General features: G+C 37.0%; 110 protein-coding genes, 2 tRNA genes and 1 riboswitch. Of the genes, 55 read left to right on the forward strand and 57 right to left on the reverse strand.

Features of this window, described 5'->3' with window-relative positions; genetic code table 11:
• Nucleotides 1-109: 109 nt before the first annotated feature.
• The 3 genes from HNP36_RS08470 to HNP36_RS08480 are packed head-to-tail and all read left to right on the forward strand — an operon-like array spanning nucleotide 110 to nucleotide 3078.
• The gene (locus HNP36_RS08470) at nucleotides 110-1435 is read left to right on the forward strand and encodes a hypothetical protein (protein ID WP_184158488.1); all 1326 of its coding nucleotides are present in this window, start codon (nucleotides 110-112) and stop codon (nucleotides 1433-1435) included.
• A gap of 1 nt (nucleotide 1436) precedes the next feature.
• Entirely contained in the window at nucleotides 1437-2033 is a 597-nt protein-coding gene (lptC, locus tag HNP36_RS08475) for an LPS export ABC transporter periplasmic protein LptC (RefSeq protein ID WP_184158486.1), read from the forward strand.
• A gap of 1 nt (nucleotide 2034) precedes the next feature.
• Complete coding sequence (locus tag HNP36_RS08480; protein ID WP_184158484.1) at nucleotides 2035-3078, forward strand: anhydro-N-acetylmuramic acid kinase; 1044 nt, start codon at nucleotides 2035-2037, stop codon at nucleotides 3076-3078.
• 29 nt (nucleotides 3079-3107) lie between these two features.
• Here the strand turns inward: HNP36_RS08480 and HNP36_RS08485 are convergent, their stop codons facing one another.
• Entirely contained in the window at nucleotides 3108-3497 is a 390-nt protein-coding gene (locus HNP36_RS08485) for an SRPBCC family protein (protein WP_184158482.1), read from the reverse strand.
• A 40-nt stretch (nucleotides 3498-3537) separates the two neighbouring features.
• On the opposite strand from HNP36_RS08485, the gene HNP36_RS08490 reads away from it, so the two are divergent.
• The gene (locus HNP36_RS08490) at nucleotides 3538-4149 is read left to right on the forward strand and encodes an NUDIX hydrolase (protein ID WP_184158480.1); all 612 of its coding nucleotides are present in this window, start codon (nucleotides 3538-3540) and stop codon (nucleotides 4147-4149) included.
• Here the strand turns inward: HNP36_RS08490 and HNP36_RS08495 are convergent.
• Nucleotides 4142-5413, reverse strand: coding sequence for a UDP-N-acetylmuramoyl-tripeptide--D-alanyl-D-alanine ligase (locus HNP36_RS08495; RefSeq protein ID WP_184158478.1), 1272 nt, complete (start codon nucleotides 5411-5413; stop codon nucleotides 4142-4144). The two genes, HNP36_RS08490 and HNP36_RS08495, sit on opposite strands and share 8 nt — an antisense overlap.
• A gap of 65 nt (nucleotides 5414-5478) precedes the next feature.
• Nucleotides 5479-7080 carry a gliding motility lipoprotein GldJ gene (gene gldJ / locus HNP36_RS08500; RefSeq protein WP_184158476.1) on the reverse strand — a complete coding sequence of 534 codons (1602 nt, stop codon included), beginning with the start codon at nucleotides 7078-7080 and terminating at the stop codon, nucleotides 5479-5481.
• Nucleotides 7081-7244: 164 nt separating this feature from the next.
• Between gldJ and porU the strand changes: the two genes are divergently transcribed.
• From porU to HNP36_RS08515, 3 genes are all read left to right on the forward strand, one after another.
• On the forward strand, nucleotides 7245-11144 hold the full coding sequence (gene porU / locus HNP36_RS08505; protein ID WP_184158474.1) for a type IX secretion system sortase PorU: 3900 nt from the start codon (nucleotides 7245-7247) through the stop codon (nucleotides 11142-11144).
• Between the two features lie 60 nt (nucleotides 11145-11204).
• A complete protein-coding gene (gene porV, locus HNP36_RS08510; RefSeq protein WP_184158472.1) occupies nucleotides 11205-12368 on the forward strand; it encodes a type IX secretion system outer membrane channel protein PorV in 1164 nt (387 codons plus the stop codon).
• 188 nt (nucleotides 12369-12556) lie between these two features.
• Nucleotides 12557-14821 (forward strand): FUSC family protein, encoded by a 2265-nt coding sequence (locus HNP36_RS08515; protein ID WP_184158470.1) that lies wholly within the window; start codon nucleotides 12557-12559, stop codon nucleotides 14819-14821.
• On the opposite strand, the gene HNP36_RS08520 is transcribed toward HNP36_RS08515, so the two are convergent.
• Both HNP36_RS08520 and HNP36_RS08525 read right to left on the reverse strand, forming a co-directional pair.
• A complete protein-coding gene (locus tag HNP36_RS08520; protein WP_184158468.1) occupies nucleotides 14802-15416 on the reverse strand; it encodes a 4'-phosphopantetheinyl transferase family protein in 615 nt (204 codons plus the stop codon). The two genes, HNP36_RS08515 and HNP36_RS08520, sit on opposite strands and share 20 nt — an antisense overlap.
• Before the next feature lie 197 nt (nucleotides 15417-15613).
• Entirely contained in the window at nucleotides 15614-16144 is a 531-nt protein-coding gene (locus HNP36_RS08525) for a HugZ family protein (RefSeq protein WP_184158466.1), read from the reverse strand.
• Between the two features lie 168 nt (nucleotides 16145-16312).
• Between HNP36_RS08525 and ahcY the strand changes: the two genes are divergently transcribed.
• Together ahcY and yiaA are read left to right on the forward strand one after the other, a co-directional pair.
• Nucleotides 16313-17626 (forward strand): adenosylhomocysteinase, encoded by a 1314-nt coding sequence (gene ahcY / locus HNP36_RS08530; protein WP_184158464.1) that lies wholly within the window; start codon nucleotides 16313-16315, stop codon nucleotides 17624-17626.
• A gap of 212 nt (nucleotides 17627-17838) precedes the next feature.
• The gene (gene yiaA / locus HNP36_RS08535; protein WP_184158462.1) at nucleotides 17839-18231 is read left to right on the forward strand and encodes an inner membrane protein YiaA; all 393 of its coding nucleotides are present in this window, start codon (nucleotides 17839-17841) and stop codon (nucleotides 18229-18231) included.
• A 126-nt stretch (nucleotides 18232-18357) separates the two neighbouring features.
• Here the strand turns inward: yiaA and purE are convergent, their stop codons facing one another.
• Nucleotides 18358-18861, reverse strand: coding sequence for a 5-(carboxyamino)imidazole ribonucleotide mutase (gene purE / locus HNP36_RS08540; RefSeq protein ID WP_184158460.1), 504 nt, complete (start codon nucleotides 18859-18861; stop codon nucleotides 18358-18360).
• 288 nt (nucleotides 18862-19149) lie between these two features.
• Here purE and HNP36_RS08545 point away from each other — a divergent pair, with 288 nt between their 5' ends.
• From HNP36_RS08545 to HNP36_RS08570, 6 genes are all read left to right on the forward strand, one after another.
• Entirely contained in the window at nucleotides 19150-20055 is a 906-nt protein-coding gene (locus HNP36_RS08545; RefSeq protein WP_184158458.1) for a DMT family transporter, read from the forward strand.
• Between the two features lie 204 nt (nucleotides 20056-20259).
• A complete protein-coding gene (locus tag HNP36_RS08550; protein ID WP_184158456.1) occupies nucleotides 20260-20826 on the forward strand; it encodes a hypothetical protein in 567 nt (188 codons plus the stop codon).
• Nucleotides 20827-20834: 8 nt separating this feature from the next.
• Complete coding sequence (locus HNP36_RS08555) at nucleotides 20835-22958, forward strand: cation:proton antiporter (RefSeq protein ID WP_184158454.1); 2124 nt, start codon at nucleotides 20835-20837, stop codon at nucleotides 22956-22958.
• A 32-nt stretch (nucleotides 22959-22990) separates the two neighbouring features.
• The gene (locus HNP36_RS08560; RefSeq protein WP_184158452.1) at nucleotides 22991-23704 is read left to right on the forward strand and encodes a hypothetical protein; all 714 of its coding nucleotides are present in this window, start codon (nucleotides 22991-22993) and stop codon (nucleotides 23702-23704) included.
• Nucleotides 23705-23725: 21 nt separating this feature from the next.
• Entirely contained in the window at nucleotides 23726-24370 is a 645-nt protein-coding gene (locus HNP36_RS08565) for a hypothetical protein (protein WP_184158450.1), read from the forward strand.
• A gap of 14 nt (nucleotides 24371-24384) precedes the next feature.
• Complete coding sequence (locus tag HNP36_RS08570) at nucleotides 24385-24744, forward strand: hypothetical protein (protein WP_184158448.1); 360 nt, start codon at nucleotides 24385-24387, stop codon at nucleotides 24742-24744.
• 40 nt (nucleotides 24745-24784) lie between these two features.
• Here HNP36_RS08570 and HNP36_RS08575 read toward each other — a convergent pair whose 3' ends face one another.
• Entirely contained in the window at nucleotides 24785-25897 is a 1113-nt protein-coding gene (locus HNP36_RS08575) for a 5-(carboxyamino)imidazole ribonucleotide synthase (protein WP_184158445.1), read from the reverse strand.
• Nucleotides 25898-25939: 42 nt separating this feature from the next.
• Nucleotides 25940-26491, reverse strand: a complete 552-nt coding sequence (locus tag HNP36_RS08580; protein WP_184158443.1) for a DUF1543 domain-containing protein — start codon at nucleotides 26489-26491, stop codon at nucleotides 25940-25942.
• An 85-nt stretch (nucleotides 26492-26576) separates the two neighbouring features.
• Here HNP36_RS08580 and HNP36_RS08585 point away from each other — a divergent pair, with 85 nt between their 5' ends.
• Nucleotides 26577-27407, forward strand: a complete 831-nt coding sequence (locus HNP36_RS08585) for a sulfite exporter TauE/SafE family protein (RefSeq protein ID WP_184158441.1) — start codon at nucleotides 26577-26579, stop codon at nucleotides 27405-27407.
• Nucleotides 27407-27790: a DUF1634 domain-containing protein gene (locus HNP36_RS08590; RefSeq protein WP_184158439.1), complete on the forward strand. Its 384-nt coding sequence runs from the start codon at nucleotides 27407-27409 to the stop codon at nucleotides 27788-27790. Before HNP36_RS08585 ends, HNP36_RS08590 begins: the two co-directional genes overlap by 1 nt.
• Before the next feature lie 2 nt (nucleotides 27791-27792).
• Here the strand turns inward: HNP36_RS08590 and HNP36_RS08595 are convergent, their stop codons facing one another.
• The 3 genes from HNP36_RS08595 to HNP36_RS08605 are packed head-to-tail and all read right to left on the reverse strand — an operon-like array spanning nucleotide 27793 to nucleotide 29841.
• Entirely contained in the window at nucleotides 27793-28170 is a 378-nt protein-coding gene (locus HNP36_RS08595) for a VOC family protein (protein ID WP_184158438.1), read from the reverse strand.
• A gap of 56 nt (nucleotides 28171-28226) precedes the next feature.
• Complete coding sequence (locus HNP36_RS08600) at nucleotides 28227-28667, reverse strand: nuclear transport factor 2 family protein (RefSeq protein WP_184158436.1); 441 nt, start codon at nucleotides 28665-28667, stop codon at nucleotides 28227-28229.
• Between the two features lie 49 nt (nucleotides 28668-28716).
• On the reverse strand, nucleotides 28717-29841 hold the full coding sequence (locus tag HNP36_RS08605) for a hypothetical protein (protein WP_184158434.1): 1125 nt from the start codon (nucleotides 29839-29841) through the stop codon (nucleotides 28717-28719).
• 194 nt (nucleotides 29842-30035) lie between these two features.
• On the opposite strand from HNP36_RS08605, the gene HNP36_RS08610 reads away from it, so the two are divergent.
• Nucleotides 30036-31070, forward strand: a complete 1035-nt coding sequence (locus tag HNP36_RS08610) for an endonuclease/exonuclease/phosphatase family protein (protein ID WP_228456295.1) — start codon at nucleotides 30036-30038, stop codon at nucleotides 31068-31070.
• 67 nt (nucleotides 31071-31137) lie between these two features.
• Here the strand turns inward: HNP36_RS08610 and HNP36_RS08615 are convergent, their stop codons facing one another.
• On the reverse strand, nucleotides 31138-32424 hold the full coding sequence (locus HNP36_RS08615; protein ID WP_184158430.1) for an adenylosuccinate synthase: 1287 nt from the start codon (nucleotides 32422-32424) through the stop codon (nucleotides 31138-31140).
• A 199-nt stretch (nucleotides 32425-32623) separates the two neighbouring features.
• On the opposite strand from HNP36_RS08615, the gene HNP36_RS08620 reads away from it, so the two are divergent.
• Together HNP36_RS08620 and HNP36_RS08625 are read left to right on the forward strand one after the other, a co-directional pair.
• Nucleotides 32624-33163, forward strand: coding sequence for a hypothetical protein (locus HNP36_RS08620; protein WP_184158428.1), 540 nt, complete (start codon nucleotides 32624-32626; stop codon nucleotides 33161-33163).
• A 71-nt stretch (nucleotides 33164-33234) separates the two neighbouring features.
• A complete protein-coding gene (locus HNP36_RS08625; RefSeq protein WP_184158425.1) occupies nucleotides 33235-34161 on the forward strand; it encodes an alpha/beta fold hydrolase in 927 nt (308 codons plus the stop codon).
• Between the two features lie 237 nt (nucleotides 34162-34398).
• Here HNP36_RS08625 and HNP36_RS08630 read toward each other — a convergent pair whose 3' ends face one another.
• Nucleotides 34399-35988 carry an ABC-F family ATP-binding cassette domain-containing protein gene (locus HNP36_RS08630; protein ID WP_184158423.1) on the reverse strand — a complete coding sequence of 530 codons (1590 nt, stop codon included), beginning with the start codon at nucleotides 35986-35988 and terminating at the stop codon, nucleotides 34399-34401.
• Between the two features lie 423 nt (nucleotides 35989-36411).
• On the opposite strand from HNP36_RS08630, the gene HNP36_RS08635 reads away from it, so the two are divergent.
• The 6 genes from HNP36_RS08635 to HNP36_RS08660 all read left to right on the forward strand — a co-directional run bounded on the left by HNP36_RS08635 (nucleotide 36412) and on the right by HNP36_RS08660 (nucleotide 41470).
• A complete protein-coding gene (locus HNP36_RS08635) occupies nucleotides 36412-36966 on the forward strand; it encodes a phosphoribosyltransferase (protein ID WP_184158421.1) in 555 nt (184 codons plus the stop codon).
• A gap of 153 nt (nucleotides 36967-37119) precedes the next feature.
• On the forward strand, nucleotides 37120-37698 hold the full coding sequence (locus HNP36_RS08640; protein WP_184158419.1) for an adenylate kinase: 579 nt from the start codon (nucleotides 37120-37122) through the stop codon (nucleotides 37696-37698).
• A gap of 66 nt (nucleotides 37699-37764) precedes the next feature.
• Nucleotides 37765-38748: a GTPase ObgE gene (obgE, locus tag HNP36_RS08645; RefSeq protein ID WP_184158417.1), complete on the forward strand. Its 984-nt coding sequence runs from the start codon at nucleotides 37765-37767 to the stop codon at nucleotides 38746-38748.
• Nucleotides 38749-38751: 3 nt separating this feature from the next.
• Complete coding sequence (locus HNP36_RS08650) at nucleotides 38752-39537, forward strand: hypothetical protein (RefSeq protein WP_184158415.1); 786 nt, start codon at nucleotides 38752-38754, stop codon at nucleotides 39535-39537.
• Nucleotides 39538-39599: 62 nt separating this feature from the next.
• Nucleotides 39600-40088: a DUF6438 domain-containing protein gene (locus tag HNP36_RS08655; protein WP_184158413.1), complete on the forward strand. Its 489-nt coding sequence runs from the start codon at nucleotides 39600-39602 to the stop codon at nucleotides 40086-40088.
• An 86-nt stretch (nucleotides 40089-40174) separates the two neighbouring features.
• Complete coding sequence (locus HNP36_RS08660) at nucleotides 40175-41470, forward strand: DEAD/DEAH box helicase (protein WP_184158411.1); 1296 nt, start codon at nucleotides 40175-40177, stop codon at nucleotides 41468-41470.
• 34 nt (nucleotides 41471-41504) lie between these two features.
• Here the strand turns inward: HNP36_RS08660 and HNP36_RS08665 are convergent, their stop codons facing one another.
• From HNP36_RS08665 to HNP36_RS08700, 8 genes are all read right to left on the reverse strand, one after another.
• Nucleotides 41505-42647, reverse strand: coding sequence for a hypothetical protein (locus tag HNP36_RS08665; protein ID WP_184158409.1), 1143 nt, complete (start codon nucleotides 42645-42647; stop codon nucleotides 41505-41507).
• Nucleotides 42648-42714: 67 nt separating this feature from the next.
• Nucleotides 42715-43491, reverse strand: a complete 777-nt coding sequence (locus HNP36_RS08670; protein WP_184158407.1) for a TatD family hydrolase — start codon at nucleotides 43489-43491, stop codon at nucleotides 42715-42717.
• Nucleotides 43492-43495: 4 nt separating this feature from the next.
• A complete protein-coding gene (locus tag HNP36_RS08675; RefSeq protein ID WP_184158405.1) occupies nucleotides 43496-44023 on the reverse strand; it encodes a DUF4269 domain-containing protein in 528 nt (175 codons plus the stop codon).
• The gene (locus tag HNP36_RS08680) at nucleotides 44016-44975 is read right to left on the reverse strand and encodes a GSCFA domain-containing protein (protein WP_184158403.1); all 960 of its coding nucleotides are present in this window, start codon (nucleotides 44973-44975) and stop codon (nucleotides 44016-44018) included. Before HNP36_RS08680 ends, HNP36_RS08675 begins: the two co-directional genes overlap by 8 nt.
• A gap of 95 nt (nucleotides 44976-45070) precedes the next feature.
• Complete coding sequence (locus HNP36_RS08685; protein ID WP_184158401.1) at nucleotides 45071-46042, reverse strand: polyprenyl synthetase family protein; 972 nt, start codon at nucleotides 46040-46042, stop codon at nucleotides 45071-45073.
• A gap of 102 nt (nucleotides 46043-46144) precedes the next feature.
• Complete coding sequence (locus tag HNP36_RS08690; protein ID WP_184158399.1) at nucleotides 46145-47287, reverse strand: inorganic phosphate transporter; 1143 nt, start codon at nucleotides 47285-47287, stop codon at nucleotides 46145-46147.
• Between the two features lie 21 nt (nucleotides 47288-47308).
• Nucleotides 47309-47947: a DUF47 domain-containing protein gene (locus tag HNP36_RS08695; protein ID WP_062648796.1), complete on the reverse strand. Its 639-nt coding sequence runs from the start codon at nucleotides 47945-47947 to the stop codon at nucleotides 47309-47311.
• A gap of 149 nt (nucleotides 47948-48096) precedes the next feature.
• The gene (locus HNP36_RS08700; RefSeq protein WP_184158397.1) at nucleotides 48097-49806 is read right to left on the reverse strand and encodes a DEAD/DEAH box helicase; all 1710 of its coding nucleotides are present in this window, start codon (nucleotides 49804-49806) and stop codon (nucleotides 48097-48099) included.
• A gap of 395 nt (nucleotides 49807-50201) precedes the next feature.
• On the opposite strand from HNP36_RS08700, the gene HNP36_RS08705 reads away from it, so the two are divergent.
• Complete coding sequence (locus HNP36_RS08705; RefSeq protein WP_184158395.1) at nucleotides 50202-50876, forward strand: DUF2461 domain-containing protein; 675 nt, start codon at nucleotides 50202-50204, stop codon at nucleotides 50874-50876.
• 114 nt (nucleotides 50877-50990) lie between these two features.
• Here the strand turns inward: HNP36_RS08705 and HNP36_RS08710 are convergent, their stop codons facing one another.
• From HNP36_RS08710 to HNP36_RS08760, 11 genes are all read right to left on the reverse strand, one after another.
• A complete protein-coding gene (locus tag HNP36_RS08710) occupies nucleotides 50991-52049 on the reverse strand; it encodes a diphosphomevalonate/mevalonate 3,5-bisphosphate decarboxylase family protein (protein ID WP_184158393.1) in 1059 nt (352 codons plus the stop codon).
• A 168-nt stretch (nucleotides 52050-52217) separates the two neighbouring features.
• On the reverse strand, nucleotides 52218-53984 hold the full coding sequence (locus HNP36_RS08715) for an AMP-dependent synthetase/ligase (RefSeq protein WP_184158391.1): 1767 nt from the start codon (nucleotides 53982-53984) through the stop codon (nucleotides 52218-52220).
• The gene (locus HNP36_RS08720) at nucleotides 53981-54994 is read right to left on the reverse strand and encodes an NAD-dependent epimerase/dehydratase family protein (protein ID WP_184158389.1); all 1014 of its coding nucleotides are present in this window, start codon (nucleotides 54992-54994) and stop codon (nucleotides 53981-53983) included. The genes HNP36_RS08715 and HNP36_RS08720 overlap by 4 nt, the downstream gene beginning before the upstream one ends.
• 315 nt (nucleotides 54995-55309) lie before the next feature.
• The gene (locus HNP36_RS08725; RefSeq protein WP_184158387.1) at nucleotides 55310-56314 is read right to left on the reverse strand and encodes an MvdD family ATP-grasp ribosomal peptide maturase; all 1005 of its coding nucleotides are present in this window, start codon (nucleotides 56312-56314) and stop codon (nucleotides 55310-55312) included.
• Nucleotides 56311-57264: an MvdC/MvdD family ATP grasp protein gene (locus HNP36_RS08730; RefSeq protein ID WP_184158385.1), complete on the reverse strand. Its 954-nt coding sequence runs from the start codon at nucleotides 57262-57264 to the stop codon at nucleotides 56311-56313. Before HNP36_RS08730 ends, HNP36_RS08725 begins: the two co-directional genes overlap by 4 nt.
• Before the next feature lie 82 nt (nucleotides 57265-57346).
• Complete coding sequence (locus tag HNP36_RS08735) at nucleotides 57347-57577, reverse strand: microviridin/marinostatin family tricyclic proteinase inhibitor (protein WP_184158383.1); 231 nt, start codon at nucleotides 57575-57577, stop codon at nucleotides 57347-57349.
• Nucleotides 57578-57619: 42 nt separating this feature from the next.
• Nucleotides 57620-57865, reverse strand: coding sequence for a microviridin/marinostatin family tricyclic proteinase inhibitor (locus HNP36_RS08740; protein WP_184158381.1), 246 nt, complete (start codon nucleotides 57863-57865; stop codon nucleotides 57620-57622).
• A 116-nt stretch (nucleotides 57866-57981) separates the two neighbouring features.
• Complete coding sequence (locus HNP36_RS08745) at nucleotides 57982-58767, reverse strand: alpha/beta fold hydrolase (RefSeq protein WP_184158379.1); 786 nt, start codon at nucleotides 58765-58767, stop codon at nucleotides 57982-57984.
• Between the two features lie 6 nt (nucleotides 58768-58773).
• Nucleotides 58774-59178 carry a hypothetical protein gene (locus HNP36_RS08750; RefSeq protein ID WP_184158377.1) on the reverse strand — a complete coding sequence of 135 codons (405 nt, stop codon included), beginning with the start codon at nucleotides 59176-59178 and terminating at the stop codon, nucleotides 58774-58776.
• Between the two features lie 13 nt (nucleotides 59179-59191).
• Nucleotides 59192-59911: a pyridoxine 5'-phosphate synthase gene (locus HNP36_RS08755; protein WP_184158375.1), complete on the reverse strand. Its 720-nt coding sequence runs from the start codon at nucleotides 59909-59911 to the stop codon at nucleotides 59192-59194.
• 181 nt (nucleotides 59912-60092) lie between these two features.
• Entirely contained in the window at nucleotides 60093-61361 is a 1269-nt protein-coding gene (locus tag HNP36_RS08760; protein WP_184158373.1) for a mechanosensitive ion channel family protein, read from the reverse strand.
• 122 nt (nucleotides 61362-61483) lie between these two features.
• Between HNP36_RS08760 and HNP36_RS08765 the strand changes: the two genes are divergently transcribed.
• Entirely contained in the window at nucleotides 61484-61975 is a 492-nt protein-coding gene (locus tag HNP36_RS08765) for a DUF456 domain-containing protein (protein WP_184158371.1), read from the forward strand.
• A gap of 10 nt (nucleotides 61976-61985) precedes the next feature.
• Entirely contained in the window at nucleotides 61986-62492 is a 507-nt protein-coding gene (locus HNP36_RS08770; RefSeq protein WP_184158369.1) for a hypothetical protein, read from the forward strand.
• On the opposite strand, the gene HNP36_RS08775 is transcribed toward HNP36_RS08770, so the two are convergent.
• The 4 genes from HNP36_RS08775 to HNP36_RS08790 form a co-directional block, all read right to left on the reverse strand.
• Nucleotides 62479-63120: a uracil-DNA glycosylase gene (locus HNP36_RS08775; protein WP_184158367.1), complete on the reverse strand. Its 642-nt coding sequence runs from the start codon at nucleotides 63118-63120 to the stop codon at nucleotides 62479-62481. The two genes, HNP36_RS08770 and HNP36_RS08775, sit on opposite strands and share 14 nt — an antisense overlap.
• Before the next feature lie 7 nt (nucleotides 63121-63127).
• Nucleotides 63128-63652 (reverse strand): hypothetical protein, encoded by a 525-nt coding sequence (locus HNP36_RS08780; RefSeq protein WP_184158365.1) that lies wholly within the window; start codon nucleotides 63650-63652, stop codon nucleotides 63128-63130.
• A 104-nt stretch (nucleotides 63653-63756) separates the two neighbouring features.
• Nucleotides 63757-64608 (reverse strand): hypothetical protein, encoded by an 852-nt coding sequence (locus HNP36_RS08785; RefSeq protein WP_184158363.1) that lies wholly within the window; start codon nucleotides 64606-64608, stop codon nucleotides 63757-63759.
• A complete protein-coding gene (locus HNP36_RS08790) occupies nucleotides 64609-65118 on the reverse strand; it encodes a GNAT family N-acetyltransferase (protein WP_184158361.1) in 510 nt (169 codons plus the stop codon).
• Nucleotides 65119-65177: 59 nt separating this feature from the next.
• Between HNP36_RS08790 and HNP36_RS08795 the strand changes: the two genes are divergently transcribed.
• From HNP36_RS08795 to HNP36_RS08810, 4 genes are all read left to right on the forward strand, one after another.
• Nucleotides 65178-67325, forward strand: a complete 2148-nt coding sequence (locus tag HNP36_RS08795) for an endonuclease MutS2 (RefSeq protein WP_184158358.1) — start codon at nucleotides 65178-65180, stop codon at nucleotides 67323-67325.
• 395 nt (nucleotides 67326-67720) lie between these two features.
• A complete protein-coding gene (locus tag HNP36_RS08800; RefSeq protein ID WP_184158356.1) occupies nucleotides 67721-68383 on the forward strand; it encodes an ATP-binding cassette domain-containing protein in 663 nt (220 codons plus the stop codon).
• Between the two features lie 171 nt (nucleotides 68384-68554).
• Nucleotides 68555-69352: a hypothetical protein gene (locus HNP36_RS08805; protein ID WP_184158354.1), complete on the forward strand. Its 798-nt coding sequence runs from the start codon at nucleotides 68555-68557 to the stop codon at nucleotides 69350-69352.
• Nucleotides 69353-69405: 53 nt separating this feature from the next.
• A riboswitch (cobalamin riboswitch) is annotated at nucleotides 69406-69585 on the forward strand.
• 115 nt (nucleotides 69586-69700) lie between these two features.
• On the forward strand, nucleotides 69701-70084 hold the full coding sequence (locus HNP36_RS08810; RefSeq protein WP_048505627.1) for an acyl-CoA thioesterase: 384 nt from the start codon (nucleotides 69701-69703) through the stop codon (nucleotides 70082-70084).
• Nucleotides 70085-70152: 68 nt separating this feature from the next.
• Here the strand turns inward: HNP36_RS08810 and HNP36_RS08815 are convergent, their stop codons facing one another.
• A complete protein-coding gene (locus HNP36_RS08815) occupies nucleotides 70153-70743 on the reverse strand; it encodes an HD domain-containing protein (RefSeq protein ID WP_184158352.1) in 591 nt (196 codons plus the stop codon).
• A 62-nt stretch (nucleotides 70744-70805) separates the two neighbouring features.
• Here HNP36_RS08815 and HNP36_RS08820 point away from each other — a divergent pair, with 62 nt between their 5' ends.
• The 6 genes from HNP36_RS08820 to HNP36_RS08845 all read left to right on the forward strand — a co-directional run bounded on the left by HNP36_RS08820 (nucleotide 70806) and on the right by HNP36_RS08845 (nucleotide 76967).
• The gene (locus tag HNP36_RS08820; RefSeq protein ID WP_184158350.1) at nucleotides 70806-72140 is read left to right on the forward strand and encodes a cytochrome P450; all 1335 of its coding nucleotides are present in this window, start codon (nucleotides 70806-70808) and stop codon (nucleotides 72138-72140) included.
• 204 nt (nucleotides 72141-72344) lie between these two features.
• Nucleotides 72345-72674, forward strand: a complete 330-nt coding sequence (locus HNP36_RS08825; RefSeq protein ID WP_034728860.1) for a PadR family transcriptional regulator — start codon at nucleotides 72345-72347, stop codon at nucleotides 72672-72674.
• 11 nt (nucleotides 72675-72685) lie between these two features.
• Nucleotides 72686-74404 carry a PspC domain-containing protein gene (locus tag HNP36_RS08830; RefSeq protein WP_184158348.1) on the forward strand — a complete coding sequence of 573 codons (1719 nt, stop codon included), beginning with the start codon at nucleotides 72686-72688 and terminating at the stop codon, nucleotides 74402-74404.
• A 310-nt stretch (nucleotides 74405-74714) separates the two neighbouring features.
• Nucleotides 74715-75317, forward strand: coding sequence for a 1-acyl-sn-glycerol-3-phosphate acyltransferase (locus HNP36_RS08835; protein WP_184158346.1), 603 nt, complete (start codon nucleotides 74715-74717; stop codon nucleotides 75315-75317).
• Between the two features lie 49 nt (nucleotides 75318-75366).
• Nucleotides 75367-75798 (forward strand): PaaI family thioesterase, encoded by a 432-nt coding sequence (locus HNP36_RS08840; RefSeq protein ID WP_184158344.1) that lies wholly within the window; start codon nucleotides 75367-75369, stop codon nucleotides 75796-75798.
• A gap of 203 nt (nucleotides 75799-76001) precedes the next feature.
• Nucleotides 76002-76967, forward strand: a complete 966-nt coding sequence (locus HNP36_RS08845) for a chorismate-binding protein (RefSeq protein WP_184158342.1) — start codon at nucleotides 76002-76004, stop codon at nucleotides 76965-76967.
• 181 nt (nucleotides 76968-77148) lie between these two features.
• Here the strand turns inward: HNP36_RS08845 and HNP36_RS08850 are convergent, their stop codons facing one another.
• The 11 genes from HNP36_RS08850 to HNP36_RS08900 form a co-directional block, all read right to left on the reverse strand.
• Nucleotides 77149-77343 carry a hypothetical protein gene (locus HNP36_RS08850; protein ID WP_184158340.1) on the reverse strand — a complete coding sequence of 65 codons (195 nt, stop codon included), beginning with the start codon at nucleotides 77341-77343 and terminating at the stop codon, nucleotides 77149-77151.
• A 5-nt stretch (nucleotides 77344-77348) separates the two neighbouring features.
• Nucleotides 77349-77951: a MarC family protein gene (locus tag HNP36_RS08855; protein ID WP_184158338.1), complete on the reverse strand. Its 603-nt coding sequence runs from the start codon at nucleotides 77949-77951 to the stop codon at nucleotides 77349-77351.
• A 44-nt stretch (nucleotides 77952-77995) separates the two neighbouring features.
• Nucleotides 77996-79726, reverse strand: coding sequence for a BatD family protein (locus HNP36_RS08860; protein ID WP_184158336.1), 1731 nt, complete (start codon nucleotides 79724-79726; stop codon nucleotides 77996-77998).
• Complete coding sequence (locus tag HNP36_RS08865; RefSeq protein ID WP_184158334.1) at nucleotides 79726-80475, reverse strand: tetratricopeptide repeat protein; 750 nt, start codon at nucleotides 80473-80475, stop codon at nucleotides 79726-79728. The genes HNP36_RS08860 and HNP36_RS08865 overlap by 1 nt, the downstream gene beginning before the upstream one ends.
• Nucleotides 80476-80576: 101 nt before the next feature.
• Nucleotides 80577-81584 carry a vWA domain-containing protein gene (locus HNP36_RS08870; RefSeq protein WP_184158332.1) on the reverse strand — a complete coding sequence of 336 codons (1008 nt, stop codon included), beginning with the start codon at nucleotides 81582-81584 and terminating at the stop codon, nucleotides 80577-80579.
• Complete coding sequence (locus HNP36_RS08875) at nucleotides 81584-82579, reverse strand: VWA domain-containing protein (RefSeq protein WP_184158330.1); 996 nt, start codon at nucleotides 82577-82579, stop codon at nucleotides 81584-81586. The genes HNP36_RS08870 and HNP36_RS08875 overlap by 1 nt, the downstream gene beginning before the upstream one ends.
• Nucleotides 82572-83468 carry a BatD family protein gene (locus tag HNP36_RS08880; protein WP_410494164.1) on the reverse strand — a complete coding sequence of 299 codons (897 nt, stop codon included), beginning with the start codon at nucleotides 83466-83468 and terminating at the stop codon, nucleotides 82572-82574. The genes HNP36_RS08875 and HNP36_RS08880 overlap by 8 nt, the downstream gene beginning before the upstream one ends.
• A 45-nt stretch (nucleotides 83469-83513) precedes the next feature.
• Nucleotides 83514-84377 (reverse strand): DUF58 domain-containing protein, encoded by an 864-nt coding sequence (locus tag HNP36_RS08885; RefSeq protein ID WP_184158328.1) that lies wholly within the window; start codon nucleotides 84375-84377, stop codon nucleotides 83514-83516.
• Nucleotides 84378-84452: 75 nt separating this feature from the next.
• The gene (locus tag HNP36_RS08890; RefSeq protein WP_184158326.1) at nucleotides 84453-84911 is read right to left on the reverse strand and encodes a GNAT family N-acetyltransferase; all 459 of its coding nucleotides are present in this window, start codon (nucleotides 84909-84911) and stop codon (nucleotides 84453-84455) included.
• On the reverse strand, nucleotides 84911-85915 hold the full coding sequence (locus HNP36_RS08895) for an AAA family ATPase (protein ID WP_073060603.1): 1005 nt from the start codon (nucleotides 85913-85915) through the stop codon (nucleotides 84911-84913). Before HNP36_RS08895 ends, HNP36_RS08890 begins: the two co-directional genes overlap by 1 nt.
• A 284-nt stretch (nucleotides 85916-86199) precedes the next feature.
• Nucleotides 86200-87495 (reverse strand): hypothetical protein, encoded by a 1296-nt coding sequence (locus HNP36_RS08900; RefSeq protein WP_184158324.1) that lies wholly within the window; start codon nucleotides 87493-87495, stop codon nucleotides 86200-86202.
• Between the two features lie 135 nt (nucleotides 87496-87630).
• Here HNP36_RS08900 and HNP36_RS08905 point away from each other — a divergent pair, with 135 nt between their 5' ends.
• From HNP36_RS08905 to HNP36_RS08940, 8 genes are all read left to right on the forward strand, one after another.
• Entirely contained in the window at nucleotides 87631-88968 is a 1338-nt protein-coding gene (locus tag HNP36_RS08905; RefSeq protein WP_184158322.1) for a peptide-N-glycosidase F-related protein, read from the forward strand.
• A 382-nt stretch (nucleotides 88969-89350) separates the two neighbouring features.
• On the forward strand, nucleotides 89351-89824 hold the full coding sequence (locus HNP36_RS08910; protein ID WP_184158319.1) for a DinB family protein: 474 nt from the start codon (nucleotides 89351-89353) through the stop codon (nucleotides 89822-89824).
• 115 nt (nucleotides 89825-89939) lie between these two features.
• On the forward strand, nucleotides 89940-90689 hold the full coding sequence (gene rlmB, locus HNP36_RS08915) for a 23S rRNA (guanosine(2251)-2'-O)-methyltransferase RlmB (protein WP_184158317.1): 750 nt from the start codon (nucleotides 89940-89942) through the stop codon (nucleotides 90687-90689).
• Nucleotides 90690-90787: 98 nt separating this feature from the next.
• Nucleotides 90788-91837, forward strand: a complete 1050-nt coding sequence (locus tag HNP36_RS08920) for a DUF6263 family protein (RefSeq protein ID WP_184158315.1) — start codon at nucleotides 90788-90790, stop codon at nucleotides 91835-91837.
• Between the two features lie 37 nt (nucleotides 91838-91874).
• Nucleotides 91875-93053: an outer membrane beta-barrel protein gene (locus HNP36_RS08925; protein WP_184158313.1), complete on the forward strand. Its 1179-nt coding sequence runs from the start codon at nucleotides 91875-91877 to the stop codon at nucleotides 93051-93053.
• A 10-nt stretch (nucleotides 93054-93063) separates the two neighbouring features.
• On the forward strand, nucleotides 93064-93291 hold the full coding sequence (locus HNP36_RS08930) for a hypothetical protein (RefSeq protein WP_184158311.1): 228 nt from the start codon (nucleotides 93064-93066) through the stop codon (nucleotides 93289-93291).
• A gap of 31 nt (nucleotides 93292-93322) precedes the next feature.
• Nucleotides 93323-95860, forward strand: a complete 2538-nt coding sequence (locus HNP36_RS08935; RefSeq protein WP_184158309.1) for a hypothetical protein — start codon at nucleotides 93323-93325, stop codon at nucleotides 95858-95860.
• Nucleotides 95861-95887: 27 nt separating this feature from the next.
• Entirely contained in the window at nucleotides 95888-97174 is a 1287-nt protein-coding gene (locus tag HNP36_RS08940) for a glycosyl transferase family 1 (RefSeq protein ID WP_184158307.1), read from the forward strand.
• Between the two features lie 131 nt (nucleotides 97175-97305).
• On the opposite strand, the gene HNP36_RS08945 is transcribed toward HNP36_RS08940, so the two are convergent.
• Nucleotides 97306-97950, reverse strand: a complete 645-nt coding sequence (locus HNP36_RS08945) for a hypothetical protein (RefSeq protein ID WP_184158305.1) — start codon at nucleotides 97948-97950, stop codon at nucleotides 97306-97308.
• Between the two features lie 116 nt (nucleotides 97951-98066).
• Between HNP36_RS08945 and HNP36_RS08950 the strand changes: the two genes are divergently transcribed.
• Nucleotides 98067-99065 carry a YpdA family putative bacillithiol disulfide reductase gene (locus tag HNP36_RS08950; RefSeq protein WP_184158303.1) on the forward strand — a complete coding sequence of 333 codons (999 nt, stop codon included), beginning with the start codon at nucleotides 98067-98069 and terminating at the stop codon, nucleotides 99063-99065.
• 109 nt (nucleotides 99066-99174) lie between these two features.
• Here the strand turns inward: HNP36_RS08950 and HNP36_RS08955 are convergent, their stop codons facing one another.
• Nucleotides 99175-100341, reverse strand: coding sequence for an MFS transporter (locus HNP36_RS08955; protein ID WP_184162163.1), 1167 nt, complete (start codon nucleotides 100339-100341; stop codon nucleotides 99175-99177).
• Nucleotides 100342-100601: 260 nt separating this feature from the next.
• Nucleotides 100602-102275 carry a glutamine--tRNA ligase/YqeY domain fusion protein gene (locus tag HNP36_RS08960; RefSeq protein WP_184158301.1) on the reverse strand — a complete coding sequence of 558 codons (1674 nt, stop codon included), beginning with the start codon at nucleotides 102273-102275 and terminating at the stop codon, nucleotides 100602-100604.
• Nucleotides 102276-102424: 149 nt separating this feature from the next.
• On the opposite strand from HNP36_RS08960, the gene HNP36_RS08965 reads away from it, so the two are divergent.
• Nucleotides 102425-103555: an alpha/beta hydrolase gene (locus HNP36_RS08965; RefSeq protein WP_184158298.1), complete on the forward strand. Its 1131-nt coding sequence runs from the start codon at nucleotides 102425-102427 to the stop codon at nucleotides 103553-103555.
• Nucleotides 103556-103961: 406 nt separating this feature from the next.
• Here the strand turns inward: HNP36_RS08965 and HNP36_RS08970 are convergent, their stop codons facing one another.
• Both HNP36_RS08970 and fbp read right to left on the reverse strand, forming a co-directional pair.
• The gene (locus HNP36_RS08970; RefSeq protein WP_184158296.1) at nucleotides 103962-104966 is read right to left on the reverse strand and encodes an o-succinylbenzoate synthase; all 1005 of its coding nucleotides are present in this window, start codon (nucleotides 104964-104966) and stop codon (nucleotides 103962-103964) included.
• Complete coding sequence (gene fbp, locus HNP36_RS08975; RefSeq protein ID WP_184158294.1) at nucleotides 104966-105982, reverse strand: class 1 fructose-bisphosphatase; 1017 nt, start codon at nucleotides 105980-105982, stop codon at nucleotides 104966-104968. The genes HNP36_RS08970 and fbp overlap by 1 nt, the downstream gene beginning before the upstream one ends.
• Nucleotides 105983-106307: 325 nt before the next feature.
• Between fbp and HNP36_RS08980 the strand changes: the two genes are divergently transcribed.
• The 3 genes from HNP36_RS08980 (at nucleotide 106308) to HNP36_RS08990 (ending at nucleotide 109592) form a co-directional block, all read left to right on the forward strand.
• Entirely contained in the window at nucleotides 106308-107546 is a 1239-nt protein-coding gene (locus HNP36_RS08980; protein WP_184158292.1) for an aspartate kinase, read from the forward strand.
• A 24-nt stretch (nucleotides 107547-107570) separates the two neighbouring features.
• Nucleotides 107571-109412 carry a lysophospholipid acyltransferase family protein gene (locus HNP36_RS08985; RefSeq protein WP_184158290.1) on the forward strand — a complete coding sequence of 614 codons (1842 nt, stop codon included), beginning with the start codon at nucleotides 107571-107573 and terminating at the stop codon, nucleotides 109410-109412.
• A 107-nt stretch (nucleotides 109413-109519) separates the two neighbouring features.
• Nucleotides 109520-109592: transfer RNA gene (locus HNP36_RS08990), tRNA-Phe, on the forward strand.
• A gap of 99 nt (nucleotides 109593-109691) precedes the next feature.
• Here HNP36_RS08990 and HNP36_RS08995 read toward each other — a convergent pair.
• Both HNP36_RS08995 and HNP36_RS09000 read right to left on the reverse strand, forming a co-directional pair.
• Complete coding sequence (locus HNP36_RS08995) at nucleotides 109692-110258, reverse strand: cysteine hydrolase family protein (protein WP_184162161.1); 567 nt, start codon at nucleotides 110256-110258, stop codon at nucleotides 109692-109694.
• Between the two features lie 24 nt (nucleotides 110259-110282).
• On the reverse strand, nucleotides 110283-111224 hold the full coding sequence (locus HNP36_RS09000; protein WP_184158288.1) for an alpha/beta hydrolase: 942 nt from the start codon (nucleotides 111222-111224) through the stop codon (nucleotides 110283-110285).
• Nucleotides 111225-111361: 137 nt separating this feature from the next.
• On the opposite strand from HNP36_RS09000, the gene HNP36_RS09005 reads away from it, so the two are divergent.
• The 3 genes from HNP36_RS09005 to HNP36_RS09015 all read left to right on the forward strand — a co-directional run bounded on the left by HNP36_RS09005 (nucleotide 111362) and on the right by HNP36_RS09015 (nucleotide 113352).
• Nucleotides 111362-111727: a winged helix-turn-helix transcriptional regulator gene (locus HNP36_RS09005; RefSeq protein ID WP_184158286.1), complete on the forward strand. Its 366-nt coding sequence runs from the start codon at nucleotides 111362-111364 to the stop codon at nucleotides 111725-111727.
• Nucleotides 111728-111873: 146 nt separating this feature from the next.
• Nucleotides 111874-111946, forward strand: a tRNA-Phe gene (locus tag HNP36_RS09010).
• A 197-nt stretch (nucleotides 111947-112143) separates the two neighbouring features.
• Nucleotides 112144-113352, forward strand: coding sequence for a tyrosine-type recombinase/integrase (locus HNP36_RS09015; RefSeq protein ID WP_184158283.1), 1209 nt, complete (start codon nucleotides 112144-112146; stop codon nucleotides 113350-113352).
• Between the two features lie 304 nt (nucleotides 113353-113656).
• Here HNP36_RS09015 and HNP36_RS09020 read toward each other — a convergent pair whose 3' ends face one another.
• Both HNP36_RS09020 and HNP36_RS09025 read right to left on the reverse strand, forming a co-directional pair.
• Nucleotides 113657-114244 (reverse strand): recombinase family protein, encoded by a 588-nt coding sequence (locus tag HNP36_RS09020; protein WP_184158281.1) that lies wholly within the window; start codon nucleotides 114242-114244, stop codon nucleotides 113657-113659.
• A gap of 59 nt (nucleotides 114245-114303) precedes the next feature.
• Nucleotides 114304-114846, reverse strand: a complete 543-nt coding sequence (locus HNP36_RS09025) for an antirestriction protein ArdA (protein WP_184158279.1) — start codon at nucleotides 114844-114846, stop codon at nucleotides 114304-114306.
• Nucleotides 114847-115343: the final 497 nt, after the last annotated feature.

Here is a 115343-nt window from a genome sequence, read left to right on the forward strand (position 1 = left end):
AAAATTCAATTTTTCGTGCAGGGAAAGGCCCTTAACAAACTTTAACCACATATAATTTTTACAATTCATTAATATTTAAGATATTTGCGCATTGTTTTAAAAATAAAGAATGAAAAAAATCTTTGCAGTATCATTCATATCAGTTGGATACTTCCTAAATGCACAGAGTATAAGTAACTCTCCGTATGCAACCTATGGAATTGGAGATGTAAAATATGATAATACGATTGAAACTGCCTCTATGGGTGGTATATCTACTGCTTATATCAGTGATTTCACGAGCAGCTTCAATTTCGCAAACCCTGCGAATAACTCTAATTTCGAGCTTACAAGCATCAAGCTGGAGGCTACCAACGAAAACAATTACTTCAAAACAAATTATCATGATACGAAGTCTACCAAACATTCTACGTATCTTTCCAATATTTCATTAGCTTTTCCATTGTCACCAAAGGTAAAGATGGGACTTTCTTATCAGCCTTACAGCTCGAAGAGTTACGATATTGTAAATAGTACTCCTAGATACGTCACCATAGACGATGTTGTCACACAAGACGGATATTACACCAATCGTTTTAAAGGAAGCGGAACTTTGAACACTGCACAGGCAGCTGTTTCATATAAAATCGATCAGAATTTTGCGGTGGGTTTAAGGGCTAACCTTTATTTCGGAAACCTTTACGATTTGAACGAGCTTAGATCTTTCGATAAAGACGGATTTTTAAATGCTGAATACATCAATGGCTACGAAACCAAAAACAGTATTAAAAACTTTAACTTTACGCTTGGTGGTAGCTACCAGAGCCTAAATACACGTACTGACAAAAAATTAACCATCGGAGCTACTGCTACATTTGGAAATACAAGCAATATGACTACTGATTATGTGAACAGTACCTATGTATATTCTGATGCAGCACAAACCGTTAAAGCTCTGGAAACAATCATAGACCAGAAAAGTACAAGTTCTAAAAACCTTCTTCCGTTACAGGCCTCAATAGGTGTTGGGTACGGAAGCGAAAATCATTGGTTCTTTTCAGGACAGCTGGATTATAAAAAGGGAGAAGATATTTCTTATTTCGGAAAAACTTTTGATTTCCAGGATACCTACAGAATTTCTGCCGGAGGATGGTATTTACCGAATTACAACAACTTCAGAAGCTATTTCTCAAGAGTAACTTATCGATACGGAGCATTTTATGAGAGAGGAAGCCTTAAAATAAACGGTACCAGCATCAATAAGTTCGGAATCTCCGGAGGAGTATTGCTACCATTCAAAACGAGCAGTATTACAAGAATGAGCGGTCTTGAACTAGGTGTGGAACTCGGAAAGAGAGGAACTCTTAAAAATGACCTGATCAACCAGAATTACATCAATCTGAAAGTCGGCTTCAATTTTGCTGACAGATGGTTCAGAAAGGCTCTGTACAATTAAAATGAATTTTTCAAAAAAAATATCATATAAAAATATAGCATGCCTTTTTAGTTGTGCTATATTTTTTATACTGACATCCTGTGAAGAAGATCTTACCAAAGCCAACGGCAATAAAAACAAGAACTTCCCGTCACAGATTATCAATAATGCCAATATTATACAGCGGGATTCAGGTTTTATTTCTCTGAAAGCTAAAGCCCCGATCATCGAAAAATATGAACTGATCGACAGCCCCTATGTAGTAGCCAGAAAAGGCATCAATATAGAATTTTACGACAAAAAGAAACCTAAAATACCCGGTAAAATTACCGCTAAATATGCCCGTATTTTTGAGTACAAAAAATTTTATGAGGCAAAAGGTGATGTAAAAATTACTACTAATGAAGGACAGCGCTTTGCCATGCAGAGCATTTACTGGGATCAGAAAAAAAACAGGATTTACACTAAAGATACAGTGTATGTTACTATGGAGGACGGTTCTACGCTGGTTGGCGCCAATGGTATGACCGCCAAAGATGATTTCTCCGAATATGCTTTCTTTAATAACTCGGGAGATTTCAGTACAAAAAGGCTCGAAGAAAAAAAAACACCGCAGTAATATGAAGTTTCAGGCTATTGGGCTTATGTCCGGAACCAGTCTGGATGGTCTGGACCTATGTTTTGCTTCTTTTGAAAAAAAGAATAACTGGAATTTTCAGATTTTAAATGCCGAAACTCTTCCCTATCCCCAGCACTGGGAAGATAAGCTCAGAAACTCTATCCATTTGTCTTCACAGGAATTACTGGAACTTCATTCAGAATATGGTTTTTATTTGGCGGAGAAAGTTAAAGAATTTATCCACCGTAATCAGCTTGAAAATATCGACCTGATCGCATCTCACGGCCATACGGTTTTTCATCAGCCTGAAAAGAAATTTACACTACAGATTGGAGACGGCAGAGCCATTAAAATAGAAACAAAACTTCCTGTTATCTATGATTTCAGAAGTCAGGATGTGCTCATGGAAGGAAACGGAGCGCCTTTAGTTCCTATTGGTGATGAACTGCTTTTTTCTGGATATGATGCCTGCTTAAATCTGGGCGGATTTTCCAATATCTCTTTAAAACAGAACGGCAAAAGAATAGCATTTGATATTGCTCCGGTAAATATCGTACTGAACAGACTTGCCCGGAAATTCAATAAAAACTTTGATGAAAATGGCGATCTTGCAAGAAAAGGCAGAATTAATGATGAACTTTTAGCACAACTTAATTCCTTAGATTTTTACAGCCAGCCCCATCCTAAATCTCTAGGTATTGAATGGTGCAATGAGTTTATTTTTCCACTTCTGGAAAGTAATAAAGCTGAAGATGCCATTACTACTTTTACTGAGCATGCAGCCCTACAGATCTCAGATATTATCAATCAAAACAATTTACAGAATGTTCTTTGTACTGGCGGAGGAAGCTACAACACTTATCTTATTGAAAAAATCAGAGAAAAAACAGAATCGCAAATCATCATTCCTGAAAAGGAGATCATTGATTATAAAGAAGCACTTATCTTTGCTTTTATGGGCGTTTTAAAGATGAATAACGAAAACAACGTTCTTTCTTCCGCAACCGGAAGTACTGAAGATCACAGTTCCGGGGTTTTGGCATAAAAAAACCTTCATTGCTGAAGGTTCTTTTATTATTTATAAGCTTCGATCTTATCTGTTAATGTATTGATAAAGTTCTGAAGCGGTTTTTCTACCATCATTTTGATAAAAGGGTTGAATTTTCCTTCAAAAAGCATCTGAACCTCAGTTTGATTTTCACTCACAGGGTTTAAGGTAGCTGTTAATGAAAAATCCAGACTTGAACTTGCCGATTTCAAAACTGCCTTCTGCTCATTCACTTCATCTATTTTCAAAGCGATTTCCGGCATGCCCTGAAGTCCGAATTTGAATCCGTTATCTCTTGTTTCAAATTTCTGAAGACCGTCTGGCATAAAATCTTTATAGTTTTCAGGGTATTTCAATATTTCAGACAGCTCTTTAGATGATTTATTGACAATAATTTTTCGTCCTTCTAAATTCATTTTTTTATTTTTGTATTTAAATTCTAATTCTTACAAATATATGTATAAAGTTTTTGTGAACGAAAAAAAATTATTACTGTCTAAGCAATCTGAAAACTTAGAAAAGGTACTTAGATATGAAAACGTCACAAGTCTGGAGATCGCTCTGGATCTTCTGGAAAATACATCATTAAAAGAATTAAATGTTTTTGGTGAGAATATTGAAGAAATCTGGGCAGAGTTTCAAAAGCTTTTCAGGATTATAGAAGCTGCCGGAGGTTTGGTAAACAATCCTCAGGGAGAACTTCTCTTCATTAAAAGATTGGGCAAATGGGATCTTCCGAAAGGTAAAATGGAAAAGGGCGAATCCCGAGAAGAATCGGCTGTAAGGGAAATTGAAGAAGAAACCGGATTAAAGGATGTGGAGCTAGTGAAATTTATCAATACAACCTATCACATTTATATCGAAAGAAACGGTGAAAAAATCCTTAAATGTACCCATTGGTTTGAAATGAATTTCAATGGGGAAGATACCTCAAAACCTCAGATAGAAGAAGGGATTACTGAAGTAGCCTGGAAAAACACCACCCAGATAGAGGATGAAGTTTTCCCAAGTACTTTCAAAAACATTAAACTGATTGTAAAGGAATTTCAGTACTCAAGGCTTAAATAAATTCAATAGATTTTTCAAGCGCAATCCCCCGTGAACCTTTTAAAAGGATATTTTCAGAATGAATTTTATTCTGTTGGAGATATTGTATTAATTCTGTTGTATTTTCAAAAGACAGTGACGAAGAATCAACAGTTTTGAAATGCTTACCTACAGTTATAATTTGGTCAAAAGCTAATTCCCTGGCAAGCTTCAGGATATTCTGATGTTCTTTTCCACTCTCCTCTCCCAATTCAAGCATATCACCGATAATAACAGTCTTGCTTCCCTCAAAAGTTGCAAAATTATGCAGAGATGCATTCATAGAGCTTGGATTGGCATTGTAGGTATCCAGAACCAAAGTTCTTCCTTCTTTTTTCACAACCTGCGAACGCATATTCGTTGGAGTATAATTCTCAATAGCATGGCTGATCTGTTCAAAACTGATCCCGAAATGAAGTCCCAGACTGGCGGCTGCACAAAGGTTGGTAAAATTATATTCACCTGTAAGTTTTGAAACTGCTTTTGTATCCTGATATTCCAATCCTACAAAATGTTCTTCGGAAAGTAATCCGAAATGATAATCAGAATTATCTTTCCCAAAGGTAATCTTTGGAGTATAATTTTCAGTTTTTTCTACCTGTATAGGATCATTCTCGTTGACAACAATGGTTTGATGATGATTTTTCAAATAATCATATAATTCAGATTTGCCTTTGATTACTCCTTCAAATCCACCGAATCCCTCTAAATGAGCCTTTCCAAAGTTGGTAATATATCCGAAATCCGGCTGTGAAATAGTGCATAAAAGTTCAATCTCCTTCTGATGATTGGCTCCCATTTCCACTACTGCCATTTCATGCTCCGGCTTGATTGAAAGTATGGTTAACGGAACTCCAATATGATTATTTAAGTTTCCGGAAGTATACTGTACGTTGAATTTCTCAGAAAGAACTGCATGTATGATTTCTTTCGTAGTTGTCTTTCCGTTACTTCCTGTAAGTCCTATAACAGGAATTTTAAGCTGATTTCTATGGTGAATTGCCAGTTGCTGAAGAAGTTCCAGTGTAGAAGGAACATAGAAAATATTTCTGTCTTTATTTTCAAATTCCTGTTTCTCTACAATCACGGCCAAAGCCCCATCATCAACAGCTTTTTCCGCTAAGGTTGCAGCATTGAAGTTTTCACCGGAAAAGGCAAAGAAAATATCATTTTTACCGACTTTTCTGCTGTCGATAGTCACTTTATCTGACTGTAAAAATAAAGGATAAAACTGTTCTATATTCATAGTTCAAAAATAAAAAAACCTTCCGGAAATCCGGAAGGTTTTTTATAAGTATTTTTTGATAAATATTATCTTCTAGTTCTACCTTTATCGTTAGTTCTAGCATCTTGCGCAACACGGAAACCGATCCATCCGTAAGCCTTGCCCTGATTTTTGAATCTTCTTTGTCCCGGATCCAACCAATATGCTGTATCCTGCCAAGAACCTCCTTTTACAACTCTTACATCATTGGATACCGCAGAAGTTCTGTCTTTAGTATCTTTCTGAAGTTTTACTCTTCCTGCTCCATCTACAATAAATCTTTTTTGAGGAGAATTGTACATATCAAATGAAGAAGCTGAGTCTGAAGCTCTGTAATATTCTAAAGAAGACTGTCTGTCACCATCTCTGTAGTTTCTAAGATCGGCAACGGTTTCTCTTTCAAACTGTCCCGGAAGACCTCTGTAAACTAATCTTCCGTCTGATAAAGTATCATATTTAATGGTACCCTCATCAATCATTTTGTAAGTTCCGTCTCCGTTTTTTACGATAGCCTGAGGCATATTACCTCTATAATAGTTGAAATCGCTGAAATCTTCATCAATAATAGGTCTGTATACATCGGCAGTCCATTCAGAAACGTTTCCGTACATACCGTAGATTCCTAAATCGTTAGAAGGGAATTGTCTTACGTCTGCTGTCTGTGCAGCTCCGTCATTTTTCCATCCTGCGATACCGGAATAGTCACCTCTTCCCATTTTGAAGTTTTCAAGGTACATTCCTTTATCTCTTCCTTTTTTACCTGTAAGAGTTTCAATTTCAGGTTTTTTACCTAAATATTGGTTATACTCTCTGTTTTTGGCCATACCAAGAGCTGCATATTCCCATTCAACTTCGGTAGGAAGTCTGAACTTCTGAACCATTGAAGCGTTAGGAGCTCTGTTTGCTGCAAGAAGTCTCTGGTTGGTTGTTTTCATACCGGATTTCTGCTGCATTCTTTTCTCGTTGATATATCCCTGCATTTCCGGATCATTCGCTTTGAATTTATCCATATTGAATGCAGTTCCACCCTGGTTATTGGATTCGTTGATATACAAATCTTTAGCAATAACTCCGGCCTGCATTAAAGCTTTTTCATTCGCTCTGTCTGTAAGCCATTCACAATATCTGTTTGCCTGAGTCCAGGAAACTCCTACTACCGGGTAGTAATCGAATTCCGGAGAACGAAGATAAGTTTCATTATAATCGTTTCTGGCTAATTTGTTGTCCCATAAAAGAGTATCCGGCAAAGCACCGTTGTAGATCTCCTTGAAGCTAGGGTCACTTGGTGGAAATACGTACTTCAACCATGTAAGGTATTCGCGGTATTCGTAGTTAGTAATTTCTGTTTCTCCGATGAAGAATGAACTTACCTGCATTCTGCGCGGTGTGTTATTCCAATCATGCATAACATCATCTTTCACTAATCCCATTGTAAAAGTTCCACCTTCTACATATACCATTCCTGGCCACCCCTTCTGTTTTTGTTGCTTTCCTGCAAAAAACCAACCTTGTTTTTCGTTTGGTTTCCAACCTGTCTTGCTGACAAATTTTTTAGTACCGCCTCCTTTGCTGGTCCCGGATCCGCCACAGCTGGTTAATGCAAGTGTAGAACTTAATGCTATTAATGAAAACAACTTTAGTTTTTTCATAGTCGATATAAATATTTTCAAAGTACAAAGAAAAAATAAATTATTCAATAAATCAAGTAAACATTTGATTTTTTTGAAAAACGTTAACAAATTAATTTTATTGTATCACAATTTAATTCTAAAATTTTCATTTTATTTGTAATTCAGAAATTTCAATAATAAACATGAAACAAAAAATCACCTTTTTATTACTATTCTCTTTTGTATCAACACTTTGGGCCCAGAGAAAAGCCATAGAATGGGAAGGCTCTAAAATCCAGGATTTTGGTGAAACAAAATTAAATCTTCCAAATTTCAAAAATGAAGGTTTTTCGTTCAGCCAAAATAATGTTTTTATCATAACTAAACAAAAAATAGGAGAAAAGCAGCTGAAAGTTTCGGATATGGCCTGGGAAAACGTTTCCAGTAAGGATTTATATGATCTTGACAAAGGCAGGCTACCGGATTACGAAGTTGCAGATGTGGCCTATTATACATTGGAGGGAGAGAGATATGCCAGCATCAGTGTGGCTTTATTTAAGAATGTAAAGGGTCGTATCCAAAGACTTTCTTCATTCAACATTTCTGAAACAGCAGCTCCCAATAATTTCAGATCGGGCAATGCAAATAAAATAGGAACAACTAACAATCCTCTTGCTTCCGGAGGTTTTTATAAAATCAAAGTAGACAGATCCGGGATCTTTAAAATTACGGCACAGTTTTTAAGAGATAACGGTATTAATCCGGCTTCTGTAAATCCGAAAAATTTCAGGATCTATGGAAACGGCGGTGTAATGCTTCCTGAATACAACCAGGATACAAAATACAGCGCACTTCAGGAAAATGCCATCCAGGTGGTAGGTGAAGAAGACGGTGTATGGAATGACGGAGATTATGCCCTGTTCTATGCCCAGGGGCCAAACGGATACAATCTTTATGATACATCTAACGGAAATGGCTTCAAAAGAATAGATACACGAACAGACAGAAGCAATAATCTCAAAAATATATATGAAGATTTTTCTTACTACTTTATTAATTTTGATAAAGGTGCCGGCAAAAGAGTGCAACCGGTTGATGTCAATCTGCCGGCAGGGAGCCTGATTAACAGATACGATAATTATCAGGTAATCAACAATGACCAGATAAATCTTTTAAAAGTAGGAAGAATCTGGGTGGAAGAGGCGCCGTTCAATACAGACAAAGCGGTTACATTTACCACCGGTTCACCTATACAGCCCGGTGATGTTATAAAATACAGAACACAGGTAGTAGGCTACAGATCACAGCAGAATTCAGTTGAATTTAAGATCAATAATCTCAATCCGATCACTCAGTCTGTTCCGGCTAATACCCCAACTTATGGATTTGATTTTTATCAGATGAAATATGACGGAACAATATCCAATCTGAGCGGAAACCAGATTACCCTGAATTATGCTCCTAATATTTCCGTAAATCCTAACGGAGCTTTCCATTTCGATTATGCGGAGGTACAGTATAAAGAAAACCTTACTTTCAACGGATCACAGTTAAGCTTCAGAGATTTCTCGCTTATCAGCGGAACCAATATCAGCTACGGTTTCGGTATTACCAATGCTGCAAACCTTGAACAGGTATGGGATGTAACTGATATTACGAATGCCAACAGAAGAGTAAACAAGGCAGGTGCAGGAAATTTTAACTTCGGTTATATTACTTCAGATCCTAATTTCAATAACGAATTTGTAGCTTTCCGTGCGGATGCCGCCTACAACCCACAGTTTGTGGAAAGAGTTGCGAACCAGGACCTTTCAGGACTACAGAATGTAGATTACCTTATTATTACAGTTCCTGAGATGATGGCACAGGCACAGAGACTGGCCAGCTATCATCAGACCAAAAACAATTATACGGTAGAGGTTGTGGATGCTTCTAAAATTTACAATGAATTCGGAAGCGGAAGCAGGGATCTTACGGCAATAAGAGATTTTGTAACCAAACTTAATAACAGCGCAAGACTTAAATATGTGTTCATTTTAGGAGATGCCTCTTATGATTATAAAAACAGAATCTCAGGGAATTCCAATATTGTTTCCAGCTACGAAGGTGAGAATTCAGCAGATTTTGTAGGTTCTTTTGTAACGGATGATTATATTGTAATGACACAGCCGCAGACTACATCTTCTATTGAAAATAACCTGCCGGACCTGCCTGTAGGGAGAATTCCTGCCGCTAACGTGACGGAAGCCGGAAATATGATCAATAAAACTCTTGCTTATTACAATGCTCTTCCGGGACAGTCATCCCCTTTCGGAGAATGGAGAATGAAGCTTGATTTTGTGGTAGATGATGATAAAGACGGCGGAAGTCCTTTTCATGAAGTAATGAATAATACGTTGTCCAGTATTTTTGAACAGCCCGGACAGCAAGACCTGAAAGAATATAACGTAAGAAAGTTGTATCTGGATGCTTTCCCTGCCCAAAGTACTGCAGCAGGACAAAGATTTCCTCAGGTGACCCAGGCCATTTCAAATGACATCGGGAACAGTCTTTATCTGTTCTATTTCGGACATGGAGGTATCAACGGATGGGCACAGGAAAGAGTACTGACAAGTACCGAGATTCAGAATTCCAATAACTTCTCCAATGTATACAGCAGATTTCCGTTTGTATCTACTATTACCTGCGAATTTACATTATGGGATGAGCCTAATACATCTTCTGCAGGAGAACAGTTTATTAAACTTAAACAAGGGGGTACTGCAGCTATGATTACTTCAAGCCGTGCTATTGGAGTAGATTACGGACGTAACTTTACTGATCTTTATACCAAGAATATTTTCAAATTAGTCAATGATGATTTTGAAACTCTAGGATATGCTCATTTAAATGCTAAAAAACAAAAGGGATCCAGCATCGACCACCTTAAAGTAAATTTACTTGGAGATCCGGCTATGAAACTGAGCAGACCTCAGAGACAGCTTGTAATAGATAACATAGAATCTCCTGTTCCGGGACTTATCAGAGGATTGGATTTCATTAAAGTGAAAGGCCACATCAATAATCCTAACGGAACATTGAACACAACATTCAACGGAAGGGTTTCCATCAATATTTTTGATAAGAGATTAAACAAAAAAACTTTAAATAACGACGGAGTATTAGCTCCTGTTATGGATTATACAGAAGAAGGAAGCGCTATTGTTAAAGCTTCAGGAACAGCTGTAAACGGAGTATTTAACGTGGAATTCTATGTTCCGAAAGATATCAACTATGCTGTAGGACAGGGAAGAATATTGGGTTATGCAGATAACAGGGCAACAGATGTATTCAATAATCAGGCAGTACAGGTAGGAGATATCAATCCCAACGGAATCAATGATAATGAACCTCCAAAAGTAAAACTGTATATGAATAACACCAATTTTGCAGACGGAGGAATCACCAACCAGAATCCGATGCTTTTGGCTTGTATTACAGATGACACAGGAATCAACTCTACAGGATCGGGTGTGGGTCATGATGTTACGGTTTACCTTGACGGACAGATCATCAATACAATTATTCTGAATGATTTCTTTGCCTCAGGGGAAGGAAACGGATGTTTAAGCCCGGGGCTTGCAGATTATCAGAAAGGAAATGTAACTTACCCTTTCAGAAATCTTGCAATAGGACAGCACCAATTAACATTTAAAGTTTGGGATATAAACAATAATTCTACAACTGCTACGTTAAACTTTGAAGTTAAGGATGAAACCGATCAGCATCTGATCATCAACAGACCGCTGAACTGGCCGAATCCGTTTACCAATAAAACATACATCCAGTTTGAGCATAACTGCGATGATATTTTAGATGTAAATGTTCAAATTTATACCATAACAGGAAAATTAGTAAGAACTTTATCTCAGCCGGTAGTTGCAGAACCGTTCCTACAGGGCTTTAGAACGCCACGCCAGGCAATTGAATGGGACGGAAGAGACGATTTTGGGGCAACTGTTGCAAAAGGTACGTATATTTTTAAGATATTTGCAAAAAGTCAAAATCAAGAAAAATGCAAAGGAAGTGCTACAGCTGTAGAAAAAATGGTACTTTTGAAATAAATTAAATAATACATAGATAATAATATTTATAAAAAACTGATAATATATAAAAGACAACATATGAATTTAACTACTAAACTGCTTTTGGGATTTGGTTTAAGTGCTGGTTTTTTAGGCTATTCGCAAGATTTAAGTAAAATAAATCCAGTATTGACCGGAGCTCCTTTTCTAAGAATTGCACCAGATGCAAGAGCTGGAGGTATGGGAGACCAGGGGGTGGTAACTTCACCGGATGCATTTTCACAATTCTGGAATGCGGCAAAATATCCTTTTAGCAGAACAAGTTCTTCTATAGGTCTTAACTATACACCTTATATGGGGAAACTTACCAATGATGTATTTTTACTATATGGTGCATTCCATAAATTTTTAGGACAGGAAGAAAGATCTACAATCTCTGCAAGTATCTATTATTTCAACATGGGTGAAGTAGACCTTACCCAGTTGGTAGGTTCAGAAGTAACTTCTATGGGTACTTCAAAGCCTAATGAATTCTCCATTGACGTTGCTTACGGTCTGAAACTTTCAGATTCTTACTCAATGGCTGTTACCGGTAGATTCATCCGTTCAGATTTAGCCGGAGGTTTCAACACAGACACTACCCTTAAAGCTGCCAACAGTTTTGCCGTAGATGTTTCAGGATACTATACCTCTCCAAGATTTTCAAGTTTCGGAGGATATGACGGTAAAGTAAATGCCGGTTTCGCAATCCAGAACTTAGGTCCGAAATTAGATTATACAGGAAATGAAGAATCCAGATCTTACCTGCCTACTATGGCCAGATTAGGAATTGGATACGATATGTATATGGATGATATGAACAGAATCGGGCTTAGTGTAGAAGGTTCAAAAATTCTTGTTCCCGGATCAGAATATGTAGGAATAGATCCTAATACAAGACAACCCAGATATGAGATTCCTAACGTAGGTCCTATCGCCGGAATCGGAAAATCTTTCAAAAACAAGAACAGTATCATGTACAGTGGTGCTTTGGAATATTCTTATGACAATGCATTCTCTGTAAGAACAGGTTACTTCCACGAAAGTGAAGAGCAGGGAGCAAGACAGTTTGCTACTGCCGGTATCGGATTAAAATACCGTTCTTTCGGGCTTGATGTTTCTTACCTGATCAATATGTCAAAAATCAATACTGCTTTGGATAACACGCTTCGTTTCGGTCTTACCTGGAACATTGGTGACGAAACATCTAATGTAGATTATTAAAAACATTATACAGTATAAAAAAGCCTCATCATGATGAGGCTTTTTTTATGCCGGTAAAGAATTAACTTCAAACTTGTAAAGCAAAATTCACAATTCACTCTCCGGCTATTACAGAAATATAATATATAAGTTTGCAAAAGTCTCACTTTTATAAGGTTTTTGTTGTTTTCAATAATTAATTTTGCAGTATGAATTATTCAGCAGAACTCAAAAAATTCGTTACCAGTCAATATGTATATTCTGCCATCAGAATTACACTGGCAACTGTTCTGCCCTGTTTGGTTCTCGCCCACTTCGGAATCCTGAAAGAATATTTCCTTTTTCCGCTTGGAACCAGCTTTGTTGCCCTTTGTGATCAGCCCGGCCCTTTTATCAGAAGAAGAAACGCTCTAACATTTGCTATAGTCTGTTTTGTTTTTGTGGCGCTTATTGCCAGCCTGGTCATGAATTTTAAAATTCTGGTCATCACAGAAATTATTGTATTCGGGATATTTTTCTCTCTCATTGGGGTTTACGGACAGAGGCTTGCTGCTGTAGGTTCATTATCCCTTGTTGTTTTGGCGATTTTTATCGATGGGCATCTTACGGGAGGTAATATTTTTAAAAGCCTGCTGATCTTCGCATCCGGCTGTATATGGTTCCTGCTGATCTTTCTTATAGTTACAACAATCCAGCCTTATAAACTGGCGGGACAGATGATCGGGGAAAATTATCTCCAGCTTGCAGAATTTTTAAAGATCAAGGCCAACTATTATCAGAAAAATCCTGATTTTGATAAATTAACAACCCAGGTTATTGCCAAGCAGATCGGGATCAAAAACCTTCAGGAAGAAACAAGAGAAACCGTTTTCAAGACCAGAACCATTGTTAATGAATCCACAACAACCAGCCGTCTTCTGATGCTGATGTTTTTGAATTCAATGGACCTTCATGAAAAACTGATGACATCTGAAAGCGACTATCAGAAACTGCAGCAGAGCTTTGAAGACAGCATGATCCTGGTTAATATCCATGATTACCTCAACCTGCTTGCCGAAGAAATTACCAATATCGGGATCTCTTTACAGATAGGAACAAGAGCCAAGCCTATATTCGATCTGGAGTTTGAGCTGAAAAACCTCAATTACCATTATTTTGAGCTTCGCAATAAGCAACTGAGTTCCGATAATCTGGAAAACTTTATGGTTCTCCGCCAGATCCTGATGCGCATCAATGAAATTACCAAAGAGATCAATGAGATTTATAAGGTTTTCTCGCAGGATATTAAACTGGCCAAAAGTCTTTCCACCGGTCTGGATTTAAAAAAATTCATGCCTAATGAAGAAAAGCTCAATTTCAAAGTTCTAAGGAACAATATTTCACTATCATCATCCCATTTCAGACATGCGATAAGAATTACGACCGCCCTTCTGGTAGGGTATCTTTTCTCTATGTTCAATTTCCTGGGACTTGGCCATACATATTGGATACTAATCACCATTACCGCGATACTGAAGCCCGCCTACTCTATTACCAAAAAACGGAATCTTCTCCGTCTTTACGGAACTATTGCCGGTGCGGTTATAGCCTATACAATCCTGCATTTCATCCACATCAACGCTCTTTTATTTACGATTTTGCTTTTGAGCATGATTATGTGTTTCAGCTTTCTGAAAGGACGTTACTTCTGGGCTGTACTGTTCATGACCATTTATATTTTCCTCAGCTTTAATTTTTTAAACCCCGGAAATGTAAATGTAATTTTCAAGGACAGGATTGTAGATACACTCATCGCTGGAGTCATTGCTTTTGCAGTATCCTATATTGTGCTTCCGGTTTGGGAACATACCCAGAATCTTGATCTGATGAAAAAATCTGCCGCAGATAACCTGATCTATTTTGAAAGTGTTATTTCCAAATTCTTACAGGGCAGCTTTGATATTGAAGATTATAAAATGAAAAGGAAAAACGCCATCATTTCACTGGCCAATCTTTCGGATAATTTTCAGAGAATGATCTCTGAACCTAAGAATCAACGGAAAAAACTGGAAGTTGTGCACCAGTTTGTGGCTACATCGCACCTCATCACGGCATATACGGCTTCCCTATCTCAATATTCCAAAAACAATGAAAAATATCCTGAAATTGATGCCGAAAGCTGGAGCAGAAAGATAGAGGCAGAAATGCAGCAGACTTCTGCTCTGCTAAACGGAAACGAGATCAATGAAGCTTTAAAAATGGAAAGCCGCCTGGAACCGGAAGACTCCTCCATTGAAGACATGCTTCTGAAAAGAAAAACGGAAATTGAGGAAAATGATCTTGTTGACAGAAGAGATCCTGATAAAATATCACATTTAACAGAGCTTAAAAACATCCATGATATCCTGGAACTGATCTACGATGTTGCCAAAGAGCAGAGAAAAGTAATAGAAAAATACAAAAACGAGGCAGATTCTACTCTTCCACAATCGTAAAACAATAATCATCAAAAAATTCCACTCTGGCTTTAAACTCATCTGAAAATTGCTCATCATAAACCCTGCAGCTTATTTTATGAAGATGTTTAAGCTCAAACGGCTTCACTTCATAATTTTTCTTGAGAGACCAGTATTTTGAGTGATGGATTTTGTACATACTTTCCTTCACACTCCATATTATAGTATAAAACGTCACGGAATTATTCTCAGGAATAAAACCTCTTTCATTTTCGTAAGTGAATTTATCAATAACCCTCAGAATCTTTGGATTGAATTTTTCAATATCAATGCCTATTTTGTTTTTGGAGATAGCTATCGCGGCAAAAGGAAATGAATGAGTGATAGAAATTTCAGCATCTTTAGGTGACAAAAACGGCTCCCTTTCTTTGTATAATATTTTGGAATGAGGTTTTAAACCTTTTAAAAGTTTACGTACCATCAATACTTCCAGCAGTTTTTTAGGATGGTAATCTTTTACCTTTTCGGCGTTTTCAGGTTCCAGAAGCTCGCTGATATCAAGTTCTTCACTTTCATCATATTTCCATACGAGGATTGTGGCGTTGTCATCTGAAAAATCTCGGTAAAGGGGCATCGTTTTTTTATTCGATAAAAGTAGTGAAAAGATGTGGAAGTTGAAAGGGATGGAAGAGGGATGCAGGAAGAGGGAGGTTACTGGTAGTCTATACAATAACTTTAGACTTTAACTAAGAAAATCTATTCATCAAAAAAAACAAAATCCTTTAGCTTAACCTTCATAAACTTCCTTCTTCCCGCTCCCCTCTTCCTTTCTTATTTAGACTGATGATTCACATCATTTCTATGCTCAAGGATTTCAAGATTTTCATCCACAAAATAAGCACTTCCGAATCCGTTTACGTAAGAACCTTTTACAGGCTGTAAAGCAATAAGGATAAAATCGCCCATTTCAGCAATAACATCTACCACTTTTCCGTGGATTTCTTTTAATTGGGCCACTACAGCATTCCATATTTCAGAGTCTCTTTCTATCTGGGAAGGTATCGTCTCTATTGTTAAGCGTTCACGGGCATAAATCTGTTTCGTGGCAGATTCATCCTCAATAAACATTACTGAAGCTTTTCTTCCTTCCGCAAGGTTTTTGGTATGCTTTGCCATAAAAGATACCAGAATATATAGTGTATGATCTACCTGTACAAAAGGAGCATAGCTTGAATTAGGATTTCCTTCCGCATCTACCGTAGCCAAAATCACACTTTTGGTACGTTCTATCAGTTCCTTTACTTTTGGTGCTACCGGCTTTGCTTTTCTGTTGGCCTCTTCCCGGGTATTTTTATGATTCATAGTATAAAATTTTATCTGAACAAAAATAGTTATTTATATTAAGACTAAATAATATTAATTAATGTTAAATCTCATAAAGAGGAACTTACCCAGCCGTTTTTTTATCTTAATTATTAGTTGTAATTTTGCATTTCGTTATCAACTGAATTTAAACTTATTCATTAACATATGAGTACTACAACACAATACGTTCCTTACAAAGTGAAGGACATATCCCTAGCAGAATGGGGAAGAAAAGAAATTACCCTTGCCGAAGCAGAAATGCCAGGCCTGATGGCTATCCGTGAAGAATACGGACCCTCTCAACCCTTAAAAGGAGCAAGAATTGCAGGATGTCTTCACATGACGATCCAAACCGCTGTTCTTATTGAAACACTGGTGGCTTTAGGAGCTGAAGTTACATGGTCTTCTTGTAATATTTTCTCTACACAGGACCACGCTGCTGCTGCTATTGCTGCTGCAGGAATCCCTGTTTATGCATGGAAAGGTCTTAACGAAGAGGAATTTGACTGGTGTATTGAGCAGACTTTATTCTTCGGTGAAGACAGAAAGCCGTTGAACATGATCCTTGATGACGGTGGAGATTTAACGAACATGGTTTTCGATAAATACCCTGAATTCACAAAAGATATCAAAGGACTTTCTGAAGAAACCACTACAGGAGTACACAGACTTTATGAAAGAATGAAGAACGGAACTTTGGTAATGCCTGCCATCAACGTAAACGATTCAGTAACTAAATCTAAATTCGACAATAAATACGGATGTAAAGAATCTGCAGTGGATGCTGTAAGAAGAGCTACAGACGTTATGCTTGCCGGAAAAAGAGTAGTAGTTTGCGGATACGGAGACGTAGGTAAAGGTACTGCTGCATCTTTCAGAGGAGCCGGTTCTATTGTTACCGTTACTGAAATTGATCCAATTTGTGCGCTTCAGGCTGCAATGGACGGTTACGAAGTAAAAAAACTGGATACAGTTGTAGATAATGCAGATATCATCATCACTACTACAGGTAACTTCAACATCGTAAGAGGAGAGCATTTCCTTAAAATGAAAGATAAAGCGATCGTTTGTAACATCGGTCACTTCGATAATGAAATTGATATGGCCTGGTTGAACAAAAACTACGGTCACACAAAATCTGAAGTGAAACCTCAGGTTGATATCTATACTATCGAAGGTAAAGAAGTAATCATTCTTGCTGAAGGTAGACTGGTAAACTTAGGATGTGCAACAGGACACCCAAGTTTCGTAATGTCTAACTCTTTCTCTAACCAGACTTTGGCTCAGATCGAGTTATGGAACAACTCTGCAGCTTACAAAAACGAAGTATATATGCTTCCAAAGCATTTGGATGAAAAAGTAGCTGCTTTACACCTTAAAAAACTAAGCGTTGAGCTGGAGACCCTATCTTCAGAGCAGGCTGAATATATTGGTGTGGAAGTACAGGGGCCATTCAAGCCTGAGTACTACAGATATTAATATTTTTTAATCTTATATAATAAAAGGCTTTTCAGGTTTCTGGAAAGTCTTTTATTTTTTCCGATGTTTCCTCTAAGTTTCACAACCAACTGCTATCGGGAATCGTAAAATCTTAATTTCTGCCACCGTATTTTACCCATATTTTCGTACCAAGACCCTTATGTCTGGAAAAAATGAATATATTTAGCCCCTCAAACAAAAACATTTAATTAATGAAAAAACAAAGAGTATCGAATGCATTCGTAGCTGCATCATGGGTAGCATTGGGAGCAGGAATGGTGGGCTTCATTGTAGGACTTGCCAGAGCTGAAATGCAGCTGAATGAAAAAGGTTATTATTTTACCATCCTTCTTTATGGCCTTTTTGCTGTAGTTTCCTTGCAGAAAGCTGTACGCGACAGACTGGAAAATATTCCGGTAACAGATATTTATTATGGCATCTGCTGGTTTGCAACGCTTTCTTCCATTGTACTGCTGGCTATAGGACTTTGGAACGCAACCATACTTCCCAGTGAAAAAGGATTTTATGCATTTGCATTTCTCCTTGCACTTTTCGGAGCCATTTCCGTACAGAAAAATACAAGGGACAATATGATCCAGGAATAAACAGAAAACGCTCCGAATGTGGAGCGTTTTTTATTTATCTGAATTTTTATTTACCAACAGTAATTTCCTTGTTTTTTTAAGGATAAAAAAGATGGCAAATTCATAATTGCCTATTCACCATTAATATTACTTGTCATATTGATTAGGATGTTGAGCTTTAATATCATCAACGGTTCCCAGCACTTTATCTTTTAAAGAATCCTGGTATTTCTGAAGATTTTCAGCAATTGCCTCGTCTGCGCTTCCTAAGATCTTTACTGCTAAAATCCCTGCATTTAAAGCACCGTTCAAAGCTACAGTCGCTACAGGAATCCCGCCCGGCATCTGAAGGATGGAGAGTACAGAATCCCAGCCGTCAATAGAATTGCTTGATAAAATTGGCACCCCTATCACAGGTAACGTTGTGCAACTGGCCACCATTCCCGGAAGGTGTGCTGCTCCTCCTGCTCCCGCAATAATTACTTTAAGACCTCTTTCCTTAGCTGTTTTTGCATAATCAAACATTCTTTCGGGTGTTCTGTGTGCTGAAACTACCGTCAGTTCGTATGGAATATCAAGGCTTTTCAAAAAATTTGCTGCCTGTTCCATAATCGGCAGATCGCTCTGGCTGCCCATAATAATTCCTACCATCTTCAATTTTTATTAGATTGTCAAAGATAAAAAATAAAAGTCTTTTTTTAAATAATATCCACGTGCATTCCTAAGTTAAGAAGGTTTAAAGCTGAAAGAAAAAGTTATTGGAGCCGAAAGAAACAACTATAAATCAATATTCTGATCTCCGATCCATAGCAACTTCCCGCATCTATCTTCCTTCTCCCAGCCCCTAATCTTAAATCTGTATCTCCAAAAATCGCAGCAACTGTACCCCTCCGTTTTATTTCATAACAGGTATATTTGTATGTTATACTTAAATTCACATTGAAAGATTATAAACTTATTTTTGCCGTTATCACCGTTGCTGTTGTCTGGGGAACTACCTTTCTGGCTATCCGTGTTGCTGTGGAGACTATCCCTGCATGGTTTGTGGCGGGAATCCGTCAGTTTCTGGCAGCGATCATTATGCTTGTTATTCTTCTTTCAAGAAAAGAATTCAAATGGATAGGCTGGAAAAACCTGGGTTATCAGGTCATTTTTGCTTCGCTGATGCTGATTGTAGCTAACGGAATGACAACCGTAGCTGAAGAAACGGTATCCAGCAGCCTGGCCTCTTTAATCAGTGCCTGCTCCCCTATTTTGGTGTTTTTGGGCAGTGTAGCGGTGGGTTTGCAGAAATTCAGTTTCCGGGCTCTTTCAGGGGTTCTTTTATGTTTCAGCGGGATACTTCTGATTTTCTGGGACGGTATACAGGATCTCGCAAATCCGGAATACAGAATGGGAATGATCTTTTTATTCTGCGCCATTTCCGGATGGGCCTCAGGAACTATTTTTACAAAAAAACTCAATATCCAGAGTGGTAATATTACCCTGAACCTGTTTTATCAGTTTTTATTTGCAGGAGTGGTACAGGTTATTTTTGCATTTATATTTTCAGAAAACTATAATTTCGAAAACTGGACCCTGAAAAGTATTTCCGCAATGCTTTATCTGGCTGTATTCGGTTCTGTTGCTGCATTTTTTGCGTTTCATTATGCTTTAACCAAGATTTCTCCGGTGCAGGTTTCAATCCTTGCTTACGTGAATACGGTGATTGCTATATTTCTGGGCTGGCTCATTATGGATGAAAAAATTTCTCTTAAATTCATTCTGGCGGCAGCTATGATTATCTGTGGGGTTTTTATCATTAATTATAAACCGGAAATGTTCAGAAAGCAGAAAATTGCATAAGATAAAAGCAAAAAAAAGAAAACTAAAAGTAATCCTGCGAGCTCAATATCTCTCTTCTTTGGAGGGGTGGCAAAAATTCAAAGAATTTTTGACGGGGTGGTTCACACAATCCAATCTCAATAATTTCTCTTATTCAAGCATACTATAGGCAAATTTCACATTTTCCTTATTTTTCACTATATTGTTTACTCCAACATTCACAATATGCTTAAAAATACATTTTTTATACTTCTTGCAGGTTCATTTCTCCTGATCAGCTGTGATTATAAGGAAAAGGAAAAAAATCTGACGGAAAGAGAAAAACAATTACTCGAAAAGGAAAAAATATTCGCAAAAAAAGAATCTGAATATCAGTCTCTTTTAAAAATGAGAGACAGTATTTTTGCAAAGAAAGATTCCGTTACAATTGTTCTCTGGCCGGAAGAAATTTCAGGTCCGTGGAGTGGAAAAATTATCTGTACAGAATCCAATTGCAGTGATTATGTAGTAGGTGACCAGCGTACGGATACCTGGGAATTCGACAGTGATTCTATCCATTTATCTACAAAAATCATTAATAACAATAACCTGGTGAGGGTTTATTCCGGTAAATTCGAAAATAATGAGATCAGGCTTACTTTCAAAACAGATTCCATATCCCGGAAACAGGTGGAAATGAATGTCCTGCTTAATGATATTTCCGATACCAAACTGAAAGGCACAAGGACCATTACTACCGACAACGGCTGTACAGCCAAGTTTTCCGTAGAGTTAGTACGTTCCACCAAATAAAAACACCTATGATTTTACTGAGCATACATAATCTGAGTTTTCCTATAGAAGATCCGGTATTAAAATTCCTTTTGGTACTGGTCATCATCCTTGCCGCTCCCCTGCTGCTGAACAAAATTAAAGTTCCGCATCTTTTGGGCCTTATCATTGCAGGAGCCGTAATAGGTCCGAATGGTTTTAATGTACTGGCAAGAGACAGCAGTATTGTGGTAACGGGAACCACGGGCCTTCTTTATATCATGTTTCTCGCCGGATTGGAGATTGATATGGGCGATTTTAAGAAAAACAAATGGAAAAGCCTTACGTTTGGACTTTACACATTTATTGTTCCTTTTGTTCTGGGCTATCTGGGTGGTTTTTATATACTGCATTTTTCAATACTTACCTCTATTCTTTTTGCCAGTCTTTTTTCATCACATACCCTGATTGCTTATCCATTGGTGAGTAAACTCGGAATTGCCAAAAATAAAGCTGTAAACATAACCGTTGGCGGAACAATGATCACTGATATCCTGGCACTTTTAGTACTCGCAGTTATCGTAGGAATGTCGCAGGGCGATGTGGGTACGGAATTTTGGGTTAAGCTTTCCGTTTCCTTTATTGTTTTTGCCCTGATTGTTCTGATTATTTTCCCAATTATAGGACGCTGGTTCTTCAAAAGAGTGGATGATAAAATTTCACAGTATATTTTTGTGCTGGTGATGATCTATCTGGCTGCAATGCTTGCCGAACTTGCCGGAGTAGAAGCCATTATTGGAGCTTTCTTTGCCGGACTTGCATTAAACAGACTGATACCTCATACCTCATCTTTAATGAACAGGGTAGAATTTGTAGGAAATGCCATCTTCATTCCCTTCTTCCTGATCAGTGTGGGAATGCTTATAGATTTTAAAGTTTTCTTTAAAAGCTGGGAAACGCTGGAAGTTGCAGGAATTATGCTTGTGGCATCCATCGGAGGTAAATATCTTTCTGCTGTGATGACTCAAAAGACATTCAGGCTTTCCAAAGAGGAAGGTAAACTGATTTTCGGGTTGAGTTCTGCTTCGGCCGCCGCCACATTAGCTTCAGTAATGGTGGGATACAATATCATTCTTTCTGAAACTGAAACCGGAGAACCGGTAAGGTTACTAAATGAACACGTACTGAACGGAAGCATTCTTCTGATCCTTATTTCCTGTACAATCTCTTCATTTATTTCAATGGCCAGCGCGCAAAAAATTGCAGAAAGTGACAATGAAGATACCGTTTCCGGAGACAGCCATGAGGAAGAAAACATCCTCCTTGCCATTAATCATGAGGAAACTGTGGAAAGAATGGTGAATCTGAGTATTTTAATTAAAGCTCATTCTAATACAGAAAATCTGTTTGCCTTAAATATCATTAATGAAGATAAAAATGAATCTTCCATGAAAAATGCTGAAAAACTGCTTCACCAGGCGACAGATGCAGCGGCAGCGGCTGATGTTAAAATGCAGGCTCTTAAAAGATATGATAATGATGTAATCAATGGGGTGAAAAATGTTATTAAAGAACAGGATATTACCGATCTTATCATAGGGCTGGAAGATGAGAAAGGCTTCTCCCCTTCTTTTGTCTATAATCTTTACAACGGATATCTTCAGAATGATGACGTGAATGTATTGGTGTATCATGCCGCACAGCCCCTTTCCACTATCAAAAAATATGCAGTGATGATCCCGGAAAACGCCCACAAGGAAGCAGGATTCTTTCATGCGCTCCTGAGAGTATGGAATATTGCAAGAAACTCGGGTGCAGGCCTGGTTTTCTATGCTCCGGAAAATATCCTGGATATTCTTCAGAGAATTATTAAAAAGGCCAATATAGAAGCTGAATTCATTATTATGAATACCTGGCAGGATGGTGAAAAAACAGCAGCAAAACTGAAAGAAGATGAGGCACTGATTGTCCTGATGGCCAAACGCGGTATGCAGTCCTACATTCCACGGATGAGGCTTATTCCGGAATTACTGAACAAATATTTAAACAACAATAATTACCTGCTGATCTTCCCGTTCTCGGAGTTTGATGAAAACAGCCCGGAAATACGGTCTGTGGGTAATCATGGTGATTTTGTGGAAATTGGGAATGTGATCCAGAAGATTTTCAAATAACAATAATTAATTTAAATTTATAAAAAATTCATTTGAGAATAAATAAAATACTATTCCTGACCTCTGTTTTAAGCTTTCAATGGTCTTTCTCCCAGTTTGCCAAGATTATTGATAAGGACGGCTATGTGAATATGAGAAAAAATGCAGATGCAAACAGCAATATTGTCATGAAAATAAGCTCGGGGGAAATTATCTACGCTTTTGAGCCTGAAGAGAATAATAAAAACTGGATAAATGTTGATTATACTGACAGAAACGGGAATATTCTTTCCGGGTATATTCATAAATCCAGGATTAAATATATAGAATCTTATGAATCTGTTCCTCCGTCTTCCATAAATGAATATAAGGCCGTTTTCAATTCAAAAAACATAAGAGTTGAAATTGAATCTGCTCCTTTTGATTATAAAGCAAACAAAAAGTATTTTTCTGTCACCGATTATAATGGTCTGAAAGTGGAAGATAAATTTAAAGGAAAGCAGATCTGGGGCACAGACGGAACCATTCCCCAAACGTATTACAAATCGATCTCTGTTAAAACGGGTGGAAAAGTACTTCAAATCCCTTCAAAAGAGACTGAAAATCTGTTCAATATCAACACAGAATTCGCCTCATGTTATTTTGATCCGGAAAATGAGACTTTGTATATAAGTATGGTGAATTCCGACGGGGCTGGCGGGTATGCCGTTCTTTTCAAAATTGTAAAAGGCGAATACAGAGGTAAAACACTCATCATGCCTTTTTAAAAAAATACAAAAAAACAATAAATGAGAATCAAAAGATTATTAATTCCCTTAATCGCTTCTGCATTATTTTCATGCAAAGAAAAAAGAGCTAAGGTTGAGAACAAAGATTTACAACCTTCCGCAACCGATACCGTTGAAACAGTTGCAGCAGCACCTCCCGAAGAAATAAAAACCGATACAGCCAGTTTAAAAAAATCGGAAAGCATACAATCTGGAGAGCTGGAAACAGAGCAGCATACAGTTTCTTATGATTTTGCTTTCAATAAATTCCCATCAGCCAATTACAAATTCATAAAAAAAGCAAAACTGGATTTCTCCAGCGATGAAGGTGCCTACAATTTCAGAACAAGAATTAAAGAAGCTTATGCAGCAGGAAGTCCTGATTTCGCAAGCTATTATATTACCGTTATTTTCGGATGCGGGGCAAGCTGTATTATGGGTATGATGGTGGATGTGCGTGACGGAAAAATTTACAGCCTTCCTCTGGGAGAAGAAACATCCTGCCTGTTTGCAGAAGACAGAGCTATTTTTAATGTGGACAGCAAACTGTTTATCGCAGGAATATGCAAAGAGTCTCCCGAAGCTGAAAATGTTTATTACCACGCCTTTGTATGGAATGAGGAGAAGAAAGCTTTTGAAAAGGTGGATGAGAAAGTTATTAAATAAAGATATTTGATCTTATGAAAAAAGCTGCAATCATTATTAGTTTTCTACTCCTTTTTTTCATCATTCTGTTTTCCATATACTGGAATCTTCCCATCGGAATCACAAGGAAAACAGATATAGAAGCTGGAAATAAAATTATTCAGAATATCGAAAATTATCAGAAAAACAATGGAATGCTTCCTGATAACAATGACTATAAAACACTGAAAAACTTAGGCCTAAAACAGGAAGATTCACAAATTTACCTCGATTATACAACAGATAATAAAGGCAGTTTTGAGCTTACTTATCTTGAAGGCTTCGATGGCCCCTATCTTTTATGGAATTCTAAAGAAAGAATATGGACGATTGATTATCCGAAGATTTATAAATAAAAGACTGCTTTTTCAAGCAGTCTTTTATTTATAAGTTTATTTATTTTGAAATAACTCTTACCATTTCTTTCACCTTAACAAGTTTTTCCATTAATTCCTCTCTGGAATCTGCCAAAACGTTGATATGCCCCATTTTTCTTCCGGGCTTCGTTTCTGTTTTTCCATAAAGGTGAATGTATGTTTTCGGTAATTTAAGAACCTCATCCATTCCTTCGTAAATTACTTTTCCGGAATGTCCTTCTGTGCCTACGAGGTTCAACATTCCACTGTAGGTTAATGTATCTGTATCTGCTAACGGAAGGTTTTTCACAACACGGTACATCTGCTCAAACTGGGAGTTGGCATTTCCTTCCTGACTTTGATGTCCGGAATTATGAAGCCTTGGAGCGGTTTCGTTTACCCATACTTTCCCGTTTTTATCAAGGAATAATTCGATGGCAAAAAGTCCCGGAGAATGAATTGCGTTTAAAAATTTTTCTGTGATCGAATTAATCTGTTCTTCAATTTCTCCGGTTAGGAAAACCGGGCAGATATTGAAATCCAGCAAATTCAGTTTCGGGTCGGCAACCATTTCTGTTACAGGGAAAGTTTTTGTTTCGCCAGTTTCATTTCTTGCAACAATTACAGAAAGTTCTTTGTCGATATCTACCAGTTTTTCAAGCACAGAATCCTGTACCCAAAGATTTTTCATATCTTCTGCTGTGCGGATTACCTGAACTCCTTTTCCGTCATATCCTCCCGTATTCATTTTCTGGACAAATGGCAACGGCATTTTAATTTCGTCAGAACTTCCGTCCATCACTTCAAATTCCGGGCTTGGAATATCATGAGCCTTATAAAATTGTTTCTGAAGAATTTTTTGCTGAATTGTTTTAATAATTTTAGAATTCGGGACTACTTTTATACCTTGATTTTCAAGTTCAGCCAGGGCATCAGCATTTACATGTTCTATCTCAATGGTCACCACATCTTTGTCTTTTCCAAAATTCAATACCGTTTCGTAATCGTTGAAATTTCCTTGTGTAAAATGTGAGATCGTATTGCACGGTGCGTCAGAAGCCGGGTCCAGTGTATAAAACCGGTCATCGTATTTCAGTGCGCTTTGTATCAGCATTCTTCCCAGCTGTCCGCCCCCTAAAATTCCTATTTTCATTCTTACTTTTATTTTTTCTATTAGATTTATTTACAGAAGGTTTTATTGTATTTTGTCAATCTTCAAATATCCCAATCCCATTGGGTTTTCCTGATCTTCTGCATCAGATTTTGTCAGGATGATGGAGTATTTTTCTTTCATTTTTTCGGGAAGAATATCACTGACGTTGAAAATATCATCAATATCAACTCCGTGTTTATCATCGATATGGCTTACAGCTCCTTCAAAGCCCATTGTAGCATAAAATTCGGTAGCTTTTGCCCTTTTCACAATTTCTCCCATGGATTTGCCAACCATCAGGTGCTGTTCATGGAATTCTTCAAAAAAGCCTTTTTTATAACCTCCTAAATTAAGGAAATACAGCTGGTCTTCGGACGATTGATTTGTTTTCTCAACAATTTTCACCTCATATCCGTCAGCAAATTTCACTTCCTGATAGCAGTCCAGGTGGATTTTTCCTTCTGCTTCTTTCCAGAAATCTTTCATATCGGGAACGAGGTCTTTAAGGTTTTCCGCTATCCCGAAAAAAACGTCATGCTGCTCGATATTCCTGCCTTTGGGCGTTGCACCGAGAATGATATAAAATAATTTCATTTCACTTTTCATTTGTGCAAAAATACGTCAAATTTATCTTTTTTAAACGTTTGGCAGACTACCGCAATAGTTTTATATTTGTAGCATGTCAGAAATCATCATTCTGTTTCTCGGCGCAGTTTCCGCCGGTCTTTTGGGTTCACTTACAGGTTTGGGAGGAGGAGTTATTATTATTCCTTTGCTAACGCTGGGTTTCGGCGTTCCGATGCATTATGCCATCGGGGCTTCTTTAATTTCTGTAATCGGTACTTCTTCCGGTGCTGCAGTAGCTTTTGTAAAAGAAGGTTTTACCAATATGCGTATAGGTATGTTTTTGGAAATCGGTACTACTGCGGGAGCTATTATCGGAGCGCTGGTTTCGGGAATGCTTAATCCCAATACGATCGGAATTATTTTTGCGAGTATCCTTTTATTGACGGTTATTTTAAATCTTAAAGGAAAGCCTGACCACCAGGAACCTCTTATCAAAGGAAGCCTTGAAGAAAGATTGAAGCTGTACGGAACTTTTCCGGATAAAGGCGTGGTAAAAAGCTACTCTGCAAGAAACACGGTTCCGGGATTCCTGATGATGCTGTTTGCGGGTGCCATGTCCGGACTTCTGGGAATAGGTTCCGGAGCGTTGAAGGTTCTGGCAATGGATAATATGATGAAACTGCCGTTCAAGGTTTCTACAACAACCAGTAATTTTATGATCGGTGTAACAGCTGTAGCCAGTGCCCTGATTTACTTTCAGAGAGGTGAAATTATTCCTGTAATTGTTGCCCCGGTACTGATTGGTGTGGTGGTAGGAAGTTTTATTGGTTCAAAAACCCTGATGGTATCCAAGACAAAGAAATTAAAGGTTTTCTTTGCTATTGTCATTACAATCTTAGCAGTATATATGATGTATAACGGCCTTACTAAAAGCTTCAGATAATGAGAAAGAATTTTACAGATGGGGATCTGAACCGTTCGGTAGGAAATCTTCTCAGGCTGGGTGTTATTTTGTCTGTGGTTACATCATTAATCGGTTTCATCAAACTTTTTACGGAGGGCTTTAAAATGCCTAAAAAATATACTTCCCTGGATATGGGTTCTTCTTCTGAAAAGGTATGGGGAATGTTCTGGAATTCTTTATGTAAGGGGGAAGGTATGGCCATTATTCAATTGGGAATACTGCTGCTGATCTTTACTCCCCTTGTTAGGATTATTTTTGCACTGATAGGCTATTTGAAAGAAAAAGACTACGTGTATGTAGTCATTTCCTCGATAGTTTTAGCCATTATGGCGATCAGTTTCTTTACGGGTTACGCCCACTGATTTTACATTTCATAAAATTCTAACGGAAGCTGGTCCGGGTCCTGGGTAAAGAAAAATTCTTTTCCGGTGTATTCATCTACACGGATATCTTCACAGGTAAGCCCTTTTCTCACTAAGTCTTCTCTTTTATCCTGTACATTTTCAACAGAAAAAGCCAGATGTCTCAAACCGCATGATTCGGGACGGGATGGCCTTGGAGGCGGATCCGGGAATGAAAATAATTCGATAACGTAATGGTTCCCGATAGCGAGATCAAGTTTGTAAGACTGTCTTTCTTCACGATAGACTTCACGGATAATGTTTAAGCCCAGAATTTCGGTATAGAATTTTTTTGAGACTTCATAGTCTGAGCATATAACAGCAATGTGATGGATTTTCATTTTACAATTTAAATTTTTTCTTTCAACAGCATTTACAGGTAAATCAAATTCCTGTGTTATTTTACTTCCTTACAGTTTTCTTTTCTTCTGGTATCTATAATGTACTGGATTTTCCATCCGGTTTCCTGCTTCACCAGTTGAAAGCTGTTTGCCCCACAATGAGAAAATTTACCTTTAAAATAGAATGAATACGGCGTGAAAACACTTGCAAGCCCGCCATCTGTATGAACGGCATCAATAACAATCCTTTCATCCAGATCATCTTTTGAAAATTTGGAAACGGAATCAATAAATTCCTGTATATTTTCATTTTTCACCGCTCCGTCTTTGGCAATGGTCTGAAGAATGGCTCCTTCTGCAAAAGCGGATTTCATTAGTTCAGGATCTGCATTTTTCATTCCTGAAAATAAATTGCGGATTGGTTTTTCTATGTCCTGATTCTGCTGTCCGAAACAGAATGCAGAGAAAAGCAGGACGGCTGCAACAAGTTTATTCATATTGGGTTTAAATTAATCTGACAGAATAAAAATAGAAAAATATTGTGAATTATTTATTCTCTAAAAATATATTCATCAATGCTTTAACGTATGCAGATGTATTTTTATTAACCTGCTCTTTATCCAACGTGGTTACATCGTCTTTTTTACTAAAAAAAAAGTAGTATTGCGGTAATTCTACAGTTAATATGGTAGCAGCATTTTTAATCAGCTTTCCGTTATTCATAATCTCAGTACTTGCCCATGTACCATACGACAGCCCTTCGCTATCCTTTGTTTTGTATGATCTGTATTGTTCCAGACCTTTTTCAACTGCAGCTGAATCCTGGGGATAGATAGGATTTAAATAGGTAACCTTTGAAAAAATGTATTTTTCCTTGCTGTTTTCTACAGTCCGGGCATAATTTTCATTAACAAAGTTTCCAAAAATAATCCCACCGTTTTCTTTAACTGTTACAGCCATTCTTAACGGTAAAATGGAATCATCATAAAATCCCAAAGCTTTACTGTTGTTGTCTGTTTTAGGATCTGCATAAATTCCGATCTGCTTATAAAGGTTTCTTATTTTTTCATCAGGAATCCAGTCGGCACCTCCATTTTTACAGTGAAGGGATGCAATTCTTGATGGATTAAATTTTTGAGTGGCGTGCAAAAGATATTGGTTTTCAATCTCAATCTCCTGATTATTATATCCTATATGATCTCCTATATTATATACCTGCCCTGCTACTGGCATCTGCCGGTTAGGATCTACACATTCTTCACATGATTTCCTACCCTCATTTAATTTGAATATATTTTGTCTTCCCACCTGAACATTATCCTTAAATACTTCAGGAACAATTAAAACTTTCCATTTGAATTTATTCACTTTAAGTTTGTCTAATTCACCTTTCAGGGCCATCGCTACATCCATCCCGTAAAATTCGGAGCCATGAACTCCGGCAATAATCATTGCTTTATCTGCTTCTGTTCCTCCTTTATTGTAGTAATAAGCATATATGGGCTCTTCGTTTTTATTATATCCTAAAATAATTTTCTTACCCCAGACATTTTTTTCAGCTAAAGTCTTACTGAAGTTTTGCATAACGGTCGACATATCATGTTTTTTGATTTCTTGCGCAAAAACGTATAAACAGGCAAAAAATGCTGTTATTTGAGCTATCTTTTTCATAGGTGTTTGTTTTTATTGATTACAAATTTGGTAAACATACATTAATTTATCAATTACCCGTTTGTATGATTAAAAAAAACTGTTTAAAAAGTAAATGGATCTACATTATTTAAAAATAGATTATTTTTATCCATCTATTTGATATTATGTGGAGTATTTATTTGTTTTTAACCGGATTACTGTTGCTGTTTACATTGTTACCCAAAATTCAGAACGCTCATTGGATATTCAGGGTTCCGGAGTTTGGTAAAATCCAGATTACTTATGCTGTGCTTTTTACTTTTATTTTGGGTCTGTTTATCAGCAGTTCCGGGAATCTTTTATATTCGCAGGGACTTCTGTTTTTAATGTTTGTTCATCATGGAATAACTCTTGTGAAATATACTCCGCTTTATCCTGTTAAAAAGCATACACAAAAGCATCAGTCTTCTCAAAAACTGCATTTCATCTCTGCTAATGTTTATCAGTTCAATAAAGAATATAACAGATTTATCAGCCTGATAGAAAAATACAGTCCCGAAATGTTCCTGACTATGGAAAGCAACGGAGACTGGGAACAGGCCATGCGCATTCTTGAAAAGGATTATCCGTTTCAGCATAAGGTAACACTTGAAAATACCTATGGAATGCATTTCTATTCTAAAATAAAGATTAAAAATGCACAGACACATTATTTTGTAGCTGATGATATCCCAAGCATCGAGGTTCATTTAAAAACGGAAGACGGCTTTTCGTTTGTTTTTTTCGGGGTGCATCCGCCTCCGCCAAGCCCTACCGAAGAGGAAACGTCAAAGGAAAGAGACGGAGATCTTTTGAGTACGGCAAAAAGAGTGAAAGATATCAAAGATCCTGTAATTGTTGTAGGTGATTTTAATAATGTTGCATGGTCAAAATCATCCATATTATTCAGAAAAACGAGTCATTTGATCGATCCCAGGATTGGGCATTCGTTTGTGTCTACTTTTCATGCCAAATACCGCCTGTTAAGGTTCCCGATTGACCTGATGTTCCACAGTGAAGATATTTTCATTAAAGCGCTTAAAACCCTTGAAAATTTTGGTTCAGATCATCTTCCCGTATACTGTGAGTTTTTTATCGATCACCACAATGATGGACAGGAGGATCAGATTGAGGCAGCCACTTCGGAAGAGAAAGCAGAAGCAGAGGAAATGATACAGGAGGGAAAGAAAGAGGATGGGGACCGTGATGAAGTGGTAACGGAAGATTAGATCCTGTTTAATAAAAAAAGACCGTCTTGCGACAGTCTCTTTCTTATTTTAATTTATTTCTAGTGAATTAGAATAATTCTTTTCTGATAATATTCTGGCTTCTTTCCGGCCCTACAGAAACCAGATATACGTTGATTCCCAAATACTGCTCGATGAACTCGATATATTTCTGTGCGTTGTCAGGAAGTTCATCATAGCTTCTTGCTTTTGTAATGTCTTCGCTCCAACCCGGTAAATCATGGTAAATTGGTTCGTAGTTGTATAATTTTTCAGTAGAAGAAGTGAAATAATTGTTGATTTTACCGTCTTCTGTTTTGTAGTGAGTTACTATTTTCAGGTTTTCAATTCCGGTAAGAACGTCCAGTTTTGTAATTACCAGATTATTGATTCCATTGATCATGCAGGCATGCTTCAGAGAAACAAGATCCAACCAACCTGTTCTTCTCGGTCTTCCTGTTGTAGCCCCGAATTCACCACCGATCTGTCTGATACTTTCTCCCAGTTCATTATCCAATTCAGATGGGAAAGGTCCGTTTCCAACTCTTGTACAGTAAGCTTTTGCAACCCCGATCAGGTTTTGAAGCGATGTTGGAGGTACTCCCGCACCTGAACAAACTCCTCCTGTAGACGGAGAAGATGAAGTTACGTATGGATAAGTTCCGAAGTCGATATCAAGCATCAATGCCTGAGCTCCTTCAAACAATACATTTTTACCTTCCTGGATGGCTTCGTTCAGTTCAACTTCCGTATCAACGATTCTGTCCTGAAGCTGTTTTCCGATCTCTAAAAATTCGTTATAGATTTCTTCTACATCCAATGTTGGCTTTCCGTAATATTTTTCAAAAAGAGAGTTTTTAACCTTCAGGTTTTTCTCTATTTTCTCTCTTAAGATCTCAGGATTCAAAAGATCTACCATTCTGATTCCCACTCTTGCTATTTTATCCTCATAACAAGGCCCGATTCCTTTTTTGGTAGTACCGATCTGAGTTCCGCCGTGCTCTTCTTCACGGTAAGTATCCAGAAGAATGTGGTAAGGCATAATAACATGCGCTCTTCTGCTGATAAAAATGTGGTCAGTTCTCAAACCTTTGCTCTCGATCTGGCCAACCTCCTTAATGAAAGATTTCGGGTTTACCACTACTCCGTTCGCAATGATACATTTCCCCTTGCACTGCAGTACACCTGAAGGAAGAAGGTGAAGTACAAATTTTTCTTCGCCCACATAAACCGTATGACCAGCGTTGTCTCCTCCTTGGAAACGAACTACATAATCTGATTTAGCCGATAAAACATCCGTGATTTTCCCTTTACCTTCATCTCCGTACTGAAGACCTACAACTACGTAAGTTGACATATTTTACTTTTATTTTAGATTCATGCAAAATTACTTTTTAAAAATAGGCTGGGCAAATTATGAGGGGATTTTATTTTTGGGCGGGTGGAAATCATGTGATTATCCTAAAATTTTCTTTATGATCTCTCATACATTTTTTTATTTAGTCTATTCACATTCAATTAAAATTATATATATATATTTGAGTATTAACGTAACCATGAAAAAGAATAAATCCCAATTATTAATCTTTGCTGTAATTTCATTTTCTTCAATGCTAATCTCTGAAATAAATTATTTAAAGAAAATTATAATTTTTGAAGAGTTTTCAATTGCAGATATTTTCTTTCTGAATTATTGGATCTTTTTCTTTTTAGCGGGTTATTTATTATTTAAAAGACTTGATTGTGTAAAAAATCTTCAACTTGATAGATTTGAATCAACCGATGATATAAGAGTTTCCAGTAAATCTTATAGTGGAGCAGTTAATAGTATGGAAGGACTTTCTTTAATAAGGTTTTATTTTGACGATGAAAAAATATATCTGGTATACAGAAATTATTTTCCAATAAAAATTTATTACGGTCCTATTATTATTTCACAGAATAAAAATGGGACAGACTTTAACATTGAAAAATTCGAATTAATTAAAAATGATGCGATGCTGGTGATCAGAAATAATGTTGAAAATCACCGTTTCAGGATGATAAACATCAATAAAACTGATATAATAAAATTAAAAAACTATTTTACAGTATAATTATAAATAGTATAGGTAAAACGATTACTTTGTATATTTGATTGTCTTTTGAAATAATAACGACAAACAATATGACATCGCAGAAATCCTCCTACCTCCCCACTACCGGCAAAACACATCTCTTCCACACTCTCTTCACACCGGAAACAGCTCCCGTAAAAGCTACCCTTCTCATCATCCACGGCATGCAGGAGCACAGCGGAAGATACACTGAAATTGCAGAATATTTTGCAAACCGTGGATTCGCTGTACTCACTTACGATCATCTGGGACACGGCCAATCGGTAAAGGATAAAAAAGACATCGGATTTTTCCAGCTGGATCAACCTGATGAAAAACTTATTTCAGACGCCGAAGCAATGACTGAATATCTTCACAAACAATATCCGGATATTCCTCATTTTGTTCTTGGACATTCTATGGGATCATTTGTTACGCGGTGTCTGCTTCAAAGAGCCGGTAATAAATTTGCAGGAGCCGTCATTGTTGGAACCGGTGGTCCTTTGTCAGGTATCAGCTTTATAAAAGGTTATCTTTCATTGGCCAATAAAATAGCACCCTACCATCCGACTTTCCTTAATAACCTTTTTAATCTGGTCAACAACAGTCATTTTAAAAAGGATAAAGATTTCAGTGATACAAGCTGGCTCAGTGTAAATCCTGATAACAGAAAAGCCTTCACCGAAGATGAGCTCTGCGGAATTCCTTTTACCAATAATGCTTTTTATGCGCTGTTCAGTATTTACAAAAAAGCTACATCCGGAAACTGGGCGGCTTCTATTTCAAAATCCTTCCCTTTTCTGTTTGTCAGCGGGCAGGATGATCCTATAGGCGATTTTGGTAAAGGTGTCACCAGGACAATTAAGCAATTAAAGCAGAATGGATTTAAAGATGTTGATATCAAAATTTACCTGGGAATGCGCCACGAAATATTAAATGAAGAAATCAAGGAAAAAGTTTTCAATGATATCTACCAGTGGATTGCAAGACATTTATAACGTAAACATTGTGCTATCTGTGAGTTGTGTATAAATTTTTAGCGCTCGCAGATTTAGCAGATTACGCAGATTTTTTCCAAAATGAAATATATTGGGGTATACAAAAACGCAAGATTTCTTTTATAATACTTCATTTTAATGAAAGCCTTCCAGAATACAACGCAAACATCTGCTTAATCTGCTAAATCTGCGAGACATAATACATTTCATAAAATTTTAATACCCGTTCACATATTATCAGCCTAAAACAACCTCCCGATCCACCCCAATTTCCTCTAAAAATACCTCATCATGTGAAATCACCAGCAATGTTCCTTTATAATCTTTAACAGAAGCCGTTAAAATTTCCACATTCTGCAGATCCAGATTATTCGTCGGCTCATCCAGAATAATCATATCAGGTGCTTTACTGTTTACAGAAAGTCCGCACAGCAAAAGCCTCAAACGTTCTCCTCCACTCAGCATTCCACATTTTTTATCCCAGGTTTCCTTTCCGAACAAAAATCTGGACAACAGGGTTTTCAATTCAGATTCCTGCATCCCGTTATCATTAAACTGCTGGACAAAATCACAAATATTCAATTCCTGATCAATCAAAGAGTATTCCTGGTCTACATAAATTGTATTAAATGCTGATCCTGTCATTTTCCCTTCAGATGGTTTCAGACTACCTAAAAGCAGTTTTATCAGAGTTGTTTTTCCTGCACCGTTAGGACCTTTAACGGAAATCCTGTCTCCGCTCCGGATCTCAAGGCCGATATTATCTTTCCAGAGATTTTCATCTCCATATTTGAAATTAATACCTTCCATGTTGATAAGCACCTTCCCGGAATGCAGGTTAGAATTATTGAAATTCACCTTCATCTGGTCAGTATTTTTTAACGAAGAACGGAGATCACGGAGGTCCCCGGAAATACCATTGATTTTTTCAGTATGAATACCTTTCAGTTTTGATGCATTTTTTTCAGCATTATTTCTCATCGTGTTCATCATAATTCTTGCTACACCGGATTTTTCCTGTTTCTGTTTTCCTCTTGCATCCAGTTTTTGCTTGCGTTCTATAGTTTCCCGTTCTTTTTCTTTTGCCTTTTTCAAAGCTCTTTCCTTAGCATAAATATCATGGTGCAGCGCTTCCTGTTCTATTTCTTTCTGTTCTGCATAAAAATCGTAGTTTCCTCCATAGGTGGATATTCCCTGATTACTCAATTCAAATATAGTATCAGCAAGGTTCAGCAAAGTACGGTCATGACTCACCATAACTACTTCAGCATCCGTTTTTTCAATAAAACTGTATAATAGTTTTCTTCCCTCCAGGTCGAGATGATTCGTGGGCTCGTCCAGTAAAATAATATCAGGCTGGTTGATCTGGATACCTGCCAGAAAAACTTTTGTTTTCTGCCCGCCGCTCAGGTTTTTAAGCTTTTGGGTTAATTCCAGGTTTTCAAGTTTCCAGTAACTTAAAGCACTCAGGCAACGTTCCTCAATGTCCCAGTCGTCATTCAGAATATCAAAATACTCTTCATCTACTTCGCCGTTGGTAATTTTTTGAATAGCATTCAGTTTCTTATCAATTTGAAGACATTCTGCAACGGTAAGATGATCAAAATTGCCAAACATCTGCGGAACATAATACAGATCACCTTTCACGGTAACATTGCCTTCTAAAGGTTGAATTTCCTGACCTATGATCTTCAGGAGCGTAGATTTGCCAACACCATTGCTTCCGGCCAGTGCTGATTTAGTATGGGATTGTACGGTTAAACTGACAGCATTAAAAAGGAGATTCCCTCCCGGAAACCCGTAGGATATATCTTGCAGTAAAATCATTATTTCTTTCTTGGTAATTAATTAAATTAAAACTCCGGCAGCACTTTAGCCACCTTTTGTAAATCGGAAAGAAACTGAATCCTACATGCTTTTATATATCTGGTTTTGGAAATACAAAGATAAGAAATTATTAATTATTCATTTTTTCCAGTTAAAAAACATTAAATCTTCATGTAAAAAATGAAGAGAAACAGTAAGAAAATCTGTTTTTTCCTCAATGAATACAATCAGCCTGTTTAAAGTTCCCTTATATAAAAGGCGATAAATCCGAAGATTTAACAACGTCATTTGAAATAATTACAATTTTTAAACCTGAATTATTTCTGTATAATATTTTAAAATAATGTCTTTATTAAATCCGTAATAAAAGTAGAAAAGATTTTGATCAAAAATCCGTAACTTTGCCGCCTACTAAAATTTTTTATGGAAAGTATTAAAGTTCACGACAAAACTTTCGTTCCTTATCTGAAGGATACCGAAATTCAGGAAATTGTAAAAGAAACAGCTTTAAGGATTTATGAAGATTACAAGGATGAAGTTCCTGTTTTCATCGGTGTTCTGAACGGGGTAATCATGTTCTTTTCAGATCTTCTGAAATATTATCCGGGTGAATGTGAAATTGCGTTCATTCAGATGAGTTCTTATGTAGGAACAGAATCTACCGGAATTGTTTACCAGAAAATGGAACTGACGAAAGACGTGAAAGACCGTCATATTATTATTGTAGAAGATATTGTAGATACAGGAAATACGGTTGAAAGCCTTTTCAAATATTTCACGGAAACACAGCGCCCGAAATCTGTAAAGCTGGCTTCATTCTTACTAAAGCCTGATGTTTATAAGAAAGATTTCAAGCTGGATTATATCGGAAAAGAAATTCCAAACAAATTCGTTCTTGGCTATGGTCTTGATTATGATGAATTAGGAAGAAACCTTCCGAATCTGTATCAACTGGAAGAAGGACAGATCAACCATTAAACGCTGTTGGCTATTAGCTGATAGCTTTTAGCTTAAAAAGTAAAATAAAGAAACTCATTTAATAATAACTTAAAAACGCTAAAGGCTAAAAAAGGTTAGGCTAATGGTAAAAGCCAAAAGTCAGCTGCCAATTGCCGGAAGCCCTTTAACATTATGATAAACATTGTTCTGTTCGGCCCTCCAGGAAGTGGAAAAGGAACACAAGCTCAAAACCTGATCGAAAAATTCAATTTAAAACAGATTTCAACAGGTGATCTTTTCAGATACAACATGAAAAATGACACCGAGCTTGGAAAACTGGCTAAATCTTTCATCGATAAAGGAGAACTGGTTCCGGATCAGGTAACAACGGATATGCTCATCGATGAGCTTAGAAAACCAACGGATACCAACGGATTTATCTTTGACGGCTATCCAAGAACTACCGCTCAGACGGAAGCTTTGGAAAAAATCGTAAAAGAAGAGCTGAACGACCAGATTGATATCTGTCTGTCTCTGGTTGTAGAAGATAAAATTCTGGTAGAAAGACTTCTTAAAAGAGGAGAAACCAGCGGAAGATCCGACGACAGCAATGTAGAGATCATTGAAAACAGAATTAAAGAATACTATACTAAAACAGCGGAAGTAGCCGAGCTTTACAAACAACAGGGAAAATATGTTGAAGTAAACGGTGTAGGAGAAATTGAAGAAATTTCCCAGAAACTTTTCGCTGAAGTAGAGAAAATAAAATAATCGAGATTCGGGATACGGGATGTCAGTTTTTTGATCCCGTAACTCATACCTCGCAACACAAACTATATGTCTAACTTTGTAGATTACGTAAAGATCCATTGTAAAAGCGGACACGGAGGTGCTGGTTCTGCCCACCTTCGCCGTGAAAAATATATTCCTAAAGGAGGACCTGACGGAGGTGACGGAGGCCGTGGCGGCCACGTTATCATGAGAGGGAATGCCCAGGAATGGACTTTACTTCCGCTTCGATACACACGTCACATAAAAGCAGAACGTGGTGAGAACGGAGCTAAAAACCAGCTGACCGGAGCTGACGGTTCTGATATTTATATCGATGTTCCTGTAGGCACTATCGCTAAAAATGAAGAAGGAGAAATTATCGGGGAAATCCTTGAGGACAAGCAGGAAATAGTTTTAATGCAGGGAGGAAAAGGAGGAAAAGGAAACGAGCATTTCAAATCTTCTACCAATCAGACTCCAAGATATGCACAGCCCGGAATGGATGGCGAAGAAGGCTATGTTGTTTTCGAGCTTAAAATTTTGGCAGATGTAGGCCTGGTTGGTTTTCCAAATGCAGGAAAATCTACACTTCTTGCTTCTGTTTCCGCCGCAAAACCTAAGATCGCCAATTACGCATTTACAACGCTGACTCCCAATCTTGGTATCGTGGATTACAGAAATTATAAATCATTTGTAATGGCTGACATCCCCGGAATTATTGAAGGAGCTGCCGAAGGAAAAGGTCTAGGACACAGATTTTTAAGACATATTGAAAGAAATTCCATTTTGCTGTTCTTAATTCCGGCTGATTCCGAAAGCCATTTCCAGGAGTTTAAAATTCTGGAAAATGAATTGAAAGAATACAATCCCGAGCTTCTGGATAAAGATTTCATTGTTTCCGTTTCAAAATCCGATCTTCTGGATGATGAACTGAAAAAAGAAATCTCCAAAGAGTTCCCGGAAAACAGAAAGCCGTTATTCTTCTCCGGTGTTACCGGTGAAGGCCTTGTAGAACTGAAAGATGCAGTCTGGAAAAAACTCCACGGATAAAGGATGATACACTCATTAAAGAAAATAACAGCACCCGCTGTTATTTTTGTTTCATTTACGCTGCCTGCCCTGGCTTATGCCCAGGACAGTGATTCTTTCATGGAAACATTCAAGCAGGAAGAGCCCGCTCCCTTACATGATAAAGCATTCTTCAGGTATGAATTTGATACAAGATTAAGGTATAAATTCATTCATGACAAGGCTGATCAGGGTGCAAATGAAATCAATGAGATTGTTGAATATTACACCAATGAGACCGATCTCACTTCTCTTTATTTTAATAACAGCAGAAATGGCGTAATCTATAATTTAAATAAAAACACCAATCCGGTTCTCCCTATTTTGATCAAGGACGAGAATAAAAATATCAAACCCGGAAATTTCGATTATTTTAAAGGAGATATTCCTTTGGAATCTGAGATTGCCGATATCAGGAAAAGAAAAAAGGCAAAAACCGATCAGATACTGGAGCTTGTTGAAAAGAAAGCCGAAAACGACCTGGTTCATTATAAATATAACCTTATCCGCAACGATAAAGGCAGAACAAATGTAGGGGTTATTGAGCTGGATATTACCAACAGCGATAAAGGCTTCAATAACAATATCCTTTATAATATGGAACCTTTATTTTTCAAAAACAAGATACTTTTTGACAAAGGCGAAATAAAAAGCTATTCTCATTATAATACGGACAAAAAGAGAATAAAGTATTATGAATCAATAGATACAGATCCTGTAATCCTGAGATTATCATTTACTAAAGGCTGCTGCGTTTCATCCCTGGAATAGCTTCAAAGCGGAAATAATTTCATTTGGAATAATTATTGGAAGAACCAGGGAAATTATCCATTATGAAATATATACTGAGTCTTTTTACATTTATATTTTTATTTTCCTGTACAACACAGAAAACCAGTTCAAAATATTCTAAAATTGAATATAAAGCAGGGCCGTGCTTTGGATCATGCCCTATTTTTACCTTGATAATTAATAAGGACAGAACGGCTATACTGGAAGCTGAACATTTCAATTTTTCGAAAGATTTTTCAAAAGGTGAATTTTCAAAACCACGTGAAGGAACTTATAAAGGTACAATCAAGGAAGCAGATTATAATAAATTGGTTTTACTGCTCAATGGCCTTGATATTAAAACCCTGAAAGACAAGTATGGGACAAAAGAAATTACGGATCTTCCAACTTCTTATCTGAAAATTAATTTAGCAGACGGAACTTCCAAAAACATAGAAGATTATGGTAAAAGTGGAAGTGAAAAACTGAAGGAAGTCTATCTTTTTATTGAGGGACTTCGACATAATCAGCAGTGGACAAAAGTAAAATAATCCTCTTAAAAATATTTAAACTACCTTTGCATCATATAATTCCTTCACATTGAGGGAATTTTATTTTAAATTTTAAAAACATTCATTTGAATTTTACAGACTTAAACTTAATAGAACCTATTGCAAAAGCAATTCAGGAACAGGGGTATACCAACCCAACACCCATTCAGGAAAGATCCATCCCTGAAATCTTAAAAGGGAGAGACTTTTTAGGATGCGCACAGACAGGAACAGGAAAAACAGCAGCATTTGCCATCCCGATCCTGCAAAACTTATCAAAAAACAATACCCGCACCAATCATATAAAAGCCCTTATCCTAACGCCAACAAGAGAGCTGGCCATACAGATTGAGGAAAATATTAACGCATACGGAAAATATCTTCCGCTGAAAGAACTTGTTATCTTCGGAGGAGTAAAGCAAGGAAATCAGGAAGCTGCCCTGAAAAGAGGTGTAGATATTCTGGTAGCAACTCCCGGAAGACTCCTGGATTTTATTGCCCAGGGAATTATCAGCTTAAAAAATCTTGAGATCTTCGTTCTTGACGAGGCAGACAGGATGCTTGATATGGGTTTTGTACACGATGTAAAAAGAATCATTAAACTTCTTCCACAGAGAAGACAGACTTTATTCTTTTCAGCAACTATGCCTTCTGAAATCCAGAAACTGGCAGATTCAATCCTTAATAACCCGGTAAAAGTAGAAGTTACGCCTGTTTCTTCCACCGCTGAAACCATCAAGCAATCGGTTTACTTTGTAGATAAAGAAAACAAACTGAACCTTCTTTCACATATTCTGAAAAATGATATTGCAGATTCTGTACTTGTATTTTCCAGAACAAAACACGGTGCGGACAAAATTGCAAGGAAACTTCAGAAAGACAATATCTCGGCAGAAGCCATTCACGGGAATAAATCCCAAAACGCAAGACAGAATGCCCTGAATAATTTTAAGTCCGGAAAAACAAGGATTCTGGTTGCTACAGACATTGCTGCAAGAGGTATTGATATTGATGAACTGAAATTTGTAATCAACTTCGAACTTTCCGATGTTTCTGAAACTTATGTACACAGAATCGGGAGAACAGGAAGAGCCGGAGCTGAAGGGTCTTCAATTTCTTTTGTAGACGGTCTCGACCTTTTAAACCTAAGAAATACAGAGAAGCTGATAGGAAAGAAAATTCCTGTTATAAAGGATCACCCTTTCCACACGGATGACCTTGTCATACAAAAAAGGGACTCGAATAACAAGCCTGCTGCCGGGGGCAGTGAAAGACCTCCAAGATCTCCAAAACCTCAGAACAAGAACAGCAAACCTTCGGGAAGTACTCCTAATACAGGGTTCAAGAAACCTAAGAATAAAAATTTCACCAGAAAGAAATAGAAAAAAGCTTCTCATGATGAGAAGCTTTTTTAGTTTATACAGCCCATTTCAAAAAGGGTATTTTATTTTCAATGTACTGCCGTAAATATTCTGATGAATTTCCAGAGCTGTCATACTGTATATGGAGGTAAAAAACGATAAAGAAAAGGATAGTAATCACAAGCAAAGTAATATTCATCTTTCCTTCTATATGCGGTATTTTCTCTTGACTATCCTGCAAAGCGGCAATGATCAGGATAATAAGCAACAGTGCATAAATATGATTCCACCGGAACCAGTCTGCTCCCAATACATAAATAGGGCCTACCCACACCAGTGATATCAGAATGAAAATTTTAAAGTTTCTGATTTGCTGAGGAAGATATTTTTTCACAAAATTAAATGATAGAAATATCATAAACAGTAGTTCCAGAGCAAACAGGATATATGATTGGTAAGCATTGACCATTCCTCTTCTTTCCTTAGCCACATCATAAGTGAAAATATTGAGCCTCGTAAACTGTATTCCCCGCTGCTTTAAAAGCTCCAGAGATTGTCCCTGATTAATTTCCCCTCCCCAGAAAAACAATATTAAAATAACAATTGTTGAGGCTAAAAACAGGCTTCCCAAATACTTCATATCTACTTTATGAGTCTTCAGAATATAAGCAGCCATCACAAAAGGCAGGTAAAAATAAAACAGCTCATGGATGAATAATCCTATGATAAAACCAATGAAAAGTATATATTTTTTTAATTCACTCTGTTTTCCGCAAAGGAAAAACAGGACCAATGCTATTAATATAATTTCTTTTCTTCCTGAGTTAAAAATATTAACGGGGATAAATAAAAGACAAAGCGGTGAACATAATAATATTAAAATATCCCAATTCAGTTTTTTGGACATCAGCAGACGAATCAAAAAATAGAACATAAGCAGGAAAAAGAACGACTGAATAATAAAAACCTGCGTATTCAGCGGAATCTTTAGATAATCCTGGATAAAAAATAAGAAGCTTCCGGATAATCCTCTTCTTTTAAATCCTCCGTCTTCATAGTTGATCAGCCAGTCGGATATCGTCCAGCCAAGTTCAGGAAGGTGTGATTTGACGTAAAACTGGGCAATTATATAGACTAAGATGATTGCCAGAAATCCTATAAAGCCATAAAATTTCATTTTTTCAGGTATTTTCATCATAGTGCGTTCTTTAAATCATGTGTAAGCTATACTCAACCGAAAATATAGCAAAACAAAGAAGTTGTGTTTAATTCGATTCTTTTATCCCAAATAATTTACCTGCATTTTCTGTAGTTATTCTGTCGATTTCAGAAAAATCTTTACCATAAATATCCACTAATTTTCCGGCTACCAGATCAAGATAAGAGCTTTCATTTCTTTTGCCTCTGTGCGGAACCGGGGCCAGGTAAGGTGAATCTGTTTCCAAAACAATTTTATCCAGAGGAATTTCATTCAGAAACTGGTCTATTTTACCATTTTTAAATGTTACAACGCCTCCGATTCCCAGTATGAAATTAAGATCAATTGCGTGTTTAGCCTGTTCCAGATCGCCTGAAAAACAATGAAAAATTCCGCGAAGTTTCGGGTGTTTTTTTCTTTCCAGTACTTCGAATGTTTCATCAAAGCTTTCTCTTGTATGGATCACGATAGGCAAATCTTTTTCTATGGCCCAGTCTATTTGCTGTTCAAAAGCTTTTACCTGGATATCCAGCGTTGTTTTATCCCAGTAAAGATCAATACCGATCTCTCCTATTGCCGGGAAATCTCTTTGGTCCAGATAGTTTTTAACAGTTTCCAGTTCTTTTTCCCATGATTCAGGTTTTACATAGCATGGATGAAGGCCCATCATAGAGATAACTTTTCCGGGATATTCAGTTTCCAGCTGAAGCATCTTTTCATGGGATTCAGAATCAATGGCAGGGAGATAAAATTTCGTAATTCCTTTATCTAAAGCTCTTTGAATAGCTTCTTTTCTGTCTTCATCAAATTCTTCTGCGTATAAATGGGTATGTGTATCAATCATTTTCTTACAATTTTAACAGGTCTTCATAAGGGTTTTTCAATCCCATCAGCAGCCCGAAGGCAGGTTCTGTTTTCATTCCCTGTTTTTTCAGCTCTATTATTTTATGTTTAAAATCTTCTCCTTTTCTTTTTAATATCCTGTATTCAGCCATCATGTGACGGTAAGCATTCTGTGCAAGCACCGGTTTGTTCTGCCCAAAAATTTCAATTGGAAATTCTTCCAGCATAAAGTTCAGCACAATATTTTTTTCTCCGTTTACGATACTATTCTCAACCTTTACATCAGCATTTGCAGGAATTATCCGGCTGAACATGATATCATCCAGAAAATCTTCTTCAAATCTAAGGTCTACTTCACAAATAATATCCAGATCACTGCTTTCAATATCAATTCCGATAGGAACTGTTCCTGCCAGAACCGGAGAATAGGGTTTTAATTTCTCAAAGACCTGATATTTGGTAAGAACTTCATAAGCTCTTTTCTGTCTTTCATTACCCGATTTCAGATAATCAGGGGTTGTGAAATCAATCATTTAAAAATATTTTATGCCTTACCTTTTCTCTCTGTGCATCAATCCTTTGCTTCAGCTTTTCCTTAAATTCAATATATTTCGGGTCCTTCTCATCTTCGGTTCTGTGTTCCAGCGCTTTATTGATTTTAAAATTTTCTTTGATAAAGTTTTTTGTTTCATCTGAAAAATAAGCCTCACCAAATTTGTCAAAAATATAACTAACAGCCTGAGAAGTTGGATGAATCATATCTTCCTTATAAAAACGGTAATCGCGGAGATCATCCATCAATATTTCATAAACAGGCAGATAATGGCAGTTTTCCAGCTGGGAAACAACTTCATGAACCGCAGTAATCAGTTTAGATTTGCTCAGTTGGTTCTCAACCATGCCGTCTTTTGTATGGCGGACCGGAGAAACCGTAAACAGGATCTGTACATCATCCCGGCAGATATCCTTTAGATTTAAAACCGTATTATAGATGGAATCTGTAAGTTCCTGGTGGGAAAGCATTCTTTTATCAAAAAATTTCTGTGGAATTTTATGGCAGTTGGCAGCCAGTTTTTTCTTTGGAATAAATTCGTAGATAAATGAAGTTCCGTACGTAATAATTACCCAGCCTGCATCCTGAAGAAACCTGTTTCCAATCTCTATTCCGGCATTGATTACGTCTAAAGTCTGGTGGATATACCTTCTGTCAAAACTGCTGTGATGGTCCAGGGAAATAAATTCATCATTAAAGGTAATCAGCTCATCTTCCGTATAAAATTCTGAATCATGAAGTCTTTTTACAGCATTACTGATCGAAAACGGGTTAAAAATGGTACCGAAAGGATTATTAACGGTCTGAAGCTGTCCCTGTCTCATCAGATCAGTCATTTCCGAGGCAAAACAGGACCCTATTGAAAATATTTTATCTTCAACATCGATCTTTTTCTGTGACTCCGGAATGTGTACTTCAGTTCTGAATTTCATTTTTTTCAGGTAGCAGGTGGCAGATAACAGGTAGCAGGTGACAAAATCCTGAATCACAAGTTCTGCAACCTGCTACCCATTACCTACAGTCTTTATTAACTCTCTCTTCTCAACAAATAATTAGCCAGTTCCACGAAAGGCTTTTTCTTTTCTTCAGGAATATCGATCTTCGCCAGGTAGCTTTGGCCTATTTCGTTATGTTTTTCAATCAGGCGCAATGCTTTTTCGTCTACTTTGGTTCTTCTGAAGATCTTTTCAACACCGTATACTTTATCAATATTATCGGTTTTTTTACCGTACCAGTGGTCCAGTTCTTTTCTTTCTTCTTCCGTGGCATGTTCTCTCGCCAAAAGGTAAAGAACGGTCTTTTTATTCTCATAAATATCCCCGGCATGCTTCTTTCCAAACTGAGCCTGATCCCCGAATACATCAAGATAATCATCCATGATCTGGAAAGCGATACCGATATGTTTTCCGAAATTGAAAATAGCTTTGGCATCTTTAAAATTAGCTTTGGCAATAAGCGCCCCTATCTCAAAGGAAGATGCACTTAAAACCCCTGTTTTATAAGTAATCATTCTGATATAGTCATCATAGGTTACATTTTCCTGGGTTTCAAAATTGATGTCGTACTGCTGTCCTTCACATAAGAGAAGTCCCGTATGGGTAAATATCCTGATACAGGCTTTGAAAATTTCAGGTTCAAGATCTTCGAAAAACTTATAAGCTTTCAGCATCAATGCATCTCCGGAAAGGATTCCGACATTAATCCCGTGAAGGGTATGGATGGTAGGTTTGTTTCTTCTCAGAGGGGCCTCATCCATAATATCATCATGAATAAGGGTGAAATTATGAAAAAATTCGATCGCCAGTGCAGGTTTTATAGCCTGTTTGAGATCTCCGCCGAACAGGTCACATGCCATCAGTACCATAATAGGACGAAGACGTTTTCCGCCGTGGGAAATAATGTAGTTCATAGGATTATAAAGTTCCTCAGGCTTGTCTTTAAAAGTGTACTTCGTGATGGCTTCAGCAACGATCTGCTGGTATCTGTCTAAAAATTCCATAAAATCTTTTAATTTGAACAAAAATACAATTTTTCAAGGCTTTATAAAACAAAAAACTTTGCCCGGAAAGACAAAGTTTGTATGATAATTTCAATTTTCAGATTAAGACAGAAACATTACCAGAAGATAAGTAATTCCTGCAACAATAGCTGAAATAGGGATCGTTAATATCCATGCCCAAAGAAGGCTTACGGTGATTCCCCACCTTACAGCAGATACTCTTTTCGTTAATCCCACCCCGATAATGGAACCGGTAATTGTGTGGGTTGTAGATACAGGAATTGAAAGATGTTCTGTAATGAATAACGTAATGGCTCCGGCAGTTTCTGCACTCACCCCTTCTAATGGGGTTACCTTGGTAATTTTTGTACCCATTGTTTTGATGATCTTCCATCCTCCGCTCATAGTACCTAAAGCAATAGCTAAGAATGATACCAGCGGAACCCATAAATAATGCTGTGCAAAATAATTAAAGCGTTCTCCTGATGCAATATTCATATATAAAGGATCATGAATAATATCTACGTGGTAGAAAATGATTGCAGCTCCTATAATACCCATTACTTTCTGAGCATCATTTAACCCATGCGTCAAACTAAACAATGCTGATGATGCCAACTGTAATTTCTTGAATGACTGGTCTGCTTTGTGCGGATTTGATCTTTTATAAAGGTGAACAATGATAAGTGTAATGATTATCGAGATCAGCATCCCGATAAAAGGAGCCAGGAAAATAAACAAGAAAATAGGGATTACTTTATCAAATTTCACCACACTCTGATGGGTAACCTGACTGAAAGCCTCTTTAATTATCTCCCAAAAACTTAAATTTGACTGTGTTGTTGCCACTGCATGATAATCCATCATAAAAGCATGCATTAAAGCAGCTCCTAAAAATCCTCCGATCAGCGTATGTGAAGATGAGGAAGGAATACCAAACCACCAGGTTAAAAGATTCCAGGCGATGGCCGCAACCAAACCTGAAAATATAACTTCCAGCGTGATAAAATTCTCATTAACTGTTTTGGCAATTGTATTACCAATTTTAAATTCTCCAATAACGTACGCGGCCAGGAAAAAAGCGGCAAAGTTCCAGAGTGCTGCCCAAAGTACGGCCTGAAAAGGGGTTAGAACTTTAGTAGAAACAATGGTTGCAATTGAATTCGCAGCATCATGAAAACCATTGATATAATCGAAAATTAAAGCTAAAGCAATAATAACCGTAAGTAAAATCGGAAATTCCATTTCTATATAGTTATATTGTTTTTAAGCGTATTTAATCATGATGTTCTCAATCGTGTTGGCAACATCTTCTGCCTTGTCAGTTACTATTTCAAGATAATTAAGTACAGATGAAACCTTGATAATGTTGATTGCATCATTAGTTTCGAACAGATCCACCATTGAATTGGAAAGCAGGTCGTCTGCAATATTCTCAATAGAGTTTACTTTGATACAAGCTTCTTTTACCTGGTCCATATTCTTGAAACCTTTAAGGTTCTTCATGGCATTCTGGATCTCAAGACATGCTTTGTGGATCAGCAGTGAAAAATCTGAATAGGCCTTCATTTCAGGCGATTTGTATAGGAAGATGTATTTTGTGGAAGCGTAGATGTAATCAGCGATATCATCAAGACCGGTAGCCAGGGTGTGGATATCTTCACGGTCAAAAGGTGTAATGAAGTTTTTTCCTAATTCAACGAAGATCTCATGAGTAAGCTCATCATTTTTATGCTCATAGTCGCTCATTCTTTTTAACATGGTATCGTCATTAAGATCGAAATCTTTGATACCACTGTTAAAGTCTTCAGACATTGCAACTAGGTTTTCAGTTACTTTTTCAAAAAGTACGAAGAAGATTTTATCTTTCGGTTGAAAAGCGTGGAAAATATTACCAATTCCCATTTGTATGTATTTATAATTTGAGTGCAAATTTCCTAAAAAAGGATTTGCCCTGAAACAATATAACATTAAGTTTTGTTAACATTCGGTTAACACTTGATTATCAAATAAAAAAACCGGCCATAAGCCGGTTTGATATATCTTGAGACACCTTAGTTTGCTACTTCAGCTCTCATTTCTTTTCCTTTGAATTTCATTGAAGGAATATTGCTCATCACATTGTCTTTGAATGATTTTTCCACCTCAAAGAAAGAGAATTTCTCTAAGATTTCAATATCACCGATTTCTGCTCTCTTCTTGCTTTTTCCTCCTGCTGTAGCTTTATTGATGATATCTAAAACATCCAGTTTTTTCAACTGATCTTTTTTACCCAGATTAAAGAAGAATCTTACCATGTTTTCATCTCTTTTTCTAGGTTTTCCGCCACGGTCTCTTCCATCTCTGCTTCCTCTGCTGTCACGGTCTCTGTCTCTGCCTCTGTCACGGTCTCTATCACGTCCTCTGTCTCTTCTTGAATAATCATCATCTCTGCTGCTCAGTTTCTGTTCAGCAAGATCATGTTTATCTTTGTAGTACAGGGCAAGATCTTTCAACTGGAACTGTAATAGCTTGTGTACAAGTTCTTCTTTAGTAAAGTTGTTGAGATCCGGGATCAGACTGTCATCAAATTCAAATATATCTTCTTCGTGCTCTGTAAACAGCTTTTCAAAAACACCGCCAACCTGAGCTTTGATAATATCATCACCTGTAGGAATAAACATCTCATTGATCTCAATTTTCGTTGCAGATTTGATCTGTTTAAGCTTTCTGCTTTCTTCAGGCTTGATTAACGCCATTGAGATACCGTCTTTTCCTGCTCTACCGGTTCTTCCGCTTCTGTGAACGAATACTTCGGGATCATCTGGTAAAGAGAAATGGATCACGTGCGTTAAAGAGTTTACATCCAACCCTCTTGCGGCAACGTCTGTAGCTACAAGGATATCAATGTTCTTAAGTCTGAATTTCTTCATTACCGTATCCCTCTGCGCCTGGGAAAGATCTCCGTGAAGCGCATCTGCTGCATAACCATTCTGCATAAGGAAATCAGCAACTTCCTGAGTTTCCATTCTCGTTCTGCAGAAAATGATGGAATACTGGTTAGGATTCGCATCAATAAGTCTTTTAAGGGCTTCTTTTTTCTGGCGGTACCCTACTACATAGTATTCATGCTTAATGTTCTTCTTAACTTCGTTAATGGAACCTACAGAAATACGGTGCGGGTTGGTAAGATAATTTTTAGAAATTCTCTCCACTTCTTTATTCATCGTAGCCGAGAATAAGAAAGTCTGCTTCGTGTCCGGTGTTTCACTCAGAATTGTTTCCAACTCATCTTTGAAACCCATAGAAAGCATTTCATCAGCCTCGTCTAAAACCAGCCAATGAATAGCAGAAAAATCAAGTGCTTTTCTGTTGATAAGGTCGATTACTCTTCCGGGAGTACCTACAATAATCTGTGGTTTCTCCTTTAGAGAACGAATCTGATCCATAATACTGCTTCCACCGTAAACCGCTGTGGTTTTGATGTCTTTCATGTACTTGGAATAGTTTTTTATGTCTTTAGAAATCTGAAGACATAATTCCCGTGTCGGACAAAGCACCAATAGTTGGATTTTGCGACTCGTATCGTCAATCATATCCAAAATCGGAAGCGAAAACGCTGCTGTCTTGCCTGTCCCTGTCTGCGCAAGTGCGATCAAATCGCGAATATCTGAAAGAATGAAAGGGATAGTCTGTTTTTGGATTTCTGTCGGGCTTTCATAGCCCAATTCGCCAATTGCCTTAAGAATATCAGGACTTAAATTGGTCTCCGTAAATAAATTCATTAAATATTTTAAAATTTTTGCAAATATACAACAAATATTTGACTTGTTTTTGAATAAACTTTTAAATATGGAAACTTTAATTCAGAATCTTTTAATATTTTTTTAATTTTTAAAAAATTAAATCCAAAAAAACAGGCCTTAAGTTAAAAACATGTTAAACAATATTTTTTTTTATTAAATTGGATTGATTTTTTCTTTGCTATTAATGAATTTTCAAAAATAACCTCTGAAACCTAAATTTTTCTTTTTGATATTCTTTTTTAAAGCCATAAATCTGTTTTCCCAAACAAACCATTATCCTGCCTTTACTGAAGCGTTAAGATATGAATAGTTTTATGTAATTTTGGTAATCAATAAGTATAAACAACGATCAACCTCAACTAAAAATACAAATTATGTCAGTCACTATTTCTCCTAAAACATTCGATTTCCTGAAAGTCTTAACTCAAAATAACAACCGTGAATGGTTTACAGAAAACAAGAGCTTTTATACGGAATCCCAGGAAAATGTCATCTCTTTTCTCGATAACCTGATCAAAGAAATGGCTGGATTTGATGAAGAATTAGGTAAACTTGACGGCAAAAAAGCATTATTCAGAATTTATAGGGACACCCGGTTTTCAAAGGATAAAATACCGTATAAAACCAATTTTGGAGCTTCATTGGGAATGGGCAAAGGAAGCCAGAAAGGTGGCTATTATCTTCACATGGAACCTGGAAAATCTTTTCTCGCTGGTGGAATCTACATGCCCGAATCCTCTGTTCTGAAACAGGTGAGAAAAGAAATTTCGCTGTATGGAGAGGATTTTCTTAAAATTTTAAATAACAAGGACTTCAAAAAGCATTTTCCGGAGCTTGATCAGGATGATAAACTGGTGAAAATACCACAGGGCTTTGAAAAAGAAGATCCAATGGCTGAATACCTGAAACTGAAAAACTTTATTGTTGTTTACAACCTGAAAGACGAAGAAGTTCTGGATAAAAATGCCATAAAAAACATCACCAAGATCTTTAAACTGATGAAACCTTTCAATGATTTCCTGAATACACCTTTTCAGGAAAATATTTAAAAGTTCTGAATTCTTTTGATTTCAGTAAAAAAAGAATCTGCTTGATCTGCTAAATCTGCGGTGATTTTTATACTCGCAGATTTAGCAGATCAAGCAGATTTTTATAGTATTATTTTAGAACTTCATTACATCTTTTACTACTCCATTTTTCTGGGTGTGTTGCAGCAATTCAGTTTCGATGAATGTCTTGATTTTTTCTTCAGATCCGTCATTCGGGAATAAAAGGTGAACATTTGCTCCTGCATCTAATGTAAAAAATAACGCAAGACCGGTTTCCCGTCTGAAATCCCAGATTTTATTGATTACTTCCAGAGTTCCGGTTTTCATCAGGATAAAAGCTGGATCGCTCATCATCATCATGGCGTGAAGAGTAAGGGCTTCGTGTTCTACCAGTCTGATAAATTCTTCCATATTTCCGCTTTTAAGAATTTCCTTCATGGGAACAAAGTTTTCTCTGGCCTCCTGAAACCTTCTTTCTGCATATGGATTCGTGTTCATAAGACCATGTCCTACGGTTGAAGACACACTTTTCTGCCCTTCATGGATCAGCAGAACCCAGTCATTGAAATTTTTAAATACATCATGAATTTCAGCAACAGGATATTTTACAGCAAACAAATCTGAACTTCCTTCTACCTCATCTGATATTCCCCAGACTACCAATCCGTTGTATAAGCTTCTGCAGGCACTCCCGCTTCCCAGTCTCGCCAGAAAAGATGCTTTCCTTGATGATTCTTCTTCAGACGGGTCTCCTGAAAAACCGGCATCCAGTTTCATCAGGCATTTGGCAATAGCACCAAACCCTGAAGCAGAGCTTGCAATCCCGGAACTGTGGGGGAAGGTATTTTCTGTTTTGATGATATACTTTCCTTTCAATATCCACGGAAGATACTGTTCGATATTTTTAAAATATTTTTCTATTTTTTCAGCAAATTTTACTTCTTCATTTCCAGCCAGGAAGGTTTGTACAGAAAACGGCTCATTGGCCAGGAATTCCATCGAAGTATTGGTCTTACAATGATTTAAAGTATAGCTGATGCTTGGGTTTGCAGGAATCTGGTTGTCGTATTTACCCCAGTATTTGATCAGGGCGATATTGGACGGACAGCTTTCCGAAACTGTCTGATTGTGTATGGTAAAATTTTGTTTTCCCAGAAATTCTTGTGTTGTCATAGTCTAATTTAAAATGATAAAACTCTTTTCTAAACCACAAAAGACGCAAAAGAATTCTGAATACTTAAGTTATTTTTCAAAGTGTTAAAACTTTTTTTACTGAAGTGTTCTAAAGTGTTTAAAAATAAAAAACTTTTGCTCCTTTTGTGGTTTAGATTGTTCTATTTTTTAATACATTTTTTCAATAATGTCTGCATATTTTTTAAGAACTACATTTCTTTTCACCTTCAAAGTTGGTGTAATTTCTCCGGTATTGATATCGAATTCGACTGGCATCAATGTAAACTTTTTCACTTTTTCATAATCTGCCAGGTGAACCTGTAGTTCTTTAATCTTTTCTTTGTATAAGTTAATAATCTTTTCGTTTTCAACTGCTGCTTCCCAATTGGTAAACGGAATATTGTTTTTCTTCATAAAGTCCTGAAGAAACTCAAAATTAGGAACAATAAGAGCTGAAACAAACTGTCTTCCCTCCGCCACAAGCATAATCTGCTGGATAAAATTATTATTGGTCAGAAGATTTTCAATTTGCTGTGGTGCTATATATTTTCCGTTGGATGTTTTCATCAGATCTTTGATACGGTCTGTGATAATCAGGTTTCCTTTATCATCAAATTTTCCGGCATCCCCGGTTTTGAACCATCCGTCTTCTGTAAAAACTTTCTGTGTTTCCTCCGGCCTGTTGTAATAACCTTTCATAATCCCGTTTCCTTTAGCCTGGATCTCATCTCCTTCACCGATACGGATTTCCACTCCCGGTAAAGGTTTACCGCTGGTTCCATGCTCAAAGTGCGTTAATGGGAAAAGGGTAAGGGTTGCTGTGGTTTCAGTCAGTCCATATCCTACTGTGATATGAATTCCCACCGAGTCAAAGAATTTTGTGACTTCCGGCGACAGGGATGCTCCACCACAAGGTAAGAACCATAGTCTTCCGCCCATTCTTTCTTTAATTTTACTGAAAACCAATGTTTCTGCAACAGATTGTTTCAGTTTTAATCCAAAAGGAACCGATTTTTCATTTCTTCTCAGTTCAGCGGTCTGCCATCCTGTTGCCAGTGCCCAGTCAAATATCTTTTTCTTGAATGATGAACCTTCTTCTGCTTTTTCCAAAACTCCGGCATATACTTTCTGGAAAAATCTCGGTACTGCACAAATCATGGTAGGCTTTACCTCTTCCAGAGCTTTGGCTATATTTTTAGGATCTTCCAGGAAATACACCCTTGCACCTCCGTATAAGCAAAGCAGGCTCCAGCTTCTTTCAAAAACGTGGGTAAGCGGAAGAAATGCCAGTGAAAGTTCTTCTTCAAAATTTTTAAACTTAAAAAACTCAAAATGGGAGTCAAAAGCCTTAATAAAATTTCCGTGGGTAAGCATTACGCCTTTGGGTGTTCCTGTAGTTCCGGAAGTATAGATCAGGGTAGCTGTATCGTCATATTCTTTTTTACAGATCTCCAGCTTGGGAGAGGATTTTGCAATAAAGTCTTCAAGGTAAAAGCTGTTAAATTCTTTTTTGATCCAAACGGCTTTTTTGGAAACGATAATGGTCTCCAACTGGTTTTCCTCCTTGTGTAAAACACTCAGACACGCATCATATTGCTCCTGATTGCCCACAAGCACAACTTTTGCTGAAGAATCATTGATGATATATTCTGCCTGCTCCGCATTATTGGTTGAATAAACAGGGACAGTAACAGCGCCTACAGCCATTGAAGCCAGGTCGAAGATCATCCATTCAGAGGAATTATCTGCATAAATGGCCACTTTATCATTTTCCTGAACACCTGCATTTTTCAGTGCATTAGCTGTTTTAAAAACGATCTCACCGAATTTTTTCCAGCTCAGCTCTTTCCATGCTTCTTTCTTTTTAAAACCTATCGCTGATTTTACAGGATGCTTTTCTACATTTTTAAGGATAATTGCTGCTGCAAGATTCATGAATTCAGCTTTTTGTCGTTAATATAATGGTTAAGATGAAAATCAATACTGTCTTTCACAGGAATAAACTGATAATCAAGCTTTTCTTTAATTTTTTGATTGGAAATGGTGTTAAGTGCCGATATAGATTCAATATTTGATTTGGTAATGATTCTCAGCTTCGGAATCAGCCAGCCGAAAAGGATATTGGCCAGTCTTCCCAAATTCAGTTGAAATTTTGTAAGGATTTTTGCCTCTTTCAGACCAAGTTTTGATCTGATCTGTTTTCCAAGTTCCGCATATCTTTTATTTTCGGAAATAAGGATAAAACGTTCTCCAAAAGCATTTTTTTCCATCAGTTCAATAGAAATTTCAGCAACATCTCTCACGTCTACATAACTTGTTCCACCGGAAAATGTAAAGCTGTTTTTTTCAAAAGTGGGAAAAATATCTCCGCTGCTCTGCCCCCAGTTCCCGCTTCCGATAATCATTCCGGGATTTACAATTATTGTATTTAAACCTTCGGCAGAAGCTCTCCAGACTTCCATTTCAGCAAGGTGTTTGGAAACAGCATAGGCGGAATGTTCTTCTTTGGAGTTAAATTCCGAGTTCTCGTCCAGCTCACCTTTTTCATTAAAAATATCCAGAACGGCAATGGTACTTACATGAAGAAATTTTTTCACTCCCGAGCCTTCACAGGCAAATAACAGGTTTTCTGTACCTTTTATATTGGTATGGTACAGTTCTTTTTCATCATGAGGATGAAAGCTTACTTTTGCGGCACAGTGATAAACCTCATCTATACCCTTTAATGCATTCTGCAGAGAATCAAGGTCATCAAAATCTACATCCACCCATTCGATTTTATTAAAAAAATCATCAGGAGTCTCTGTATAGAAGCCGTAAGAATGTCTTACATCGTTTAAATTGCTGCCCGGTCTTTTGGAAGCACGCACGTTTTTCCCTTTTTTAAGAAGTTCCAAAACGATTACCCTTCCCAGAATTCCGGTCGCACCTGTTACAAAAATCATTAATTATTTACTTGATTGCTGACTAAAATATAACAATATTTCCTATCCGGCAATTCTTCTTTTTCCTGTAAAGATTCTATGAAAAACTACCTGTGCAAATTTGCGATTTTTAAAGCAGAATTCCGCCTAATTTAACCAATATTATTAAAAAGCCGGCGAATCTGAATTCCCCTCCTTTGGAGGGGTGGCGAAAATTCAAAGAATTTTTGACGGGGTGGTTCAAAAACAGTCCATTTTAAATCATAAAAAACGGAAAAGTCACAAAAGTGTTTTTAAACACTTTTGTGACTTTTGTTGTAATAGCTATAATGTTTTTTAAGCCATAACCATATTATTTCTTCTTGGAGCTTTATCGCAGAGAACATCCGCGATGCTTTTGGAGATTAGGTTTCCTTCCGTCAGGTTATCCAGCCAGAAAAATTCTCCTGCAGCATTGATCTCTATGAAATAATATTCGTCTTCAGGGGAAACAATAATATCTATTGCACCATAATCTACATTATAAATATCTAAAAGTTCCAGAAGTTTTGCTTCAATATCAGCAGGAAGTTCAGTTCTGACCCATTTAGAGAGTAGATTGACTCCGTCTTTTCTCCAGTCTACTTTGGCATCCTCAGATTGCTGGGAATCTATTTCGAAGGCGTAAACATCCTGTCCTACAACAGTAACCCTAAGCTCTTTTTTCTTTTCAATCTTCTTTTGGAACTGCATCGGGCAATATACCAGTGTATCCAGTTCTTCCAACTTATCTTCGCTCACGACATTGGTGAAAACCACGCTTTCCACCCCGTCTTCATAAATGGCAAAGCCGGTTTGCATTTTAGCGACTACATTTTGATGTTTAAGGATAAACTGTCTTGCTTCTTCGGGATTATTTGTTATGCAGGTTTCGGGAATTTTAAGGCCTAATTTAACGGCAAGTTTAAGCTGTTCTTCCTTACTGTCCAGCCTTCTGTAAACTCCCGGCTTCCCTAATGCATAAGCATCTACAGATTCTATAAACCCGAAAAGTGTATTCCGGATCTCGCCCATTGCGGCTCCATAGAATTTTTTATCCATCTCTTCTTTTACTCCATTTCCGATGTTGTAAGCTCTTCGGTACCAAACTGCGGCAATATCGTCTACACGGTATTTCGTGTCTTTGGTTTCAAGAGTACTTATCCATTCTCCATCCTGATAAATGGTTGACAGTTTATTTTGTATAGGATACAGATCCACATCAAAACGGATGACTTCGCAGCCATTCTTTTCAATGTATTCCGTTACTTTTTCGATTGAGAAATTATCCTGGGTATAGGTAATAATTAATATTTTATTCATGGATTATTGATTCTTTTTATAAGGTTATCGGCAATTCTTTCTGCGATGGGAAAACCAAGCTCTTTCTGAAGCATTCCCCATTCTCCCTGAGGATTTACTTCAAGGAAATAATATTCCCCATTCTTTCCTTTAATCATGTCTATAGCTCCGATGTAAAGTCCCATTTTTTTCATCATGTAAGAAAGCCCGGTTTTTACATTTTCCGGAAGTTCATAGGCTGTCCAGACGTAATCTCCCTGCGCCAGTCTCCAGTCTGCATTTTCGCTGTTATTGATCTTTCCTGCAAAAAACTCCCCGGCTATATAGACAATTCTTAATTCATATTCTTTGTCAATATAGGGTTGAAAGATCATCGGACAGTAAGCAATATCTGAAATATGTTCAAGGGTATCTTCTTCAATGATCATGGTTGAGATAAGATTTTCCCCGTTCATGGTCTTTGCGGTAAGGCTGTGAAGTTTTGCCACTGCTTTTCCATCGCAAAATTCATAAAAAAAGGCCTTAATCTTCTCAGCATCATTTGAAAAAATGGTTTTTGGAATGGTTAAATTACTTTCTTTGGCCAGTTTCAGCTGAAGCATTTTATTACCATCGATCTTTCTTTCGTTTTCATAAGGATTGATCCAGGGAACATCTTCTAAAATGGTGATCAGGTTATACCGGAGGTTTCCGTACCCGCTCAGGAATACTTTTTTATACTCTTCATCCAGTTCTTCAGGAGTACTTATTCCCCATGCCTTTCTGTGCCATACTCCTTTAATATCTTTAGAATGAATGGTATTTCCGAATTCATCTGTAAGTTCAAAAGAATCTTCACTGACACTGATTTTCTGAAAATGATTTATCCGGTCAGAATTCAGTCTGAAGTACTGAATATTTTTAGAAGCCAGATAGTCAAAAAACAGATCGATATTATAAAAATCGTTTGAGTGGGTAATGCAGAGGATCATTTGCCGGTTTTTATTAAAAAAGGAAACTTAATGGTAAGTTTCCTTTGGTATGATTGTATTAATACGATTAATAAGTCACGTCTTAATCCAGTTGAACAACAGGAGCATCGTCATCTCCGTCAGATGGATATTTCATTGTGTGCATCATGTCGTCTTTAGGGGAAGTCACCACATCAATAGACGGCTTGGTGATTGAATCCTGCAAAGCATTGGTAATGACACCTGTTCCTCCTTTAACAGTTTCAGGATCTTTAAGCTGCTTTTCCAGGAATGATGCAAAAAACGGCTTCTTTTTTGAATTTTTGTCTTTCATAATAATTTAGTTTTGGTTGATGATTTTCTTTATAGTTCTGACTTACAAAATATCTATCTCTCCGGACTCATCACTGTCGGACGGGTACTTCATTGTTACCACCTGGTCTTTTAACGGTGTGGTAGCATTATCAAGAAACGGTGATGTGGTAACAACATCTCTTGCCGGTACGGTAAGAACATCTGTGGTAGGTGTAGTAACTGTACCTCCCTGAATTTTCTCAGGATCATTGATCTGTTTTTCTAAAAACGAAGCAAAGAACGGTTTTTTTGAGTTTTTCTTTTCCATAAGGTATTATATTTAGTTTTTATGTAAAACTAAAGTACAAAAAATTCAATACCCGGGGAAATAATATATTGTATTTAAGAAAATTTTAACTTAAACAACAAAAAGACAGAATTAAATTAATTCAAACCTAAAAAATCCTTAACAACTATTGCAAAATCAACCGGATTTTCTGCCTGCACCCAATGTCCGGCATTTTTTACCGTAACAATCTTAGCTTTTGGAAACTGCTGCTTGATTCCATATTCATCCTGCGGGAGGATATAATTTGATTTTTCACCTGCGATAAACAGGGAATCACCTTCGAAAACTCCAAATTTCACTGCATTGGAAACAAATTCGTTATATTTTTCAGATAAAGTTTTAAGGTTGAATCTCCAGTTCAGCTTTTTATTATCATCCCAATACAGGTTTTTTGCTAAAAACTGGATAGTAGATTTTTCAGGAATATACTGACTTAATATAGCCTCAACATCTCCTCTTGAACTAACCGTATTGAAGTCTACCGTTTCAAGGGCTTTGATAATTCCCTGATGATGCGGAGGATAAGCTTTTGGAGAAATATCTACCACAATAAGCTTTTCAACTCTTTCAGGGTATTTCAGGGCGAACTGCATGACTGCTTTTCCACCCAGGGAATGTCCCAGAACATGGGCTTTCTGAATACCGTAATGATCCATATAACGGGCAATATCATCGGCCAGGTCATCATGGGTCATGCTTTCGGAATGAAAGCTTCTGCCGTGATTTCTCAAGTCTATTAAATGAACCGGAAGGTATTCGCCCAGGTCTTTTCCAAAGGTTCCCCAGTTGTCAAGCATTCCAAAAAGTCCGTGGAATACAAGAAGCGGCGTAACGGTAAGGTTTTCGCCGAATATTTTTGAATTAAGTATGTTATTATCCATAATGTATCAGTCTAAAAATGATGAAAAAAATTCTCCGATTCCCTGAAAAATATCCCCCAGATCCAGCCAGGACAAATCAATTTCCGTATCGGAAAGTTCTGGAAAAACAAAATTAAGCCCATCCGAAGAAATGCCTTCCAGCATAGTTTGCTTCATTTCAGTATAATCACAGATTTCTCCTGAAGCCTGATGATAGGAATCAAAATCCTCATGTGAAGAAAAAACAGACATTCCCCAACAGGAATAATCGGCTCCGTTTGTTCCATTGGCCCATGAAGTTTTCTGATTGGCCTTTTTTATTTCTTCAGGTTTATAAAATTCTTTTTTGCCGTAATCTCCTACTAAAATGCTTCCTAAATCTTTAATATATTTCTTCCTGTCTTCAGGTAAGGGTGTACAAAATTCGCTCATTCCATTTAATTAATTACCATTTTGCCAATCGTTTCAAATAAGCCTGAACTGTATTTTCAAGTCCCATATACAATGCTTCGGAAACCAGGGCATGCCCTATTGAAACTTCAAGAAGGTTCGGGATATTATCTGCAAAATATTTTAAATTTTCCAGGCTCAGATCATGGCCGGCATTAATTCCCAATCCGAATTCCGTAGCCGCAACTGCAGTATCGTAGAAAGGTTTAATAGCCTGTTCTTTATTCACAAGATAATTTTTTGCATAAGCTTCAGTATACAGTTCAATTCTGTCTGCCCCTGTTTTTGCAGCATAATCTACAAGTTCCGGCAAAGGATCAAGGAAAATGGAAGTACGGATTCCTGCATTTTTAAACTCTGCAATAATTTCTGTAAGAAAGTCTAAATGCTTTTTGGTGTCCCAACCTGCATTGGAAGTAATGGCATCATCGGCATCGGGAACCAGCGTTACCTGTTCCGGCTTTACTTCCAGAACCATATCAATAAAAGAGCGGTGCGGGTTTCCTTCAATATTAAATTCGGTGGTAACCAAAGGCTTCAGATCATAGACATCTTTTCTTGTAATATGCCTTTCATCCGGTCTAGGATGGATGGTAATCCCTTGTCCTCCGAATTCCTGGATCTTCACTGCTGCTTCTGTTACGCTTGGCGTTTCGCCTCCTCTTGCATTTCTTAATGTCGCAATTTTATTAATGTTTACGCTTAGTTTTGTCATTTCTTTATTGAGATGTTAGATATCAGAAGTTAGAAATTAGTATTCCAGTCTACTTCCGTATCACATTATTATTTTTATTGAGATGTTAAATACCAGATATCAATTATTTATAATTCATTTGCTATAAACGTATGAATTATCTAATTTCTAATTTCTAACTTCTGATATCTAACTTCTATTCTTAAACTTTCACACTCACCTGCATTACCTGAAGGTCAAATTCTTTTGAAGCCACCAGCAGGTGATCAAAAATATCTGCCTGGATCTGCTCAAAGTGTTCCCAATTGGAATCATTGGCAAAGCAATACACTTCAAGGGGAAGTCCCTGAGGGGTAATATCCAGCTGACGGACCATTTTTGCCCCATTCTGGTCTATATCAGGATCATTTTCTATATATTTCTGGGCATAATACCTGAATACCCCAATATTGGTAAGCTGTCTTCCGTTGATGGTTTTATCATTATGTTCCAGATTCTGTTTTTCTTTTTCAATTTCCAGTGTTTTTTCTTCCAGATAATCTGAGATCAGGTTGATTTCTTTCAAACGTTCAATGTCTTCCTTATTCAGAAATTTAAAAGAATTGATATTGAAATAAATAGATTTCTTGATTCTTCGTGTATTGGATTCGGACATCACCTGAAGATTCTTGATCTCCGTTGTAAGCAAATCGTAAGTAGGAATTGTTGAAACGGTTTTATCAAAATTGGTGATCTTTGTTGTCAGAAGGCTTATATCTGTAATATTCCCTTCAATACTGTATTTTGGAATGCTTATCCAATCTCCTACTTTCATATTTTTAGAGGTAGCCACATGGATTCCTGTTACAAAACCTAAAATTGTATCCCTGAAAACAAGGACCAGCACGGCAGTAATAGCTCCCAAACTTCCGACAATGGTAGTTCCTTTGATCCCAAATATAACACAAAGCCCTACTACAGAAAAAATAAAGATTCCCAAAATCTTTACGGTTTCTGAAATGGCATTGAGTGCCATGATCTTATAAAAGTCCTGCTTGATGGTGAAAAAGTATCTGAAACCCGTCAGTGAACGGTAAAGCATTCCGGCAAGAATCAGCACCAATCCTAAATTGATAGCTCTATTGATGAAAATATTTGTTTTAGGCAATGCTGTTGCAGGAAATATGGAAGGATGAATAGCTCCAACAACCAGAAGTGCAGCAAAATGGGCTACAGAATTGGAGATCTTAGACTGATAGATGGACCGTATAATCGGAAATCTTTCATCGCTACGGAAAAATCTGAAAACAAAATTAATAAGGAATTTAAAAATAAAATCCACCACTAAAAATACGGCACATAAAAGTCCCAGCTTAACAATAATATGTACAACCCAATCCATACCGCCGGGCGTTACCTGGCTGATATAGATGTAAAGCTGATCGCTTATTTCCTGCAAAAAGCTTTTGGTATCCTGTATCTCGTCTTTCATTACAGCAAATTTATAAAATTAAGAATGATGATGTTACTATTGACAATCAATTTTCATCCCAAATATCAAAAAGGTTCCGGCAAATTTTCTTTTTTCCTATCTTGCATTGATAATTTTAAAGAATGGATACAACCTTAATTAATGTTCTCTGTCTTATTTTATTGGTTCTCGGAATTCTTGGAACCTTCTTACCTGTACTTCCGGGGCTTTTACTAAGCATCTGCGGCCTTCTGATCTATAAATTCGGGACAAATGCTGACTTGCCAATGATTTATGTATGGGCATTCGGGATTCTTACGGCAATTTCTGCGGTGCTCAGCTATGTGATTCCGGCAAAAACCAACAGGAAATATGGGGGAACACGCTGGGGAAGCATAGGATCAATCATTGGAACTATCGTTGGGATTTTTATTCCTATACCTTTAGGGTTTCTGATCGGGATGTTTGCCGGGGTATTTATCGGGGAACTTCTTCATGACAGCAAGGATATGAATAAGGCCTTACAATCCACTAAAGGGGCATTTATCGGTTTCATTTACGGAACAGGTTTCAGCTTTGTGGTAGGTGTGGCAATGTTTTTGGTAGTAGTTTTAGATATGCTTGATATTATTTAAAAAAGAAATTATGTTCCATAAAGCCATTATCATCAGTCTGGGAATGCTGACCTTAGCAGGATGCAATGCCCAAAAGAAAACGAAAACTCCGGACACAAAAGCCGGAACAACTGCCAGTAAACAGGGAACTAAGTCTCCGTTACAAAAAGGAGGAATCATTTATTTTACTCAAGGAGAAAATAAGTTCCTGAAAGAATACGAAATGAATGTCACTTTCAAAGGTATTTCCGAGGACAGCCGTTGTCCTGAAGGTGTAAACTGCATATGGGCAGGTGTTGCCATAGCACAGGTAGAGGTAATGAGTACTACCTCCAGACCAGTGACCTTAAGTCTTGCCACTATGGACAATGCAGGGAGAAATCTCCATCAGTCACAGGAATTCAACGGATATACTGTTTCACTGGAAGAAGTAACCCCGTTTCCGAAATCGGACGGAGGCGCAAAAGCTCTCGAAGGCAATTATAAAATCGGAATAAAAATCACAAAAGCTGACGAAGCTTCTTCTACCACGAAATAGGCTTCTTCCCTTTTGAGACAAGATATTCGTTAATTTTCGAAAAAGGTTTGCTCCCAAAAAATCCTCTGTGAACAGAAAATGGTGACGGGTGTGCAGATTTTAAAATAAAATGCCTGGCCGGATTGATTAGTTCGGCTTTTTTCTGTGCAAAAGCTCCCCAAAGAACGAAAACCACATTTTCTTTTTTATCTGAAATTTCTTTAATGATAAAATCTGTGAACTTTTCCCAGCCCAGATCTTTATGAGAGTTTGGTGAATGGGCGCGAACGGTTAATGTAGCATTCAATAACAGAACACCCTGTTTCCCCCAATCATCCAGTTCTTTGGACGTTCTTACCACCCCTAAATCATCTTTCAGTTCTATGAAAATATTTTTAAGGGATGGCGGTGCGGTAACCTGTTCAGAAACTGAGAAACATAAACCATTAGCCTGGTAATCGTTATGATAAGGGTCTTGCCCGATAATTACCACTTCCACATCATCAAAAGGGGTAATTTCCAATGCTCTGAATATCTGGTTTTTCGGTGGGAAAACTTTTGTGGTTGCATATTCCTGCTTTACTTTTTCCCAAAGGCCGGTAAAGTATTCTGTATTTTTTATGGGGGCTAAAACTTCTGTCCAGGTCATTTCTTATTTATTTATTACAATATTCATATACTCTGTCTTTGGCTAAAACAATATGATTGATTGCTGCCATCTGATAATCAAGATGTACCTGTCTTGTAGCAACAATATTACTGTTGGCTTTTTCCAGCTGATTATCTGCCATTCCTACCGGATGTGAATAGTTTTTATTAACAATGAAGAGTGTTGCATTCTGATCATCATTAAGTTCCGTTTCATCATATTTAACATAGTCTCCTTTGGTATATTTTTCATTACAGTCAATACTGTTAATATCAAAGTCAACTACCTGCTGATACTGTTTAAATGGAGCAGGCTGAACAGGAAGATTGCAAACAATCATATGGTTATCTTTATTATACGTTCCTTTTTCCACCCCAAAATATTCATCCATATCTTCATCTTTTATATCCATATAAATTTTGAGTACAGCCTGATTGCTCATGATATTGTTTCCGTTATACCACGTGAATACCTGAAGAATGACAAACAAAATAGCAGCCAGTACAATGATACCTGTTAAAATTTTTTTCATGATTAGCCTGATAAAAAATCAAATATAAATTAAAAAAAGGCAATATCAAACTTCTGTCTTACATCAGAAAATATAAAGAATTTAAATTTCATATCAATAGCTTTTTAATTTTCCTGTTTTTGCTGCAGTTCATCTTTTGAAAATAAAATTTTATGCTGATGATCTTTTATAAATTCCTTTTCTCTTTTTGGATAGCGGTATTTCTTCTGAGTTTGCAGGCAATAATGTATTTGTGAAGATTTATTGATTTCAAAAGCTGAAGAATATTTCTGTTTCATTCTTTCCGACAGATCCGAGTCATGTAAATATCTTTCTCCACAAACAAAACAAGGCTGATTTTTACTTTTTGCAATATAACCACAAATTCCACAACTTTCTAAAGTCAGTATTTCATTTTTCTTATATAGGTTGTTTTCAGAAAACAAATAATCCGGTACATTCTTCAATAATTTATAAAAACCCTGTTCAAGTTCAAATACGGAAAAGCTGTTTTCATCCCAATCTGTTTTTCTATTGAAAATATTTTCAGGCTTTAAAAAGAAATTAATACGTAAAACTGTATCAAACTCTGATAATTCCACTCTATCAAGATTATTCCATTTTACAGTAACCCATTTATTTCTCCGATAAAAATTTTTAAATACAGAAAAGCCTGCTGGGTTGATTTTCTTCACAGAATATTTACATTTTATCCTGTAATAACATCTGGCACAGAAAGGATCAGCAAAATCCCCTGCTCTTCCACATTTGGAACAGGTATGATTGATCTTATATTCAAATTCTTCAGCTAATTTTTTAAGGGTTTGATCTTCATGATCGGAAACATTTATTCTTATACAATTATTGCTGTGAATAGAATCAGTCAATTCTACTACAGTATCTGAAACCTGAGGAAACTTTTCTTTCAGTTGCCTGTAAAATTCATTCATCAATCTTTTCTTTCTTCCTAATTTCATCTATTGATCTGATTGCTTCAAACTAAAAACCAAATTATTAGGAAAACCTTCATCCACTCTCCCTTCTTCCAAAACAAAATGATGCTTTAACAGAAGTCCTTTAGAATTTTCATTGAGCTTATTCGTAAAAGCTAAAATTTCCTGTAAATGCAGTTCATTAAACCCATAATCTAATACAGTTTTTAATGCTTCGGACATAATTCCTTTTCTGTGATAATCGGGTAACAATTCATAACCTACTTCCGCTATTTTTCTATCTTCTGAAAAATTCCAGAGGCAAATCGTTCCGATGAGATTGAGTTGGTCTTTTAAAGAAATTCCCCAATAAAATGTTTGATTATTCCTGGTTCTTTCTTTAATAGTTAAAATAAATTGCAACGCATCATAATTGTTTTTCGGAGAATTTCTCTTCACAAATTGATTGGTAACTTCATTACTTCTGATCCGCAAAATATCTTCAACGTAGCTTTCATTGATTTCTTTTAATAGTAATCGTTCAGTTTGTATCATTAATTTTGTAAATATCTCAAATATACATAATAATCACATTTTCTCACTAAATTTGCAGTGTGTATATAAATAAAGAAGATTTAAACGAATTAGAGTTTCCGCAATTGCTCGCGGAGATCTCTCCATTTGCGTATTCTCCGAAAACGAGAGAAAAAATTCTTCAACTTCGTCCGATGGAAATTGACGAGGCGGAACTTTCACTGAAAAAAACGTCGGAATATCTTTCGAGTTTTGAAAGTTCAAATGCAATTCCGTTCGATGAATATGAAGATATCGAAAATGAGCTGAAATTAATGCTGATTGAGAATTACCGATTGGAAAATGGTGCTTTCATTAAGATAAAAATGTTAACAGAGCAGATAGGAAAACTTCAGAAGTTTTTCCCAACCATGCCAGAAACGTTCCCTACTTTGATCAAAGATGTTTCTGTACTTGAATTTAAGAAAGAGATTATTGACAAGGTAGACAAAGTATTTAACCGCTTCGGAGAAGTAAAAAGTGACGCCTCTCCTGTTTTGAAAGAGCTTCGTGCTGAAATTCAGGTGGCTAAAAAGGCTATTCAGGAAAACTTCAACCGGGCCTTATTTAATTACGGACAAAGTGATTTTCTGGATGATATCCGGGAAACGATTATTGAAGACATGAGGGTTTTAGCCGTAAAATCCGGATTCAAGAAAAGAGTGGCAGGAAGAGTTCTGGGAATCTCAAAAACAGGTTCCATTACTTATATTCAGCCGGACAGTGTGGTAAAACACTATTTCAAGTTCCGTGAAAGTGAAGAGGAAGAAAAGAAAGAGATAGACAAGATTCTCAGAAAACTGACTTCAGAACTGGCGGAATTCCAGCCTCAGCTCTGGAGATACCAGGCTTATATTTTTGATCTTGATCTTACCAGAGCAAAAGCTAAATTTGCAGAGCTTGTCAACGGAATTCTTCCGAAGATCAACCGTCACAGAACATTAAAGCTGAAAGATGCATTCCATCCACTGTTATGGTTGAGAAATAAAGCGGAAAACAAGACTATTTTCCCACAAACCCTTAGTTTAACGGATCAAAACAGAATCATCTGTATTTCCGGGCCGAACGCGGGAGGAAAATCCATCACCCTGAAAACAGTAGGGTTACTCCAACTGATGATCCAGACCGGAATTTTAGTTCCTGTACATCCAAGGTCTGAAATGTTCTTCTTTGAAAAGATCATGACTGATATTGGTGATAACCAGTCGATTGAAAATCACCTTTCTACCTATTCATCAAGGCTTAAGAAAATGTCCGGAATTATCCGCGAAGCTGATGGTAATACATTGCTTCTTATTGATGAGTTCGGAACAGGATCTGATCCTGAACTTGGTGGTGCACTGGCGGAAAGTTTCATGGAATATTTCTATGATAAAAAGAGCTTTGCCATTATTACCACACACTATACGAATATCAAACTGGTAATAGAACAGCTGCCTCATGCTGAAAATGCCGCCATGCTTTTTGATGAAGAAACGCTGGAACCTATGTATAAGCTGGAAGTGGGACAGGCAGGAAGTTCATTTACTTTTGAAGTAGCAGAGAAAAACAGAATCCCAAGATTTATTATTCATGCTGCCAAAAAGAAAGTGGAACATGATATTGTGAACCTGGATAAGACCATTGTGAAACTTCAGCAGGAAAAATTTGAGGTTGAAAAACTGAAAACCGATCTTGCAGAAAGAAAAGAATCTGTAGAAGATAAACGTGATAACCTGCAAAAACTGAATGACCAGCTGCAACAAAAGCTTTTCAATTTCCAAAAGCTGTATGAGGAGGAACACCGTAAGCTTCAGTTTGGAAACAAGATTGAAACATTTATAGACAGTTATGTGAAAGGAAAATCCAGAAAAGATGTTGTGAAGGATTTTGTAAAGCTGCTTGAACAGGAAAAATTCAGAAAGATAGGTGCTGATAAGGATGAATCAAAACGTCTTCAGGTCGTTAAAAGAAAGATTACGCAACAGCTTAAAAAGGAAGAAGTGATTGAAAAGATTGCTGAAACCAACGAAAAACTGGAAGAAAAACGTAAGACAGACCGCGCCGTCTGGATGAAAGAAGGCCAGCGTGTTCGTATCCCGGGAAGCACAAGTGTGGGAACTATTGAAAAAATTTCCAAGAATAAAGTAATCGTGAACTACGGGACATTTAAGACGACGATTGATGCGGATGAGCTGGAAAGGATTTAATCACTCACAATTCCATAACTTTTAAAATAATTGATAAATAGCGCTGATTTTTTTCAGCGTTATTTTATTTTCTTCAGGTATTAATTTTATACAGCCGGATTTTATTTTTACTTTTGATTTATGGATAAAGATTTATCAGTTCTCTGGATTTTTTATAAAAAACTAATCATTCCTGCTGTTTTATTTTCACTTTTGATATCTTTCTTAAGTCAGTTCAGTATTGAAAATTTTGGGCTTTGTTTTTTCCTGATCTTTCCGCTTCTCCATTTCTTTATCTATGATATCAGACTTAAAAGTGAATACTTTTTCTATGCCCATTTTGGTTTTTCAAAACTTTTTTTGTGGATGCTCACTGTATCGTTAGGTTTAATTCTTAAAATTATCACTAAATTCTTATGAACAAGCTTCACGTTGACAGTGTTACCAAATCTTTCGGCCAGAGAAAAATCCTCCAGGATGTTTATTTAAGTTGTGAAACAGGAAGAATATCTGCGCTATTTGGTCCATCCGGTAGTGGAAAATCTACCCTGATGGAAATTATTTTCGGAACAGCAAAAGGAGATACACAGTTTATTAAATTTAATGATTCTATTCTCAAAAACCAGTCTGACAGAAAAAACAAACTTGCTTATCTGCCACAACGGTCTTCCTTTCTTCCCAAAGAATGCAAGATCCAAAAGCTTATTCCTCTGTTCTGTACCAAAGAAAATACAGAAGTTCTGTACAGTTTAAAAATGATACAGCCATTTTTAGATAAAACTGTCAGGAATCTCTCAGGCGGCGAGAAAAGAATTGTTGAAACCTTAATTATTACACATTGCGACTCAGCATTTATTCTTCTGGATGAACCTTTCAGTGGGGTTTCTCCAAAATCTGTAGATGAACTGAAAACAATCATTAAAGCCCAATCAAAAAACAAAGGAATCATTATCTCTGATCACAATTACAGTATCATTTTAGATATAGCTGATGATATTTATCTTCTGTCTGAAACTTATCTGAGAAGGATAAAAGATGTTAAAGAGCTACAGCAATTTAATTATCTTCCAAAAAGCTGAAATATATTAAGATTTTTAAAAATTACTCTCAAAATTATAAAATAAGATTCTCATGAAGAGTTTTATATTATTTTTCAGAAAAAATTGATAGTTTTAATCAAATACCATTATATTTTACAGAGCAAAAAGCATTTAATTTATATATTTGAAGGATTAAAAAATTTCATAAAAATGATTTCCATAAACAAGGCATTGTACCTATCCGCTTTCAGTCTTTTTTCCTTAGCATTTGTTAAGGGACAGAATAAAGTTCCTTTTGGTGTTGTAAAAGCTGAAGAAGGTTATGCTAACGTACGTGTCCACAAGGATGACTACAGAAAAATCGTAGACAAAATCCGGATGCGTAAAGGTGATGTATTTGTTTATGTAAAGCCTGCTCCGGGAGAAACGGAATGGGTATGGATCAAATATCCTGAAAAGCAGGATGAGGAAAAACCTTTTGTGAGATACGAAAACCTTGAGAAGGAAGGAATGGTAAATAAGGGCCGAATTGCCTTTATAGACCAGCTTCCGCAATTTACTCCTTCAAAATCCAAGAACGGAAAGTCACTTATTTTTACAGATAACAGCAATCCAAAAATCCCGACAGCCCAAAGAACGAAGGTCGTTATTGATGTTTATCCTTCCAATGCAGGGTACAGAAAGCAGGAAAAGGATGCAAGCGGAAAAATTCTTACTATAGATAAGATAAAGCCGTGGGGAATCAAGGATGCGCTTCCTGAAGGTATGACGGAAATCAAATCCATCAGGGTTCAGCAGCCGGGAAGAGGTTCCGTTTTTGTAAGGGAAGCGATTAAAAATATGTTCCAGCCTACTATGGATTTCAATAATGTTGGAGTAACAGCGCTCGACAATGATCATATCTACCTTTATATGATTAACGGCTCCGGTGAAAACAGGTATGTTACGCTCTGGACCATCAAGGAAGGAAAGGTAATGAGCCAGATTATTTACAATAGTCCGGAATAATTGCCTTTTTTCTCTGTAATATTCCTATTTTTGCAACTGAAAAAGTGTAACGCTAATTCATCACAGAAACTGGTTCTGCTTACCGCAGATTAAAAGGGAACCGTGTGAAAATCACGGACTGTCGCGCAACTGTAAGTAACTGAAGTCTTTATCAAAGATCCACTGTGCAGGGCACGGGAAGGAGATACAAGATGTTACAAGTCAGGAGACCTGCCTATTTCTTTACACAAGAAACTTTCGCGATCTGAAGTTTATTGATCTGATGGACTGCTTCAGGAACTCTTATGATTCCTGTTATTGTTCTGTTATTTTAATAGTATTTCATTTCGCCTTAATTAATAATGAAATATGACTACAGAAGAAAGAATTGCAGCATCCGAAACCAGAATTTTTAAAGCGGTTTTCCCTAACACTACCAACCACTACGATACCCTTTTCGGAGGTACTGCCATGCAGTTGATGGATGAAGTAGCTTTTATCACAGCCACCCGTTTTGCAAGAAAAAGAGTGGTAACCGTAAGCAGCGATAAGATTGATTTTAAAAAACCAATTCCCGCCGGAACAATTGTTGAGCTTATCGGAAAGGTTTCCTATGTGGGGAAAACAAGTATGAAGGTGAATGTAGAAATCTATACGGAACAGATGTATTCTTACGAAAGAGAAAGAGCCATTGTAGGAGATTTTACATTTGTAGCTATTGATGAATTTAAAAAGCCGATCAGAATCTTGTAAATTCTGATTACAGAAGAGTTTCGGGCGGCCTGCGGCCGCCCGAAACTTCAAATCTTATCAAATACGGGTTATCTGACTACTTTTTCAGTCTCCAGGCTTCTATTCAATAGCGTTTCAAAGGCCTCTCCCATTTCGTCCGATGCTCTTGTAATAGCATTTTCCAGCATATTCCTGATCTGTTTCTCAGTAACACCGGCTTCCGTCCAGCTTTTCCCTGAAGTATGGGAATTCAGGATAAACGGCATAATGCGGTCAATGGAACATGCAAAAACGGCATCCGGAGTTTTTTCTTCTTCAAATTCCAGCCACAGTTCAAAAAACTCGGTACGTAAAGGTTCGTCCAGGATTCCAAAGATTTTCTGTGCTGAAACTTTTTCTCTTTCAAATTTCCCTGCCATTGCCTTTTCGTCAAAAAGGAAAGTGTCTCCCGCTTCTATTTCCACCAGATCATGAATGGAAAGCATTCTTATTACCCTTAAAAGATCAATATCTGCACGGTTTTTAGCGTATGGATAAAGGATCTGTGCCAGAATAATAATCTGCCATGAATGTTCGGCGGTGTTTTCCCGCCTGGAATCATCGGCATTATAGTTTCGTCTTTGTACGTTTTTTAAAGCGTCAACTGCCAGGATAAAATCTATTTCTTTCTGAATTTTCATACTGCAAAAATAAGTCATTTGATATTATATGGATTAGTTGTAATTTTAGTTTAAAATTTATTATGAATCCCACATTCAATTATCCTCCCGAAGTTAAAGGAACAAGAAAGCTATATTCTTTATTTAAGGGAGCAAATCACCCTTTGGAAGTTTTTAGCAGTAATCACAGGTTCTTGGGTGATACTTACTATATCAACGCTGTTTTTGTGAAAAGAAAGTTCATTTTTTCGCAGGATAAAGAGTTCATTGAGTATATTTTAAAAAGTAATCATAAAAATTACTATAAATCTCAGATACAGTCCGTTACTCTTGGTAAATATCTGGGAAAAGGATTACTGACCAACAATGGGAAAGACTGGCTCAGGCAGCGAAGATTGATCCAGCCCGGTTTCAGCAAGGTAAAAATTACCAGTCTGGCTTCCATTATAGAAGATGAAACAGAAAAAGCATTTGATTTGTTTACAGCCCGGAATGAAGTTGATCTTTATGATTTCTTTCATACGCTGGCATTCAATATTGTAGCTAAAACCCTCTTCAGTTCTGATATAGATGAAGATACGGTACACAGGCTCAGTAGGATCATTACTGAAATTCAGGAAATTTCCACTAAAGAGATCAGACTGCCGTTTTATGCACAATTTTTAGGTCTTCTGGGGATCATTGAGAAGAATGTTCAGAAAAGTAAAGAGTCAAAACACATCATTCAGGGTATATTGGATAAAAGGAGAACTTCCTCTGAAGAAAAAAATGATCTGCTGGATATGCTGATCCAGGCGAGGTATGAAGACACCCAACTTCCTATGACGGATGAACAGCTGATAGACGAGATGCTGATTCTTTTTATAGCAGGGCACGAAACCACAGCCAATGCATTAAGCTTTATTTTTTATGAGCTCAGTCAAAATCCGGAAGCAGAAGAAAAGCTGAAAAAAGAAATCCAGGAAGAAGGTGATGCTGTTTTCACCCCGGAATCTTTAATGAAAAAATCCTTTACCACAAATATTATCAAAGAAGCCATGAGACTGCATTCTCCGGCCTGGGCAATAGACCGTGAAGCGTTGAATGATGATCAGTTCAAGGAGTATTCATGGGAAAAAGGTACACAGATTATTCTTTATATAAGCGGATTACACAGAAATCCCCAGTACTGGGAGCACCCGGATACATTTATTCCCGGGCGTTTTGATGATGAGAATGCTAAAAATTTGCCCTACTACCCTTTCGGAGCCGGTCCCAGACTTTGCATAGGAGAACATTTTGCGATGATGGAAATGGCGCTTATCGTCCGTAAGTTCTATAAAGATTTCTCTTTTCAATCTCATCAAAACACCCTCAGGAAAAAAGCTCTTGTAACCCTGAGACCTGTCCGCCTCAGTGGAAAAGTAATCAAAAAATAGACGGTAAACATTTTCAAATTAAAATTCAATAAAAATAAATTAACTGATTATCAATATATTACAGTATTTATAAATATTTTTCCACTACTTTGTATTGCATAATACCATTTTATTTACATATCTTTGTAATGTAAAATCAGAATAGGTTCAACTAGCTAGGAACATTTTTCTGAATATATAACTAATTAACAAAACTTATTAAAGATGAATACTGAAAATACCAAAGCGCAAATGCGTAAAGGAATTCTGGAATTCTGTATTTTAAGTCTCATCAATCATCGTGAAATGTATGTTTCCGACCTTATCGATGAACTTAAAAAAGGAAAACTGGATGTGGTGGAAGGAACCCTCTATCCTCTCCTTACAAGACTGAAAAACGGCGAGTTCCTTTCCTACAGATGGGAAGAATCTACAGGAGGGCCACCAAGAAAATATTACCAGATCACAGAAAAAGGAAAACTTTTCTTGGATGAACTTCAAAATACCTGGGCAGAACTGACAGCGTCAGTAAACCAAATCACTCAAAAAATTTAAAAAACAAAGCTATGAACAAGACACTCTCAATAGGACTCGCAGGTTTTTCTTTCACGATAGAAGAACACGCATATATAAAGCTCAGCGATTACCTGAATGCCCTGAGAAGCTCACTGGATGCTTCCGAGGAAGAAGAGGTAATGCATGATATAGAAATAAGAATGGTAGAAATCTTCAGAGATTCTTTAGGAAAACGCGAAGTGATTAATGATACTGACGTTGAGAAAGTAATCGCACAGATCGGAACTCCTGAAAAGATCGAAGAGCAGGAAGAGGCTTATTATTCTGAGAAAAATACGAAAAGAACCAATACATCAGGAACCGAATATTCTGATAAAAAACAATTGTTCCGCGACCCTGAAAGACAGAAAATCGCAGGTGTTTGCGCAGGTCTGGCTCACTACGTAGGAATGGATATTACAGCAATGAGAGCGATCTGGCTGGGAATTTTCATCCTTGGAATTTTTACAGCAGCTATTTCATCAACACTGGTTTTCTTGCTTTACATCATCCTTTGGGCGGTGTTACCAAAAGCTGAAACTGCAGCAGATTACCTGAAAATGAAGGGAAAGCCTATGAACTTCGACAATCTTAAGAATGAGTCTAATAAATTGGTACAGTTTGCCAACGAATCTACTCAGAGGGTCGGAGAAATCTACATCGAAAACAAACCTTACATCAACAACGCCGGAAGCGGATTGTGGAACGTTGTAAGATATATTTTAGGCGGAATCTTCGCCATCATGTCAGTATCTTGTTTAATAGGAGTATTCGTAGTATTTGGTTTCATGGGAGCGGACAGCGACTTTCCTCCTATCAGCGAAATGAATTTCTATTTTGATAATGACAGCATGAAATATATCATCATGGCAATGATCACTTTAGGAAGTTTACTGCCTGCAATGATTTTCGGACTATTGAGTATTAAATTAATCTCTCCTAAAACGAAATTAAGAAACACAGGTTGGGTAATCGGGGCATTATTCCTTGCACTAATCGCTCTTGGAACCTACTTCGGATTCAGCATGGCGAAAAAAGAGATGTTCTTAAAAGGCCATAAGGAAGATACGGAAGAAGTGGCAATCAACACACAATCAGACAGTATTTATGTTGATGTGAAGCAGGTAAGCATTCCTCAGAACTTCAAAGGATACGATAACGATCTTTATTCTGATAAAATCTCTGTATTCGAAAAAGACTGGATCCATGTAGATGTAACAAGAAAGGCCGATATCAAAACTCCTTATTTGGTTATTAAAAAAGAAGCTAAAGGATATAACCTTCCATTGAATGTAAGCGTTCCTGTAGAAATTGTGAACAACAAGGTGATTCTTCCGAACTACGTAAAATACCCTTACGAGCACAGATTCAGAGATTACAGCATTGATTATGAACTGGTAGTTCCTTTAAAAACAGTGGTACTTCCTTCAAAACATGATATGATTAATTTTGATGGAGATTTGAACGCAGACGGAATTAACGACAACGATCAGGAAAAAGACGAAGACGGTAAAATCAGAATAGAAAAGAACAAAATTTCTGTAAACGGTTCTACTATAGAATACAACTCTGACGATAAAGACAGCATCATCATCAACGGGAAAAAAGTTCCGAATTCCCAGGCAGATCAGGTAATTGATTCCATGAAGTCTACCATCAAAAAGATGAACAAAAATGTAGACATCAAAATCAAAGACGGAAAAGACGAAATTTCCATACAAACTAAATAATTAACTTCAGAGAGTGCAGAAGGTGTGGATGGAAGGCAACCGTTTGAAATTCACACTCTTCTTCTCTCAGAAACCAGAAAAAATATCATTATTTAGTTCGCTATGTTAAAAAAATGTTATACATTCGTATAGTTAAAAATAATTAACCAAATCATTAAAAAACATCCTAACCATGGTACAAGTTGCATTAGAAATTGTTATGAAGATCGTAGATTTAATCAGCGGTTTGTTTTAAGAGCGATAATATTTCAATATATTTGTAAAGTATAACCCGTTTGGTTATACTTTTTTGTTTTTAATCTAAAGATATATGAAAAAACTGATAGGTAAACTGATGCTAAAGATGCTGGGCTGGAAAGTCGTCCTGCAAGGCGATGCAAATAGTCTGAACCGATGCATTCTTGTGGTGGCTCCACATACTCACAATATGGAATATCTGCTGGGAAACCTTGCCTACTGGTCTTTAGAAAAACCCCTGAAAGTGATTATTAAAGATGCCCATACCAAAGCATGGTACGGAAGTGTTGTAAAAGGACTTGGCGGTATCGGTATAGACAGAAGCCAGAAAAACGACCTGGTTAATTTTGTAGCTGAACAGTTTGGAAAAGAAGATTTCAGCCTTGTTATCACTCCCGAAGGTACCAGAAGCTGGGTTCCGAAATGGAGAAAAGGATTTTATCATATGGCCCTGGCTGCTAAAGTACCCATTGTATTAGCTGCAGGTGATTTCAAAAGAAATATTGTTTATCTGGGGTATACCATACCCTATGAAAGGATTGCCTCAGTTCCTTTTTCAGAGATCATGGAGGAAATTCAGAACTACTATATAAAATACGATATTGTTCCCAAAATCCCTGCCAACTGGAACCCGAATATTATGGGAAGCGGCACTGAGGAGGAAGTTAGAAGTTAGCAGAATTCCTTTTAATTAATCAATTATCATTCATCACTTATTTATAAAAATGAAAGATCAGACTAAAGAAGAGCTCCTTACGTTCTTAAACAGCTGGGGAAACGGCGTAACCCTAGCAAAAACACTTGAAATACAATTCATAGATATTGACGTAGAAAATGAAACCCTCACGGCCACCATGCCGGTACAGCCAAAGGTACACCAGCCTTTCGGAATCCTGCACGGAGGGGCAAGCTGTGTACTGGCGGAAACCTTAGGGTCAAGCCTGTCCAATATTTTCATTGACGGAAGTAAATATTACGGTGTTGGAACCAATATCAACTCCAATCACCTGAAAAGCAAAAAAGACGGTATGGTAACAGCCACAGCCCGTTTCATCAGAAAAGGAAAAACAATGCACGTTTCCGAAATTGAGATCAGGGATGAAAAAGGAGTACTCATCAACCATACAACAATGACCAACAATATCCTGCTGAAATAACCCGGAATATCAATAAAAAATAAAAGACTCAAAGAAATTTGGGTCTTTTTTATATTCTGAATATGATAAAAGAAATATTTCAGTAAAAACAGTCCTATTAATTTTGACATTTTTAAGACTAATAATACCTTTGTTAAAAGGGAATCATTGGGGCCTGTTTTCGCATTTCCCGGGTAATGATTTTCAAAACCTATCCACAGCTCATGATTTATTTCAAACTTCCTTTCAGCGAAACATTATATTCAACCGATCAGAAATCAAACGAAGAGGCCGTTAGTTTTCATTCTTTTGACCTCTTAAGGCAGATCAGTTTCGAAGGCAGTATTACCAATGCTTCTGAACAGTTTGAACAGGCTGCTATTACAAATGAAGCTTTATTGGAAGATGAAAGCTTTTTCAATGAAGAAACCAGGGAAGAATACATCAGCAGCCTTCACCAGGTCATTGATGTCATTAAAGAATATCACCTTCCCAAACTTGTCTATTCAAGGAGAAAGATCTTCAGGGATTTTAAAGAGATAGATTTTAAAGAGAGTTTTAAAAAGATATGTGAAACCTATCCCAATGCCTTCAGATATATTTTTAACGACGGACAGAATGCCTGGATGGGAGCTTTTTCAGAAACCCTGGGAAAATTCAACAAAACAACCCACGAATTTGAAACCATGAGCCTTGCAGGAACACTTCCCATAGATGAAGAATGGACCGAAAAAGAAATTGAAGAGCAAAAACCCGTTACTTCCTACATTCAGGATACCCTTAAAAACTATTCCGGAAAGATACAAATATCAGAAACATACGACCATATTTCCGGAAATATCAAGCATCTCCGGACAGATTTTAAAGCTCACATTCAACCTGAGGATCTGGACAGCCTTATCAACAACCTCCATCCTACTCCGGCTGTCTGCGGTATTCCAAAAGATTTCTGTAAAAAAAACATCCAGGAGCTTGAAAAATTTCCCCGCGAATTATATTCCGGCTTTATTAAAGTAGAAACTGATGAAAGCGTAATGTATTTTGTTAACCTGAGATGTGCAAAACTTTACAAAGATTCCGTACATGTATTTGTAGGCGGCGGCATTACAGCTCAGAGCAGCCCGGAAAAAGAATGGAGAGAAACGGAACTGAAATCGGAGGCTATTTTAAAGAATCTTGTGGTTAATTAACTGCATGGTGGCTTCGAGAGCCTCAGCCACTCACCACTTTTCCCTTTTATACACTATTATTTATAAATAATCTTGCAGACAATTGCTGGTGGCTGAGGCTCTCGAAGCCACTTCTCCTAAAATCAAAAAAACCTCCTTCCAGGGAAAGAGGTTTATTATATAGAATAATGTGATTCTGAAATTATTTTTTCGCTCCTATTTTACTCCATGTATTCAATACAAAAAGCAAAATAACACCGAGAATTGCTGAAGCGGCTGAAAATACAAACTTCAGGTTATCTTCTGATAAAAGATCCGCCTGCCAGTCCAATGCGTAAAGATTGATGGCAATGAAAATGATAAACAATACTAGAAATACTTTATAAAACTTCTGCATGACTCTTAAAAATTAATATAGTTCTGCACCAATTGGGCAAAGTTAGCGGTGAATAATTTTATTGAAATAGCCAAAAGAATGATCCCGAAAACTTTCTGAAGAATAGACAGGGTAGCCTCGCCCATTTTATTTTCAAGCCACTTCGCTGATTTCAGCACCAAATATACGAAAATTGTATTGAGAACAATTCCTAAAATAATGTTAATGTCATGGAATTCAGCTCTGAGAGATAACGTTGTCGTTAGGGTTCCTGCTCCTGCAACCAGCGGAAATGCAATAGGAACAATGGATGCAGCCTTTGCTTCGGTAGTTTTATTGATCTCAATACCTAAGATCATTTCAATGGCTATGATAAAAATCACAAAAGCCCCTGCAATGGCAAAGGAATTCACATCTACACCGATAAGTTTAAGGATTTTGTTTCCTACAAAAAGAAAAACAATCATAATGAGTCCGGCAGTAATAGATGCCTTTCCGGCTTCTATCTGACCAAACTTCTGCTGAAGGCTTACCACGATAGGAACAGAGCCTATAATATCAATTACGGCAAAAAGAACCATAAAGCAGGTAACAATCTCTTTAAAAGAGAAATCATTCAATATTTCCATCTTTCTGTAATTAAAAATTTCGCAAAAATATGAAAAAAAACTGATTATTTGCTAATCTGTGAATACAAATTAACAACTGCTTTTAAAAGCTCCTCAATCCCTTCTGCTGATTTCAGAGGTGAGTATTTCTCCATTTGGATCCTTTGTAAAAGGTTCCTGTATTCCTCAGCAATAGTCGGACCTTTATGACTTTCAAGGAAGGTTCTGAAGTCCTGTGGAGAATGCTGGAAATACTGGCTCCTCACTTCAACATCCATATCTTCCAGGGTTTCAAAAAACTTTTGATAATCTTCATTATCTTTAAGATTTTCTAAATAACTGAAATAGTCATTAATATCCGTTTTCAGTGTTTCTCTGATCTGTTTTTCTGTTTCGGCTACAGAACCAAGCGGTTTAGCTGCCGTTTCTTTAACCAGTGCTCTTTTTTTCTGCCATGTTTTGAACAGCAGGTACATAATGAATAGCCCGATGAGGATAGAGATATTGGTTAAAAGGATATTCCAGTGGAATTTGCTTTTTTCCTTCACTTTAAATGTAGTCGTCTTCAGAACAGGAGTATCTACCGTCTCCAGAAGTGTATTGGTATATTCATTCACTTTTTCAACTGTGGTACGGGATTCCAGAATCTGGTCATGGGAAAATGCATTCAGGGCAAGAGTTTTCTGCCCAAGATCTACATATTCACGGCTTGCAGGATCAAAAAATGCAAACTGCTCGGTCTGGATAGAAATAGCACCTGCCTTTTTAGGAATAATAACGTAATTAGCAAGAATTTCTCCTTTCATTCCTGTAGTTCCCGGAGCTACTTTGGAGGTAATTTTAGGAGCAAAAACCTCATAATCCGGAGATGAAACAATCTTTGGAAGATGCATATTCGGAAGATTTCCTTCTCCTGAAACTTTTACAATAACATTGATAGGTTTTTCAACCTCTATTTTTTCCTTTGAGGCATTGTATACATCTACGTTGAAATTACCCACAGCATTTTTAAAATACTCAGGCGATCCCTCAGGAAGTTTTTTTACGTTAAGTTTTACCTTATTGGAAAGAATTTTATTTTTATTGGCATAAGAGCTTACCGATGCTGATACGGATGGCACCTCAACATATCCTGACTCATTGGGAAATACCATAAATACAGCGAGAATCTGGGAAGCCATATTGCCTGAAGGATCTATTTCCGACTTGCTGAAGCTTATAGGATGTACATTAATATTATCCTGATGGGGAAGATGAACGTCTTTCACTTTTCTGAAATTGTCCATGTTTTTTGAGTACACCCTCAATACAGCTACTGTAGGCTGATCCTGGTAAACTTCCCGGTCTTCTATTTCCATATTCAGGTAAACTTCGCCGGAATTATTGCTGGCAAGAGATCTTTTTTCAATAATATCCTTGATATTAATATCGAAAGGCTCCGTTTTATAGATCTTATTATTAACCGTCACCAATACGGAACCAATCTTGATTTTACCTCTTTTTTTAGGTTCAAGAGCAATTCTGGATATTTTCTGGGTAACAAGTGTATTGGTGGCAGGATCAATTAACGTATTGGTCATAGATCCGCTGCCTATAATATTGAATTTTGAAAGGTCAGGAAGCTGAAATCTGGTTTGGGGCTCAAGATCGATGCCGTTAAGTTCCAGAACAATGGTAAGGTTTATAATATCCTTTCCGTTGTAATCCGCTTTATCCGATTCCATAAACAGATTTACCTGTCCGTAAGATATTACGGATACCAAAAGGAATAATATGTAAATCAGTTTCTGTTGCATCACCAATCTTTTTCGTTGCTCTGGGGCACCGAATAAGAATTCTTATTTAAGATTTTTCTGGCGGTTTCTTTTTCTTTTTCGCTTACTTTATCTAATATGGCATTTTCAAGATTCTTAGGCATTTTCCCTTCACCATCCTGGTTCTGCTTTGGGGTATCTCCCTCTTCGCTTTTACCTTCGTTCTGCTGGCCGTTCCCCTGATCCTGCTTCTGATCTTTTTTGTCTCCTTTCTGATCATCATTTTTATTCTGATCATTTCCTCCACCGCCTTTTCCAGAATTATTCTGGTCGTTTTTCTGCTGTTGCTGCTTTTCTTTTTCTTTCAGCTTGGCAATTTCATAGTTCTTCCTGGTTGCTTCATTATAAGGATCCTGCTTCAGGGCCTGCTTATAATAATCTGCCGCTTTTTCCGGCTTGTTCATCTGCATGTAGGTATTCCCCAGGTTATGAAGTGCAGCTGTTTTATCAGGTAGCGTTTGAGACAGCTTCTGTGCTTTATCAAATTCCGCCTTAGCCTCTTCATACTTCTTGCTTTTATACAATGCATTTCCCAGATTGTAGTGGGCCGTAAAGTCTTTTTCATTCGCTTTTACAGCTTCCATATACTTTGAAGATGCTCCATCATAATCTTTACCGTTGAATTTCTGATTGCCTTCATACACTAAAGTTCTATAGTTTTCCTGCCCAAACATCAGGTTTGAGAATGAAAAAGCAATAAAAAACGATAAAAAAATGATTTTAGTATTCATTACCTGCAAAATTATTCCTTTATATGTTAATAAACAGACATCTATTTGTTAAAATTCGGTTAAAGTGCTTATTTAAAATCTTGATAAACAAAGTGTAAAAACTAAATATTGAAGTCTTTTTTTGGGTTCAGTATATAAATTAAAAAGAAAAAGAAAATAGAAACAATTAAGAAATACTGATAATAGTGATTGGCATTCTGGGATTTCACCAGGGTTTGGGCAGAAGAGGAGTTTTTATTCATAGCATCAATAATCTTATCCGGAGCTTCATTGATGTTATTTCCGTCTATATAATCTCCACCTGTGGATTCTGCCATCTTTTTAAGGGCTTCCGTCTGCCTTTTGGAAATAACCGTTCCGCCATCCATATCCGTTTTATAGCCCATAAGCTGCCCGAAAACATATTCCGGAACAGGAGCGCCTTCATCCGTACCGATTCCTACAGAAGTTATAGAAATGCCTTCTTTATTGGCCAGTCTTATGGCAGCATTGTCATTGCCTTCATTATCTTCCCCATCACTTAATAAAATAACCTTTCTTGAGCCTTTATTTACGTTTTTAAATTTTTCTGCAGCTGCCTGCATTCCTTTCAGAAAGTCGGTTCCCTGGATTTTCATTGAATTTGTTTCTACAGCACTTACATAAGTTTCGGCAGAACCGTAATCTGTTGTAAGCGGCATAATAGAAACTGCTTCACCGGCAAAGATGACAATACCAATCTTATCATTCTTCATCTTCTGCATAATGTTTATCATCAGGTTCTTGGCTTCCGAAAGACGGCTGGGATCAATATCTTCCGCGTTCATTGAATTGGAAACATCGAGCATAAAGATTACATTGTTAAGTTTCTGGTTGGTTTTCACCTCTTCAGAACCATTCAGTAAATCTGTGATCGAAAATATCAGGAAGAGTGTTCCCAAAAGATATAAAGCCGGAAAAAATTTTGTAAATCCGGATTTTTTCTCAAATAAACTGTCATGAAAACGGCTGTCTGCAAAGATCTCCCTCCTTTTCTTTTTCCATTTCAGAAAACGGACCAAAAAGAAAGATAGCAGCGGCAAAAGCAGCAGCAACAGTAAATACCAGTAATTTCCCAAAGACCAATTCATCAGCTTAAAAATTTATAAAGTACCCATCGCAGCAATGCATCAAAAAACAGCATTCCCAGAGCGATCCAAAGGAAAATTTTAAAATATTCATCATAGTTATACAGCCTGGAAACCTTAATATCGGTTTTTTCCAACTGATTGATCTCATCATAAATTTCCTCCAGGCTACTGTTGGAAGTCGCCCGGAAGTATTTCCCGCCTGTTGTCTGTGCGACTTCTCTCAATGTATTTTCATCAATTGTCACTGCGGTTTCCGTAAAGATCAGATCCCCAAATATATCCTGTGAGGTAGGCATCAGCGCAAAACCGTTGGTTCCTATCCCGATGGAATATACTTTTATATTATTGTTTTTGGCAAGTTCTGCTGCAAGCTGTGGCGGAATTGCATTCTGGACATTACTCACACCGTCTGTCATTAGGATTACCACCTTACTTTTGGCTTTGCTTTTAATAAGGTGATTTACTGCAACAGAAAGCCCTTCGCCAATAGCTGTTCCGGGTTCAAGACCTGCGGAATTGAGGTTTTTAATTTCATCTATAACCACCTGATGATCCGAAGTCACCGGTACTTTGGTAAAAGCCTCCGCCGCATAGGCTACTACTCCTATCCTGTCATTCGGGCGTTTCTGGACAAATTTTACGGCAATATCTTTTAATGCTGTGATACGGTCCGGAGTAAGATCTTTGGCGAGCATACTCAGGGAAACGTCTATAGAGAGCATAATATCTACTCCTTTGGCATCATCCCTGTCCTGGGAAACCGTAAATGTTCTCGGTCTTGCCATGGCAATAATCAGAGCGGAAAGAATGATATATTTTGAAAGTTTCAGTAAAGCAAGCACGGCACGGATCCCTCCACTGTCGTCCATATTCTGAACAGTAGGAACTTTGATGCCTTTTTTTCGCTTTTTTCCTCCCGCATCTTTTATCAAAAGGGGAATGAACAGCAGAAAAAGCAGCAGGAACCACGGACTGTAAAATTCAAAATTAAACATCCTTTCTTAAATTTTCAAATTCTAAATCCTTTGATGATCTCTTCACAAAATCGCGGATATCTGCAAAATCTCTTTCCATAGTGGGCTGATCAGGGAAAGTTTTGGCAAATTTCACCAGGTCTCCTCTTAAAAATACATCTTCCACTATTCTTTCATTTTCCTGGGAAATGGTATTGTTCTTTTTCATGGTATCGATAAGATCGTCTGTAAGAAGAACATCTGCCGGAAGATGATATTGTTTGGTGATAAACGTTCTTGATATCTCTATTAATTCAACATAGAACGAACGGAAATCTCCTCCTTCTATATATTTTTTCTTTTTCAGGGAATCCAGCTCCTTCAAAGTTTGATTAGTGGCAACAACAGGTGAGCTTTTTGATTTCCTTCCCCATTTGATAAACATAATAACAGCAATAATCAGGGCAATAACTGCTAAGGCGGCAAGGATGTAAAATTTATAGAGTTCCCAGTAATCTTTTGTTTCAAGCTTCACTTCCTTGTTATTCATGATATCATTGATCTGGTCTCCTTTCTGGGCTGTATTCACCACATCAATTTCATAAGGAATGGTTTTAAGGATCTTTCCCCCTACATTAAATTCGAGCTCGGGAATGGTAAATTTTCCTTCTTCGTATACTGAAAATTCAATTTTTCTTTCATAGGAATTCTGGTTTTGCCCGATACTGTCTTTAATTTCCTCAAAATGGAAAGGCAGCAGCTCATTTTTAGGTGCAGCGGTTACCTGTAGATCATGGACATTGTCTATTTTGATAACCAGACGGTTAACTTCACCTAAGGCAAGGGTTTTCTTTTCCAGATTGGAAGACAGTATCTGTGAAAAAGCACTTCCACAGATGAAAAAAGAAAGTATGAATAATATTTTTTTCAATTTCAGATGATTGTAATTGCGGCCTGAGCCTTCATTTATTTAGATTTACTTTTTCTGGAAATAATTATACAGCATTTTTGAATAATCCGCACCGGTATTGATATTCATAAAGCTTGCCGAGCTGGTGGCAAAATCTTCTTCCAAAGCCCGCACTTTCTGTTTCTGTGCTTCAGCAAATGTATATCTCCATCTTGCACTGGAAGTATTGGTCCAGACTTCTTTTCCTGTTTCGGCATCATACAAAAGTGCATAGCCTACATCCGGAATTTCATTATCTTTTTCATCATAGATTCTCATTCCCAACAGCTGATGTTTTTTTGAAGCTACACGGAGCATTTTGGAATCATAAGCGTCTTCAAAATCTGAAAACAGGAAAACCAGGGATTTCCTTTTGAAAATTCCCATCATGTATTCCATCGCCTTATCAATTTTTGAAACTGCGGGGACGTAATCTGCCGTCAGAATATTGCTGATGATAGAAAGAATATGTTTTCGACCTTTCTGAGGCGGGATTACTTTATATACTTTGTCTGCGAACAGGATCAATCCTACCTTATCATTATTTCCGGCAGCTGAAAATCCAAGACTGGCGGCAATTTCTGCTACATATTCTCTTTTCAGCTGGCTTTTGGTTCCGTAATCCATAGAAGCTGAAATATCTACTACGATCATCATGGTCAGTTCTCTTTCCTCTTCCATTACTTTCACGAACGGTTCGCGGAAACGGGCTGTTTTATTCCAGTCGATTCTCCGGATCTCATCACCGAACTGGTATGGGCGGACCTCAGAGAAAGTCATCCCCTGTCCTTTAAAAGCACTGTGATACTGTCCCATAAGTGAAGCTTCCGTCTTCTTTCTGGTACGGATTTCTATCTGCTTTACTTTTTTTACAATATCTTTTATTTCCATAAATGTGTTGCGGGTTTTGGGATTCGGGTTTCGAGATGCGCAGGCTTCTATCTCCCCTCTCCCATTTTCTAACCTTTAATCTTTCAGTTCAATCGAAACATTCAGCCATTCATTATCAAATTTCGGACTGTATTTCTTATAAAAATTAATCGCGGGTTCATTCCAGTTCAATACCTGAAAAACCATTCCGCTGTACTGGTTTGATTTTCCGTATTCCAGAGTGGCATCGAACAAAAGCTTTCCGATCTGTTTTCCTCTCATTCTTTCAGTTACCACAAGATCTTCAAGATACAGCCTTCTCCCCTTCCAGGTTGAAAATCTGTCATAATACAGGGAAATTCCCACAATTTCGTTATTAACTTCAGCAACGAAAGCTCCCCAAACCGGAGATTTTCCGAAGCCGTCTTCTATAAATTCATCCAGGGTGATTGTCACTTCATGAAGTGCCTTTTCATATTCTGCCAGTTCCCGGATCAGCTCCAGCATCGGGGCACAATCTTCCTGAACAGCTTTTCTGATAACTACTTCACTCATTATGGTGCCTGAATTTTTGCCAAAATCCTGTTGATGATTTCTTCTGACGAAATTTCTTCCGCTTCTGCCTCGAAAGTAAGACCAATTCTGTGTCTTAATACGTCCTGGGCCAATGCTTTTACATCTTCAGGAATCACAAAAGCTCTTCCTTTCAGGAATGCATAAGTTCTGGATGCGATGGCAAGGTTGATAGAAGCTCTCGGAGAGGCTCCGAAACCAATATAATTTTTAAGTTCAGAAAGTCCGTAATTTTCCGGATAGCGCGTTGCAAAAACCATATCCAGAATATATTTTTCTATCTTTTCATCAAGATAGATCTGGTTGATCAGCTCTTTGGCATCTACAATATCCTGCAGTGATATCACAGGTTTGATGACAGGCTGATGAGAGGTTGAAACCATCCTCATTACCGTTCTTTCGTCTTCAAAATTGGGATAATCTATCTTGCATTTCAGCATGAAACGATCACTCTGGGCTTCAGGCAGCAAATAGGTTCCTTCCTGATCAATCGGGTTTTGGGTAGCCAGTACAAGAAACGGTTTTGGAAGTTTCATGGTTTCATCACCAATGGTAACCTGCTTTTCCTGCATAACTTCCAGCAATGCCGACTGTACTTTTGCCGGTGCACGGTTGATCTCATCCGCCAGTACAAAATTGGCAAAAACAGGTCCTTTCTTTATTGAAAAATCGTTGTCTTTGATATTGAAGATCATGGTTCCCACCACATCTGCCGGAAGCAGGTCGGGCGTGAACTGTATCCTGGAGAATTCGCCATGAACAGCTTCTGCCAGGGTTTTGATCGCCAAAGTTTTTGCCAGTCCCGGCACTCCTTCCAAGAGGACATGCCCGTTCCCAAGAAGACCTACCAGAAGGCGGTCTATCATATATTCCTGGCCAATAATCACTTTATTGATTTCCTGTCTCAGAAGGGAAAATAAGTAGTTCTTTTCTTTTACTTTTTCCGTTAACTGGCGGATATCTTCAGCTTGATATGTATCTGACATAACTTTAATTAAAAATAGGTGGTAAATTTCTGATAAATACTGGCATTAATCAACATAATGAATGCCATTTTAGAGTTAAAGTTTGTTAAATATTCCTTTATTTGTAATATATCCCGGTAATGGATTCAGAGTTTTTAATACAAAATCGGTTACCAGAATAAAAGGCTGTTTTATTAACCCCTTTTAAATCAAAACATTAAAGCAGATAATTCCCATCTAAAAAAAGACATATCAATCCTGATGATAACTTGTAATTACCATTCATGCTGTCTGGTTTTCGCAGGCTAAAGCTTAGTAATGGTAATGGTGAAGACGTTTTCCGGCATATCAACCGTTTCTTCGTAGGCTCCTACATTTATAAAATAATCAGTTCCTGCTGTTGTTGTGAATATGTAGGTTTCTGCAGCACCGCCACCGCCATTATCCACTGCGTTCACACACGACAAGGCGTTACACGCACCACTGTATATATCCATTTGAGGATCGTAAGTACTGCCTGCGGGCATTGTTATTTTAACGGTAAACTGGCCACCATCTCCCGTGAATCTGAACCATGTTCCATCGTTCATCGCATCAGGACATGTTGTTATAAATCCGGCATTGTTGGTAGCAGATACAGCATCATTTTGTGTATAGGTATAAGGAAAAGCAGATGCTGTTAAAGCTCCGGAACAGGCATCATTAGCCGGGACAGGAGGAATTGTGGTGAAAGCAATATTCTCACATCCTGAAGATTCAAGTGCTCCTGCAACGGAAGTTATTTTCAGATAATAGGTGGTATTCGGGTTTAGTGGTGTTGATGGAGAGAAATCTGTAGCAGTTACTGTCTGCTGGTTGATAATATCAGTACCTCCAGCGCTGGTTCCTAATGAAACTTTATAAGAATCGGCCCCGGAAACAGAAAGCCATTTAAAATTTGGGGTTAAAGGAATAAACTGAGCATTATTGGTTGGATAATTAACAAAAGGACATGCGGGTGTAGCTTTGGGGGCTAATCCTGAAATGGTAACCGCAGATTTATAATCCGCTCTTATTCCGCCTGGAGGAGCTGCAGGATCTACCACCATACGGTCTCCTTTGTAATAAAGGGTTGAATTCGGGATATGCGGGTAAACACGAAAAGCTTCATCAAAGTTATTGATATCAATGCTCTGAGAATTTTCCTTTGCTGCAATAACCAGATTATCCGTGTTATTATAAGCAAACGGTGTTGTAAAAGTAACCTCAACTTTATTATTTGTTTTGGTAACAGTACCTGAAAAAACCTGAGTCAGCTGTGAAGCGGGAATCCAGTCTGTACCTGATGCAAATGCTGTCTTTGTGGTATGCCCGATATAAACCGTCCAATCTGAGGAATCATTGATAGTGGCCGAAGGATCAACATAAAATGTAAGACCTGTGATATTCCCTGCAGCAGTGGCATTCAATTCCTGTCTGGGATAGATCTGCTGAACATATGAATATGAAAAGAAACTGCTTACAGGTGCTGTCCCAACGGCTGTACTCCCAATATTTAAATTGATTTGGGCGTTAAACATTAATGCTATTGACAGTAAAGATAAAAGTAAAATTTTCTTCATTACAGATAAATTAATATTGAACATTGTGCTAATTTAAATATAAAATTTCAATTTTTTCAAACAAATGTGAATTTTTATCTTCAATTAACAATATTGTAAATGAATATTTAATATATTTGTAATAAACACCAAAACATGTATCAAAAACTACTTTTTCTGAGTATCCTTTTGGCAGGTCTTTTTAAATCACAGACAACAAACAGGATGAATTTGATTTCAGATGCAGTGTATTACGACGGTTATGCAGCGACCGTTTCTGATCCGGTACCTGCCGGACTCACCAGACTTTCAAATACCAGATATACGAGAAAACTTACGGATGCTGAACTTAATTCATTTAAGGCGAAAATTGCGATGAGAGTTACCATAGGAGCTCTTTGTGATAATTATGACCGTCTGGGAAGTGTTTATTTAACTCTGGTTCCCAAAAATCAGCCTACTTACACCATTGATGATGCTAATGTAAAAAGGATTGAAGTGGGCAGGTATATTACTCCGTTTATGAGTAAAAACAGGACTCCTACAGAAGTTCCTTATACTTATGATTTAAGTAATCTGTACAGCATATTTCATGATACCGCATTACGCACTGCCTATGACATGTATATGGAACTGGACGTTTTTGGCGTTCCCTATGCAGCCCAGACACAGGTTGCGGGTTGTGCCGGCAGAATTGATGTTTTCTCAGGCAGCCTTACATTCTTTTCAACAGATACAGGAGCTACTCCTACAGACTACAATACACTTGTCCCTATATTAAGCTATAACAGACTAAATAACTATAACAGCACTGATGTTACAGGCGAAACTGTTAGAATTGTCAGTTTCAACCTTCCGAATGTCGTTACCAATGCCCGTTTCTATGTAATATCCACTCCACACGGTGCCAATAGCGGTGGTGAAGAATACATAAGAAGGCAAAACTATACTTATATAGATGACGTACAAATGCTTACCTATACTCCCGGAGGAATTTCCTGCGAACCATTCAGGGTATATAATACACAAGGCAACGGAATTTATGGAGCTACTCCAAAATCTCTAACAGAATGGACTTCATGGAATAACTGGTGCCCGGGTAACTCAGTTCCTATCCGGGGCTTTACCATGCCTAGTATATCTGCTGGAAATCACACTCTGAAGCATACAATACCAACAGCAGTTTTTAACCAGCAGCAGGGAGATGTATATTTATCTGTTTACATGCAGGGCAAAAGCAATGCAGCTTTGGATGTAAAGGATATTAAAACCGTAGATGTAAGTATCTACCCCAATCCCACTTCTGATTTTATCAATATAAGATCAAAATCCGATGTGGCCTCGATAAGCCTGTTCAGCATGGACGGGAAAAAATTATCTGAAAATTATGGAGAAAACAGGATCAATATTTCAGCTTACACTACAGGAATTTATTTTCTTAATATTGTTCTGAAAGACGGAACAGCATTCAAACATAAGATCATTAAGAAATAAAATTGCTGATGACTGAGGATCTCGAAGTCACTGGTTTTACATTTTTAACCACCCCGTCAAAAATCCTTTGAATTTTTGACACCCCTCCAAGGGAGAGGAATTCTGATCATACGTTTTTTTTGTCATATTTCAATGCTTGAATATTTGAATAATACTAACTCTCATACATTCCAGTTCTAAAATCATATTCAGATTATTTGAATTTAAAAATAACAACAACTCCTTTGAATACTTTTCAGAGGAGTTTTTTCATGATCCATCAAAAAAATAAAACAATTAACATCTTTTTTCAGGATTTAAGAACATTTAATTCAATCCCTTATCTAAAAAATTGTCACTTCCAGTTTATTAAACTATTTTTGGAGATTAAAATTTTTGCAAAATGAATTATCATTTTCAAGCACACAGACAAGTAAGAAAGAACCTTCTGAATATCCTGCAGAACACTTCCCATGAAGAACTTTTGCTGATTCCTGACGGTTTCAATAACAATATGTACTGGAATATTGCCCATACGGTAGCTACCCAGCAGCTTCTGCATTATTACCTGAGCGGAAATCCTTTCAGAATTGATAAATATTGGATCGAAACCTACAAAAAAGGCACTCTTCCGAACCTGAATGTACAAAAATCCGAAGTGGAAGATCTTGAGTTTTTACTCACCGAAACTTCAAAGATTTTGATGAAAGATTATGACAGCGATTTCTTTTCAGACTATACACCCTACACTACAAGTTTCGGGATGGACCTGAAAAGCATTCAGGATGCCATTATCTTCAATAATATGCACGAAAGCCTTCATTACGGCTATGTAATGGCACAAAAAAGAGCAATACTGGGGGAAATCGGGAGATAGTGAATGCTTGCTGTACAAGTCAATGGTCAAATGTAAATTTCATATAAGCCGGAATTGACTTACAAAGTAGAATTCACATTTCACCATTCACCATATAATTTATAATATACTTTCAATGAAAGACGATTTTATTTTCGGGCTGCGTCCCGTAATTGAAGCTATTGAAGCGGGAAAAACGATTGACAAGATTTTTGTGCAGAATGCACTTCAAGGTCCTATTTATGCTGAGCTGAAAACCATTTTAGCCAAAAATAAAATTCGTCCCAACTATGTTCCGGTTGAAAAGCTGAACCGTTTTACAAGAAAAAACCACCAGGGAGTGGTTGCTTTTATTTCAGATGTTCCTTTTCACAGAGTGGAAGATATTGTTCCGCAGTTATTTGAAGAGGGAAAAACTCCTTTCTTACTGATTCTTGACAGGCTTACTGATGTGAGAAACTTCGGAGCCATCTGCAGAACAGCAGAATGTGTTGGTATAGATGCTGTGATTATTCCTGAAAAAGGAGCGGCACCAATTAATTCAGATGCCATCAAAACATCTGCGGGAGCACTTTATAACGTTAAGATCTGTAAAGAACCGAACCTGGCTCACGCAGTGGATTTTCTTCAGCAGAGCGGTATTTCTGTATTTGCAGCCACTGAAAAAGCCCAAAAACTGATCTATGATGTGAATTTCACAGAACCCTGCGCCATTGTAATGGGAAATGAGGAAACCGGAATTTCTAAAGAAGTAATGCATCATTCAGACGAAAAAATAAAGCTTCCTATTGAAGGGAAAACACAGTCTTTGAACGTTTCCGTAGCATGCGGAGCTATTCTGTATGAAGCGGTAAGACAGAAAATGGCGGCGGCTCCAAATCTTTAAATCAATCAGTACGTGAGTATTTTATCATGATGTTTTATGGTATCGTTATTGATGCACAGAACAGCATATCAGTAAAATTTAAACTTAAAAAAAATCAAATGAAAAACGTAGCAGCATTAATGCTTATCTCATCTATAGCCCTTGTATCTTGTAAAAAAGAAACGGCAACCATCACTAAAGTAGATCCTAAAACCGGGAAAACAGTTACCGTAGAAGTACCTGCCGATTCCGTAGCTAAAGTAGCTGAAAATCCTGCCATTAAAGATTCTGCAGGAGTTTTCACTCAAACGTTCAAGCTGGAAAAAGGAAAAACTTACCCTCTTACCACGTACCAGAGAGATGTAAAAACAATGGAGGACCCTCAGGGGAAAACCATTACAGCAACCAGCGAATCTACAGATGAAATGAACTTCATCGTAAATGATATTAAAGGAAATGTATATGACATGACCCTTAATCTTGTGGCCAAAAGAAATTCACAGAGTGCACAGGGCAAAACAGTGATTGTGGATACCAAGATGGCCATTCCGAAAGAAGATGACCTGAAAATGATCTGGAACATCAATAAAGCGCTTACCGGAAACAAGCTTAATGTGAAAATGGATACCAAAGGAAATGTAATTTCTATTACAGGTTTCGATGCGGTTTACACTAAAGTTACAGCTGCAGTAGGAACCCTGATCAAGGATGCCAACCAGAAAGCAAGTGTTGTAGCCAGCCTTAAGGAAACTTTCAATGAAAAAGTACTGAAAGATCAATTGAATAAAAACTTAACGATTATTCCTAAAAAAGGAGTGAAAATCGGTGAAAAATGGACAACTTCCGAAAATGCTGACCCAAGCGGAAGCGTTAAAGTAACTTCCAATTATGTGCTGAAAAGTGTAGGAAACGGTACCGCTGAAATTTCTATAACAGGAGGAATCCCTAAAAAAACAGAAAAGAAAACACAGGGACCTATCACCCACAGCCTGAGCAGTGAGCTTGCCCAGAACGGAACCATTAAGTTTGACCAAAGTACAGGATGGATTGCCAACCAGAATATCGATGTAAAAACAACACAGATTGAAACTATTTCAGACGGAAAACAGTCACAATCTATGAAAAGTACATCCAAATCTTCTGTAATGGTAAATCCTTCTTCAAAATAATTACAAATAAGTTATAAATTCAAACGACACAATAAGCATGAAAAACTTTTTTTACACAGCATTATTTTTATTTCCATCCCTTATTTACTGCCAGATAACCTTTGAGTCCGGATATATAATTAATGAAAGTGGTGAAAAATTAAACGTTCTCTTAAAAAATCATGACTGGAAGAACAGTCCAAATTCAATAGAATATAAACTTACAGAGAATGGCAAAGCTATAAACCTACAAACTCTGAGCATAAAAGAATTTTCTGTCGGTAATATAAAATATATCAAAGCTAAAGTAATGATTGACAGATCTTCTGATAATATTCAGAACTTATCTGAAACAAAAGAATTTAATAGTAAAGAAGAAACATTATTATTAAAAACTCTGACAGAAGGTAAAATAAATTTATATAGATACAGTGATGGAGCTGTAACCCGTTTTTTTTACAAAAGGGAAGATTCTGAAAATATTATTCCACTGGAATATAAAGAATATTTAGCTTATGACAGAGTTGCTAAAAATGAAAAATACAAAAATCAGCTGAAGCAAGAGTTTTCTGACAACACTAAAATAACAGATACCGATATTCGAAAGCTGATTTATAAAGAAAATGATTTAAAGAAGATCTTCAGTCTTTACAATGGTTCAAATATCATAAGTAATGAAAGTAAAAGCAAAAATTTTCATATTTACCTGAAACCGGGAATAGGATTTTCTAATTATAAAATATTTCCTCTAGCAAATGACAACAGCATAAGCGAATATAAAAAAACCGGTATCCTTTATCGTTTTAGTGTGGAACTTGAGTATGTTTTAAACTTTAATAAAGGCAAATGGGCAGTGATAACTGAACCAAGCTTTCAAATGGTAAACATGCCGGACAATAACTATAACAGAAGAAACTTTGAAATAAAATACTCGTCTCTCCAAATTCCTTTAGGGGTTAAGTATAGTATGTTTTTAAACCAGAAATCTAAATTCTATTTATCGGCATCATTATATTACGACATGATTTTAAATAAGGATGTTTATAATGTGGATAACTCTTCCGTTAAAGCACAGGGCAGAACTTATCAGTCCTTTGCTGCAGGTTATAATTATGATAAATTTGGTATCGAATTAAAATGGGGAGCTATACCTTATTTTTCAAGCGTTTATTATGGTCAACCAAAAGATATAAAAATGAATGGATTTAATGTATCGGCATCCTATAAGCTATTTTAAAAAATAAATTATGAAGTACATTCTTGAGTTAGTACTCACCGCCATTATTATTTTCTTTGTCTGGAATATCCTGAAAAGGCTTTTCTTTAAAACTTTTTATAGCTACAGATTCGACAATAAAAAAGATAATAATACTCAACAGGATCTACATAACTTGAATAAGAATAAACAGAATATCAACTGGGATGCAGAAACAGTTGATTATGAAGAGGTAAAAGAAAATAAAGACAAAAGGTAAAAATTCCAAGAAATAAAAGATAATAACCCACATGGCTAAAAATAAAAACTTAATTTATATTGCAATTTCGTTAGTTGTATTTATAGTTTTAGCATTTTTATACTCCACTCCTGTTTTTTCAGGAAAGCAGCTTTTCCAACATGATATTGTACAGTACAGAGGAGGTGCAAAAGAGCTTCTGGATTACAGAGCCGATACCGGAAAAGAAACCTATTGGAGTGATTCCATGTTTGGAGGAATGCCAACCTATCAGATGGGAAGCCAGTTCAAAGGTGATATCATCAAAAAGATAGACAGCAACCTGAACTTCCTGCCAAGGCCGGTTAATTATCTTTTCCTTCTTTTCGCAGGATTCTTCTTTCTGGGAATGGTTGCCGTAAGAAACTGGAAGTATGCCTTATTGGGAGCCACTTTCTTCGGGCTTTCCACCTATTTTTATATTATTATTGCAGCCGGACATAACGGTAAAGTAAATACCATCGAGTATTTCGCACCACTTCTGGCCGGAATTATACTGGTTTATATCAGGAAAAGTTATATCTGGGGATTTATCACCACCACCCTTTTTATGGGGCTTCAGATTGCAGCCAACCACCCGCAGATGACGTATTACCTGTTTCTGGCTCTGGGCTTCTTATTCCTTTCCGAATTAATAAGAGCCATCCAGAAAAAGACCCCGATGAAACATTTCCTTATTTCCTCAGGAATCATTGCAGCTTCATGCGTGATTGGTGTCGGGATGAATTCCCAAAGGATTATGGCCAATTCCGAGTACATCAAGGAAACCGTACGTGGAAAGCAGATTTTAACGAATGACAATCATACTTCAGGCGAATCAGGATTGGATAAAACCAGCATCCTGATGTGGAGCTACGGAAAACTGGAAACACTGAACCTTTTCATTCCAAGACTGATGGGTGGCGGAAGCCAGGAACCGGAAGCCAAAGAAATGATGAACAAAGTTCAGCAGCTTATCCAGGATAATGTGGGATCACAGGCTGAAATGGACAGGATTTCCAAAGGATTCAACGGGGTAACCTATTGGGGAGACCAGCCGGGAACTTCAGGACCTGCCTATCAGGGGGCCGTTGTATGTTTCCTTGCACTATTAGGCTTCTTCTTTGCATGGAAAAAATACCGTTACTGGATTTTGGGGGCTTCCATTCTGACCATTTTACTGGCGTGGGGAAGCAACTTTATGCCATTATCTGATTTCTTTATCGATTATATCCCTTTCTACAGTAAATTCAGAGCACCTTCTTCCATATTGGTTGTTGTGGAATTACTGTTTCCGTTAATTGCCGTTATTGGAATTTACAGGTTCTTTACAGACGAGAAACTTACCGAGGAATACAAAAAGAAAATTCTTACGTATGTAAGCGGCGGAACTTTAGGGCTTCTATTAATCCTACTCATGTTCGGAAAATCTTTGCTTGGTTTTCATACAGAAGGTGAAAAAACATATTTCCCACCTTTCCTGCTGGATTATCTTACTGAGGAGAGATTCAAATTATTCAGAATTGATGCCTTCAAAGCATTGATTTATGTGGCTATAACGGCAACTGTTCTTTTCCTTTCTATGAAAAAGAAACTGAGCCAGAATATTGCTTTGATTATCATCGGAGCCGTAAGTTTATTCGATCTCTGGACTGTAAACAAACGTTATCTGAATGATGAAAATTACATAGACAAGGTTTTTGCTGAAAATCCGTTCCAGACGGAAAGTTCAGATCTTCTGGCTGAAAAAGTCCAGGGAAACCTGAATCTGGAATCTATTTTAGCCAATACCAACGTTAATAAAACGCTTGAAACCATTGCTGAAAAAGACAAAACCCATTACAGGATTTTTAATAATATCTTGGGAACTTTCAGTGAGACAAATACCTCTTATTTCAAATCTTCAATCGGAGGTTATCATGCCGTAAAACTGAGAAGGTATGACGATGTGATCAATGAATATTTCCAGGTTATGGATTCTGTAAAAGTACCGAATATCCTTAATCTTCTTAATGCCAAATACTGGGTAATGGGAGGACCCGAAGAGCCTCAGGCCATGCCAAATGCAAAAGCAAATGGAAATGCATGGTTCGTAAGCGACCTGAAATTCGTGAACACACCTGACGAAGAAATCAAATCTATCGGGGTGATCGACAGCAAGAGAACAGCTGTCATTGCATCATCAGACAAATCATATTTCAGCAGTAAGCCTGTTCAGGCAGATTCTTCGGCATTCATCAATCTAACGAAGTACCAGCCGAATGAACTTGAATTTAAGTCCCAGTCAAAAACACCTCAATTGGCCGTATTTTCTGAGATTTATTATCCTCATGGCTGGAAAATGTTTGTAGACGAAAAAGAGGTTCCTTACATTAAGGCAGATTATCTTCTTCGTGCCGTGTATGTTCCTGCAGGAAATCATAATATCAGAATGATCTTTGAGCCTGAAGTGATTGAAAAAGGCAAATGGCTGTCATTCTTATCCTTCGGCCTATTTATCACACTGAGTGCATTCGGAATCTTCTGGATGAATAAAAACAGAAAAAAACAGCTTGCTGAGAAAACCGCTTAACATTTAATAGTTATTGTTCAAGATTAAATGGAACAAAAAAAAATACTGATCATCACCTATTACTGGCCTCCTGCGGGAGGTCCTGGTGTTCAGAGATGGCTGAAGTTTGCAAAATATCTGCCGGAATTCGGCTGGAATCCCGTGATCTATACCCCGGAAAATCCAAGCTATCCATTGCTTGATGAAAGTCTTCTGAAAGCTATTCCTCAAAACATAGAAATTGTAAAAACCAAAATCTGGGAACCTTACCAGCTGGCAGAAAAGCTGAATAAAAGCAATAAAAAGTTCAAAGCCGGGCAGTTTGATGTAGGCAAAAACCAGAGCTGGAAATCCAGGCTTTCGATATGGGTGAGAGGAAATTTTTTCATTCCTGATGCAAGGGTATTCTGGGTAAAACCTTCCATCAAATTTTTAGAACAGTACTTAAAAGAAAATAAAATTGATGTGGTTGTTACTTCCGGACCGCCTCACTCACTTCATCTGATCGGTCTGGGTCTAAAAAAGAAACTTCCAAAGCTGAAATGGATTGCCGATTTCCGTGATCCATGGACCGAAATTTCCTATTACAAGCATTTAAAACTTACCAAAAGCTCTGACAGAAAGCACAGACTGCTTGAAAGTGCCGTTTTTAAAGCAGCTGATATAACACTGGCGACAAGCTATACGGATGCTGAAAACTTTAGAAAAGCCGGAGCAAATGCCGTTTGTATTACGAATGGATTTGATGAAAGCGATGCTTCAGCTCCGCTCAATGTGACACAAAAATCATTCACTCTAAGTTATATCGGAGTTCTTGAACAGTTAAGAAACCCTGAGAATCTATGGAAGGCATTGGATGAACTGCTCAAAGAAAATAAAGAATTCGCAGACAGCTTTACTTTGAAATTTGCAGGAAGAGTGGATGATAAAATTCTTCAATGGATTGAACGTTCACCACTGAAAAATCACATCCTGAACCTGGGCTATATTTCCCATGACAAAGCCGTGGAAGAAATGGCCAATTCGGACTTATTACTGATTACCAATTTCCCTAACGAATCTTCCAAAGGAATTATTCCTGGGAAAATATTTGAATATCTGGCAACCGGAAAACAGATCATTTCTTTTGGTCCGGATAAGGCAGATGTTTCAAGGATATTAACAGAAACAGATGCTGGAAAACATTTCAGTTATCAGGATTATGAAATAGTCAAAGATTTTATTCTTGAGAAATTCAGATTATGGAAAGAGGGAAATCTCTCTGAAAACGCTCAGAATATTGAACAGTTTTCAAGAAGGAATCTGACTAAAAAACTTACTGAAGTTTTATCATAATTTTTTTGAACGAATATGCTATAATATAGATGCTTCGACTCCGCTCAGCATGACAATGTCCAAATTGACAGTTATATATTAGAGATGTCATGCTGAGCGGAGTCGAAGCATTATTTCCAAAAACAAATACCTTAAATCGTCCACTGATCATTCACAACAGCAACCAGATATTGCTTACCCTGGAATTTTTCAAAAACAAAACGGATGGTTTTCCAGTCCATTTTCCCATTTTCTTCGGTACCTTTTATATAGTTTTCAGTGAAGTCATTTCCCGGATATATTTTCTTTAAATTATTAAGTGAATTTCCACCACCGAGAAATTTATTTAACGAATACTGTGATGTTGTGAAATCTTTAGAGAAAACCCATTTGGTCAAATAATCATTAATGGTTGCTTTATACGGATCTCCCGATCCATCCTGAGCTCCCCATGTATACAGGTTTTTTGTTGGCTGGTATTTTTCAAAATCTGTCTTAGAAAAATGCATATCTTCTTTGGGGTCAACAAATCCGTACATAGAGAAAGTAATGCCTTTTTCCGGATGGATAAATGCTGCAAAAGCTTTATAATTCTTACTTTTTAAAGCCTGTAAAATTTCATCATTCGTAGACTTTACAGCTACCTCATCCGTTTTTTTCTTCCGGGCTTCCATCTCAATGTTTTTTTCCTTAGCCTGAGCCATAGAATCTATGACATTGGGAATTGGTTTTCCAGGAGTTTTTTCGCAAGCCGTTAACAAGGTTAATCCTAATATTGGAATGATCAGCTTTTTCATCTTTTCAATTTTAATTAAAAAGAAACACCAAAACGGGTGCCAATACAATACTTCCGATAGATAAGTTCTGTTGTCCAACTTTCTTTTAATAAGGTGGTTTTAAGTAAATTTGTCTTATGGAAATTTTAGACATCCTTATCATTGGCGGTGGCCCTATCGGTTTAAACTGTGCTCTTGAAGCCCGGAAAAATAATCTCACTTATCTGGTTATTGAAAAAGGAACTATCGTCAATTCATTATATAACTATCCTTTATATATGCGTTTTTTCTCAACTGCAGAAAAACTGGAAATAGATGACATTCCGTTCATTTCCACCGCTCCTAAACCTGGAAGACAGGAAGCTCTTGAATATTATCAGGGAATTGCAAGGCAGAGGGAAATCAATATTAATCTTTATGAAAAAGTCCTGAAAGTTTCCAAAGCCGGAGATATTTTTAATATTGAAACGTCAAAAGCTGTATATAAAGCAAAGAATGTCATTATTTCTACAGGATTCTATGATATTCCTAATCTGATGAACATTCCGGGAGAAGATCTTCCAAAAGTAAAACACTATTACACGGAACCCTATCCTTATGCAAAACAGAAAATAGTGATAGTAGGATCAAGCAATTCCGCAGTGGATGCAGCTCTTGAAACCTATAGGAAAGGAGCTGATGTAACTATGATCATCCGAAATCCCGAAATCTCAAAAAGTGTAAAATACTGGGTGAAACCTGATATCGAAAACAGGATTACAGAAGGAAGTATTAAAGCTTATTTCAATTCGGAAATAACGGAGATTACTGATAATGCAGTTATTTTTAGAGATAAAAATGGTACAATCAACGAGATTGAAAATGATTTTGTCCTGGCATTAACCGGTTATCTCCCCGATTTTGAATTCTTAAGAAGTTCTGGAATAGAGCTTCAAGGCGACTGCCTGAATCCGATGTATCATCCCGAAACCATGGAAACCAATGTCCCGAATCTGTATCTGGCCGGTGTTGTTTGTGGGGGAAAGGATACGCATCTTTGGTTTATTGAGAATTCCCGTATTCATGCAGAAATGATTGTTGGAAATATTGTTTCCGGAAAAGAATCAGGAGGTAAGACCCGGGAATCAAAATTTTAGATCGCTAATAAAAAATCTGCTTAATCTGCTCAATCTGCGAGAAATTTAATTATATATATTCTTAATATTTATTTCTTCTCTCGCAGATTGAGCAGATTAAGCAGATTCTTTAGTTTCCGGTTCTCTTTTTAAGCATCCAGGGAATGACAAAATAGAATCCGGCAGCAATGCCTACAGCTAATATTCCTGTTCCTATCCACAATGCATTGAATCCGAATTGATTTGCCGTTATTGTCCCGATATATGGTGTAATAATGAAAGCTAAGGCTACGGAGATTCCGTTCATTCCCATGTAGGCTCCTTTATTGTTTTCACCGGAACGCAGAGCGGTTATGGTAGACATAAATGGAAGTGTCCATATTTCACCGATGCACAACAATGTCATGGAAACAACAAGTGTCAGGATCGAATAATCAAAAGCCAGCATTGCATATGATATACCGCACAAAATAGTTCCTATAAACAGGGTAAATGCAAGGTTAAAGTACTTTTCGGCTATCTGTACAAACCCCATTTCCAAAAGCACAATCAGGAATCCGCTGTAGCCAAGAATATATCCTATACTCTGCTGACTTAAATGTGCAGTATCCTTATAAAAGATAGTAAGTGTACTGAACAACTGGAAAAAACAGATCGAAAACAGCATGCAGAAAAAACTGTAAAGCAGAAATTTACTGTCGCGGTATGGAGAGTTTTCTTTTTTAGCTGTAACAGCTTCTTTTACTTTTTTAGGGTTTAATACTGCCTGCCTGTTCCGCTTTCCGAAAAACCTGATATACATTAGCCCTGCCAATAATGCTGCCAATGCATTGCTGAAAAATAAAAATTCATACGAAATAGCAGATAATATTCCTCCCAATGCAGGACCAATAGAAAACCCCAGATTCACAGCCATTCTGTTTAATGAAAAAGCCCTGGTGATATTTTCAGGCTTGGCATATTTAGTGATGGCTACTGAGTTTGCAGGGCGGAAAGTTTCACTTACAATACTCTGGATCAGGATAATGGACGCTAAACCTACTTCTGTTTTAAAAAGTGGAATCATGCAGAACAATGGCACGCTTAACAGCAGGCTCAGACTTTGAACGCGGTATTCTCCTATTCTATCGGTAATTAAGCCACCAAGCCATGAACCCAATACGGAACCTATTCCGAAAAAACTCAGAATAATTCCTGAATTCTCAATACTGAAATGAAGGTGTGCTGTCATATACACTCCAAGAAACGGAAGTACCATAGAACCTGCACGGTTGATGAGCATGACCAGCGCCAGCATCCAGCTCTCTTCTGAAAGTCCTTTGAAAGAACTCGTATATACGCTAATTATTTTCACAATATTATTTTTGAAATAATTCCAGTAAGGGTAAAATTAGGAAAATGGCATGGGCTTCTTTTCCAAAGACACTTCTTTTTATCGATAACATGAATAGAAAGAAAAAAATATGCCCCATTACAAGGAATTAATAGGTAATAAAACAAAAAAAGGCAGGACTTTGTGAAGTCCTGCCTTTATACTTATATCCAATCTTTTTAAGATTATTCTGGTTTAAAGGAATCCTTCAATGTTACTGTACGGTTGAATACAAGATTAGAATCCGTAGAATCCTGATCTTTTGTAAAGTATCCGATTCTCTGGAACTGAAGTGGCTCACCTACAGCTACGTCTTTCAGACCTGGTTCAGCAAATCCTTTAACTACAGTTAGTGATTCAGGATTGATGAAGTTCAGGAAATCTACATCTTTTTCAGCATCAGGCTGTTCAACAGTAAAGAGTTTTTCATAGATCCTTACATCTACAGGGATTGCATGAGTAGCAGATACCCAGTGAAGAGTACCTTTTACTTTTCTTAAGCTTTCTTCCGTTCCGCTTCCTGACTTGCTCTTTTCATCATAAGTAGCATAGATTGTGGTGATCTCACCGTTTTCATCTTTCTCTACTCTTTCGGCTTTGATGATGTAAGCTGATTTCAAACGGACTTCCCCGCCTAATTTCAGTCTGAAAAATTTATTATTTGCTTCTTCTTTAAAGTCTTCTCTTTCGATATATAATTCTCTTGAAAAAGGAATTTCTCTTGTCCCTGCATTTTCCTGTTCAGGATTATTTTCAGTTTCAACCCATTCCTCTTTACCTTCAGGATAATTTTCAATAACCAGTTTCACCGGATCTACAACTGCCATTACACGTTTTGCCACCTTATTCAGGTCTTCACGTACACAGAAGTCCAATAGCTGAATTTCAATCAGGTTTTCTCTTTTGGCAACGCCTACTTTCTCAATAAAATTCTTAATGGATGCTGGTGTAAAGCCTTTTCTTCTCATTCCTGAGATCGTAGGCATTCTCGGATCATCCCAACCTGTCACTGCTTTCTCAGCAACAAGTCTCTGAAGCTTTCTTTTTGAAGTGATCATATAAGACACATTCATTCTGGCAAATTCTCTCTGTTTAGGTGCCAGTTTGGACTCGTCATATACCTGCTCCAGATACCAGTTATAAAGTGGTCTGTGATTTTCAAACTCCAATGAACATAACGAATGCGAAACCTGCTCCAGATAATCCGATTCACCATGTGCCCAGTCGTACATCGGATAAATTTTCCATGTAGTACCCGTCCTGTGGTGAGGTCTTTTCAGGATTCTGTACATTACAGGATCACGTAAATTCATGTTCGGGGAAACCATATCAATCTGGGCGCGGAGAGACATTGAACCTTCTTCAAATTCTCCGTTCTTCATTCTTTCAAACAGTTCAAGGGACTCTTCTGCCGGACGGTATCTGTACGGAGACTCTATTCCCGGTTCTGCCGGATTCTTTCTCTGCTCAGTGATTACCTCAGACGGCTGCTCATCTACGTAAGCTTTTCCTTCTTTGATCATCTGTACGGCCCATTCGTAAAGCTGCTGGAAGTAGTCGGATGCGTACAGCTCTTTATCCCATTTGAAACCTAACCATTCAACATCTTTCTTGATAGAATCTACGAATTCCTGTTCTTCTTTTTCAGGGTTCGTATCGTCGAAACGAAGGTTTACGGGAGCATTGTATTTTTCGCCCAGACCAAAGTTGATACAGATCGCCTTTGTGTGACCTATATGCAGATAACCGTTGGGTTCAGGGGGAAAACGGAAACGGATCTGATCTTTTTTAAGACCGTTTGCCATATCATCTTCAATAATTTGCTCAATAAAATTGAGTGATTTTTTTTCTTCTTCCATTTAAATTTAGCTTTTACAAAAAAAGTTTCACAAAGTTACGGAAAATTTGGGGCTTACGGAAATGATAATTTAATTGATAAAGCGATGATAATTCAATATTTTTTGATTAATTTAGTTAAAACTAAAAACCGTTTCTAAAATTACCGACCATGGCTGTTTATATCCTAAGCAATCGTAAGATCGTCCGTCACAAAGGCGAAAAAGCAGATTCATTTTCCAATGATGAATATTCTATTCCCAATTTCAGGATTGCAAAATGTGATTTTGATTCCTACAAAGAACCAACTGCCGCAGCCAAAAAGAAAAAAGATTACACCAACCGTAACATTTTAAATTACAAGTTATTTTCCGAGCCTGAAAAACAGGGTTACCAGGACGTACTGGACGTTTTATTGAATGAGAAAGGCATTAAAAAATCTACTCTAACGGCCAATAATCTTGGCGGAACACAAAGAATGTTCTATGAACTGTATAAAAATATGTCTTCCACAAAGGACCGGAGTGATGTTCTTATTTTCATTCACGGCTATGCTTACGATTTTGATGATGAATTAAAAGCAATTACAGATCTTAAAAAACTGTTTATTGATAATCCAGAATCACCCGTAGAACACATTCTTTTTGTGAGCTGGCCTGCTTCAAGCAGTATTGTGCCGTTAACATATTTTGATGATAAGGCTTCGAGCGTTAATTCAGGATCATCACTGATGAGGCTGTTTTATTTTTATACCCAGTTTTTAAAAGATATTTTTTCAAACCGCGATCTGGCCCCGTGTAACCAAAGGATACATCTGATGGCTCATTCTCTTGGAAACAGGGTCCTTCAAAGTATGCTGTACAGCCTTAAAAGAGAAAATATCCTCCGTGTTATCGACCAGGTAATGCTTTTAAATGCCGATGTAACGTATAAAGTTTTTGAGGATTCTGAAGATTCCTATAATAAACTTCCGTTGCTGGCCAACCGTATTTCTATTTATCTGAACAGAAGGGATACTGTCCTGGGAATTTCACAATTCACGAAAAATATTCTTACACCGAGATTAGGGAAAAACGGACCAAGTGATATGGAAAAATTGAAAGATATTGTTTCCGTCATCGACTGTACTTTTGTAGAAGATGATATCCTGAGCAGTTTCAAATATGAGGTGGGAAATCATTGGGGATACCTTTCCAGCTCAATGGTTCAACAAGATATTTTTCAAAACTTATATGGTATAGACAGGAATTTAATAACCAATAGAATAAAAAACAGCGAAAATATTTTCACAATTACTTCCTAGAGATTAATTAAAGGAGTATTGTGAAATTAATCATATGTTAAACTTTAAATCAATGTTTAAGTTGGCATAGAGATTGCAATTTTCATTAAACAGAGAAATACAAACTTATCATGAAAAGAATTAAAAGCAGATTTTCTTATATATTGAGCTATATTAAGAAAACAATTTTCGTAAAAGATGTGATTTAATTGTAAGTATTAACCCGAAAAATAAAATTATCCGAGCCTAACATTACTTTAACCTAATATTTCATTTGTTCTCTATCTTCCAATTTCATTTTTTGGAAGTTATTTTAGTTTATTCAATCTTTACAAAATTAGATAAGATCATGGAAAGCTGAACATTCCAGCAATCCAACCAGTGCGGAATTATCCTGCTATATTCTAACTAGTTAATGATGGTCCTTTTATATTTTAAACCACAACAACTCGTTTTTGAGTTCCAGATCCGATTCAAAATTATTTACAAATAAAGCTCCGGTACCCAAACCTTGCGGCATCGGATTCCTTTTTGTGAATGTATACTGTGCAATGGCATTCAAACCAATATTACTTTCCAGAGCGGAAGTAATCCACCAACCGATATTCTTATCTTCCGCAAGGGAGATCCACTCATCTGAGCCGGCAAAACCGCCAACCAGAGCAGGTTTAAGAATAATATACTGAGGCTTGATGATTTCTAAAAGTTTTCTCTTTTCAGCAGGATTGGTAATCCCGATCAATTCTTCATCTAAAGCAATAGGTGTAGGGGTTTGGGCACATAATGCTGCCATATCATTCCAGTTCCCGGCTTTTACAGGCTGCTCGATAGAATGGATGTGAAGGTCGGCAAGCTGTTTCAAAACAATCTCCGCTTCTTCCCTGCTAAATCCGCCATTGGCATCCACCCGAAGTTCCAGCTTATCTTTTGAAAATTTCTTCCTTAATTCGTGAAGGATTTTATGCTCGGATTTCCAGTCAACTCCAATCTTAAGCTTGATACAATGAAAACCTTTTTCAAGCTTCTCCCGGATCTGCTCTTCCATATACTGAACGTCTCCCATCCAGATCAGTCCATTAATCCTGATCGCTGCTTTTCTTTCTGTAAATTCACTTGGAAAATACAGATGGGCTCCATGTTTAAGATTTAAGATTGCCTGTTCATAACCGAACCATATGGAGGGAAAATCTCTCAGCTGTTCTTTCAAATACTGATTATCCCTGTTAATATTTTCGCACAGCCATTGCAGCTTTTCTTCATAATCCGGTCTGTCATCAAAACTCAGTCCCCTGAATACAGCACATTCACCGGTTCCCTTTTTTCCATCATTTTCAACTTCAAGGATGAAGGTTTCTTTTTCATGCAAAACGCCGCGAGATGTTCCGCTCGGGCGTTTGAATTCTAATAAATATCGGGAATATTTTGCTTTCATTATTTTACACTGTCAATCCGCATAAATTCCTCTGCTTTTTCTACCATCTGAATGCTTCCACAGAAAAACGGGATTCTCTGGTGAAGTTCAGTAGGTTCTACCTCGAGAATTCTTCTGAAACCGTCTGTTGCTTTTCCGCCGGCCTGTTCTGCAAGGAATGCCATAGGATTACATTCGTATAACAATCTTAGTTTTCCGTTCGGAGCCTGGGAATAAGAAGGATAAATATAAATTCCTCCTTTCAGCATATTTCTATGGAAGTCTGCCACTAAAGAACCGATATATCTTGATGTGTAAGGACGGTCTCCTTCTTCCATCTGGCAGTATTTAAGATAATTTTTTACACCCTGCGGGAATTTGATATAATTTCCTTCGTTGATGGAATAAATTTTTCCGCTTTCCGGAAATTTTAAATTAGGATGGGAAAGATAGTAGGTTCCTAATGACGGATCCAACGTAAATCCGTTTACCCCATTTCCGGTAGTATACACAATCATAGTGGAAGAACCGTAGATCACATATCCTGCAGCAATCTGGTTGATCCCTTTCTGAAGGAAATCCTCCAGCTGAACCGGAGTTCCGGGTTCCGTTACCCTTCTGTAAATAGAGAAAATAGTTCCCACGGAAACATTCACATCAATATTGGAAGATCCGTCCAAAGGATCGATCAGTACTACATATTTGCTTAAGTGTCCGTTTTCACCACATTTAATGTCAATAAAATCATCATTTTCCTCGGAAGCAATACCACACACCACCTCTCTCTGTGACAAAGCTGTAATAAAAATATCATTGGCAATTACATCAAGCTTCTGCTGTTCCTCTCCCTGAATATTCTGATTTCCGGCAGCTCCTGTTATATCTACAATTCCAGCCTTGTTTACTTCTCTGTTTACCACTTTTGAAGCCAGTCTTATTGCACTCAGAAGACGGGAAAATTCCCCGGTGGAATACTGAAAATCGTCCTGCTTATCAATAAGAAATTCTCCTAAAGTCTGTAATGGTTGATTTGACATATTTTTCTTTTTACGTTTTCTCCAAATTTCGGAAAATTTATCGGAGAAAGAAAGTTTTTATCAGAAAAGACCTTAATTACTGTTTATCAAAACAATACAAAGCAACCAATGATTCACACCTAAAATTATAATAGAATAATTAATCCCCATTTGATGATAATAAATCAATGAAATTATGATAATTTTCCTCAAGTCTCAATTTTAATGAAATCTTAATTCCTTACCGGCGGCGGACACTTTCATATCTCGTTGTAAATTTATAATTTTGACGTCCGTAAAAAACTCATGTAATTTTTAATCTAACAATTTTATTTTAAACAAATTAATGAAAATTTTCAAGTTTGGTGGAGCATCTGTAAAAGATGCCGAAAGTGTAAAAAATGTGTCCATGGTTTTACAAAGCCAGGGGTTTGCCAAATGTCTGCTGGTTATTTCAGCAATGGGCAAAACGACCAATGAGTTGGAAAAGGTTGTAGAACTTTATTTCAAGAAAGATAACTATCAAACTGAGATTGAAAAGATAAAACGAAAACACATCGAGATTGCGGACGGTCTGTTTTCTGAAAATCATGCAGTTTTTGCTGAGATCAATTTATTTTTTGATGATATTGATTCTTTCTTAAGAAGAAACAAGTCTCCAAATTACAGCTTCGTTTACGATCAGGTGGTAAGCTGCGGGGAAATGATCTCTACTAAAATTTTAAGTGAATACCTGAATGAAATTCAGTTTACCAATCAATGGCTGGATGCCAGAGATTTTGTAAAAACCGACAGTTCTTACAGAGAAGGTGTGGTAGACTGGGCAAAAACAGAAGAATCTATTTCAACATTAAATACGGACATCTGCTATGTAACGCAAGGTTTCATAGGTTCTGATGATAATAATTTTACAGTGACTTTAGGAAGAGAGGGGTCTGACTACTCTGCCGCTATTTTTGCCTATTGCCTGAATGCTGAAGCCATGACAATCTGGAAGGATGTTCCGGGAGTAATGACTGGGGATCCCAGAAAATTCAGCGATGTTTCTCTTCTTTCCAATATTTCTTATGAGGAAGCTATTGAAATGGCTTATTACGGAGCAAGTGTTATTCACCCGAAAACTTTACAGCCGCTAAAGCAGAAAAACATTCCATTTTATGTAAAATCTTTTGTAGATCCTGCCAAAGAAGGAACTAAAGTCGGAGCTTCAGATAAAAACCAACATGAAGAATCTTATATCCTAAAAGAAAATCAGGTTCTTTTAAAAATTTCAACAAGAGACTTCTCTTTCATTGCAGAAGACCATATGAGCCTGATCTTCGGATATCTTTCCAAATACAAGATCAAGGTATCTCTGATGCAGAATTCTGCTATTTCATTAGCATTATGTTTAGAAGATAAATATAATACAGCAGATGAGCTGAATGAAGATTTGCAGAAAGTATTCAAAACAGAAGTTGTAAAAAATGTATCTTTATTTACCGTAAGGAATGCGAAGATGGAGAACATTGATAAATTTTACCAGGAAAAAAGCGTATTATTGGAACAGATTTCGAAGAATACGCTTCAAATGGTAACACAATAAAAACTAATTGCGACTAAACACAATATGAGTTTAATTTCGAAAAACGATCTTATAACAGCTTCCGGCTTAAGCAAAATCGGGTTCCTTAAGAATCCGGTTGCATCTGCTGTGATGAGCATTGCCAAAATAAATGAAGTTAATAGGCTATATGATAAATTAAAGGATAAGGAAGGCAAAGATTTTTTCGACTCATTTGTAAGAGAAAGAAACTTAAGTTATGTCGCTTTTGAAGAGGATCTCGCAAAAGTTCCCAAAACGGGACCGTTTATTTTGGTCTCCAATCATCCGCTGGGTGCTATTGACGGAATTTTAATGTGTAAGATCCTTACGGAAGTACGCCCTGATTTTAAAGTGATGGGTAATTTCCTTTTGGAAAAGATCAAACCGATGGAGCCGTATGTGATATCCGTCAACCCTTTTGAGAATAAAAAAGAAGCTTACAGCAGTACTTCCGGAATGCGGGAAACCCTGAAACATCTTCAGAACGGAGGATGTGTAGGTATTTTCCCGGCGGGAGAAGTTTCCAATAAAAATAATCCTTACGGAGAAATTCTAGACAGGGATTGGGAAAAACCAGCCCTTAAGCTCATCCGTATGGCGAAAGTACCGGTGGTTCCTTTATATTTTCATGCTAAAAACAGCCGTTTGTTCTATCAGGTTGCCAAACTTCATCCAAGTTTGCAGACACTGATGCTTCCTGCTGAAATGATGAATGACAGGGAAAAACCTATCAGGATCAGGATTGGAAAACCCATTACGGTAAAAGCAATGGATGAAATGGAAACCATTGAAGAACTGGGTGAATTCCTGAAGCGTAAGGTGTATATGATGAAATCTTATTATGAAAAGAGAAAATCATTGGCCCAAACTATTAATCTTAAAAATTTAACGGTAAAATTCCCTCTGTTAAAAGAGGAAAACATCGTTCAGAATATTATTGATGAAACCCCTAAGGAAGATATCCTTAAGGACATCAACAGGCTGAAAGGGACGGATAAAATGCTTTTCAGTAACGGAAACTACGAGATCTACTTCACTACATATGAAGAAATACCTTCTGTAATGAGAGAAATCGGACGCCAGAGAGAACTTACCTTCCGTGCTGTGGGTGAAGGAAGCAATCTTCCTTTCGACCTTGATGAATATGACAAACATTACCATCATCTCTTCCTTTGGGACAGCAGTGCAGAAAAGCTTGCCGGAGCCTACAGAATGGCTTTAGGTAAGGAGGTGATGAAGAAGTACGGCATCAAAGGATTCTATACAAGTTCTTTATTTGAATTTGAGCAGGATATCCATCCGTTCTTCAAGAAAGTGATTGAAATGGGCCGCGCCTATATCTGTGAGGAATACCAGCAGAAACCACTTCCTCTTTTCCTTTTATGGAGGGGAATTGTTCATGTATGTTTAAGAAATTCCGATCATAAGTTCCTGATGGGCGGTGTAAGTATTTCCAATAAATTTTCTGAGTTTTCCAAGTCTCTGATGATTGAATTCATGCGTTCGAATTATTTTGATTCCGCGGTGGCGCAATACATCACACCAAGAAATGAATACAAGGTAAAACTGCGCGACAGGGATAAGAATATTTTTTTCGAGGAAATGGAATCCGACCTGAATAAACTTGATAAAATTATTGATGACCTTGAACCTGAATTAAGATTACCTGTTCTGATCAAAAAATACATCAAACAGAATGCTAAAGTAATTGCTTTTAATGTAGACCCGAACTTCAACGATGCCATCGACGGATTGATGTACATCAGGATCAGTGATCTTCCTGAAAGTACGATAAAGCCTGTACTGGAGGAGATGAGTGATCATATCAGGAAAGAACAGGAAAATAATTCAGCTGAAAATCAGTAGGTTTTATTTTTATTTTAAAAAAGTGCGGTTAATACTTGCTTCATATAAGAAAACTTACTACTTTTGCATCACTTTAAAACAACGAAGTAAGCCAACAAAAATATAATGGTTTCTTAGCTCAGTTGGTAGAGCAATGGATTGAAAATCCATGTGTCCCTGGTTCGATTCCTGGAGAAACCACTTGAAAACCTCTAATTTATTTAGAGGTTTTTTTGTTTTCATTAAAGATGCTGCTTAAACACAGGAAATACTAATATCACAAGGGTAAACAAAGCTTTATTATAATTCATTCAATAATTTTTCAGAATTCCAAACTGATGCAAACTCATCATTCAAATTGGCAAGAGCTGTTAAATGGATCAGTTCAGCATCATACTTCTCGCCATTGATTCCCAGCCTGTCGAATGCAGCCGTTGCATCCGATATCACATAAGTTTCATACCCAAAATTCCCTGCCATCCTTGCAGTTGTTGAAACACAGTGATTCGTAGTTATTCCCACAATTACCAGAGTATTTATGCCTTGCTCATCTATTCTTTCCTTTAAATCTGTTCCGATAAAGGCACTGTTTACATTTTTTGTAATAACAGGTTCATTATTTTGAGGCAGAACATAATCATTGAACTGAAAACCCGGATCAGATTCGTGCAGTTTAGACTCCGGATTAGCAGAGCTGTGTCTGATGTGGAATACCGGAAGCCTTAGCTCTCTCCACTTTTCCAGTAATACCCCGCTGATCTTTTCAGCATTCTTGTTATTTCTGTTTCCACCCCAGTAATTTTCATCCAAAAAGCCTTTCTGTATATCAACCAGAATCAGGGCCGGATTTTTATCTCTTAATTTTATCATTTATACTATTATTTAATACAATTAAAACATGCGGCTGTAAAGAAATTCCCTGTATCTGCCTTTTAAAGGGGAATCAAACAGATCAAATACATGCAGTGCTCCGGGTATCACCCACAATTCTGTTTCCACACCTGCCCGGTATAAAAGCTGCGAATACTCTATATTCTCATCCCTTAAAGGGTCCAGCTCACAGGCTACTACGGTTGTTCTGGGAAGACCAGAAAAGTCACTGTAATTTGTAAGATCTGCATATTTAATGCTTTTACCGGCATTCTCATCTCCTAAAAAGTGAAGCCAGGCAATTTCTGCATTCTTTTTATTCCATAAGGGAGCATCAGTAAATTCATTCATGGAAAAGGTATCCAGTTTATTGTGGATTACAGGATATAACAAAAACTGGTGTTTTATGTTTCTGATGCCTTTATCATTAGCCATTTGGGTAACTGCTGCTGCCAGATGTCCACCGGCACTGGCCCCAAAAACAGCAATATTTTCCGGATCAATTCCCAGATGTTCTGCCCCATGGCTTATTGCCCATTGCAATGAATCAAAGCCGTCCGTTACCGGAACAGGGAATTTATATTGCGGGGACAGCCTGTAATCAACTGAAATTATTGTAGCTCTGAGATTCTGTGCCATATCAAACATCTGATCATCTACCTGCTCCGGAAGGCCAAAAACGTATCCTCCCCCATGAAAATAAATGATGGTCCGGTTTTTATCGAATTCTTCCGGCTGATAGATATGAAGCCTTATCTGATGGTCATCCAGAGAGCTTTTTATGAAGATATCTTTTACGGTAACGTTATCCGGACCTTTAAAGGGATTTTCCTTTGCAAATGTTTGTTTTTCCTGCTGGATGATTTCGGGATTGTTAAGAAATTCAGCTTCATTGATTTCCAATGAAAACGGGAAACTGTCTATACTTTTCTTCAGGTCTTTGTTTATTCTGCTGAAATCCATCGTATGCTAATTTGTGTGTTTAATAGGAAGGTTTTTCAATACCTCGGCGAATAATCTTTTTATTTTGTAAATTTATATGATGAATATCGTGCCTCCAAACACCCAATCAATTGTGCGGAACGAACAAAAATGTAAGTATGAGTATTAAAGAATCCTCAACCAATAATGAGAATAAGAAGAATTTAGAACAAAGCTGCTCAGAAATATATGCTGTAAACCTCATCAGCGGCAGGTGGATACTTTCCATCTGCTATTGCCTCAAACAGGGAAAGTTAAGATTCTCCGAACTGAAAAATAACATTCCCAATATCACTGAAAGAATGCTCACTATGCAGCTGAAGAAAATGGAAGATGAACAGTTGATTGTAAAGAAAGTGTACGCAGAAGTTCCTCCCAGAGTGGAATATGAATTAACAGAGATAGGCATTCAATTGATCCCTGTTTTAGATGAACTGGAAGTATGGGGCAAACAGCACAAAAAATTAAAAAACGGCTTACTATAAAATAATACTGGCATTCAAACAGATATACTCTATTCTGAAAGTTTTAAAAAGCATGTTTTGAAAATATTATCCATATTTATTAAAAAAACTTGCAGGATATTACAAAAAGATCTATTTTTGCACCCACGTTAAACAACGAAACAATTGGTTTCTTAGCTCAGTTGGTAGAGCAATGGATTGAAAATCCATGTGTCCCTGGTTCGATTCCTGGAGAAACCACAAAAGTTAAACACAATTTAACTTAATCAATCAAAAAAGTCCCTTTTAAACAATGTTTAGAAGGGATTTTTGTTTTAGTGATGTTTAATATTGTTTCATCAAATTTAGTCCTTTTTTGTCCCTATGCTGTCCCTGAGGACAATTTAAAAAGATTTTCGATAGTATCAAAGACTAATTTTGAAACAAAAAATAGAACTATGAACATTGCATTTTTTTTAAAAGAGCCTACAAAGACAACCGAAACAATGGTATATGTTTCAGCAACCTTAAAAGGTCAGAGACTGAAACGCTCCACAGGGGTAAAAGTAAAACCCTCACAATGGACGGGGACAAAAGTGAGACAACTCGCTCCTGAATCAGCAACTAAAAATCTCAAAATCGAAAACACTGTCAAAATCTTAAAAGAGATTGAAAGGGAGTATTTATTAAAGGAACAACCCCTATCTAAAGAAATTTTAGAAAAAGAGTTTGAACACAAAATTACACCCGTCAACACAACAACTGCTAGAAAAAAAGACGCATTAAGCGTTTTTGATGAGTTTATTGATGTTAGGAAACAATCCGTATCGGAAAATACAATTAAGACCTATAAAACGTGTAAAAACCACCTTCTAAAGTTTTCAGCTGAAATGAAATTTGATATGTCATTTCAAAACATTACGCTTAACTTCTATGATGAGTTATTGGCATATTTCATTGAAAAGAATTTTTACAACTCTACTATTGGAAAATATGTAACAATATTTAAAACGTTCATGAATTGGGCAGGAGAAAGACGATTTCATAATAATATGGAATTTAAAAAGTTCTTTGTTTTCAAAGATGATTCTGAAAAAATAAAACTCACTCCTGAAATCGTAGAAAGATTGAGAACAACTGATTTTGAAGATGATTACAGTAATATTGTAAGAGACATTTTCATTTTTAGTTCCTATACAGGTTTGAGATTTGTTGACATTCAAAATATGAGACCAGAGGATGTTACAGAAGATTTTTTACGTCTACATATCAAAAAAGCTAAAGAAATGCTTGATATACCTTTATTAGATGTGCCAAAAGAAATAATCAAAGCTCACACAGAACGCTATGGCAGGTTAAAAGTACCCACTAACCAATTTTGCAATAGAGAAATTAAAAAACTTTTTAAAACGATTGGTTTTGATGATAAGATAAGGTTTGTAAAGTATTCAGGTAAAAATGAGATTACAGTAGAAAAAAATGCTCACGATTATTTAACAATGCATTATGGAAGGGTATTTTTCATTACCAACTCATTGATTAATGGAATGAATGAAGAGTTTATCCGAGAAATTACAGGTCATAAAGATTACAAGTCTTTCAAAAAATATGTTCAATTTTCCCGTGAAATGGTAGCTGATAGTTTACATTCTGCGTGGAAAAAATAAAATCCTATCTTATTGATAAATTCTTAATTTATCCAAAAATAGAATAACAAAAATATTCATATAGATATTTTAAGAGCCTGACTATTACAATTCCATAAATCAGGCTCTTTCATAGATTATCCATATAGCTAAAAATTGTGGAATTTTATTATTTTGAAAAAACTAAATAAAGTACCATTTTAAACATATAGAATTTTAAAGGGAATATGTTTTTAATCTTACTTAAAATGGTAACTTTTCAGCTACTTTTAGATGTGTCGATAGTGATAATTTTATTTTCTTTGAGTGGTCTACCCTCGTTACATCAGATATTATTTTTGACTTTCTGAACAGTTCCGACGCTGACCGAACAAATTTTAGCCGTATCTCTGATAGAATTTCCTTTCTTTAAGTTCTTAATCACTTCCTTATATTTGAAAAGGAAATCTTCTATGCTCTCCGTAGAACCTTTCTCACGACCTTTGTAAGTTCCCCGAGCCTTTGCAAGTGCGATACCTTCACGTTGACGTTCTAAAATGGTTTCCCTTTCCATTTCGGCTATGTTAGCCATAACAGAGATAATAAGTTTGAATGCTTGATTCTCTTTACCCTTAATCAGGCTTTCTATTCCGAGATTATCTACTTTAAGAATAACGCTCTTTTCTTTGAAAAATTCCAAAGTAGTAAGAATGTCATACAGGTTTCTTCCGAGCCTGTCAATAGAACTTACAGAAACATAATTGATTTCATTATTTTCAATTGCTTTTATTAACTCCTTTCCCTGCTCTCTGTCTTTGAAAGGTGTAGAACCGCTAACAATATCAATAAAAACCTTTTCGCCCTGCGCTTGTTTTTCTTCCTGTCTTGCTGTGTTCTGCGCTCCTGTACTAACTCTTATATATCTTGCTCTCATAATTGTAAATGTTATAAAGCACCCTGCAATTATGCAAGGTGCAAAGATTAATATTGTAATTAGTTTTTGAAATAATAGCCGTTAGAACTCATATAATCATACATCAAATGTCTGGCGGTTGCTTCCCAATCAATGCAGATATAAGAAGGTAGGTTTTCAGGAATTGAGCCTTCCTGCTCTAAAATCTCCTGCGCAAAATCTTCATCCGAACTGTACTCGCCATAATATGAATTTGAAAGGCTATCTAAAAGGTCGTCCACGTCCTTATGGTAGTAGCTCATGCACTCTGCATAGGCTTCTATAACTTCGAAATCATAATCTGAATTATTAATTTGTTCGGCTATCTCATAAATTTCTCTTGATAAATAAGATTCGCAGATAAGATTTTGTTTGATAAAGAATTCCGAACATTCGTAGTCCTGAAACATAAATTCGGGTTCTTCTTCGTCTTGGTGTAGTTCCTGCATAGCCTGTAAAAGCTCGTCATAATCTGAATAATCTGATAGTTTCAGCCATGAGCCATAAATACTCCCTGAATTGTACTTGCCATAAGTACCGACATAGATTTGGAAGTCCTCCAAACAATTTTGTAACTTTGCCATTGTAAGTAAGTTTTAATTAGCGTTAAGAATTATTTTACACACTCCCCGCTCAATATTCCAAGTATTGACGGGGTTTTTTGTTGTCTTTTAGTAGTCGAAAACTGTGCCAAATGTTCTAAAATTAGCATACTTTTAAATAAAACAGCAATAATATTTTGAATCCGTAGAAAATCACTTCAAACCTGTTCTAACTTTGGGTTACAGTCTAAAAATGTTCAAAAAAGTGTTGAGGTTTTTAGAGTGCCTGAAAACTTTTGCCCTAACTTTAACAGGTGGGGGTATGGCAAAAACTCGTCTTACACCCTCCCCCTAAGACTAATATGGGTACTCTTCCGATACATATAAAAGAAATTTTCAAAATCCGTAATGAGGTATCAGAATTTTTTATCATTTTTGCAATTCATGAAATTTAAAACGGTTTAATTATTGATATAGAAAAATTTATCTAAAAAGCTATCAAGCTATTTTAGAATAACATCAACGAAAATAAGTGTAAA

The sequence above is a fragment of the Chryseobacterium shigense genome (assembly GCF_014207845.1).
GTDB classification, from domain to species: domain Bacteria; phylum Bacteroidota; class Bacteroidia; order Flavobacteriales; family Weeksellaceae; genus Chryseobacterium; species Chryseobacterium shigense_A.

Bases quoted from the DNA above. Each gene is read 5' to 3' on its own strand.
- HNP36_RS08470 (WP_184158488.1), top strand. From the start codon at position 110: ATGAAAAAAATCTTTGCAGTATCATTCATATCAGTTGGATACTTCCTA.
- lptC (WP_184158486.1), top strand. From the start codon at position 1,437: ATGAATTTTTCAAAAAAAATATCATATAAAAATATAGCATGCCTTTTT.
- HNP36_RS08480 (WP_184158484.1), top strand. From the start codon at position 2,035: ATGAAGTTTCAGGCTATTGGGCTTATGTCCGGAACCAGTCTGGATGGT.
- HNP36_RS08485 (WP_184158482.1), bottom strand. From the start codon at position 3,497: ATGAATTTAGAAGGACGAAAAATTATTGTCAATAAATCATCTAAAGAG.
- HNP36_RS08490 (WP_184158480.1), top strand. From the start codon at position 3,538: ATGTATAAAGTTTTTGTGAACGAAAAAAAATTATTACTGTCTAAGCAA.
- HNP36_RS08495 (WP_184158478.1), bottom strand. From the start codon at position 5,413: ATGAATATAGAACAGTTTTATCCTTTATTTTTACAGTCAGATAAAGTG.
- gldJ (WP_184158476.1), bottom strand. From the start codon at position 7,080: ATGAAAAAACTAAAGTTGTTTTCATTAATAGCATTAAGTTCTACACTT.
- porU (WP_184158474.1), top strand. From the start codon at position 7,245: ATGAAACAAAAAATCACCTTTTTATTACTATTCTCTTTTGTATCAACA.
- porV (WP_184158472.1), top strand. From the start codon at position 11,205: ATGAATTTAACTACTAAACTGCTTTTGGGATTTGGTTTAAGTGCTGGT.
- HNP36_RS08515 (WP_184158470.1), top strand. From the start codon at position 12,557: ATGAATTATTCAGCAGAACTCAAAAAATTCGTTACCAGTCAATATGTA.
- HNP36_RS08520 (WP_184158468.1), bottom strand. From the start codon at position 15,416: ATGCCCCTTTACCGAGATTTTTCAGATGACAACGCCACAATCCTCGTA.
- HNP36_RS08525 (WP_184158466.1), bottom strand. From the start codon at position 16,144: ATGAATCATAAAAATACCCGGGAAGAGGCCAACAGAAAAGCAAAGCCG.
- ahcY (WP_184158464.1), top strand. From the start codon at position 16,313: ATGAGTACTACAACACAATACGTTCCTTACAAAGTGAAGGACATATCC.
- yiaA (WP_184158462.1), top strand. From the start codon at position 17,839: ATGAAAAAACAAAGAGTATCGAATGCATTCGTAGCTGCATCATGGGTA.
- purE (WP_184158460.1), bottom strand. From the start codon at position 18,861: ATGGTAGGAATTATTATGGGCAGCCAGAGCGATCTGCCGATTATGGAA.
- HNP36_RS08550 (WP_184158456.1), top strand. From the start codon at position 20,260: ATGCTTAAAAATACATTTTTTATACTTCTTGCAGGTTCATTTCTCCTG.
- HNP36_RS08555 (WP_184158454.1), top strand. From the start codon at position 20,835: ATGATTTTACTGAGCATACATAATCTGAGTTTTCCTATAGAAGATCCG.
- HNP36_RS08565 (WP_184158450.1), top strand. From the start codon at position 23,726: ATGAGAATCAAAAGATTATTAATTCCCTTAATCGCTTCTGCATTATTT.
- HNP36_RS08570 (WP_184158448.1), top strand. From the start codon at position 24,385: ATGAAAAAAGCTGCAATCATTATTAGTTTTCTACTCCTTTTTTTCATC.
- HNP36_RS08575 (WP_184158445.1), bottom strand. From the start codon at position 25,897: ATGAAAATAGGAATTTTAGGGGGCGGACAGCTGGGAAGAATGCTGATA.
- HNP36_RS08580 (WP_184158443.1), bottom strand. From the start codon at position 26,491: ATGAAATTATTTTATATCATTCTCGGTGCAACGCCCAAAGGCAGGAAT.
- HNP36_RS08585 (WP_184158441.1), top strand. From the start codon at position 26,577: ATGTCAGAAATCATCATTCTGTTTCTCGGCGCAGTTTCCGCCGGTCTT.
- HNP36_RS08590 (WP_184158439.1), top strand. From the start codon at position 27,407: ATGAGAAAGAATTTTACAGATGGGGATCTGAACCGTTCGGTAGGAAAT.
- HNP36_RS08595 (WP_184158438.1), bottom strand. From the start codon at position 28,170: ATGAAAATCCATCACATTGCTGTTATATGCTCAGACTATGAAGTCTCA.
- HNP36_RS08600 (WP_184158436.1), bottom strand. From the start codon at position 28,667: ATGAATAAACTTGTTGCAGCCGTCCTGCTTTTCTCTGCATTCTGTTTC.
- HNP36_RS08605 (WP_184158434.1), bottom strand. From the start codon at position 29,841: ATGAAAAAGATAGCTCAAATAACAGCATTTTTTGCCTGTTTATACGTT.
- HNP36_RS08615 (WP_184158430.1), bottom strand. From the start codon at position 32,424: ATGTCAACTTACGTAGTTGTAGGTCTTCAGTACGGAGATGAAGGTAAA.
- HNP36_RS08620 (WP_184158428.1), top strand. From the start codon at position 32,624: ATGAAAAAGAATAAATCCCAATTATTAATCTTTGCTGTAATTTCATTT.
- HNP36_RS08625 (WP_184158425.1), top strand. From the start codon at position 33,235: ATGACATCGCAGAAATCCTCCTACCTCCCCACTACCGGCAAAACACAT.
- HNP36_RS08630 (WP_184158423.1), bottom strand. From the start codon at position 35,988: ATGATTTTACTGCAAGATATATCCTACGGGTTTCCGGGAGGGAATCTC.
- HNP36_RS08635 (WP_184158421.1), top strand. From the start codon at position 36,412: ATGGAAAGTATTAAAGTTCACGACAAAACTTTCGTTCCTTATCTGAAG.
- HNP36_RS08640 (WP_184158419.1), top strand. From the start codon at position 37,120: ATGATAAACATTGTTCTGTTCGGCCCTCCAGGAAGTGGAAAAGGAACA.
- obgE (WP_184158417.1), top strand. From the start codon at position 37,765: ATGTCTAACTTTGTAGATTACGTAAAGATCCATTGTAAAAGCGGACAC.
- HNP36_RS08650 (WP_184158415.1), top strand. From the start codon at position 38,752: ATGATACACTCATTAAAGAAAATAACAGCACCCGCTGTTATTTTTGTT.
- HNP36_RS08655 (WP_184158413.1), top strand. From the start codon at position 39,600: ATGAAATATATACTGAGTCTTTTTACATTTATATTTTTATTTTCCTGT.
- HNP36_RS08665 (WP_184158409.1), bottom strand. From the start codon at position 42,647: ATGATGAAAATACCTGAAAAAATGAAATTTTATGGCTTTATAGGATTT.
- HNP36_RS08670 (WP_184158407.1), bottom strand. From the start codon at position 43,491: ATGATTGATACACATACCCATTTATACGCAGAAGAATTTGATGAAGAC.
- HNP36_RS08675 (WP_184158405.1), bottom strand. From the start codon at position 44,023: ATGATTGATTTCACAACCCCTGATTATCTGAAATCGGGTAATGAAAGA.
- HNP36_RS08680 (WP_184158403.1), bottom strand. From the start codon at position 44,975: ATGAAATTCAGAACTGAAGTACACATTCCGGAGTCACAGAAAAAGATC.
- HNP36_RS08685 (WP_184158401.1), bottom strand. From the start codon at position 46,042: ATGGAATTTTTAGACAGATACCAGCAGATCGTTGCTGAAGCCATCACG.
- HNP36_RS08690 (WP_184158399.1), bottom strand. From the start codon at position 47,287: ATGGAATTTCCGATTTTACTTACGGTTATTATTGCTTTAGCTTTAATT.
- HNP36_RS08695 (WP_062648796.1), bottom strand. From the start codon at position 47,947: ATGGGAATTGGTAATATTTTCCACGCTTTTCAACCGAAAGATAAAATC.
- HNP36_RS08700 (WP_184158397.1), bottom strand. From the start codon at position 49,806: ATGAATTTATTTACGGAGACCAATTTAAGTCCTGATATTCTTAAGGCA.
- HNP36_RS08705 (WP_184158395.1), top strand. From the start codon at position 50,202: ATGTCAGTCACTATTTCTCCTAAAACATTCGATTTCCTGAAAGTCTTA.
- HNP36_RS08710 (WP_184158393.1), bottom strand. From the start codon at position 52,049: ATGACAACACAAGAATTTCTGGGAAAACAAAATTTTACCATACACAAT.
- HNP36_RS08715 (WP_184158391.1), bottom strand. From the start codon at position 53,984: ATGAATCTTGCAGCAGCAATTATCCTTAAAAATGTAGAAAAGCATCCT.
- HNP36_RS08720 (WP_184158389.1), bottom strand. From the start codon at position 54,994: ATGATTTTTGTAACAGGTGCGACCGGAATTCTGGGAAGGGTAATCGTT.
- HNP36_RS08725 (WP_184158387.1), bottom strand. From the start codon at position 56,314: ATGAATAAAATATTAATTATTACCTATACCCAGGATAATTTCTCAATC.
- HNP36_RS08730 (WP_184158385.1), bottom strand. From the start codon at position 57,264: ATGATCCTCTGCATTACCCACTCAAACGATTTTTATAATATCGATCTG.
- HNP36_RS08735 (WP_184158383.1), bottom strand. From the start codon at position 57,577: ATGAAAGACAAAAATTCAAAAAAGAAGCCGTTTTTTGCATCATTCCTG.
- HNP36_RS08740 (WP_184158381.1), bottom strand. From the start codon at position 57,865: ATGGAAAAGAAAAACTCAAAAAAACCGTTCTTTGCTTCGTTTTTAGAA.
- HNP36_RS08745 (WP_184158379.1), bottom strand. From the start codon at position 58,767: ATGGATAATAACATACTTAATTCAAAAATATTCGGCGAAAACCTTACC.
- HNP36_RS08750 (WP_184158377.1), bottom strand. From the start codon at position 59,178: ATGAGCGAATTTTGTACACCCTTACCTGAAGACAGGAAGAAATATATT.
- HNP36_RS08755 (WP_184158375.1), bottom strand. From the start codon at position 59,911: ATGACAAAACTAAGCGTAAACATTAATAAAATTGCGACATTAAGAAAT.
- HNP36_RS08760 (WP_184158373.1), bottom strand. From the start codon at position 61,361: ATGAAAGACGAGATACAGGATACCAAAAGCTTTTTGCAGGAAATAAGC.
- HNP36_RS08765 (WP_184158371.1), top strand. From the start codon at position 61,484: ATGGATACAACCTTAATTAATGTTCTCTGTCTTATTTTATTGGTTCTC.
- HNP36_RS08770 (WP_184158369.1), top strand. From the start codon at position 61,986: ATGTTCCATAAAGCCATTATCATCAGTCTGGGAATGCTGACCTTAGCA.
- HNP36_RS08775 (WP_184158367.1), bottom strand. From the start codon at position 63,120: ATGACCTGGACAGAAGTTTTAGCCCCCATAAAAAATACAGAATACTTT.
- HNP36_RS08780 (WP_184158365.1), bottom strand. From the start codon at position 63,652: ATGAAAAAAATTTTAACAGGTATCATTGTACTGGCTGCTATTTTGTTT.
- HNP36_RS08785 (WP_184158363.1), bottom strand. From the start codon at position 64,608: ATGAAATTAGGAAGAAAGAAAAGATTGATGAATGAATTTTACAGGCAA.
- HNP36_RS08790 (WP_184158361.1), bottom strand. From the start codon at position 65,118: ATGATACAAACTGAACGATTACTATTAAAAGAAATCAATGAAAGCTAC.
- HNP36_RS08800 (WP_184158356.1), top strand. From the start codon at position 67,721: ATGAACAAGCTTCACGTTGACAGTGTTACCAAATCTTTCGGCCAGAGA.
- HNP36_RS08805 (WP_184158354.1), top strand. From the start codon at position 68,555: ATGATTTCCATAAACAAGGCATTGTACCTATCCGCTTTCAGTCTTTTT.
- HNP36_RS08810 (WP_048505627.1), top strand. From the start codon at position 69,701: ATGACTACAGAAGAAAGAATTGCAGCATCCGAAACCAGAATTTTTAAA.
- HNP36_RS08815 (WP_184158352.1), bottom strand. From the start codon at position 70,743: ATGAAAATTCAGAAAGAAATAGATTTTATCCTGGCAGTTGACGCTTTA.
- HNP36_RS08820 (WP_184158350.1), top strand. From the start codon at position 70,806: ATGAATCCCACATTCAATTATCCTCCCGAAGTTAAAGGAACAAGAAAG.
- HNP36_RS08825 (WP_034728860.1), top strand. From the start codon at position 72,345: ATGAATACTGAAAATACCAAAGCGCAAATGCGTAAAGGAATTCTGGAA.
- HNP36_RS08830 (WP_184158348.1), top strand. From the start codon at position 72,686: ATGAACAAGACACTCTCAATAGGACTCGCAGGTTTTTCTTTCACGATA.
- HNP36_RS08835 (WP_184158346.1), top strand. From the start codon at position 74,715: ATGAAAAAACTGATAGGTAAACTGATGCTAAAGATGCTGGGCTGGAAA.
- HNP36_RS08840 (WP_184158344.1), top strand. From the start codon at position 75,367: ATGAAAGATCAGACTAAAGAAGAGCTCCTTACGTTCTTAAACAGCTGG.
- HNP36_RS08845 (WP_184158342.1), top strand. From the start codon at position 76,002: ATGATTTATTTCAAACTTCCTTTCAGCGAAACATTATATTCAACCGAT.
- HNP36_RS08850 (WP_184158340.1), bottom strand. From the start codon at position 77,343: ATGCAGAAGTTTTATAAAGTATTTCTAGTATTGTTTATCATTTTCATT.
- HNP36_RS08855 (WP_184158338.1), bottom strand. From the start codon at position 77,951: ATGGAAATATTGAATGATTTCTCTTTTAAAGAGATTGTTACCTGCTTT.
- HNP36_RS08860 (WP_184158336.1), bottom strand. From the start codon at position 79,726: ATGCAACAGAAACTGATTTACATATTATTCCTTTTGGTATCCGTAATA.
- HNP36_RS08865 (WP_184158334.1), bottom strand. From the start codon at position 80,475: ATGAATACTAAAATCATTTTTTTATCGTTTTTTATTGCTTTTTCATTC.
- HNP36_RS08870 (WP_184158332.1), bottom strand. From the start codon at position 81,584: ATGAATTGGTCTTTGGGAAATTACTGGTATTTACTGTTGCTGCTGCTT.
- HNP36_RS08875 (WP_184158330.1), bottom strand. From the start codon at position 82,579: ATGTTTAATTTTGAATTTTACAGTCCGTGGTTCCTGCTGCTTTTTCTG.
- HNP36_RS08885 (WP_184158328.1), bottom strand. From the start codon at position 84,377: ATGGAAATAAAAGATATTGTAAAAAAAGTAAAGCAGATAGAAATCCGT.
- HNP36_RS08890 (WP_184158326.1), bottom strand. From the start codon at position 84,911: ATGAGTGAAGTAGTTATCAGAAAAGCTGTTCAGGAAGATTGTGCCCCG.
- HNP36_RS08895 (WP_073060603.1), bottom strand. From the start codon at position 85,915: ATGTCAGATACATATCAAGCTGAAGATATCCGCCAGTTAACGGAAAAA.
- HNP36_RS08900 (WP_184158324.1), bottom strand. From the start codon at position 87,495: ATGAAGAAAATTTTACTTTTATCTTTACTGTCAATAGCATTAATGTTT.
- HNP36_RS08905 (WP_184158322.1), top strand. From the start codon at position 87,631: ATGTATCAAAAACTACTTTTTCTGAGTATCCTTTTGGCAGGTCTTTTT.
- HNP36_RS08910 (WP_184158319.1), top strand. From the start codon at position 89,351: ATGAATTATCATTTTCAAGCACACAGACAAGTAAGAAAGAACCTTCTG.
- rlmB (WP_184158317.1), top strand. From the start codon at position 89,940: ATGAAAGACGATTTTATTTTCGGGCTGCGTCCCGTAATTGAAGCTATT.
- HNP36_RS08920 (WP_184158315.1), top strand. From the start codon at position 90,788: ATGAAAAACGTAGCAGCATTAATGCTTATCTCATCTATAGCCCTTGTA.
- HNP36_RS08925 (WP_184158313.1), top strand. From the start codon at position 91,875: ATGAAAAACTTTTTTTACACAGCATTATTTTTATTTCCATCCCTTATT.
- HNP36_RS08930 (WP_184158311.1), top strand. From the start codon at position 93,064: ATGAAGTACATTCTTGAGTTAGTACTCACCGCCATTATTATTTTCTTT.
- HNP36_RS08935 (WP_184158309.1), top strand. From the start codon at position 93,323: ATGGCTAAAAATAAAAACTTAATTTATATTGCAATTTCGTTAGTTGTA.
- HNP36_RS08940 (WP_184158307.1), top strand. From the start codon at position 95,888: ATGGAACAAAAAAAAATACTGATCATCACCTATTACTGGCCTCCTGCG.
- HNP36_RS08945 (WP_184158305.1), bottom strand. From the start codon at position 97,950: ATGAAAAAGCTGATCATTCCAATATTAGGATTAACCTTGTTAACGGCT.
- HNP36_RS08950 (WP_184158303.1), top strand. From the start codon at position 98,067: ATGGAAATTTTAGACATCCTTATCATTGGCGGTGGCCCTATCGGTTTA.
- HNP36_RS08955 (WP_184162163.1), bottom strand. From the start codon at position 100,341: ATGCTGGCGCTGGTCATGCTCATCAACCGTGCAGGTTCTATGGTACTT.
- HNP36_RS08960 (WP_184158301.1), bottom strand. From the start codon at position 102,275: ATGGAAGAAGAAAAAAAATCACTCAATTTTATTGAGCAAATTATTGAA.
- HNP36_RS08965 (WP_184158298.1), top strand. From the start codon at position 102,425: ATGGCTGTTTATATCCTAAGCAATCGTAAGATCGTCCGTCACAAAGGC.
- HNP36_RS08970 (WP_184158296.1), bottom strand. From the start codon at position 104,966: ATGAAAGCAAAATATTCCCGATATTTATTAGAATTCAAACGCCCGAGC.
- fbp (WP_184158294.1), bottom strand. From the start codon at position 105,982: ATGTCAAATCAACCATTACAGACTTTAGGAGAATTTCTTATTGATAAG.
- HNP36_RS08980 (WP_184158292.1), top strand. From the start codon at position 106,308: ATGAAAATTTTCAAGTTTGGTGGAGCATCTGTAAAAGATGCCGAAAGT.
- HNP36_RS08985 (WP_184158290.1), top strand. From the start codon at position 107,571: ATGAGTTTAATTTCGAAAAACGATCTTATAACAGCTTCCGGCTTAAGC.
- HNP36_RS09000 (WP_184158288.1), bottom strand. From the start codon at position 111,224: ATGGATTTCAGCAGAATAAACAAAGACCTGAAGAAAAGTATAGACAGT.
- HNP36_RS09005 (WP_184158286.1), top strand. From the start codon at position 111,362: ATGAGTATTAAAGAATCCTCAACCAATAATGAGAATAAGAAGAATTTA.
- HNP36_RS09015 (WP_184158283.1), top strand. From the start codon at position 112,144: ATGAACATTGCATTTTTTTTAAAAGAGCCTACAAAGACAACCGAAACA.
- HNP36_RS09020 (WP_184158281.1), bottom strand. From the start codon at position 114,244: ATGAGAGCAAGATATATAAGAGTTAGTACAGGAGCGCAGAACACAGCA.
- HNP36_RS09025 (WP_184158279.1), bottom strand. From the start codon at position 114,846: ATGGCAAAGTTACAAAATTGTTTGGAGGACTTCCAAATCTATGTCGGT.